Below are 112,908 nucleotides of genomic sequence, written 5' to 3'. Positions count from 1 at the left end.
GAATCCACCGCCACCTCGCCGAGCAGCCAGGCCACGGGCCGGCGACCGCACCAGGCAAGGCACTCCTCGACCTCCTTGGTCTGTTCGGCGACATGGATATGGAGCGGAGCGGCCGGGTCCAAGGCGTTCACCCCCTCCAGCGCCTCGGACAGCGACCCCGGCGTTACCGCACGCAAGGAATGGGGCGCCAGGCCGATACGCACCTGGGGATCGCCGGACGCGGCGGCCTGCAGCCTTGCGACGATCTCCAGGATGCCCTCGGGATCGTTACGGAACCGCCGCTGCCCCTCGCCAAGCGGCTGACCGCCGAACCCGCCGTAGCCGTAGAGCACCGGCAGCAGGGTGATCCCGAGACCGGCCGTACGGGCGGCGGCCAGCAGGCGCTTGCCCGTCTCGGCCCGATCCGCATAGGCCGCGCCGTCCGGGGCGTGATGCAGGTAGTGGAACTCGCCGACCGCCGTGTAGCCGGCCTTGAGCAGTTCGACATAGAGCTGAGTTGCGATGGCCTCGATCTGCGGCGGGTCGAGCCGGCCCACGAACCGGTACATCAGCTCCCGCCAGGTCCAGAAAGAGTCGTCGGGATGAGCCGCCTGCTCGGCCAGACCGGCCATGACGCGCTGAAAGGCGTGGCTGTGCAGGTTGGCCATGCCCGGGACCACCGGTCCCGCCACCCGTTCCGCGCCCTCGCCTGGACTCTGGCCGGGACTGTCCGCCGTAACCGCCGAGACGAAACCATCGGCATCGACTTCAAAGAGCACATTCCGCGCCCAGCCGTCCGGCAACAAGGCCTGTTCGGCGAAAAGACGATGGAAGATCATGGACCCGCTCCACGGCGCCGGTAAGCTGACGGCGTTACCCTGACTGTCCGCATAGAGCATTGCCCCCTGGACCGCAAACAGGAGCCTTATCCGCCATGCCGGAGCGAGAGCGAGAGGCCTGGGACATCCTCTTCACCGATGCGCGGCTGGCGACGATGGCCGCGGCCGGCGTCCCCTATGGCGCTCGGGAGGGCATAGCGCTAGCAGTCAAGGACGGCGCCATCGCCTGGATCGGGCCGACGGACGACCTGCTGCATCGGAACGCGAGGGAGTTGCTGCCGCTGGAGGGGCGCTGGGTCACGCCGGGTCTGATCGACTGCCACACCCATCTGGTCTACGGCGGCGATCGCGCGGCAGAGTTCGAACTGCGGCTGACCGGCGCGACCTACGAGGAGATCGCGCGCGCTGGCGGCGGCATCGCCGCCACGGTGGCGGCCACCCGTGCGGCCAGCGAGGACGACCTGTTGCAGACCGCCCGCCCCCGTCTGGAGGCCCTGCTGCGGGAGGGTGTCACGACGGTCGAGATCAAGTCGGGCTATGGGCTGACGCTGGAGGCGGAAACCAAGATGCTGCGGGTCGCCCGGCGCCTGGGCGGCGACTACCCCGTGACGGTGCGCACCTCCTTCCTGGGTGCCCACGCCGTCCCGCCGGAGTACGCCGAGGACCGCGCCGGCTACCTGGAGGCGGTGATCGCCATGCTGCCGGTCCTGGCCGAAAGCGGCCTGGCGGACGCGGTCGATGCCTTCTGCGAGGGCATCGCCTTCACGCCGGAGGAGACCGCGCGGCTCTTCACCACCGCCCGCGAGCTGGGCCTGCCGGTCAAGCTGCACGCCGATCAGCTTTCAAATCTGGGCGGCGCGGCGCTGGCCGCACGCTTCGGCGCCCTCTCTGCCGATCATCTGGAATACACCGACGAAGACGGCGTCGCCGCCATGGCCGAGGCCGGCACGGTCGCCGTGTTGCTGCCGGGGGCCTTCTACGTGCTGCGCGAGACGCAACTGCCGCCCGTCGAAGCCTTACGCCGTCATGCCGTGCCCATGGCCCTGGCGACGGACTGCAACCCCGGCAGTGCCCCGTTGACCTCGCCGCTGCTGACGATGAACCTGGCCTGCACCCTCTTCCGCCTGACGCCCGAGGAAGCCCTGGCCGGCTTCACCCGCAACGCCGCCGCGGCCCTGGGCATGGGTGAAAGTCATGGCACTCTCGAGGTCGGCAAGGCCGCCGATCTGGCGATCTGGGACATCGAGCGGCCCGGCGAACTGGCCTACCGGATGGGCTTCAACCCGCTGACCTTTGCCGTGCAGGCCGGAAAAAGGCGGGAACTGCCGACGATCGAATGCTAGCTGCGTCTCGGCAGCAGAGAGGCCGCGCCGAACACCACGGCGGCGGAGGCGGCGAAGAGCAGGTACTGCAGGTCGAAACCCCGCCCAGCCAGGTGCAGGGCGGCCATGGCCGGTACCACGGAGGAACTGACGCCGAGCGCCAGCACGTACTCCAGCGCGAAGGCGCGGGAGCGCCAAGTCACCGCGACGTAGCGGCCCATCAGCCAGCCGGTTATCGGGATGCCGGCGAACATCAGAGTCACCGTCACGGTCGCCAGCGGCAGAGCCGCCAGCCCCGCAGCTTTGGATAGCAGGATCAGCGCCATCACCACCAGCGCGTAGAGCCCCAGCATCACCGGCCGTCCGCCCAAACGGTCGAGCAGCGCGCCGACCGGCAATTGCGCGAAGGCGGCAAGGGCGAAGACCAGCGCACCGTAACCTCCGACCTGCGCCAACCCTGGCGCCAGCGTCCCCAGCCGTTCGTCGAAGAGCTTCGGCAGGGAGACGCTGACCCCGTTGAAGACGATGCCGCTGAAGAGCGCGGCCAGCAGCACCACCGCCAGGACACGCAGCTGGGTCCGGCGGCTCGCCGAGATGGCCGCCGGCGTCACCTGTGCCTCTTCCATGGCGGGCGGCAGCGGCGCCGCCCGCCGCAGCAGCAGGTGCAGGGCGCCCCCAACTGCCGCGACCGCACCCGGCAGCAGGAACGCGCTGCGCCAGCCGTAGGCCTCGGCCAGCAAGGCCGTGGAGACGGTCGCCGCCGCCAGACCCAGGTTGCCGAAGACGCCGTTGACCGCCAACGCCCGCCCGCGCCGCGCACTCAGGCGGGTCACCATGGCCAGGCCGACCGGATGGTAGATCGCCGCGAAAAGGCCCAGTGCCGCCAGCGCCGCCATGAACTGCAGCTGCGTCTGCGCCAGGCCGGCGGCGATGGCTGCCAGACCGGAGCCGAGGAACTGCAGCCCGATCAGCCGGTCGCCGTTGCAGCGGTCCCCCAGCCAGCCGGCCGGCAGCGTCGCCAGAGCGAAAGCGACATAGAGCGGCGTGCCCAGCGCCAGGGCCGCGCCGTAGTCCAGCCCCCAGGCCCGCTCGAGTGCGATCACCGCGGTCGGAAAAATCAGCAGCTTGTAGTGACAGGCGAAGTGGGCGGCATGCAGCACGACCAATTGCCCGGCGGCGGCCGGGTGCCGGGCTTCGCGCGAGAGGGGAACGAAGGTTTCCGAGGGCATGGCGACGTCCGGTCGGGAATTGGCAGACCTGGACAGCTTAGGGACACAGGCGTCATCATTCTTGCGCTATGCAGCCTAAAAATATCGCCGAAGTGCCGGATGCCGAGCAGCCATCCACTACAGCGGAGGCGCCGCTGCGGGGGCTTGCGGAGGATCATCCCGCCGGCCATCGCATCGCGGCCCACAGCCACGACACGCATCAGGTCATCCACGCCGCCAGCGGCATCCTGCGGGTGACCAGCGAGGCGGCGGTCTGGGTGGTGCCGCCGGGCCGCGCCCTCTGGATGCCGGCCGGACGCCGGCACGCCTTGCGCTGCCATACGTCGGTCGCCCTGCGGACGATCTATCTGCGCGAGGCGCCGCCCGGTTTCGGCAACCTTTGCCGGGTCTGCGGCGTGCCGCCGCTGCTGCGCGAAATCCTGATGCGGTTGGCGAGCGATCCGGCCGCCGCCGGCAACCCGCACCTGCGCGCGCTGCTGTGCGAGGAACTGACGGCGAGCGAGGCCCTGCCGCTCACCCTGCCCCAACCGGCCGACTCGCGGCTCAAGCGCCTGACCGCCAGACTGCTGGCCGATCCCCAGGACTCGCGTGGCCTCGACGCCTGGGCCGGCGAGCTGGGCCTGTCCCGGCGCAATCTGATCCGCCGCTTCCGGGCCGAGACCGGCCTAACCTTCCGCGAGTGGCGCCGCCAGGCCCGCCTGCTCGCCGCGCTGGAGCACCTTGGCGCGGGCCAGCCGGTCACAGCCGTCGCCTTCGAGGTCGGCTACGACAGCGTCAGCGCCTTCATCGCCGCCTTCCGCACGGCGCTGGGGACGACGCCGGGGCGGTACTTCGCGGACGCCGGACGAAGCGGATAGTGCGAAGCCGGCACCCTTCGACCGGCTCGGGCGCCGCTAACGTGCCGGACTTGCCGCCCACCGCAACGCCGCCTCCAGCATCGCGCGCAAGGTCGGCCGCAGCTCCGCCGCCAACTCTTGCCGATAGGCGAAGGGCGGGGTTTCCTCCATGTAGAGGTCCTGAGCCAGTTCCATCTGCAGGGCGTGCCAGCCCTCGCTCGGACGGCCATTGCTGCGCGTCAGATAGCCGCCCTTGAAGCGCCCGTCGACAGCCAGCTCGAAGGGGCCGCTGCGGGCCGCTGCGGCAACCGCGGCGATCAGCTCCGGCGCCGCGCTGCGGCCCTCCGGCGCCGCGCTGCGGCCCTCCGCCGTGCCGAGGTTGAGATCGGTCAGCCGCCCCTCGAAGAAACGCGGCACATGGCTGCGGATCGAATGGGCTTCCCAGAGCACCGCGACACCGTGCCGGTCGTGCAGGCGCTTCATCTCCTCGGCGATCTTGTCGTGATAGGGCTCCCAATAGGCGACCCGGCGCTGCCCGATCTCGGCGACATCCGGGGCACTGCCGGGCAGGTAGATCGGCTGCTCGTCGAAGGTCGTGACGGGACAGAGTTCGGTGTTGTTGGCACCGGCATAAAGCGCCTGCCCATCCGGGGCGCGGTTGAGATCGATCACATAGCGCGACCAGCGCGCCGCGATGATGCCGGCGCCCAGCTCCACCGCGAAGTGGTAGAGCTGGTCCACGTACCAGTCCGTGTCGGCCAGAAGCTGCGCCTCGGCCGTGAAGCTGGCGCGAAGGTCCGGCGGCACCAGGGTCCCGCAATGAGGGATGGAGACCAGCAGCGGCGTGCGGCCTGGGGCGAAACGGTAAACCTGGCTGTCGTTTTCCATAAACTCCCTTCGCGGCACCATCGTCTCGGCCCGCGAGAATGCTATAGGCTGAATCGCCGTGCCCGCCAAAGGGGAGTCCATCGCCATGCCCGACCAGACCGCCGCAGCTGCCGCCGAGAACCCCCGGCTCGACAACGCCCGCCGCATTCGCGCGCCGCGCGGCAGCGCGCTTTCGGCCAAGTCCTGGCTGACCGAAGCGCCCTTGCGCATGCTGATGAACAATCTGGATCCGGAGGTGGCGGAGAAACCCGAGGAGCTGGTGGTCTATGGCGGCATCGGCCGCGCGGCGCGCGACTGGCGCTCCTTCGACCGCATCGTCGCGGCGCTGACCGATCTGGAGGCCGACGAGACCCTGCTGGTGCAGTCCGGCAAACCGGTCGGCGTCTTCCGCACCCACGCCGACGCGCCGCGGGTGCTGATCGCCAACTCCAACCTGGTGCCGCACTGGGCCGATTGGGAGCACTTCTCCCGGCTCGATAAGCTCGGCCTGATGATGTACGGCCAGATGACCGCCGGTTCCTGGATCTACATCGGCAGCCAGGGCATCGTGCAGGGCACCTACGAGACCTTCGTGGAGGTCGGGCGGCAGCACTACGGCGGCGACCTGGCGGGCCGCTGGATCCTGACCGGCGGACTGGGCGGCATGGGCGGCGCGCAGCCATTGGCCGCGACCATGGCCGGGGCCAGCCTGCTGGCCGTGGAATGCCGGCCGAGCCGGATCGAACGGCGGCTGGAGACCGGCTACCTCGACCGCAAGACGGACAGCCTGGAGGAGGCGTTGGCGATGCTGGACGCCGCCTGCGCCAAGAAAGACGCCGTCTCCATCGGCCTGCTGGGCAATGCCGCCGAGGTCTTTCCCGAACTGCTGCGGCGCGGGGTCCGGCCCGATGCCGTGACGGACCAGACCAGCGCCCACGACCCGCTGCACGGTTACCTGCCCGCCGGCTGGTCGCTGGACGACTGGGAGCGGGCGCAGGAAACGGACCCCGAGCGCACGGTCAAGGCCGCCAAGGAGTCGATGAAGCTGCAGGTGGACGCGATGCTGGCCTTCCACCGCGCCGGCGTTCCGACGCTCGACTACGGCAACAACATCCGCCAGATGGCGCTGGAGATGGGCGAAGAGCGGGCCTTCGACTTTCCCGGCTTCGTGCCCGCCTACATCCGCCCGCTGTTCTGCCGGGGCATCGGCCCCTTCCGCTGGTGCGCGCTCTCCGGCGATCCCGAAGACATCTACAAGACCGACGCCAAGGTAAAAGAGCTGATCCCAGACGACCCGCACCTGCACACCTGGCTCGACATGGCGCGGGAGCGGATTCACTTTCAGGGTTTGCCGGCGCGCATCTGCTGGGTCGGTCTGGGACAGCGCCACCGCCTCGGCCTGGCCTTCAACGAGATGGTGGCCAGCGGCGAGTTGAGCGCGCCCATCGCGATCGGCCGCGACCATCTGGACTCGGGCTCGGTCGCCAGCCCCAACCGCGAGACCGAGGCCATGCTCGACGGTTCCGACGCCGTCTCCGACTGGCCGCTGCTCAATGCCCTGCTCAATACGGCCAGCGGCGCCACCTGGGTATCGCTTCACCATGGCGGCGGCGTCGGCATGGGCTTCTCCCAGCATGCCGGCATGGTGGTCGTCTGCGACGGCACGCAGGAGGCCGCCAGGCGGATCGGGCGGGTGCTCTGGAACGATCCGGCCAGCGGCGTGATGCGCCACGCCGACGCCGGCTACGATCTCGCCAAGGCCTGCGCCCGCGAGCAGGGCTTGAAGCTGCCGATGCTGGAGGAGGAATGAGCCAGCCGAGCCAGACGTCGGAGACAAAAGCCGCCCATCCGGAGATTTGGGACATCGTTTTCCGTAGCCGCGCCGGCCTGCGCCTCGCGGGAGAGGACCACGGCGAGGCGACCGCTCCGCCGATCCTGCTGCTCCATGGCGGCGGTCAGACCCGCGCCGCCTGGAAGGCGACGGCCCGCCGTCTGGCGAAGGCCGGCTGGCGGGCGGTCGCCCTCGACCAGCGCGGCCACGGCCAGAGCGCCTGGGCACCGGACCAGGACTACGCCATCCGCCGCTTTGCCGAGGACCTGCTCGACGTCACCGCCGCCTTGCCGCGGCGGCCGGTCGTCATCGGCGCCTCGCTCGGCGGCCTGGCCGTCATGACGGCCGCCGCCGTCGCGGCCAAGTCCGGTCAAGAGCCGCCCTTCGCCGGAGCGGTCCTGGTCGACGTCACGCCGCGCCTGCGCCAGGAGGGCGTGGAGGAGGTGCTGAGCTTCATGGCCGCCGACCTGGAGCACGGCTTCACCGATCTGGAGGAGGCCGCCGACGCGGTCGCCCGCTACCTGCCTCATCGCCCCCGTCCGCGCGACCTGGCGGGCTTGGCGAAAAACCTGCGGCGCGACGGCGACGGCCGGCTGCGTTGGCATTGGGACCCGGCCTTCGTCGAGGGACCGGGCAACATCCAGTCGAGCCTGGACGAGCCGAGCCTGGACGCCGCCGCACGCTGCTTGACCATGCCGACCCTTTTGGTGCGCGGCCGCCTCAGCACCCTGGTGACCGAGGAGGAGGCCGCGCACTTTCTGGGCCTCGTGCCCCACGCCCGTCTGGTCGACGTCTCCAACGCCGGTCACATGGTCGCCGGCGACCGCAACGACGTCTTCACCCAGGCGATTCTGACCTTCCTGGCCGAAGCGCTCGGACCGGTCTCAGCCTAGAGACGGGAGTGGCCTCAGGCCGGGTCGTCGGTGTCCGCTGCCAACGGCTTCTCCACCAACCGCCCTTCGCGGGCCTTGTAGAAGAACTGGCTGGCCACGAGCCATCCCTTCAGAGGCCGCAGGGGCGGAATGCAGGTCAGGAGCATGAAGGGCAGACTGGTGACGAGGTGCACCCAGTAGGGGGCCGAGAACTGGATCTCGATCAGGATGGCGAGCACGACACTGGGCACGCAACCGAAGCAGATGACAAAAAATGCGGGCCCGTCGGCGGGGTCCGCGAAGGAATAGTCGAGGCCGCAGACATCGCAGCCGTCGCGCAGCTTCAGGAACCCCTCGAAGAGCCGCCCCTTTCCACAACGAGGACACTTTCCCCGGATACCGGTGTGGACGGGAGATAGGCGGGGCCAAGCCTTGTCCGACGACATTGGAAACGCGTCCTTCGATCCCTTGCCGCCTGTGCGCGACAGAAAAGTATATGCAGTCAATTACCATACAATGTCGAGAGCAATATTGAGGACACGAGCGTCGCCGGGCTTACACGACCATGGACGACATGGCCGGTGGCTGAGCCAGAAGGTCCGCAGCGATCTGAAGGCTTCTTTCGAGCTCGGCACGACTGGCCGCGGCGCCAAGCCCCAATCTGACGGCTTCCGGCGGCGAGACCAGCGCGAAGGCGTCGCTGCCGACGACGCCGACCCCGGCCGAACGCAGGTGCGCCGCGAACTCGCCGCGCGTCCAGGGCTCCGCAAGCTGCAGCCAGACATGGAAGCCCTCCGGATCGGCCCGCGTCAGGGCCGGCGGCAGGATTTTGGCGGCGATCGACTGCCGCACTCTGGCTTCCCGGCGAATCGCCGCGAGGATGGCCGCGGCGGTGCCGTTCTCGATCCACTCCGTGGCCAGAGCGGCGGTCAAGGGCGAAGCCATGCCGGCCGTTGCCCGAATGGCCCCGGCGACACGCGCCGCAGCCCGGGCATCGGGGACGACCAGGTAGGCGATCCTGAGCGCCGGCGCGATACACTTGGCGAGCCCGGCAACATGATAGACCAAATCGGGTGCGAACGCGGCGAGCGGCGAAACGGACCGACTCGGCAGGGCACCGTAGGCATCGTCCTCGATGATCTTGACGTCGTGGTGGCGCGCAATGGAGACCAGGGCCTCACGGCGGGACAGCGGAAGCGTGGTCGTGGTCGGATTCTGCAGGGTCGGCGTGCAGTAGAGTGCCTTGGGCCGGCGATCCTTGCAGATCGCCTCGAAGGCGTCGGGGCGGATACCGTCAGCGTCGGCGGGAACTCCCGCGACTTGAATTCGCAGATGCGCCGCCAGCGAGCGAAAACCGGGATAGGTCAGCGCCTCGGTACAGATCGTCTCACCCGGCGCCGCCAGGATCCCGGCGACGGCCAGGAGCGCACCCTGCGCGCCGGGACAGACCAGGATCCGCTCGACGGCGACATCGGGCAGCCGGGGCGACATCCAGTGAGCCCCGGCGGAGCGGTCGTGACTCGTGCCGCCGGCTTCCTGGTAGCGCAGCAGCAGATCCAGGCCGCCTTCGGCTTCGAGGCTGGACAAGCCGTCCCACATCCGGGCGACGAGCTGCGGATCGTCGAAGCGCGGCGGCAGATTCATGCTCATGTCGACGAGACCACTGGCCGCCGAGGCGGCCTCGGCGCGGCGTCTGGCGCGCACGTAGGTGCCCCGCCCGACCCGACCTTCCACCAAGCCGCGCCGGGTCGCCTCCGCGTAGGCGCGGCTGACCGTGGTGAAATCGATCCCGAGCGCCGCCGCCAAGGCGCGCTGCGGCGGAAGCCGCGCACCATGCGACAGGCGACCGGAGAGAACGTCGGCGGACAAGGCGTCGGCGATCGCGAGATAGAGGGGCCCGGAGGCCTCGTCGATCGTCGGGCTCCAGGCCGCTTCAACGGCGGCAGCGGTCTTAGCTTTGGGCAGAGTATACATACATTTCTATTTTGTATGGATCGCGATTTGAAAGCAAGACCGGCGGACGCGCCTCTCCGAGCCGTACGGGCAGCCTCTCTCATAAAGTTAGAGTGCGATTCCCGTAAGGACGACCGCGCTCTAACCCTCGGCCTCGAAGCGCTCGGCGACAGCCGGATCGGCGTTGTCGGTCGTCAGCGCCAGGAGAACGATCTGAGAGTCCAGCGAGTCCGGGTGATCCAGCACGGCGTCCAACCGCCGTTCCACGACGTCCTTCTCGCGAAGCGACGTCGCCTCCGCGAAGTCCTGCGGTCCCAGGATGCAGTAGGCCAGGAGCTGGGCCGCGCCGCGCAACTCGTCGGGCCGCGCCGCCTTGCCGCCCTCGGGCAGCAGGCGCAGGACGGTCAGCTTGATCGAGTCCTGCAGCAACTGCGGATGCAGTCCCGCTTCGCGCAGCTCCACCTCCAGCGCCGTCAGCTGCTTGGACTTCCCGAAAAGACCGAAGAGACCGAACATGGCGTCCCTATTCCCACCTCTCTACGTCTCGCATCTCTAAACGATCGGTCCGCGATGGACCATCCTCAGACAGGCCACCCCTAGGCCGACTCTCCGGGCAGCAGGGTAAAGCCGACATCGATCCGGCGCTCGACGCTCTGTCCGGCAAAACGAGCGATCAGCTGATCCGCGGCCCGCTGCCCGATCAGCGAGCGGCGCGACTCGACGGTGGTCAGCGCGACCGGCGCCGACTGGCCGATCTGAAGGCCGTTGAAGCCGGCAATCGCGAGATTTCGCGGAACCTGCAAGCCTCTCGACATCGCCTCGAAGAGCCCGCCCATCGCCATGTCGTCGTTGGAGAAATAGAGAAGCCGCGGCGCCCGCTGCGACAGGATCCGCCCGGTCAGTTCGCGCCCGAGCGGCACGGAGGACTCCGCCTCGGCCGTCACCTCGGTCTCGAAATCGAGGCCGCTTTCCTGCAAGGCTGCGCGAAAGCCGTCGCGGCGGATCGCGGCGCGGTGGTCGGCGCCGATGTCATGACCAACATAGCCGAAAGACCGATAGCCCCGGCCGATCAGGTAGTAGGCCATGGACTTACCAGCCTGACGGTGGGAAATCCCGACCACCATGTCGGTGGGATCGCGGTCAATGTCCATCACCTCGACCACCGGAATCCGGACGCGCTCCAAAAGTCGCACCGCACGGTCGGACAGCCGGGTCGGCGCAATGACGAGCCCACCAGGCTGCCATCCCAAAAGGCTTTCGACGAGCTTCGCTTCGCGCGCGCTGTCGTAGTTGGAGATGCCGAGCACCGAATGGAAACCCGCCGACTGCAGCCGCACCTCCAGTCCGTTCAGCAGATCGGCGAAAACGCTGTTCGACAGGGACGGCAGGATCACCGCGATCTGGTTGGAAAGGTCCCCCGCCATTGCCCCGGCCAAGCGGTTGCGAACATAGCCCGTCCGGGCAATCGCTTCCTCGACCTTGGAGACGGTGGCTTGCGACACGTTTGCCATGCCGCGCACGACACGCGACACCGTGATCTCACTGACGCCGGCGGCCCCGGCCACATCGGCCAGCGTCACGCGCTCCGTTTTGTCGAGATGGATCGTCACGAGCCTTCCGATGCGCCCCCCGTCTTTCCGGCTGCAGCGCCAACAACCCTGGAATGTTAGCGTATAGCACAGATGGGCTCTGGCATTTTGCTATAAATCGGCTCTAATTGACAGCGCTGTCATTCATCTGGCAGTTTGTTCGAAAGAATAAGCCTTGGGAGGAACGTGCGATGCGCGTCTTGGTGACGGGAGCCGGTGGATTCCTAGGACGTCAGTTCGTCGAAGACCTTGCGCGCAGAGGCACCGTGAGCGTGAACGGCAGCGAGCGCAGCGTGTCGCGCATCCTGGTCTGCGACCTGGCTACGGAGCCTCTGGCCGACCTCGCCAAGACCTACGACATCATCCAACCCTTGGCCGGCCCGATCGACGGGCGCGAAACGCTCGCCGTCATCGCGGCAGAGGCGCCGGGCCTGGTAGTTCACCTCGCCGCCGTGGTTTCCAGCGCGGCCGAAGCGGACTTCAGCCTCGGCATGCAGGTCAATCTCGGCGCCACGCTCGCACTGATCGAGACGCTTCGCACCTTACCGGAACCGCCGGTCCTTCTTTTCGCCTCGTCGGTCGCCGTGTTTTCCTGCGCCGCCAACGAGATCATCAGCGATACGACACAGCCCCAGCCGCGCAGCAGTTACGGCGCGCAAAAGCTGATGGGTGAGATTCTTGTTCGCGACGCCAGCCGGAAGGGCTTCATCCTGGGCCGGTCGCTGCGGTTTCCCACCATCGCGGTCAGGCCGGGCAAGCCCAACAAGGCCGCTTCGAGCTTTGCCAGCGGAATCCTGCGCGAGCCCTTGGCCGGCTTGCCTGCGGATCTGCCGGTCGGCCCCGACCTTCGCCTGCACCTGGCGTCGCCCGGCAATGCGCGTTCGGCGCTGTTCCACGCCGCCGCCTTGCGCCAAGATCTGTTGGACGGAGAGACATCGATTACGCTTCCGGGCGTCTCGGTCTCGGTTGGAGAGATGCTGGCGACCCTCGCGGAGATCGCGGGAGAAGCCGTGGCCGCACGCGTTCGGCCGGTCCCGAATGCCGAGATCGGGGCCATCGTATCGAGTTGGCCCGGCGGTATCGAAACACCCCGCGCTCAGGCGCTGGGCTTTGCACCCGATGCAGGATTCGAAGCCCTGCTGCGGGCGCACATGGAGACTGTTTCAGAAGCGGCGTGAAACACGCCTTACACCCTAGGGAGGAAACCAAATGAAACACACGATTATCGGACTCGCCGCCGCGGCGGCGGTCGCCATGACCGGCGCCGCACAGGCCCAGAACAACATCACCCTGGGTCATACCCTGTCGCCACAGAGTCACTACGGTGTCGGGGCGAAGGCCTTCCTCGAAACCCTGGCCGAGGTCTCGGGCGGCGATTGGACGGGCACCGAGGCGCCCGCCGGCCAGCTCGGCGGCGAGCGCGACATGATCGAGGGACTGCAGATCGGCTCCCTGGATCTGGTCATCACCTCGACCGGCCCGTTGGGCAACTTCGTGCCCGAGGTCTACAGCCTCGACCTGCCCTTCCTGTTCCGCGACTACGACCATGCGCGCAAGACGCTCGACGGGGAGATCGGCCAGGAGCTGCTTGCGAGCATCGGCGAGCACAACCTGATCGGCCTGGCCTGGTCTGAAAACGGCTTCCGCCACGTCACCAATTCGGTCCGTCCGGTCACCTCCCCCGACGACCTGAATGGCCTGAAGCTCCGCACGATGGAGAACCGCGTGCACATGGCCGCTTTCGAGGAGATGGGCGCGGCGCCGACGCCGATGGCCTTCCCCGAGCTCTTCTCAGCCCTGCAGCAGGGTGTCGTCGACGGCCAGGAGAATCCCATCACCGTCATCAAGGCCTCGAACTTCTGGGAAGTACAGAACTACGTCTCCCTGACCGGCCACGTCTATTCGCCGGCGGTACTTCTAGTGTCCCCACTTCTGTGGGACGGCCTGAGCGACGAGGAGAAGGGCTGGTTCCAGGAAGCCGCTGCCGCCTCGGTCGCAGCCACCCGCGCCGAGGTCAACCGGCTCGAGGAAGCCGGCGTCGCCCTGCTGCAGGAGAACGGCATGGAGGTCATCACCGAGATCGACAAGGCGCCCTTCCGCGACCTCGCAGAGGCCTCCTACAGCGTTTACACCGACCAGTACGGCAGCGAGATGGTCGAGCGCATCAAGGCTGTCGAGTAAGGTCGGCCGTGTAAGGTCTTTCAGTTCGCCTTCATCGCCAGGGCACCCTGTTGTGCCCTGGCGTTCTCTTCGCGGCGCGCGAAACGAGGCGCCGACGAGGCGACATCGCTGATGGGGTGACATGAACGTCTTCCATAGCTTCGAACGGCAGATGACCAGGATCGCCCTGGCCTTCTCCATGATCTTCCTGGTGATCGCCGCCTCGCTGGCCATGTGGCAAGTGACCACCCGCTTCGTTCTGGGCCAACCCTCGACCTGGTCCGAAGTCATCACGCGTTCGGCGATGATTTGGGCGATCTTCATGGGAATCGCCGGAACCTACCGGCACGGCTCGATGATCGCGATGGAGATCGTCCAGCGCTCCCTGCCGCGCCGGCTCGGCCTGGCTCTGTTCCTGGCCGCCAACGTCCTGTCGGCCGTGTTTTTCGCAATCCTCTTTTGGCAGGGCTGGGGCATGACCGAGCGGGTGGCGGCCCAGAAGCTCGCAGCGCTCGAAGTCTCCATCGCCTGGGTCTATGCCGCGCTGCCGGTGGGATCGGTCTTCGCCCTGATCGCCATCGCCGGCTGCATAGCACGCGCCTGGTCAAGCCGCGACGCCGTGGCGGCCGTCATTCCTCTCGAGACGCCGCTCAGCTCTTCGGGAGACAGCCTGTGAACGTCGCAATCGGTCTCTCGCTGATCATCCTGATCTTCGTCGGCGTTCCCATCGCCATCGCCATCGGCCTGGCATCGGTCGTCGGCATTCAACTGCACGACCGCTTGCCGATGCTGCTGGTGGCGCAACGCATGTTCGCAGGCATCGACAGCTTCCCGCTGATGGCGATCCCGCTGTTCATCCTGGCCGGCAATCTCATGTCCGCCGGCGGGATTTCCCAACGGCTGGTCGATCTTGCCAAGGCGATGGTCGGCGGCATTCAGGGCGGCCTGGCCTGTTCCTGCGTGCTGACCTGCCTCATGTTCGCCAGCGTCTCGGGATCCTCCGTCGCCACCACCTTCGCCATCGGCGCGATCCTGATCCCGGCGATGGTGCGCCACGCCTACCCCAAACCCTTCGCCGCCTCCGTTCAAGCCAGCTCGGCCGAACTCGGCGTTCTGATTCCCCCTTCGATCCCTTTGATTCTCTATGGCGTCGCGACGGACACCTCGATCGGCCAGCTTTTCGTGGCGGGGATCGGCCCAGGAATACTGATCGCCAGTGCCCTGATGCTGACCGTGATCGTGATCTGCCGGATTCGCGGCCTCGGCTTTCAGGATCGCGAGGACCGGCCGAGCCTGCGCGCCGCGACCTTGGCCGCGCTGCCCGCCCTCATGGTGCCCATCATCATCATCGGCGGGATCTATCTGGGTGTCTTCACGCCGACGGAAGCGAGCGCCGCCGCCGTCGCCGCCGCGCTGCTGGTCGGCTTCGGCTTCTATCGCGAACTCTCCTGGCGCGACATTCCCATGATCCTGAAGCGCACGGTGATCTCGACCACCGCGATCATGCTGATCATCTCGGCAGCTGCCCTCTTCTCCTTCCTGATCGCCCGCTCGGGCCTGCCCAACGAAATCGCCGGCTGGTTCAACACCTTCTTCGAATCCCGTTTCGCCTTTCTGCTGGCCGTCAATCTCATGCTTCTGGTGGTCGGCATGTTCATCGAGACCTCGGCGGCCATTCTCGTACTGGCCCCGATTCTCGCGCCGATCGCGATCAGCTACGGGGTCGACCCGGTGCATTTCGGCCTGATCGTGGTGGTGAACCTGGCACTCGGGATGATCACGCCGCCGCTGGGCGTCAATCTCTTCGCCGCCTGCGCCGTCGCCCGAATCCCCGTCGAACGAATCATTCCGCAGCTGATCTGGTTCGTGGCGGTGGTCTTCTGTTGCCTGATGATCATCACCTATGTACCGGCCATCACACTGGCGCCGGTCGATCTATTCCTTGGGAGAGGCTGAGCGATGCCGCAGACGACGGACTCAAAGACAATCGCCTTCGTCGGACTGGGCGCGATGGGCCTGGGCATGGCGCAGTCCTGCCTGCGCGCCGGTCATCGCGTTCTCGGGATCGATCTGAACCCAGCCGCCGTGGACCGGCTGGTGGAAGCCGGCGGCGAGAAGCTGACTCCCGAGGGCGCGCGCGACGCCTCCATCTTCGTGAGCGTGGTGCTGAACGCCGCCCAGACCCGGGAGATCCTCTACGGAGAGTCCGGCTTCGCTCGACATCTGCCAAGGGGCGCAGTGATCGTCAGTTCGGCGACCGTCTCCCCCGACGATGCTCGCGGAAATGCGCAACAGGCCGCGCAGTTGGGCCTGCTCTATCTCGACGCCCCGATCTCCGGCGGCGCGGCGCGGGCGGCGCAAGGCGATCTCTCGATCATGGCATCGGGCAGTCAAGAGACCTTCGAGGCGGCCGCTCCCGCCCTCTCAGCCATGGCGCAGTCCGTCCATGACCTCGGACGCGAGGCGGGCGCGGGTTCGGCGATGAAGGCCGTAAACCAGCTTCTGGCCGGCGTGCACATCGCCGCCATGGGTGAAGCCTTGGCTCTCGGCATCAGCCAGGGGCTGGAGCCGGAGCGAATTCTGCAGGTCATTTCCGTTTCGGCAGGGACGAGCTGGATGTTCGAGAATCGGGCGCCGCGAGTGGTCGAAGGAGACTACGAAGCGCGCTCGGCTATCGACATCTGGCCGAAGGATCTGGGCATCGTGACGGAGATCGCCGAGAGCGCGGCACTTTCCACGCCAGTCGCCGGGGCCGCCCTCGCCCGCTTCCGAGAGGCATCCAGCAAGGGCTTGGGCGCGCTCGACGATGCCGCCATTACACGGCTCTATGCGGCCGAGGCTGGCCTGCCGCTGCCAGGGAGAAGCTAAATGCGGCTGGGATGTATCGGAGACGACTTCACGGGCTCCAGCGACCTGGCCAACACGCTGACGCGTGAAGGCATGCGCTGCGTCCAGTACGTCGGCGTGCCAAGGAGTCCGGCGGACAGCGGCGTCGAGGCCGGAATCGTCGCTCTCAAGTCGCGCTCCGTGCCGGCCGGGGAAGCCGTCGATCTCTCGCTGCAGGCACTCGACTGGCTGCGCGCCCAGGGCTGCACCCAGTTTCTCTTCAAGTACTGCTCCACCTTCGACAGCACCGACGCCGGTAACATCGGACCGGTCGCCGAAGCCTTGGCCGACGCGCTCGACGCCTCGAGCGTGATCGTCTGCCCCGCCTTCCCCGCCACCGGCCGGTCGGTCTATCAAGGCCATCTTTTTGTCGGCGACAGACTGCTGTCGGAGTCCGGCATGCAGAACCACCCGCTGACCCCGATGACCGACCCCGACCTTCGCCGTGTGCTCGCCCGGCAAAGCAAGGGCAGCGTCGGCCATGTCCCCTTCACCGTCGTCGCCGAAGGGCCGGACGCAGTCCGCGCGAGACTCGACGCCGAGCGGACAAAGGGCCACCGACTGATTGTTGCGGACGCCATCCGCGACGACGACCTCCGGATCCTGGGCCGCGCCACGGCCGACCTGAAGCTGATCACCGGCGGCTCCGGGATCGCGCTCGGCCTTCCCGAGAACTTCCGTGCCCGCGGTGAACTCTCGGCGAGCACCGACCCGTGGCAGGGCCAGGCCGGACGCGCCGCCGCCCTGTCCGGCTCCTGCTCGCAGGCGACGAGAGCACAGGTCGCGGAACATGCGCGCGCGAACCCTGCTCTGAAGCTCGATCCCGACGCGGTCATGGCCGGGCGGACAAGCGCGGAAGAGGTAGCGGACTGGGTGCTGGCGCAGGAGGGTTTGCCGCTGGCCTACTCCTCGGCCGATCCCGACGAGGTGCGCACCGCACAGGAGCGTCACGGCGGCACGGCGGTCGCCGCCGCGTTCGAGTCGCTGTTTGCCGAGGTTGCCAGGCGGCTGGTGACGGGAGGAATAACCCGGCTGATCACCGCCGGCGGCGAAACCTCCGGAGCCGTCGTCGAGGGACTCGCCTTGACCGAACTCGAGATCGGGCCGGAGATCGCGCCCGGCGTGCCGGCGATCCGGGCGGGCGAGAGCCTGACCCTTGCGCTGAAATCCGGCAACTTCGGGGCGCCCGATTTCTTCGCCCGCGCCGCCGCCGTCCTGGACGGCACGTCGTGAAGAGCGACAACCGCCTTCGCGAAGACATCTGCTTCTGGGCCAAGTCCCTGTTCGACCGGGGTCTGACCGGCGGCGCGTCCGGCAACATCTCCGCCCGAACCGAAGACGGTGGCCTGTTCGTCACACCCACCGGCTCGAGCTTCGGACGGCTGGATCCCGCGCGCCTGTCGCGCTTCGATGCCACCGGGCGCCACGTCGCAGGCGATCCGCCCACCAAGGAGATGGCGCTGCACGACGCCTTCTATCAAACGCGCGAGACCACCGGGGCCGTCGTGCATCTGCACTCGACCCATGCAACCGCTCTCTCGCTCTTGACCGATACCGACCCCGACAACCTGCTGCCGCCGCTGACCGCCTACTCGATCATGCGATTGGGCAAGGTCAAGCTCCTGCCCTTTTACCGTCCGGGCGATCCGGCGATGGGCGATGCCGTGCGCAGCCTGGCCGGCCGGCGCAGCGCGGTGGTGCTGGCCAACCACGGCCCAGTGGTGGCGGCGAAGGAGCTGGAGGCCGCCGTCTTCGCCATGGAAGAGCTGGAGGAGACGGCCAAGCTCGCCCTCCTGCTGCGTGGCGCGGGCACAGGCGGCCTGACGGAGCAGCAGATCCGTGAGGTCGTGACCGCCTTCGATGTCGACTGGGAGTGAGGAGAGAGAGTTCGATGCGCTTTTCCGCCAACCTTGGGTTCCTCTTCACCGACCGGCCGCTGGCGCAGGCGATCCAGGCAGCGGCAAGCGCGGGCTTCGATGCGGTGGAGTGCCACTTCCCGTACGACGAAGCCGAAGCCGATGTACGGGCGGCACTGACGGCAAGCGGCCTGGAAATGCTGGGCTTGAACACCTGGCCCGGCGACCGTGCCGCCGGCGACTTCGGGCTCTGCGCCCTCCCCGACCGCGTCGAAGAGGCGCGCGCCGCCATCGACCAGGCGATCGCCTACGCCGAAGCGATCGGCGCAAAGGCCGTTCACGTCATGGCGGGCCGGACCGGCGAAAGCGCGGAAGAGCGGCGTGCGGCCGACGACGTGTTTCGCAGCAATCTCGCCTATGCCTGCGACAAGGCGGCCAAAGTGGGACCGGAGCTGACCGTTCTGATCGAGCCGCTGAACCTGAAAGACGTGGCCGGTTATCACCTCACCGACTTCAGCCATGGGGCCGAGCTGATTGCCGCCGTCGGCGCGCCCAACCTGCGGCTCATGTTCGACGCCTACCACGCACAGATCATGGGCGGCGACCTGACCGCCCGCTTCACGCGCTACCGCGACCTGATCGGCCATGTCCAGATCGCCGCAGTTCCCGACCGGGGCGAACCGGGCGCCGGAGAAGTGGATCTTCTCTGGCTCTGCCGCTGGCTGCACGAACAGGGATGGGAGCTGCCGGTCGGGGCCGAGTACCGTCCGCGCGGCGCTACGACGGAGGGCAGCCTAGCCTGGCTGACGGAGTTCCAGCGGATCGGCAAGACCTCCTCCTGAGCGATCCAAGCCGGCGGCGAGCTACGGCTCTCACCCGGTAAAAGACGCTTCAACGCCGCCGCGGTGACCCGCCATCTTCCGGAAAACGGACGGTGTCGTTCCGTAGTGCCGTGCGAACAATCGCGTCAGGTGCGCCTGATCCGCAAAACCGCAGATGGCCGCGACGTCCTTCACCGACCTCCCGGTCTCCGCAAGCAGGCGCCGAGCCCGCTCCAACCGGCGCTCAATGACGTAGGCGTAAGGCGCGCTGCCCAGGCTGCGCTTGAAATGCCGTGCGAAACTCGAAACGCTCAGATTGACCTCGGCGGCCATCGCCTCGAGATCCAGTCCGTCTTGCAGATGGGCATCGATGAACTCGACGATGCAGCGCCGCTGTGCCGTCGTCAGCTCTCCGCTCCGCTCCCGCGGCCGCAATTTGATGGTCGCGTAGTTGCGGAGCAGATGGATCACGAGTTGGCGTGCAACGGATTCGACGTAGAGCGCCCCGCCCACACCGCTGTCCGCAGCCTCGGTGGCAATGGCGGTCATCGCGGCGGTTACAATTGGGTCGTCGGTCCTGAGCACATCGGCAAGAGACACATCTTCCACCGGCCGTCCCGTCACCTCGCTCGCGACATCGGAGACAAGATCGTGGGACAGGTAGACATGAGTCACCTCCACGTCCTCGGTCCAGTACCAATGAGACTTCTGTGATCGAGTCAGAAGCGAAACGGCGCCGGGCCCGCAGGTCGTCCGGCTCCACCGCCCGTCGAAACGACGCTGCATCGGCGTCACACCGGTACGGTAGGAGACGAGCATGAAATCACGCATCGCCGGGATTTGGACGTCCTGGCCTTTGTAAAGATAGGATCGAAGCGCGACACCTCTCCAGTCGAGATCGTCGCTCCTGGACAGGATCTTCCCGGGCACCCATTTCGGCAGGTCTTCCGGGGCGACCAGTTCCGCCATCGGCCCTCCTCCCCCTGTAGGGATTGCCGGTCTGTTTCCGCCGGCATTGAGTATTATGGTATATGAGACCGAGGCGTCTTGCAATTATGGCAGGTGCCGGCCCCAGTCGACACAGGTCCTGGCCGAGGTTCCGTGCCTGCGTTCCCTCTTCCGGTCCGCCACACTTCTTCCGGTTCGCCACGACTGCGCAGATCTTTCAAGAATTTGCCGGGATCCTTCAAGACCGCCCGCGGGGCACGCAGCTAGCCTCCTACAGCCGGGTGTTCCCACACCCAGGACCGGCCAGATCAGGACCGGCCAGATCAGACATGGCCGGCGGGCATAGGGAGGAGAAGGAACTGACATGACGACGGATCCAAGGGAGGCCGCTTCGGAGAACCGCGCGTCCGCGACCGAGACACTCGACGCGATGATCATCGGCGCCGGCGTCGCCGGGCTCTATCAACTGCATATGCTCCGGAGCCAGGGACTGAAGGTGCGGGCGTACGACAGCGCGTCGAACGTCGGCGGAACCTGGTACTGGAATCGCTACCCCGGCGCCCGTTTCGATTCCGAAGCCTACATCTACCAGTATCTCTTCTCGGAAGACCTCTACAAGGGATGGAGCTGGAGCGAGCGCTTCCCTGGGCAACCGGAAATCGAGCGCTGGATGCACTATGTGGCGGACAGCCTCGAACTGAGAAAGGACATCCAGTTCGACACGACCATCGCCGGGGCGCGATGGAACGAGGATAAGAAACGCTGGACGGTCCGAACGGCCGGCGGCGAGACCGTCGACACGCAGTTCCTGATCACCTGCTGCGGCATGCTCTCGGCCCCCATGAGCGACCTCTTTCCCGGTCAGGACAGCTTCAAAGGCCAGATCTTCCACACGGCGCGCTGGCCGCACGAACCGGTCGACTTCGCAGGCAAGCGCGTCGGCGTGGTCGGCATCGGCGCAACCGGCATCCAGGTCATCCAGACCATTGCCGGCGAGGCCGGAGATCTGAAGGTCTTCGTCAGGACACCGCAGTATGTGCTGCCGATGAAGAACCCCAAATACGGGCCTAAGGAAGTCGAGGCCTACAAGGATCGTTTCGAGGAGCTGAAAGGTACGCTGCCGCATACCTTCACCGGCTTCGAGTACGACTTCCAGCACACCTGGGCGGAGCTGTCGCCCGAACGGCGCCGCGAGATTCTGGAAGACGTCTATGCGGACGGGTCGCTGAAGCTCTGGCTCGCCTCCTTCGGCGAAATGTTCTTCGACGAGGCTGTAAGCGAAGAAGTCTCCGACTTCGTGCGCGAGAAGATGCGCGCGCGGCTGAAAGACGAGAAGCTCTGCGACCTCCTGATCCCCAAGGACTACGGCTTCGGAACGCATCGCGTTCCGCTCGAGACCAACTATCTGGAAGCCTATCTCCGCCCCGACGTAGAGGCGATCAGTGTCCGGGACAACCCGATCGAGCGGATCGTGCCCGAGGGCATCCAGACAGCCGACGGCAAGCTCCACGCGTTCGACATCATCGTCCTGGCCACGGGGTTCGACGCGGGAACCGGCGCATTGACCCGGATGGACATTCGCGGGCGGGACGGCCGCTCGCTGACGGAGGATTGGGGTAAGGACATCCGCACCACGATGGGGCTTCAGGTGCACGGCTACCCGAATCTTTTCACGACGGCCGTGCCGCTGGCACCCTCCGCCGCCCTCTGCAATATGACCACCTGCCTGCAACAGCAGACGGAATGGATCAGCGCCTGCATCGCCCATCTGCGCGCGAAGGGACTAGGGGTGATCGAACCCACCCGGGAGACGGAGGACCGCTGGGTCGCCCACCACGACGAAACGGCGGCGGCGACCCTGATCTCCAAGACGACCTCCTGGTACCTTGGCTCGAACGTGCCGGGCAAACCGCGGCGGGTACTGTCCTACACCGGCGGCGTCGGGGCCTACCGCAAGATCTGCGACGAGGTTGCGGCGAAGGGTTACGAAGGCTTCACGATGCAATAGGCGCCGGGTCGGCAGGACATCGTTCGGCGAGCGGTATCCTGCGATACAGGCAATCGAAAAAAGGTACAGGGAGGCGTGGCATGACACGTGGCTTCACAGAGACAGCGGATGCCATCTTGAACGGCACGGTGACCGGCGATCCTGCGGTCGCCGGCGTGGTGGCCATGGTCACCGACCGCGACCGGAACATCTACGAGGGTGCCGCCGGGAAGCGCGTGCTCGGCGGAGATGCCGACATGACGACCGACACGGCCTTCGCGATTTTCTCGACCACCAAGGCGATCACCGGAACCGCGGTTTTGCAGCTCGTCGAGGACGGCAAACTCGACCTCGATGCGCCTGCCAAGACCTATGCGCCGGATATCGGCAAGCTGCAGGTGATCGAGGGTTTCGACGCAGCTGGAGACCCGCAGCTTCGCGCGCCGAAGCGCGATGTCACCACCCGCATGCTGCTGCTTCACACCGGCGGGTTCGGCTACGACTTCTTCAACGAGACCTACAATCGTCTCGCGCAGGAAAAGGGACAGCCGAGCGTCATCACCGGTTCGAAGCAGGCGCTTATGACGCCGCTGCTGTTCGATCCCGGCGAAAAATGGGAATATGGAACCAACATGGACTGGTGCGGCCAGGTCGTGGAGGGGATCGCCGGCAAGCGACTGGGCGAGGTCTTCCAGGACCGGATCTTCGCGCCGCTGGGTATCGAGGACATGACCTTCGAACTCCACGACGGACTGCGATCCCGACTGGCCGGCATGCATGCGCGCGGCGACGATGGATCCTTGACGCCGATGGACTTCGAACTGCCAGCCGACCCCGAGGTTCACATGGGCGGCCACGGGCTCTACGGCACGGTGGGCGACTACATGAAGTTCATTCGGATGTGGCTCAACGACGGCGAGGGCGAACAGGGCCGGGTGCTGAAGGCCGAGACGGTGCGGATGGCGGAAAAGAACCAGCTCGGCGATAAGAAGATCACCCTGCTGCCCGGCGTGGTCCCCGCGCTCTCCAACGACGCGGAGTTCTTTCCCGGCCTGTCGAAGTCCTGGGCCTTCAGCTTCATGGTCAATGACGAGGAGGCCCCGACCGGCCGACCGGCCGGTGCGCTCGGCTGGGCGGGCCTGGCCAACCTCTTCTATTGGATCGACCGCAGGAACGGCTATGGAGGCTTTTGGGCGACCCAGATTCTGCCCTTCGGCGATCCCGTCTCCTTCGGTGGCTACCTGGATCTGGAGACGCGTTTCTACCGGCAGCTCAGGACCGGACTGGCAGCCTGACGGGCCTTGCTGCGATGCCGAGCGCGAAGTCGGTCAACCGAAAACCCGGTCAAGCTGTGCCGATCCGAACCGCACCACTCTATTCGTTTGGAGCTATCTCAATCGCGCTTGTCACGACTTACAACGTCACGTCCTGGGCGGGCAGTGCCTTGGTCCACGGCATTGCCGGGCCTTCCTTTTGAGCACGTCAGCTTCTTCTGAACCCGATAGGTAATGAAAGAGCCAAGAAGCGCACCGCCAAGGAAGCCGCTCACTAAAACAAACCAATCGGTATCCTCAAACATCGTCCTCACCGGCTGACCGACCAAATCGCCTCTTTCGTCAAGGCAGCAGAAGGGTGACGAAAACGCGGCGTCTGCGGGTTTTACGACACCGAGGCAGAAGCCCCCGAGCGTAGCGAGGCAGAAGCCCCCGAGCGTAGAGAGAACTCACGGTCCGTGCGTGCGATATGCGTGCCAACGATCGGTCTCGACCCAGACTTCGACAGCAGCTACGAACCGATCTTGCAGTGCCTAGGTGCTTGGTCGGCACCAGCTTCGCCGGGGTAGACGCCTTCGGAGAGCCTAAGCCGGCGGTTTGCCGAAGACATCAGCCCGACGTACCTGTGCCGGCAGACGACGCGGTTGATGCCGCGCACCTCGTTGACGATGCGGGTGGCCGTGCCGGTCAGGACCTCGTGCTCGAACGGTCGGCTCAAGGTCGCCATGCCGTCGCTCGAGGTAACGGCGCGCAGGGCGCAGACGTGGTCGCAGGGGCAGGCATCGCCCAGGGGCCCACATGAACCCACTGAAGAGCCACCCGTCGCCCCACCCTGAACCAGCGCTTAGCTTCGGAGAACGGACTGATGCCTGCCGATTTTATCGCGCTTGGCCTCTGCAGGTTACACGGTAAGGAAATGGCCTCGAATTCCATCTCCTTCGATCATCGACCCATTCTAGGTTTGAAATCAACTTGATAGCGGAAACGGACAAGCGTCACTAGCGGCAAAAATGACAAGAGCAATACCGGTGATATACTGCTTAGTCGGATGCAGTGGAATCGCTGTTGTCATTGGTTGCGGGGGCTGGATCTGATCACAACTTGCGCCCCGAGCAAGTAAAGATGGTTGCGGGAGCCTGCAACCACCGAGACCGACATTCAGTCTCTGCATCGATTTGACTGTGGCGTGGGCAGGGTTGGAGCTTGCGGCCTTCGAGTATGAGCCTACCGAGTTGGACGGCTTTCTTAATACATAGACCTGTACGGAGTGTGTGCTGTCTATCTGATTTAATTATGCAATCAGTCTATCATCGGTGCCACGGAGAAGCGCATGCCGAGCCGGTCGTCAGGGCGGTCAGATGTAGCCAAAACAGTCTTCCGATGCCGAAACCGCCCCAAATATGCGCACTTCAGGCAGGAATTTCCAGCGATGCCCCACCCTAGCCTGGGAGCGACCGATGGCTGCCTGCCCCCGCTTCCGCAGTGGGCGGCTGGGCCGAACCCGCCCTCGGCAAGCTCGGGCGCGAGCAGCTGATCGACTATGGCCGCCTCCGCGCCAAGGAGGGCGCTGGCCCGGCGACTCTGGGTTCCAAGCTGTCCTACATCACTGCTGTCGTCACCCATGCCGCAGCGGTGCACAGCATCGGCGTTTCCAAGGAACAGGCCGCGGCATTACCGGCCTGGCCGTCAGTGGCCGCTCGAGGTCGACCCGATCATGCTTGCCTGAAGAGGTGCGACTTTCGGCTTTGCCGGCCAGCAGGCCCTGAGGCTCAAGCGAACTCGGTCTGCAGGGCCGTCACCAGCTGGTCGGCGAAGCGGGCAGAGGCGACCGGCAGGGCGCGGTGGCGCAGCTGGCCCAGCAGTAGTACGCCGCAGGGGACGTCGCGTTCGTCGAGCGGCCGGCTGACCAGGTCGCCGGCGCTCCGCGACGGCGGCAGGCCGATCGGAATCTGGAAGGCAAGGAGATTCTCCGCCGCGGCGTAGTGGCGTAAGAACTCAAAGGAATCTGATTCCACCACCGGCTCTAGAGGTTCCGCCTTGCGCGCCGCCGCCCGCTCCAACAGCTGGCGCACGCCATAGGGCGCCGTCGGCAGGCTGACGGGATAGCGCAGACAGTCGCGCAAACGCAGCCGTTGGCGCTCTGCAAGCGGATGCTGCGGCGCCATCACCGCATGCAACGCTTGCCGCACCACCGCCAGCGTCTGCACCTCGGTCAGCGGCAACGGCTCGAACACCAGCAGCAGATCGCAGCTGTAGTCGATCAGTTCCTGCTCGGCCGCCGTTCGGTCCCGAGGCAATATGGAGAAGGTGACCGCCGGATGGGCTCGCCGATAGAAGGCAATCTGGCGCGGCAGAAAGTAGGGCAGCAGAGCCTGGCTGCAGGCAATGGAGACGTGGCCGCGACGAATCCCCTCCAGGTCGGCGATCTTCGACCTCAGACGGTCGAGGTCCGACATCTGGCTGCGGATGTGCTGGATCAGCAGCTCGCCCACAGTATTCAGGCGGACCCCGCGCGGCATGCGTTCGAAGACCGGCGTGCCCAGTTCCTCCTCAAAGGTCTGGATCCGCCGATTGAGCGCCGAGGGTGTGATGTTGAGGGCCTCTGCCGCCTTGCGGATCGAACCAGCCTTCGACACCACGTCGATGTAGCGATAGGTCTGCAAGTGCCTCATAAAGAATGGCTTTCATCCGAGCGGTGCATTTTTTTCACCGCAACGGTGCCAGACTAGCAGAAGACGGACACACCGCCACCTGATAGCGCTCTCGGGAACGGCCGGTCGGCCAGCGGGTCGATAACCGTAAGGACGGCCGCAACAGAGAGGCTATCGGGAATGACGAAGACGAGGCTTTCCGCGGCGCCGTCCCGCCGCAGCTTTCTACAAATGTCCGGCGCCGCGCTTGCCGGTGCAGGCATGCTGCCCTTCCTCAAGGTGCTGCCCGCCCAGGCACAGGCCGCGGAAACGGTGGTAGTGGTCACCGGGCAGACAATCAACAGCCTGGACATCCATCGCACCGGCACCAACCGGGCCAGCTACCAGGTCGCGGTCAACTGCTACGATCGGCTGGTTTCTTTCGGCACTAAGGAGACGGCCGACGGCGGCCTGTCCTACGACTATCAGACCATCGTGCCCGAACTCGCCGAGAGCTGGGAGATCGCCGAGGACTCCATCGTTTTCACGCTCAAGGCGCATGCCGTCTTCTGGGACGGTTCGCCAGTGACGGCCGAGGATGTGCGCTGGTCCTTCGAACGGGCGGTCAGCGTCGGCGGTTTTCCGACGGTGCAGATGAAGGCCGGCCTACTGGAGAAACCGGAACAGTTCGAGGCGCTCGACGAGAAGACCTTCAAGATCCACCTGCTGCGCCCCTCCAAGCTGACTCTGCCCGACCTGGCGGTTCCGGTGCCGATGATCATCAATTCCAAGGTGGCCAAGGCGAACGCCACCGACGACGACCCTTGGGCGACGGAGTATCTGCATCAGACACCGGCAGGCTCCGGCGCCTACAAGGTGGAGCGCTGGGACCCTGGTCAGCAGCTGGTCTACGAACGCAATGACGCCTGGGTTGGCGGGCTGCTGCCGGGCGCCCGCCGAGTGATCGTGCGCGAGGTGCCGAACGCCTCCAATCGCCGGGCCCTGCTGGAACGCGGCGACGTACAAATATCCTTCAACATGCCGAACAAGGACGCTCAGGAGTTGAGCGGCCAGGACGGCGTCTCGGTCTTCAGCACGCCGATCGAGAACTGCATCCACTGCGTCGGTCTCAACTACAGCTTCGAGCCCTTCCAGGACCCGGATGTGCGCAAGGCGGTGGCCTACGCCATCCCCTACGCGGATATCTTCCAGACCGCCGCCTACGGCCGTGGTGCGCCCATGTGGGGCGGCTCGGGCGAGATCGAGACCCTCGACTGGCCGCAACCTTTCCCCTACGACACCGATCTGGACAAGGCGCGCGCGCATCTGGACAAGAGCGCCTTCGCCGGCGGCTTCGAGGTACCGCTGTCGATCAGTCTCGGCCTGGTGGACTGGATGGAACCGACCGCGCTGCTGATCCAGGAAAGCCTCGGGAAGATCGGCATCACGGCGACCGTCGAGAAGATCCCCGGTGCCAACTGGCGAACGGCGGCCCTGGTCGAAAAGCGCCTGCCCATGCATCTGGAGAACTTCGGCGGCTGGTTGAACTACCCGTGCTACTACTTCTTCTGGGCCTACAAGGAGGGGCATCTCTTCAACTCCTCGAACTACGCCAACCCCGAGGTCGAAGCGCTGGTCGACGAGACCCTGCACATGCAGCCGGACGATCCCGACTATGCGCCGAAGATCACCCGGCTGATGCAGATCGCCATCGAGGATTTGCCGCGAATCCCGCTGTGGCAACCGGCACTCAACGTCGGGACCAACGCTGCGGAGGGCTATGAATACTGGTTCCATCGCCAGCTCGACGCCCGCGGCTTGAGTCGGGCATGAGACGGTGCCGGCAGGACGCCTGAAGACCATCGCCTCGCGGATCGCACAGGCGATCCCGGTGGTGCTCGGCGTGGTGGTTGTCACCTTCGTGCTGACCCGCGCCCTGCCGGGCGACCCCGCCGTCTACTTCGCCGGTGCGGCTGCGGACGAGGCCTCCATCGCCGAAATCCGTACCGCGCTCGGTCTCGACAAGTCTTTGCCGGAGCAGTTCATCATCTATGTCGGCGACCTGCTGCAGGGCGACCTGGGCCAGTCGCTCTCGACCGGCCAGCCAGTGGCGGTCGAGCTGGCCCGGCGTCTGCCGGCCTCGCTCGAGTTGACGCTCTTGGCGCTGCTCCTCTCCTGTGCGGTGGCCTTGCCGTTGGGCATTCTGGCAGCTACCCGGCCCGGCTCCTGGATCGACCATGGCTGTCGCGTGCTGGTGACCGCCGGCGTTTCGTTGCCGACCTTTTTCACGGGACTGGCCCTGATCTATATCTTCTACTACCTGCTGGGCTGGTCGCCGGCGCCCTTGGGCCGGCTTGACTTTCTCTATCTGGAGCCGCCCAGGGTCACCGGATTCTTTCTCATCGACGCTGCTGTGATCGGCGATTGGGAAACTTGGCGAGGCGCGGCTCGGCAGATGGTGCTGCCCGCCGTGACCCTGGCGCTCTTCACCCTGGCACCACTCGCGCGGATGACCCGAGCGGCCATGCTGCAAGCGCTCTCGGCCGATTTCATCCGCACGGCCAAGGCCGCCGGACTGACCCGCACCACCCTGCTCTACCGCTATGCCCTGCACAATGCTCTGCTACCGGTCGTCACCACGCTGGGCATGGTCTTCTCCTTCACCCTCGGCGCCAATGTACTGGTGGAGAAGGTCTTCGCCTGGCCAGGCATCGGCTCGTATGCCGTCGACGCGCTGATCGCCTCCGACTACGCCGCCGTGCAGGGCTTCGTGCTGACCATGGCCTTGCTCTTCGTGCTGCTCAACCTGACGATCGACATCGCCTACACACTGATCGATCCGCGCATCGGCTTCGAGAGCTGATGACCGATACACCGATCTCCCTAGCCCCGCAGCGGTCGGGCCGATTGCAGCACGTCCTCTACGTGCTACGCTCCAACCCGGTCACCCTGCTTGCCTTCGCAATGCTGGGCGTGATTCTCTTCGCGGGGATCTTCGGCCCCTGGGTCGCGCCCTACGACCCCTATGCCACCGATGCCTCCCGTGCCCTGCGGCCGCCCTCCTGGCAGAATTGGTTCGGCACCGACAATCTCGGACGCGACGTCTTCAGCCGGGTGCTGGTGGCCACGCGCCTCGATCTGACCATCTCGGTCGCCGCCGTCGCCCTGTCCTTCGTCATCGGCTCGATCCTGGGTGCGGTCGCCGGCTACTGGGGCGGCTGGATCGACAAGCTGCTGAGCCGCCTACTCGACACCATCATGGCCTTCCCGCTCTTCGTGCTGGCCATGGGCATCGTCGCCGCCCTGGGCAACACGGTTGAGAACGTGATCTACGCCACCGCCATCATCAACATCCCCTTCTACGCGCGTGTCGTGCGCGCGGAAGTCAATATCCGGCGCGAAGCCGGCTTCGCCTTGGCCGCCAAGCTGTCCGGCAACTCGGACCTGCGCGTGCTGGCGCTGCATATCTTCCCCAACGCCCTGCCGCCGATGATGGTGCAGCTCTCGCTCAACATGGGCTGGGCGATCCTCAACGCCGCCGGCCTGTCCTTCATCGGGCTGGGCGTACGACCACCGACGCCGGAATGGGGCATCATGGTCGCCGAAGGCGCCAACTACATCGTCTCCGGCGAGTGGTGGCTGGCGGTCTTCCCCGGCTTGGCCCTGATGTTGGCGGTCTTCACCTTCAACCTGCTGGGCGACGGTCTGCGCGACATGGTCGACCCGCGCCTGCGGAGTTGAATGGAATGGCTCTGCTGGACATCCGCAACCTCGCCGTCGCCTTCGCCACCCGCCGCGGCAAGGTTCGGGCCGTGCGCGGCGTCAGCCTGTCGGTGGCGCGCGGCGAGACGCTGGCGGTGGTCGGTGAGTCGGGCTCGGGCAAGTCGGTGACCACCTACGCCCTGATGCGCATCCTGGACGCCGGCGGACGCATCGAGGCCGGGGAGGTCACCTATGGTGGCGTCGATCTGCGCCGGGCCAGCGACCGCGAGATGGGTGACATCCGCGGCCGCGAGATCTCCATGATCTTCCAGAACCCGCGCGCCGCGCTGAACCCGATCCGCAAGATCGGCCGTCAGATCGAAGACGTGTTGCAGCGCCACGGCCGCGCCACACGCCAGACCGCGAAGGCCGAAGCCATCGCAGCACTTGAGGCGGTGCAGATCCGCGACGCGGCCCAGCGCTACCATGCCTATCCCTTCGAGCTATCCGGCGGCATGTGCCAGCGGGTCGTGATCGCGCTGGCGCTGGCCTGCGACCCAAAGCTGCTGATCGCCGATGAGCCCACCACCGGCCTGGACGTGACGACTCAGAAGGCGGTGATGGAGCTGATTGCCGAGTTGATCCGTGCACGGCATCTCAGCGCCATTCTGATCACCCACGATCTGGGTCTGGCCGCTGCCTATAGCGACCGCGTGGCGGTTATGCGCCATGGCGAAATCGTCGAAGAGGGCACCGCCAGCCGGATCTTCACGACGCCGCAGCACGCCTACACGCGCAGGCTGGTTGCCGCAACACCGCGCCCGGGAGTCGGACTGCGCGACCTGCTGCCGCCGGAGAGCCGCACGCCCAATCTGCCAGCAAGCGCCTCCGAGCAGCCGGAAGGCACGCCGCTGCTGGAGGTTCGTGCGCTCACCAAGACCTTCGCCGACAAGAGCGGCGCCGTGCAGGCCGTCAAGGGCATCTCCTTTACGCTCGGCGAGTCAGAGAGTCTCGGTCTGGTCGGCGAGTCCGGCTGTGGCAAGTCAACCACCTCCTCCATGATCGTGCGGCTGCTCGACCCGACCTCCGGCCAGATCCTGTTCCGGGGCGAAGATCTCGCTGCTGTCCCGGCCAAGCGCTTCGCCCGCAACCCTCAGCGCGCAGCGCTGCAGATGGTCTTCCAGGATGCCACGGACAGCTTGAATCCCCGCTTCACGGCACGCGACTGCATCTCCGATCCGCTGGCCCGCCTCTCCGACCTGGGCCGCCAGGCAAGGCGCCGGCGCGTCGAGGAGCTGGCGGATCTGGTCGGCCTACCGCAGGAGCTACTCGACCGCTTTCCGCATCAGCTCTCTGGGGGTCAGAAGGCACGGGTCGGCATCGCGCGCGCGATCGCGCTGGAACCGAAACTGCTGATCCTGGACGAGCCGACGGCGGCGCTGGACGTATCGATCCAAGCCGTCGTGCTCAACCTGCTGCTCGATCTCAAGGCGAAGCTCGGCATGAGCTATCTCTTCGTCAGTCACGACCTGCAGGTCGTGCGACTGCTCTGCGACCGGATCCTGGTCATGCGTGCCGGCGAGATCGTCGAGCAGGGAACGGCGGAGCAGGTCATGACCTCGCCGGCCTCGGACTACACCCGCAGCCTGCTGGACGCCGTGCCGATCCCGCCCGCCTACGACGGCTCCGCGGTCGCATCTCCACCGCGCGCCACAGCACTCTGAACCTCCACGAGACAGAACGAGCCATGTCGGATCAACCGCTCGACTTCACCTCCTTGCGCGCCGCCTATGCCGAGGGCCTTACACCGGCGGAGCTGCTGCACAACCTCTACCGCCGGATCGAAGCTGTCGGCGACCCCGGTATCTTTCTGCATCTGGCATCCGCGTCTGAGAGCCTGGCCGCAGCGGCAGCCCTGCCGCCCATCGAGGCGGCGGCCGACCTGCCGCTCTGGGGCCTGCCTTTTGTGGTGAAGGACAACATCGACGTGGCCGGCATGCCGACCACGGCCGGCTGCCCGGCCTTCGCCTATCGGCCGCAGGTTGACGCGCACTGCGTCGCCCGGCTGCGTGCCGCAGGAGCGATCCCCATCGGCAAGACCAACCTGGACCAGTTCGCCACCGGGCTGGTGGGCGTCCGCACGCTGGGCAAGGCGCCGCGCAATGCGCTCGATCCGGAGATCGTGCCAGGTGGTTCCAGTTCAGGCTCGGCAGTGGCGGTGGCGCAAGGGCTGGCCAGCTTCGCGCTCGGCACCGACACCGCCGGCTCGGGCCGGGTGCCCGCCGCCCTGAACAACATCGTCGGCCTGAAGCCGAGTTTGGGCAGCGTCTCAAACAGCGGTGTCGTGCCGGCCTGTCGGACGCTGGACACTGTTTCCGTCTTCGCTTTGGCCGTGGAAGACGCCTATCGCGCCTTCGCCGCAGCGGCCGACTTCGATCCTCAGGATCCCTTTGCACGCCGGCTGCCGTTGCGGCCTCTGACTCGGCCGGACGGGTCGCTGCGGCTCGGCGTGCCGCGAGCCGCTCAACGAGAGTTCTACGGCGACAGCCTGCAAGCCGAGGCGTTCGAGGCGGCGCTCGGCCGGCTCGCCGCGCTGGGGGTCGAATTCCTGGAGGTCGATTTTGCCCCCTTTCACGCAGTCGCCGCGCTGCTCTACGACGGCCCCTGGATCGCCGAGCGCTATACGGTGATCGCCGAGCTGCTCAACCGCGCCCCCGAGGCGCTGTACCCGACGACCCGCGCGGTGATCGAAAAGGCGGAGACCTTCAGCGCGGCCGATGCGTTCGAGGCGGCCTATCGGTTGGCGGACCTGAAGCGCGAGACCGAGCGACTGACCGCGGAGCTAGACGGTCTTTGCCTACCCTCGATCCCGCGCTTCTATAGCTGCGCCGAACTCACTGCCGATCCGATTGGGCCGAACAGCCGTCTCGGCACTTACACCAACTTCGTGAACCTCCTGGACCTCTGCGGCATCACGGTGCCCGTGGCGCCGCGGCGCGACGGGCGCCCCGGCAGCGTGACGCTGCTCGCTCCCGTCGGCCAGGATCATCTGGTCGCCGGCCTGGCAGCCGAGATCCATGCCAGCGCAGGGATCACCTGTGGCGCGACCGGCTGGCCGGTACCGCCCGCACCGGCGGCGGCAGCCGAAGCGGGTCACGGTGAGATAACTCTGGCCGTGGTGGGCGCTCATATGCGCGGCCTGCCCCTCAACGGCGAGCTGACAGGCTGCGGCGCGCGTTTCCTGCGCCGCGCGTTCACCGCACCCTGCTATCGCTTCTACGCCCTGCCGGGCGGGCCGCCGTACCGTCCCGGACTGGTTCGCACTACCGAGGGCGCAGCCATCGAGCTAGAGCTCTGGGCGCTACCGGAGACTCAGGTGGGCGGGCTGCTGGCCGGCATCCCGGCGCCGCTGGGGCTGGGCACGGTCATGCTGGAAGACGGCAGCGAGGTGAAGGGCTTCCTTTGCGAATCAGCTGGAGTTGCGGACGCCAGGGATATCACCGCCACAGGCAGTTGGCGCGCGTTCCTTGCCGCTGAAACGATGGGAGCCGCCTCGCCGGTCCGCTCGGCTGGCTAAAGTTTAGGCAATTGGTTTGGGTTACTACTAAAAGACCTAACGGCAGTACCGCCGATCAGGAAAAATATTTGATTTATCAAGATCTTAATTGAATTCGCGACGTTGGCACGGCGCTTGCTGAGACAAAGACACTCAGCAGGGAGAAAGGCATTGCAGATCAACGATTCGGAGACGCTGGCCGAGCTGACCGCCGCCTTCGAGACCTACGAGCGGGCGCTGGTCAGCAACGCTGTCGAGACCCTCAACGGTTTCTTCTGGGAGAGCGAGTTCGTTCTGCGCTACGGCGTCGCCGAGCAGCTATACGGAATCGCAGCGATCCGGGCCTTCCGCTCGGCGCGTGCGACAGGGGATCTGAGCCGCAGCCTCCTGCGCACAATCGTCACCACCTTCGGCCGCGACTTCGGCACGGCGAACGCAGAGTACCGCCGCCACGCGTCCGGCGCGCTCGGCCGCGTCAGCCAGGCGTGGGTACGCATGCCCGAAGGCTGGCGCATCGTCGCCGCCCATGTCAGCGCGCCGATGACCACCGACTGAGAACCGAGCGGATGAACCGCTTGCGCGCCCTCTTCGCACACCGCCAGCACTTTCAGGAGACGAACATGCAGGACAGGGTCGACGCCTTTGTCACAACTTTCGAGGTGCAGGGAGCCCCTTCGGGACCGCTGGCCGACCTCACCTTTGCCGCAAAAGACCTCTTCGACGTCGCCGGATACGCGACGGGCGCCGGGAACCCGACCTGGGCCTCGACCCACGATGCGGCCGCTTCCCACGCTCCGGCCGTCGCCGCCTGCCTCGGCGCGGGAACGCGGCTGCTCGGCAAGACCCATACGGACGAGTTGGCCTACAGCCTGATGGGTCTCAACGCGCATTACGGTACGCCGGTGAACCCGGCGGCACCGGAGCGGGCGCCTGGCGGCTCCTCTTCCGGTTCGGCCGCGGCCACCGCGGCGGGTCTGGTCGACTTCGCGCTGGGCACGGACACGGGCGGCTCGGTGCGCACCCCCGCGTCCTTCTGTGGCCTCTACGGCATCCGTACGACCCATGGCCGCATCCCGCGCGACGGCATGGTGCCGCTCGCGCCGAGCTTCGACGTGGTCGGCTGGTTCGGACGGACGGCGCATATGCTGCGTAGGGTAGCAGATGCTTTCGATCTCGGCTCACAGCCTCCGATCGCACGCTCGCGCCTCTTGCTTGCCCAGGATGTTTGGGAGCTCGCCGAGCCGGCGACCCGGGAGGCGCTGAGTCCGGCCACCCGGCGTCTCCAGGAGCTACTGGGGCCGGCGGCGAGCGTCCGATTGGCGGAAGAACCGCTGACCGATTGGCGCGAGACCTTCCGCATCGTACAGGCCGGCGAGGCCTGGCAATGCCACGGCGCCTGGGTGCGCGCCAATGCCCCGAACTTCGGGCCCGGCATCGCGGATCGCTTCCGGATGGCGGGCGGAATCGCTGCGGAAGAGCTCGCCACCGCCCGACGGCACCGGGATAAGGCGCGGGCGCGCCTGGCCGATCTGCTGGGCGACGACGGCGTGGCCGTCCTGCCGACCTGCGCCGCACCGGCGCCGTTGAAGACGGCCGACGAGACGAAGATGAACGCCTATCGCGCTGCGGTCCTGCAGATGCTGTGTCCCGCCGGGCTCGGCGGGCTGCCTCAGGTGACGATGCCGATGTCGCTCGCCGACGGTGCCCCAGTGGGCCTGTCGCTCCTCGGTCCCGCCGGTTCCGACCTAGCACTGATGGAGATTGCGGTGCGACTGGAGGACTACGTGATGGCGCCCCGCTCCGTTGTCTAGCGTCTATTTTTTATACAGTCCTTCGATTTTCTGCCTGCTTTACAAGCACACTTTCGTTGTCATGCTTCAGCCAACTGATTAGTAGTATATACATCTGTTGGAGTTACGCCCTTGGCACGCCGCTTGCAAAAGAAAGTGGCGCGGCGGCTGCGAGGGTCCGCAGAGACGCTGCGCCGCTGAGAAAAGCACAACAGTAGCAAGGGTGGCGCACATGCTTGGGAAATCCTGGAAATACACTGCCAATGCCGTCGGCCTATCGACCGTAGCGCTGGTCGCCGCTGGCGCGCCCGGCTCGGCCGCGGCAGCCGACGATGTCCTGCGTATCGGCGCGCCGCTCGCGCTGACCGGCGGATTGGCCGACGAGGGCAAGAAGCAGGAAGCCGTCTGGCAGCTCTGGCTCGACAAGGTTAATGACGCCGGCGGCATCGAGGTCGGCGGAACGACAATGCAGGTCGAGTTCGTCCAGTACGACTATCAGACTGACGGCAAGCGCGCCGGCCAGCTAGCCGAAAAGCTGATCACCGACGACGAGGTGGACGTGCTGATGGCGCCGTTCGGATCCGGACATACCAAGATCGTGGCCGCCGTGGCCGAGCGATACCAGGTGCCGTTGCTGGCTTGCGTCGCCTCCTCGGTCTCGGTCTACGACCAGGGGTTCCAATACCTCTTCGGCACCCTAGCCCCCAACACCGGCATGACCGAGTCGATGACGGTCTACTTCAAGGAGCAGATGCCGGAGTTGGAGAAGGTCGCCGTTTATGGTCGCGACGACGTCTTTCCCAAGGCCATGGCGACGGCGCTGGCCAACTCGGCCTCGGCCGCGGGCCTGGAGGTGGTTTACGATCAACTCTACTCGGTCGGCACGATGGATCACTCGGCCGCCGTGTCGGCAATCAAGGCGGCCGAGCCGGACTGGGTCTACATGACCGGCTACACGCAGGACCTGATCTTGGGCCGTAAGCAAATGGAGGATCTGGGCGTCACCGCCCCGATCGTCACGATGGTCACCGGGCCAGCCTACCGCGAGTTCACGGAGGGTCTGGGCGCCTTGGCCGAGGGCGTCACCAGTTCGACTTGGTGGCACCACGCTACTGCCTACACTGGCGCGATCGGCCCCTGGAGTAGCACGGCGGCCTTTTACGCGGACTTCGTCGAAACCTTCGAAATCGATCCCGACTACGTGCACGGCTCCTGCGCCGCCGCGGCCGATGTGCTGGTGCATGCCGTCCAGCAGGCGGGCTCAACGGACAATCAGGCGGTGCGCGACGCCCTGGCTGAGACAGAGGTCCTGACCTTCTACGGGTCGATCGACTTCGGCGAGAACGGCATGAACCAAGGCCGCGAGATGCCGATCATCCAGGTGCAGGACGAGGAGATCAAAGTTCTCTACCCGGCGGCCATCGCCGGCGCCGAGATGAAGCTCGTCGAGTAGACGGTCATTCCACTGCTTCACCGAAGCGGGCGGCGCCCAATCCGCACGACCCCGAGGCGCCGCCCCGCGCTCACCATCTCAATCCCGCCAGCGGCTACACCAGCGGCTACAGTGGAGACCGGGCTTGGACATCCTGCAGATCTTCGTCAACGGCATCGTTCTAGGCGCGCTCTATGCCTGCATCGCCGTTGGCTTCTCGCTGGTGTGGGGCGTGTTGAACGTGATCAACATGCTCCACGGCTCCTTCATCATTCTGGGCGGCTACCTGACTTTCTTCGCCTGGTTCTACCTGGGCCTCAACCCGATCCTTGTGCTGCCGGCCGTCGCGCTGCTGCTCTACATCCTCGGCTTCGCGCTGCAGTACCTCTTCATCAACAAGGTGGTGACGGCGCCGGTGCTGACGACACTGACACTGACCTTCGGGTTGGACATGATCCTCTACAACCTGATGACCGTCTACTTCACGGCGACGCCGCGACGCGTCACCTTGGACCTGGGGAGCATCGACTTGGCGGGCATCGTAATGCCCGTCGACCGTCTGCTGGGCATGGGACTGGCGCTGTTGCTGACCGGCGTGCTCTACCTCGTGATGCGCGGCTCGACCATCGGGCGGGCGATCGTTGCCGTGCGCATGGATCGCCAGGCCGCAGCGCTGATGGGCATCCGAGTTAACCGTATCTACGCCATTACCTTCGGTATCGGTGCGCTTATGGCGGGAGCGGCCGGCGCCGTCTTCGCCATGGTCTTCCCGGTCACCACCAACTTGACCGGCGTCTTCCTTGGCAAGGCCTTCGTGATCTGTGTCATCGGTGGCCTGGGCAGCGTACCCGGTGCGCTGGTCGGAGGCCTCGCACTTGGCGTGATCGAGAGCTTCGCCGGCTTCTATCTCGGCCCGCAGCACGCCATCACCGTGGGCTTCCTGCTGATGCTGATCCTGCTGGTCGTGCGACCGACCGGCCTGGTCGGCGTCAAGGGTTACGAGTGATGCCGCGCCGCGCGCTTGCCTTAACCGGGCTGGCTGCCTGGATCGGCCTGTTGGCCGCCACGCCCTGGGTCGCCGACAACTACACGGTGCGTGTGGCCATCACCATCGCGATGTTCAGCGCCATGGCGCTGTCGTGGAACTTAATCGGTGGGTTCACCGGCTACCCCTCCTTTTCCACCGCCGCCTTTTTCGGCATCGGCTGCTATGTCGGGGCGCTCGCCCAGCGCAACGGCGTCCCGCTGGTGTTGGCCTGGACGCTGGCAACTTTCGGCGTTGCGCTCTTCGCGGCCGCCCTCGGCACCATCATCCTGCGGCTCAAGGGCCACTACTTCGCGATTGGCTCGATCGCGGTGGTCGAGGTCGTCCGCCTGATCGTCTCCTCCTGGGGCAGCGTGACCGGCGGCGGCGACGGTCTCAACGTACCTCTGCTCCAGGGATCGCCGGACTGGGTGGCAGCCAAAGTGCTCTACGTCATGCTGGCAATCATGTTGGCCGCCTTTGCCGCCACCGTCCTGGTCGACCGCGGGCGATTGGGCTTCGGCCTGCGCTGCATCAACCAGAACGAGGACGCGGCCGACATGGTCGGCGTCGACACGACCCGCTTCAAGATCGCCGCCTATGCGCTTTCCGCCCTGTTCTGCGGCACGGTCGGCGCGGTCTACGCCTCCTGGGTCGGCTATATCGACCCGACCGACAGCTTCTCGATCCTGCTGACAGTCAAGGTGCCGGTGATGGCTCTGCTCGGCGGCGCCGGAACCGTCTTCGGACCGGTCGTGGGCGCCGGCGTCTTCGTCCTGCTCGAGGAATTCTTCTGGGCGAACTTCCTAGAGTGGAACCGTGCGATCCTCGGGGGGATCATCGTTTTCCTGATCTTCTTCCTGCCGGGCGGCATCCTGCGCCTCGACTACCGGCGTCTGCTGCGCCGCGCCCTTGAGCTGCGCGAAGCCAAGCAGAAGAGCCCGGAGGCCGCCGAATGAGCGCGATCCTGCGTCTGGAGCGTGTCAGCAAGGCCTTCGGAGGCATCCGCGCCGTCAGCAACGTATCGTTCGATCTCAGCGAAGGCGAGATCGTCGGGCTCATCGGCCCCAACGGCGCCGGGAAGACAACGCTGGTCAACTTGATCACCGGCGTGCACCCCCTCACCGCCGGGAAGGTGGTCTTCGCCGGCCAGGACGTGACCCGCCAGAAACCTTACCAGGCGGCGCGCCGCGGCCTGGCCCGCACCTTCCAGATCGTCCAGCCCTTCCCGCAAATGACGGTGTTGGAGAACGTCGCGGCCGGCGCCCTGTTCGGCGGCGCGCCCGACACCATGGCAGAGGCATTGGCGGAGGCGCAGCGCGAGCTGGCTTTTGTCGGACTTGACCACCTGGCCGATACACCCGCTGCCTCCCTGACCCTGCCCAACCGCAAACGGCTGGAGCTGGCCAAGAGCCTCGCGATGCGGCCGAAGGTACTGCTGCTCGACGAGGTCAACGCAGGCCTCAACTCTGCCGAGATCGACGGTGCGCTTGACCTGATCCGGCAGATTGCCGCACGGGGCATCACCATCGTTATCATCGAACACCTGATGAAGGTGGTCCTCTCCATATCGGAGCGCATTCTGGTGCTGCACCACGGCGAGTTGATCGCCGAGGGCGAGCCGCGCGCAGTGGTCGAGGACGAACGGGTCATCGAAGCCTACCTGGGCGCCAAGTTCGCTGCTCGCTTCAAGCAGGAGACAGCCAGTGCCTGAGCCCTTTCTCGAGATCCGGGGCCTGCAGTCCGGCTATGGCGACGTCCAAGTCCTCTGGGACATCTCGATTGCCGTCCAGCGCGGCGAGATCGCCTGCATCGTCGGCTCGAACGGCGCCGGGAAGACGACCTTGCTGCGTACCATCTCCGGTCTGCTGCCGCCACGCGGCGGCAGCATAAGGCTGGCGGGCGCTGAGATCGGCGGCCTCGATCCCGACCAGGTGCTGGGCCGCGGCGTCGCCCATGTTCCCGAGGGCCGGCGCCTGTTCAAGGGACTGTCGGTGCAGGACAACCTGCTGCTTGGCGCCTACTTGCGCCGCGACAAGGCGGAGATCGCGAAGGATCTGGGCTTCGTCTATGATCTCTTCCCGATCCTCCAGGAGCGGCAAGGCCAGGACGCCACAACCATGTCCGGCGGCGAGCAGCAGATGTGCGCGATCGGCCGGGGCATCATGTCCCGGCCGGAACTCCTAATGATCGACGAGCTGTCCCTGGGCCTCGCGCCCCGCCTGGTCGAGCGCTTGAGCGCGGCGCTGCTGGAGATCAACCGCACCGACCTGACGATCCTCTTGGTCGAACAGGATGTGATGACGGCCTTCGAGATCGCCCGCCACGCCTTCGTTATTGAAACCGGGCAGGTCTCCATGGCCGGGACGACAGAGAAACTCGGCGGCGACCCTAAGATCCGCGAAGCCTATATGGGCATGTGAGCCGCTCAGCCCTCGTCCAGGGTGCCCGGGATCGGCATCCAGCCGTCGATGACCCGTTCGAAAAGCGGACCGGCCACGACGCCGCGAACCAGAGCCGGCAGCGCCTGATCGCGAGCGGCAAGCCGCTCTCGCCAGGCCACGCTCTGGCGCATGGCGACGACGACGCCAACCAGTTCGCAATCCAGACGGCCGAGCAGGCTGAGCACCGACAGCAGCGTCGTGCCACTGGACACGGCGTCGTCGACGACCACGGCGCGGCGCCCTGCCAGGCGGGGGAGCAGGTTGGGGTCGATGAAGACCGACTTGCCACCCTCCGGCGTGGTGATAGAGCGAACCGGCTCCGACAGCTCCTCGCGATACCAGAACTTCCGGGAATAGCCGAGCGGCACGTAGTTGGGGTGGCCGAGCAGCTTGGCGACCTTTGGCGCAAAGACCAAACCCAGCGTCGGCATACCGATGACCACTTCCGCCTGAAGTGCACGCGCGTGCTCGGCCATAACAGCCGCCAGCGCGTCGTTGACGGCGAAGCTCGCCTGATTGGCGATCAGGGAGGCGGCGGCGCGGCTTACGTCCGGCAGGCGGCGCAGCGGCAGCACCAGAATGCGACCGTCCGGCAATCGCGCCGGATAGCCGTAGCGGAAGGGCGGTGCCGCGTCGCCCGCCGGATGGCCAGCCGGCAGGATCTCCTGCCAGAAGGCCGTGGTCGGCTTGACGAAATCGTCGTGCGGCTGGTCGATAGCGGTCATGGGATGCGGGTGAGGAGCGCAAGGGAATGAGCGCAGTCAGCGGATGGCAGGTAGCGGCGGCCCTGCCGGAGGTATCGCAAGGGCTTCACGAGCTGATCCTGGGCGACGAGGTCGTGCTTTTGGTCCGGCGCGGCGATGAGATCCTCGCCATGCAAGGCCTCTGCCCCCACACCCTCGCGCGTCTCGCCGAGGGACAGGTCGATGCGGCGGGCTGGCTGCACTGCCCGCGCCACAAGGCGCGCTTCCGGGTAGCCGACGGCGTCTGCGGGTCCGGCTGGGTGCTGCCGCCGTTGCGGCAGTATGAAGTGCGCGTGACCGATGGCATGGTGCTGCTGCCCGATCCCCTGACGCCGTTGGACTAGGAAGCGGGCCAGGGGGCGACGCCACGGCCGATCAGGCCTTCGGTGCCCTGCTCTCCGACCATGCCCAGCATGATGCCGAGGATGCTGCGCGGGCGCGTCAGGTCCAGGCCGACCCGCACACCGTCCGGAAGCGCCGGGTGCGGTCCGACGAAGGGGGCATGCGCTGCCTCCGAATAGAAGTCCGTGTCGATATGCCGCTTCAGAGTCTCCCCCAGCTCCGGAGCGAAGCGCAGGCAGGCGGCGCCGAAGCCGACCGCGTCCACGACCGCGCTATCGCCGATGGCGGGCAAGGGCTGCGCGGCCTCGTGGCCCGGCAGGCGGCCACCCACAGGGCGCGCGGCCGGTGCGGTGATCCAGGTGTCGGGCGCCTTCGCCAGCTTCCAGCCCATCTCCCGCCCGTTGCCGCCGGCCGCAACGACAAATTCGCTGCCTTCGACGCCGTTACCGGCGGCCATCATGACTGCGCTGGTCGCCATGATGACGTTGAGGACGAATTGGTTCGCCTGAGCCAGATAGACGGCAGCGCGTGCCGGCAGCTCCGCATCGAAAAAGCCGCGCACCTCTGCCTGGGCCGCGTTCACCCGCCCGTGCAGCTCGTCGCCTTCGCGCAGCGCCTTCGCCAGCACCGGCAGCACCGGCACTGGCCCCCGCAAATGCGCGGCCAGGTCGGCGCCGATACCGTCGGTCAGGCGGCGCAGAATCGCCAGCCCCTCCTCCGCCCCCGTTCCCAGGCGCAAGGCGTGCGGCAGCGGCCCATCGTTCAGCGGCGACACCCGCGTGCGCTCCGTCTCCCGATCGGCCACCTCCAGTGCGAACATGCTCGGACCGACGACAAAGGTGAGCGGCGTCACGACCCCGTGGTCCTGCGCCGCCGCCAGCCGCACGGAGCCTTCAGACAGAGCCGAACGCACGCTGTCCATCGATCCCGCCCACCCCTCGTGCCGGCAGGCGGCGGCAACGCTGTTGAAGACCGGCGGTGGCAGGTCGAGAGGGTCGGCGAAGGGCGGCCCCGCATGCAGCAGCGTCCGCCGCGGCAGGCCGGGCACCAGATCGACCAGCGGCGCGATGCGGGTCAAGGCCGGCACGGCTGCGACGAACCGCGTGTGGGACTGCAGTGTGGCAGGCGAAGAGGTCACGTCTGGCTCCTAGTTCGATGCGCCCCAGGACGTCAGCCCTCGGGGACGTCAGCCCTCGGCCCTGTCGTCGGACGCGGGCGCGTCACCGGCAGCTCCCTTGGCCGTCACGACGCGCATCATGTAGTGGATGAAAAGCGCCTGCTCGCGCGGACTCAGGTTTTCCACGGTGCGCAGATGCGCACGCTCGGCCTTGTCGTCGATGCGGTCGAGCATAGACTTGGCCTCCTCGGTCAGCGTGGCCAGGCGCACCCGGCGGTCCTTCGGCGCGACGCGCCGCCGGATCAGGCCGCGCTTGCGTAGGCGCTCCAGGATGTCGGCCATGTTGGTCTTGTCGATTGCCACGGCGCTGGCGAGGGTCGTCTGATCGACCGGACCGCTCTGCGCCAGGGCGGAGAGCACAGAATACATGATGGGCGTGATCTTCTCTTCACCACACTCCTCGGCGAAGATCGCCGTGTGGATCTGGTGCAGGCGGCGGATCAGAAATCCAGGGCGGCCCTGCAGTGGTCCTTCCCGCCAGTTGGGGGTGATCGCCGACTGTTCGGCGAGCGCGGCCTTCGCGCGTGGCATGGCGTTTCCTGTCGCTAAACCTCCAGAGGAGCGCAACATATGGAGTGACCCTCACCTGCGCCACAAGAGTCGGCTGAAAAGGCGGTACAAGACGCCGCCGATCAGGCCGACGCCGCCCAGTTTCCGCGGTACCGGCGCACTCGGAGCGGTGCCTGTGGCGCGTGCGGCCAGGTCAGCAGCTGCCTGCGCCAGTATACGGTCGGCGACCTCGGCCACCAAGGTGGGACGGCCGAACTGCGCCAGCGGACCCTTCAGGCGGTAGACCATCGACAGATCGAGATATGTCGCTTCGCCGTCGCGCTGCAGCGAGAACGTTAGGCTCCCGTCAAGACTCGAACGGCTAAGTCCGTCGCGGCCGCTGCCACGCACCTGGCCGGCCTTCGTCGCCTCGTCCAGCCGCACCGCAGCCGTGCCGCGGAAGGCCACCGTCATCGGGCCCAACGAGACCTCGCACTTGCCGCTTAGCGCCTCACCCTGCATGGGTCCATCGAGGCTGGCGCCCGGGATGCAGGCAACCACCGCCGGGATGTCGCGCACCACCGTCCAGACGCGGTCGAGCGGGGCATCCACCCGGATGCTGCGGGTCAGCGTGGCACCCTGCAAAGCCTCCGGCGCGGCATAGGCGCCGAAACCCGGCAAGGTATCCGGGCCGCTGTCTGGCACAGTCTGCGCTGCGGCCCCTGAGCCAGCGGCCGCCGCTTGCCGGCCTCCGGTCTCCGGTCGCTGGCGTTGGCGGCGCTTTGGCAGGACGGCGGCCGGCGGCGGGTCGTTCGCAAGCACGTCCTGGATCGCTGCGACGATTCCGGCGTAGCCGGTGCAGCGGCACAGATTGCCAGAAAGCTCGCGCCGGATGCGGCCGACGTCAGCCTGCGGGATGCGGCGGACGATATCGTAGGCCGTGGCCAGCATGCCCGGTGTGCAGTAGCCGCACTGCAGACCGTGGTGTCGCTTGAAGGCCTCGCGGAGGCGCGTCATCAGGGCGTCGCCCGCGAAGCCCTCGATGGTACGCACTTCCGCACCGTCGCACGCGACGGCCAGCGCGATGCAGGATCGCACGGGCCGGCCGTCGACGAAGAGCGTGCAGGCGCCGCACACCCCCTGCTCGCAGCCGAGATGCGTGCCGGTCAGCAGGTGCTCCTCGCGCAGGAAGTCGGCCAGATGCGTACGCGCCTCCGCCGGCTTTGCGACGGACGCGCCGTTCAGGGTCAGCGCGATCTCCCTCACGCCGCGCCTCCACACGCCTCGGCCAGCGCGCGCGCGAGTGCCGTTACGTGCAGCGCTAGGTCCGCAGCCGCGCGCTCCGGCAGGGCCGCCCGCACGGCCTCGGCCGGCTCAACCCGGCCGTCGACGATGGCCTGCGGATCGCCCAGAAGCAGCGGCTGGCGGCCGAGGGCGCCGAGCACGCAGCGCACGCGACCCGTCCCGGGGTCGACCAGGACGGCGGCGCTTGCCTTGGCGAACTCGCCGACCTGGCGCATGAACTTCCAGTACCCCCAGCGCGCGCCCTCGCCCGGCAGTGGCACCTCGACAGCGGTCAGGATCTCTCCCCCCCGCAGGTCCGTCGCGAAGGGGCCAGTCAGGAACCTCTCGACCGCCACGCGGCGTGGGCCCTCGGGCCCGTCCAGCAGGGCCATGGCGCCCAGGCCAGTCATGACGACGCACCAGTCGGCCGCAGGGTCAGCGTGCGCCAAGCTGCCGCCGAGCGTGCCGCGGTTGCGCACCGCCCGGTAGGCGATGTTGGCAGCCACCGCCTGCAGCCAGCCGGGCGTCGGATCCGGCACCTCCCCGTCCTCGATCTCTGCGTGGGTGACGGCCGCACCCAGGCGGACCCAGTCCGGCCCCTCCTCGACCCCGCGCAACTCGGGCAGCAGCGAGACGTCAACCAGCGCCGCCGGACGCGCCAGGCGCAGGTTCAGCATAGGACCCAGCGACTGGTTGCCGGCCATCGGCTTCGCCGCACCGCCGCTCAGCGCCGCCATTGCGTCCTCCAGCCCTCCGGCGCCGAAGTAGTCGAACGGCGCCGGCTTCATTCCGCCGCCTCTCTGGCGCCAGCGAGCGCGCGCAGCACCCGCTCCGGGGTCATCGGCACCTCGGCTATCTCGACGCCGAGCGGCGCCAGGGCGTCGTTGACCGCGTTGGCAATCGCCGCAGGCGGGCCGATCGCCCCGCTTTCCCCGATGCCCTTCTGCCCGAAGCGGCTCAGCGGTGACGGCGTCTCCATGTGCAGGATGCGGATCGCCGGGATGTCGGCGGCAACCGGGAGGTGATAGTCGGCGAGCGTCGAGGCGAGCGGCTGACCAGCCGCGTCGAAGGGCACTTCCTCGAACAGGGCCGTGCCGATTCCCTGGACCGCACCGCCGTAGACTTGGCCGTCCACGACCATCGGGTTGATCATGGTCCCGGCGTCCTCGACGATCACGTAGTCGACCAGGCGGATGTCTCCAAGGTCCAGGTCGACCTCCACGACCACGGCATGAGCGGCGTAGGAAAAGGTGCCGGTGTCCTTGACCGTCTTGTAGCCCTCGGTCGCCTCGAGCCCGCGCGGGTCGACGTCGTCGGGCAGCAAATGCGGTTTGCGGTACCAGGTCTTCGCCACCTCCGCGATGGAGATTTCGCTACCGCCGGCGCGCGCCATGCCGTCGGCCAGCACGACCTGGGCCGTATCGGCCTGCATCAGGTGGGCGGCAATCCGCTTGATGCGCTCGCCCAGCGCCGCGCTCGCCGCCGCCACGGCGCCTCCGGCCATGACGATGCAGCGCGAGCCCCAGGTGCCGGTCGAGTACGGCGTGTAGGCCGTGTCCCCGTGGACCAGCTTAACCTTCGCCGGGTCCACCCCGATCTCCTCGAAGGCGATCTGGGCAAGCGTCGTCTCGAGGCTCTGGCCGTGGCTGTGCACGCCGACGCGCAGCTCCAGCCCGCCGTCCGGCGTCAGGCGCGCCGTCGCCTGCTCGAATCCCGGCACCATCGGGATGCCCCAGCCGTGATAGACGGAAGTGCCGTGCGCGCCCTGCTCGCAAAAGACGGCGAAGCCGACGCCGAGACGGATGCGGCCGGTCCGGCTCGCCTGCCGCGCCCGCACGCCCTGCAGGTCGATGGCCTCGACGGCGCGTCGCAGAGCCTCTGGATAGTCGCCGCTGTCGAAGTACTTGTTGGTGATGTTGACGAACGGCATCTGATCGGGCGCAACCAGGTTTCGCTGGCGAATGGCCTCGGGCGTCATGCCCAATTCGCGCGCCAGCGTATCCATGGTCAGCTCCATCGCGAAGCAAACGCCAGTGCGCGCGACCCCGCGAAACGGCAGGATCGGGGGTTTGTTGGTGGCGACCGACCAAGTCTTGCAACGGTAGCCGCGCATCCGGTAGGGCCCGGGCAGGATGCTGGCCACCTGGGCCGCCTCCAGGCAGGCGGAGAACGGATAGATCGAGTAGGCGCCACTGTCGACGACCGCCGCGCAATCGACTGCTAGAAGTTCGCCGTCGGCGGCGGCATAGCCAGTGACCTCGTAGGCGTGCTCCCTGCAGTTGGCACCGGCGATCAAGTGCTCGCGGCGATCTTCCAGCCAGCGGACCGGACGGTCCAGCTTCATCGCCAGGAAGCCGACGCAGACCTCCTCGGCCAGCAACACGCCCTTGTAGCCGAAGCCACCGCCCACGTCAGGCGAGACCACGCGCACCTGCCCATGGTCGAGCCCCAGGCACTCCGCCAGCCCCGTGCGGACGATGTGCGGCATCTGTGTGGACGAGTGCAGGGCCAGCAGCTCCAGATGCCGGTCCCAGACGGCGATGCAGCCGCGGCCCTCGATCGGCGCCATGCACTGGCGCGCCGTACGGTAGGTTCGCTTGACGACGACCGCAGCATCGCGGATCGCCGCTTCGAAGTTCGTATCGACACCGGACTCCAAAAAGGTGTTCTCGTCCCAATGCTCGTGCAGCAGCGGTGCGTGTGCCTCGCGTGCGCGGAGCATGTCGTGGACCGCCGGCAGTTCCTCGAAATCGACATCGATGAGTTCGGCCAGATCCTCGGCCAGCGCGCGGGTGTCTGCCAAAACGGCGGCGACCGGCTCGCCGACATAGCGCACCTTCTCGCCTGCCAGGATCGGCTGCACGGAGCTGCGGAAGCCCGGCAGGCCGGAGTCCGCGCGAATGCCCTGAACGCCCACCAGGTCGGCGGCGGCGAACACCCGCTCACGCCCGTCGGCCGGCTTCGTCACACCACGCACACGCGCATGCGCCAGCGGGCTGCGCACGAAGGCCATTTCCAGCATGCCCGGTAGGCGCATGTCGCCGATGTAGCGCCCGCGGCCGCCGAGGTAGCGATCGTCTTCGCGCCGCTGCAGCCGCGCGCCTACGCCTTTGCCCGACGCATCGGTAGCGCCGCCATTCGCCTCGATATCGATCCCCATGCCTTGTCCCCGACCGGTCCGTCGTGACGGCGCCACCATATGGCTATGCATTGTCGCAAAAGCGCCGGAGGCGGCGCTCTTTGCGCTTGACAGTCTTTATGCTGCGGCACAGCATTTCCAGGCGAGTGTAAATGCAACAGTCAGCATTACAACTATTTTCCTGGACTTGGGGAGCGAGGGAACGCAGGTGGGCGAAACGCAGCAGTTCGACATCCTGATCGCCGGCGGGACGGTGATCGACCCGGCCGGCGGCCGCAACGGGCGTTTCGATGTCGGCATCAGCGACGGCAAAATAGCCGCCGTTGAGCCCGACCTGTCGGCGGCCCAGACTGCCGAGCGGATCGACGCAACGGGGTTGCTCGTCCTGCCGGGCATGATCGACACCCACGCTCATGTCTACCAGCACGTCACCGGCAAGTTCGGGCTGAACCCGGACCTCGTCGGCGTCCGCTCCGGCGTCACCACGCTGATCGACCAGGGCGGCCCGAGCTGCATGACCATCGGCGGCTTCCGCCACTACGTCTCCGGCCCGGCCGACAGCCGCGTGCTCTGCTTCATCTCCTGCTATCTGGTGGGCGGCCTCGAGGGGCACCTTTACCCCGATCTCTATGGCCCGAACGGCGTCAATCCGGAGCACACCGGCCGGGTCGCCAAGCAGAACCTGGACCTGATCAAGGGCATCAAGGCGCACGCCGAGATCGGCGGCCAGTCGCGCTGGGGCCTCGAGGTGATCAAGGTGGGAAAGACGATAAGCCGCGAGACCGACCTGCCGCTCTACATCCACCTAGGCCAGCTCTGGCCGACGGCCGACTCGGCACCGATTCCCGACGCAGACGAGCTGATCCGCGAGCTGGTGCCGATCATGGAGGCGGGCGACATCCTGGCCCATCCCTTCACCCGGCACCCCGGCGGCTTCGTTTCCTCGACCGGCGAGATCCACCCGATTCTGCTTGAGGCGGTGCACGACCGCGGTGTGACGGTGGATGTCGGCCACGGCTCGCACTTCAGCTTCGACGTGGCGCGCAAGGTGCTGGCGGCCGGGATAGAGCCCTTCACGCTGGGCGCCGACATGCACGGCTACAATGTGCGCGTCCCCGAAACGGCAGACGCGGAGGAGCGGCTCAGCAACCCCTTCGCCGGCGTCGCACCCTTCAACCTGACCATCGCCATGAGCGAGCTGCTACATCTGGGCGTGCCGCTGGAGCGGGTCGTCGCCATGGTGACGGCGAACCCGGCGAAGATGATCCGCATGGAGGACACGCTCGGCACGCTGCAGCCGGGCCGCGAGGCCGACGTCAGCGTGCTGAAGATCGAGAGCGGCCGGTTCAAGTTGTCCGACAACAGCGGCGTCGAGGAGACCGCCGAGAGGCTGGTGCGGCCGGTCCTCTGCCTGCGCGGCGGCCGGCGATTCGATGTCGATTCGCCCTTCGTCCCGCCGGCGATAGCGGCCTGAGGGACCGGGATGCGCCGCAGTCGGAGGCGCGCTGAAGGGCGCGACCTTCGCTACGCGTCACCCGCTCGCAGTGTAGCCTCAGGCCAGCAGCGCGCTCTTCGGCAACATGCAGTGGATGCCCTTGTTGCCGTCGACTATCTGCGTGACGCGCAGGTCGGCAGCGAGGCTGCATAGCGAACATGCGTCCTGGCGCGACAGGCCGGCCACTTCGACGATCAGGTCGATCATCTCGCGCAGCGCTTGGCGCGCGGCATCGTCCAGGTCCTCGTGCATACCCATAGCGATCCAGTGCGAGGCGTTCTCGGCCCGCGGCATGGCAAGCCTCATGTCCTTGCGCACCGTCAGTCGGACTGTGCCGGTCAGACAGGTTTCGATGGCGGTCAGGCAGACCTCCCCGTCACCCTGAACCGCATGCCCGTCGCCCGTCCCCCGGCATCGTGCTCTATCCTTAGCGCGCGGCTTTGCGGGCGCAGCTCCAGCTTGCCGGTCGCCAGCGCCTTCGGAGTCTCCATATAGAGCGTCGACCACTTCGCCCGGGACTTATCGCCCTGCACTGTAAAGCCGGATTGATCGGTCGCCGCGTGGTCGTCGTAGGGCTCGGAATTGATCACGTGGCGGCCGGTGGTCACGCTGTCGAAGCTGACCGCCTTTGCGCCGCGGTACATGACCTTGAAGTTGTTGTTAGCCGGAAGGCCGGGACGCTCGCCGGTGCGGGTAACTCCCATCTTCTGCTCCGCCAGGTCGTACCAGGGCTCCAGGTGCTCGTAGGTGACGGGCCAGTCGATCAGGCTGGCGCACCGCACGTCCCCGTAGACCGTTCGCACACGGAATTCGTACGACTGCAGACGCAGGCAGCAGCCCGACGAGTGGGTTGCCGTCCCGCCGACGACTGCGCAGTGCCAGACCGGTTCGTCCGGGTGATCCTTCGCCACCCGCCAGCTACCTGAGGCGGAGCGCCGATCGAGCCAGGAGAGCTGCTCGTACGCCGCCCAGTCGTTGTTGATGAAGTCATCTGCTGTTAAGTGCGGTCCGGCTTCCAGCAGCACGACCTTCATGCCGCACCGGGTCAGCTCATGCGCCCGCGTGCCGCCGCCCTATACGCGCCTTCGGTTAATGCAGGAGTCACAGTGTCGATGATTAGGAACAGGGCCGGCGGTACCCGCCAGGTCAGAGCGATGCCTGCACACGGAGTGCACACACGTTCCTTTAAGTTTATGATTTAATTATTATTTTTCCCCAATCCATCAGGAAGCCGACCACTCCGCGCTCGACGGCGACTGCAGCTTCCGGACCCTGCCCGAAGAGAATGTGACGATCTGGTGGGGTGCCTACCTGGGCATGCCCGAAGAACTCCTGCTCAGCGGTCCGCTGGCCGAGATCGGGCCGGAGATCGTCCCGGCCCGCGCGGCCACCCGCGCCCGGCATGGCTGGATCATGGACATCTATCTTCTGCGCCGAACCACGCCTGCGGCCTAATAAAAGAGCGCGTCAAGGTCTAACGAACGAGATTGGGTCAGCCGCATTCAATCAACGCAAGTTGATACGATCACGGTTTCCTTCGCAGGCTGGCTATGAAGTGACTTGAACCTACGGACTAAGTCATTGCTGTTTAGCCGAACGACGAAGGCGGGCTTTTGGCCCGCCGTGGTTCGTTTTTGATGTAGTTGGATTGTCTTGGTGCAAATTGGACTTGGTTGCGGGGACTCGCAACCACCGAGACCGACATTCGATCTCTTCACTGATTTGACTGTGGCGACGGCCCGCAGCCAACGATATCAGCAGGGCCTTTTCCAAGCAGCGGCATAGTCCTCAGTGTTATCCAATTCTGCTACGCGAAAGAACGAACACGCAGATCTGACGCTTTTACAACGACCTCACACACCAGAGCGATTATGGCAGATCGAAGCCTAACGAATGTAGGCTGTCCGGCCCAAGGGGCGGAGGTCCGTTATGTCGATCCGAACTTCGTGAAGCTGTGCCACTTGGAAAAGCTAACATTACCCTATCGCCGAACAAGCTGGTAAGCGAGTGGAGAGCGCTGCACCAAGGACCCCGGGACGACCGAGGCAGTCACCCTGTCTTGGAGCAGACACCCACCGCTGCGCAACTGTCGGCTAGTCTGTCGCATCCTCAACAGCCCGTTCAGCGTCATTGACGGTTTCGTCGATGGACTCGCCCAGCTCCTCTGCCGGCCCGTCTTCTTCGCCGCATCCGGTCGCGAAAGCGGCTATACCTGCGAGCATCCCCGCGGCCAATAGCATTCGAAAGTTTGGCATTTGTCACGCAACTCCAAGCTGGTTCATGATCGGAAGAGATCGCAGTCGACCTTCATCCAAGGAAACGTCACAGACGAACGGCGGTTCCACCGTCTAGTTTTCACGGCGTGCGTTCAGGCTGTTAGAGGCGGAAGGTCGCGTAGAATGAGACGGTTCGCTGCGCTACGACCGGCTGGGCCTTCAGCACGATTGAAGCAACGATCGGCCACCTGCTCCCTTCTATGCATCCTCCTGCGGTCTGAGGCATTTACGGCCCAAACCGCCGACGTGCAACCATCTAAATGATGGTAATAGTCTCTTTTCAGGCCGCACCTGGAACTTTTCTTGTGCCTTGCCGTTTTGTTGTCACAACTTCTATGCGCCGAAGTACGGCGTGCTCGAGAAATGGATGGAAAGGGGAATAATCCCGTGATGAGCAGACAGATTTTCGCACGATTTCTCGTCTCAATCTTCTTTGCATCACTCCTGTCACTTACGGCCGCCTGTAATACTGTCGAAGGCGCTGGCGAAGATGTCGAAGCAGCCGGCGAGGCCATTCAGGACGGCGCCCAGGACACCAAAGACGCTATCGACTAAGTCCGTCTGGCAAGTAGCCTGACCCCATGCAGGAGATTAGCTGTGTACTGATCGGTGAAACAGGAAGTGTCGCCGGTTTCGTCATGACAGTTAGTCTCTTGGGGATGCGTTAGCTCGAGAAGGCGACGCATCCCCTTCTGCCATAGAAGCCATGGAGTTGGCGCGCCTAACGTCCAGAAAATCCTTTCAACGGAACGGCTACCTTTCTTAACCTAACTGCTACCGAGAATGATGGCTGGCTAGCAGAGCGTTCACGGCTCATCTAGCGCGCGAGCAACGCACTCGCCAGATCGATTGAGACGGGATCACTACCAATCCAGTGATCCAGAATCTCTACCATCAAGCCATGACCAGGATCGCTCACGACTTGCTTGTCGTTCAGCAGCACGCGAGTGCCTTGGCCGGGCCCATACAGAAACTGAATCTTATCTCCCGTCGACAGTCTTTCGAACGCCTTCTCTAGCCGACGATAGGCTCTGCCGGATATCTCCTGCCTGAGAATTTCATCCCATTTGTCCGGGAACTCGTCAGGGGGGTCGTTCGCGAGCACTCTAACTACGATGGCCGTCGATATATCACCACTCATGATGAAACTGGCGTCGCTGCTCGGCCGAGCAAGATAGAGAGCGCAGGCATAAGCATCGAAAAACAAGATCTCTCGCTTACCATAGCCGTTGATGTCGAGTTCACGTTCACCGACTTGAACTGAGCGCGGCAGCCCGTAGTCGTTTGCCGACACCGAAACTGTCCAAAAAAGGGCCAGAAGACCGGCCCAAGCGAAAACCCACCTCTTCCTCATCGCGGCAGACCTTTCGTCATACACTTACAATCCAGATCGCTCGTGTTGTCGAACGAAGGCGCAGCAAAAGCTGCCTTACTCCTATAGTGTTGAGGCTGCCCATACGATGGCTGCAACCGCCACCGCACCCCCACAAACGATGACGAGGCCGTCACGGGTCACGAGACCGATGGAGAATAGAAGAACCGCCCCTGCCGGGGCGGCGACAGCGAAAGGAATCAGCGCCAGGGGCACGATGGCAGCAGCCAAGACAATGCACACTGCGGCGATCAAGCTGGGAATAGGCGGCCGAACTAAGGTCGATAGCCGTCGCCCGAAGTAGCGGTCGAGCGGCTTCGTCCATCGCTCGGCCTTATCGAGCGCCGCACTCCAAGTATCGGGCGGCAGCTTCTTCTTTCTAAGAACCTCTGGGAGCCAAATGTGGTCGCTGGATACAATGCTCTGAGCTGCGACCAGGATAATCACCGAAGCTAAAACGATCGACATCCCAGGAATTTCGCCGATCGGCGAAATGGCCAACAGCGAAGGAATGAATAGCAGCGGCCCGATTGCGCGGGACCCAATTGCCTTCATCGCGTCATCAAGCGTTACCTGGCCGTCGTCTGCCTCATCGCGCAGTCGTCTGACCAGATCGGTGAGGTTCTCTTCTTCTTCCATGCTCGGCTCGTCTCATACAGAATCGACTGCTGAAGCACTCTCTCGCCTTTCACATAATCATATTCATAGAACCAAGTGGCCTTCGCGCGCGGGAGCGGGCGACGTCAGTCTTTCAGCTTCAGGGCCTTTCGCTCGTCGAAGATCACGGCCAGATCCGTCACGTCTGAGCTCGAAAGCAGCTTGTTGGCGGCCGGAAAAATCTCCCTCTCCTCTTCGTCGAGATGATGCTCCAAACGCTGCTTCAGGTGCTCGAATCTACGTAGCCAAGCACCGCTCGACATCTCGAGCTGCGTCAGCTCTTCCAGTATATCGGCAGCTTCCTTGTGCTCCGCCGTCGAGTGGCGCGCCTTCGGCTGGCCGGCGGGCAATGCCATCATCGTAGCGTAGAGCGATTGCTCTTCAGCGCTGGCGTGAGCTTCGATTTCGCGCTTCAGCGTGGCAAATGCGTCACGCCTATCCGGGCTATCGCCGGACGTTTGCATGATCCGCTCCGCGAGCCTCCGTTGAAGTTCGTGGTCCGCCTTCAAACGTTTAAAGATGCTCATGTTCCACTCCCCACCGCACGCCCAGCCCCTCCAAAGCAAAGCCTCGCGCACCGCTCTGGTTTACTGCAAAGCTGACTGTTGGGCCCTGCGTCGTTCCCTTGGCTGCCTCGATGAAAGGAGCTGCGACTCCGGTCGGCTCAGCCGCGCTGGTCTGAGCGGCAGCGCCCTAAACCATGGAAGCTTGCGTGCTGGAACTCACTTCAGTCGCACTGGAGGCACCGCTTTTCACGTTGAAGAACAGCGCTTGACTGATCACTGCCTTGACGGCTCCGGTATCAAACGGCTTTGTGATCAGGAACGCTGGCTCCGGCTTTTCGCCTGTGAGCAGTCGCTCCGGGTGAGCCGTGATGAAAATCACCGGCGTCGCAAAGTGTTCCAGAATGTTTTTGACGGCATCCACACCCGAGCTGTCGTCTGCGAGTTGGACGTCGGCCAGAATCAACCCTGGTGGTTGCTCGAGCGCAGCCGTCTCCGCCTCAGCTTGAGTTCGTGAGATACCCTGAACGGTATGCCCCAAGCTCTCCACGAGGCCCTTGAGATCGAGGGCGATCAAGGGTTCATCTTCGATAATCAGGACTTGCGTTGCGACCTGCGCAGCGATCTCTCGCCCGGCCTGCTCCAGCAGATCCTGAGCATCCGCCTCGGAAATATTCAAGATGCTCGCTATATCGGGCATGGAGAAGCGTTCAACTGTCGCCAGCAGAAAAACCTGGCGTGATTGCGGAGCAATGCTCTCCAAACGCTTGTCTCCACTGGCTTTGGGATGTCCAGCGACCTCGTTCTCGCCATTGACCGATCCCCAGACCGTCAGCAGCAGGCGATACAATGCCAAACGACGGTTGTCCATACCTTCGAGGACATTCGGGTCTTCGACAAGCGCCTCCAGTACTGCCGCAACGTAGCGATCTCCACGATCCTGACTACCTGTCAAGGCGCGAGAGAATCGCCGCAAAAACGGCAGGTTGTCGGCGACGGCCTGGGAGAGCGTCATGTCGCACCTTCAGTGCAGGTTGGTGTACAATTACACAACTTAACGCCCGCTGGCTCATCCGGTTCCATTGCCGCTGCAAAAAATGATCGCGTGTCGGGAACCGATTTTGGCGTCATAAGTTTCAATACTTTGGGGCCATGCGGCAAAGCGGATGGTCGGCCGCTGTTCCATTATAGGGTTCAGACTATGGGATCTGACACTAAAAAGCCTTCATCGGTGCCAGCCGACGGGAATCAATCGCCACGAGTCGGCGGCAAGGCAACTCCCGACGACAGCGCTAAGACGACAACATCCGGCCAACTGGAGGACAGCCAACTCGCCCACATCGGAACGGAACTGCGAAGGATGTATGACGGCCTGGTCCAGGAACCCGTGCCAGACCGACTGCTCGAGCTACTCAAACAGCTAGATTCCTCCGAAACAGCAGACGGCAGTAAGAGCTCCGGCCTACGATCATCAGACGATCAAGAGAGGCCGTAGAATGTCGATACGCGAGCAACTTGTTGCCGAACTGTCTCCGCTCCGCGCTTTTGCTATCTCGCTCTGTGGAGACACGCACCGCGCCGACGATCTTGTCCAGGAAGCGTTGATGAAGGCTCTCGCCAACCTCGACAAGTTCCAGGAAGGCACCAACCTGCGTGCCTGGCTTTTCACCATCCTTCGCAACGCCTATTTTTCCGAATTCCGGAAAAGGCGACACGAAGTCGAGGACGTCGAGGGCACGTTCGCCGCAAACCTGGCGAGTGTCCCGGAGCAGCCCGGCCAACTTGCCATGCGGGACCTGCACCGCGCCCTCCTTCGTCTGCCGGACGAACAACGTGAAGCTGTACTTCTGGTCGGCGCTGCAGGTTTTGCCTATGAGGAAGCGGCAGAGATAGCGGGTGTCGCAACCGGGACAGTAAAGAGCCGGGTAAACAGGGCTCGACTGCGGTTGGCGGAACTTCTGCAGGTCGACTCTTCCGAGCGACAAGACCGCAGTGCCGATTCCTCAGCGCTGCGGTCGCTCGGGGCCGTGCAGGTAGATCCCGCGGCTTAGGACGGTCCCGTTCTCTAGGGTACCCGTACGACCGCATGATTCTGCGGCTGTGCCAAAGACGCGTGATCGCCGGCCGGAATTACCGCCACGGCGACGCCTATACCAAGCCCCACAACAACCGACCGCAAGTCGGCTTGTAGACAGATACTGCTGTCTCCCCCAGTCCATCGACATCAATTCGTCTTGAGCTTCGGAACCCAGAGTACGTGAGACAAGTTGTGTTCTCGAGTAAGGGGAATGGAATTCAGCGGAAAGCAAACAAAGTGACGGCTTTAGTTATGTCCAATCCGTATCGCATAGGATCGATGGTCAGATGGAAAGATGCCGCCGGTACAGTGCGGCGCGGAATCGTTCGAGAAGTCTATCGGCATCGCGTCAGTCGCGATGGCCCCTGTGGACCACTCGAGAGATCGGCAAACTCGGGAAATCCAGCTTACCTTGTCGAGCGGTTCGATGGCGAACCGCTCCTGAAGTCGCACAGCGAACTGATGGGAGCGTCGATCGGAAGTCACGGTGATTGAGCTACTACACGGCTAGATTCTTGCTTGGGATTTCGAAGCGGGCCTCCAAACCTTCCGGTGCAAAGGACAGCGTGATATCTGCAGACAAAACCGTTGCTACGTTATCCTCGATCACCGTGCGTCCGAACCCGCGAGTCAGAGGCTCACTCACCAATGGTCCGCCGAGCTCTCGCCAGCATAGCTGCAGGTAACTCTCGCCATCACGCTGGGTCAGGCACCATACCACCTCGAGCGTTCCTCGCTCGTTCGACAAAGCACCGTACTTGATGGCGTTAGTTGTCAGCTCGTGAAAGGCGAGCGCTAATGTTTGGGTCGCTTGCGCCGAAAGAGATACCGGCGGTCCCTCGACACGAACCCGGCCCCCCTCCCGAGGGAGGTAAGGATTGAGTTGCCCCTCGATCAGGCCATTGAGCGTGGTCGACTCCCAATCAACGGCGACGAGGAGGTCTTGGGCCAGGGCGATGGACCGAAGCCGGTCGGCGAAACCTCGAACAAAGACATCGAGATCCGGCGCGGTCTGAGCTGTCTGCCGCGCCACAGCCTGAATAACAGCCAGAAGGTTTTTCGAACGATGGGAGAGTTCGCGCATGACAACACGCATCTGCTCTTCGTGTCGCTTAAGTGTCGTGATGTCCGTTAGAGCGCCTGTCACGCCGACAATCTGCCCATCGCCTCCCCGTGTTGGCTCGACGTTCAGCTGGAACCACCGTGACTGCTCCGCGTCGTTCACTGCGATCTCGTCCATCGCGCCACCACCGCTTTCCATTACTTGGCGCTTCAAGGAAATACTGCGTAATCCGGCTGTGTCTGCCTGCCGCTCCGTCTCCAGATCGCCTACCCGTAGTCCTAAAGTGTCGTTGGGTGCACTCACCCACAGATATCGCAGATCCTGGTCTTGACTGAAGACGAAAACACCCGTTGCCCGCAACGCCACAGACAAGCGCTGGATGGTTTCGGACAATCTGCCGGTCAGATCTCGACGCATGGTTTCAAGCCGCTTGGCCCGGGTGATATCGACGGCGGTCGAGACAATGCTCACCACCTCTTCCGAATCATTCTTCAGCGGAGTGGTGGTCACTTGGAACCACGAGGTACTGTCGCCCTCAGGGACTTCGACCTCGAAGGTCTCCGGTTCCCCCGTCGCGAAGACCCGGTACTTGACCTCGATGATTCGGTCGCGCCCCTGCTTCGGCAGAACATCGAAATCGGTAAGACCCACGAGTTCCTCGACTGAATAGCCTAACCTCGGATTGTGAACCCAGAGATAGCGGAGATCTCGGTCCTGGCAGAACAAAGTGATCTGCGCATTCTCGGTGGCGATCTCGAAAAAGGCTTGTCGCGAGGTGAGCTGTGCACTCTTGGCGTCATCAAATGACAGGCTGTCTGAAACCTCGCGAAATGCTTGCTCCGCATCCTTGTCTTGTGGCGTTCTTCCCTCCACCAATGCCAGCGGTGCAGTCGGCGCAAGGTTCGCCGGCTTTCTAGTTGCGCCAAAGGCACGCCTGGCCAGTATCCAGGCTGCGCAGATCGAAACGAGAGCTGCTGCCGTCTTGAGTGCACCGAAGGAAAGGTGCCAAGGCTGCCAGAGCGTAATGACGCTCGCCATGTGAACCAGTCCCAGCATCAGCGCGCACGCGGCTGTGACGACGAGAAGACCAATGTCCCCGATGGTGCGACGGCCATTCCAAAAGGCAAGGCGCAAGACGCTAAGGCCGGCGCAGACACAGGCAATCGCAATTGCCGTATCCGCGACGGTATGCAGCCATATGTAATCGACGCGCCACGACATCGCGGCACCAACGGGCATAAGACCATCGATTGCGCTTGGCGTTTCGAATGGCGACGCCATAGTGCTCCTTGAACGCGAACGGCCTCCGTTGACGGAGACGCAGAGGTTTGGAGGTCAGGAACGTCAGAGACGGGAGCGCAGCGGTGACTAGGACGCAGTCATCGCCCGCTTGATCGCCGTCTCGAGCGAATCGCGATCTCTCGGGAAACGATCAATCGCGACCTTTCGCGCTTCGGCCGGCTTGCAGTCGTGCTGCGCGGAAACGTAATTCGAAGAACTGTCAAGAACGAGCACGGGCACCTGAGCCATACCCAACTGTTGAAGAACGCCGTCCGCAGTGCCCCAGCTTTCGTTCATCAGGACGATCGCCAAATCGATACTGCCGCCCACCAGAGCAGCCTCTACGTTGGCCAGGCTTCGGGCGCTGTAAACCGTCTTTGTTCCGCACTCCTGCAGCCAACCGTCGAGTTGAAACGCGGCGCAATCATCGTCATGCAGCAAAACGACGGCTTTCATATCGGAGGTTGTGCGCATACGCAGGTGTGCCTTTGGCTAGCTTTTGGGTCGATTTCGCAGCCAGCAAGCCAGCATTGCAGGGCCAGTAGCGAATTCGCGGTAGACGGACGCTAGTGCCTGCTAGAGGGTCTGTCTTTGTCAAATGACAAACGTCCGTAGGAATCTGACGAATAAGTATCGGAGGGTCGAAACGTGCCGCCTCGCCAGATCAAGTGCAGGGAATGCCCTCATCACAAGCGCTCCTGCTTTCGTGAGATGGAGGAAAGCGAGCTGTCTTTCATCGAGAGCTTCAAGCAGGGCGAGTTGGCGGTCGAGCCGGGCGCACCGATCGTTCTGGAGGAAGCGAACAGTCCCCACCTCTTTACGGTCTTGAAGGGTTGGGCCTTTCGCTACAAGACGCTGCCGGACGGGCGACGTCAGATTCTGAACTATGCGCTGCCGGGCGGCCTGATCGGTCTGCAAGCATCCGTTTTCAATGAAATGAGTCACGGTGTTGAAGCTCTGACACCCATGCTGCTGTGCGTCTTCTCACGCGACCAGATCTGGACCCTTTACGAGGGCTTCCCCTCGCTGGCGTTCGATGTCACCTGGCTGGCCGCGCGCGAGGAACGCCTGCTCGACGAACATCTTCTGTCAGTGGGTCAGCGGACGGCGAAAGAGCGGCTTGCCCACGTCCTCTGGCATCTTTTCCACCGAGCGGAGGAACTGGGACTGACCGAAGGTAACAAACTCGACTTTCCGCTCACCCAACAGCATTTGGCCGACACACTCGGGCTCTCGCTGGTTCACACCAACAAAACACTGCGACGACTGCGCGACGAGCAATGCCTGTCATGGGAAGGCCGACTGCTGCAGATCCACGACGCTGAGGGTCTTCGCCGAATCGCCCAAGCAAACGAGCTTTCGACCCAACGACGCCCGTTTCTGTAGAGGGCACTGCACGGTCCGAGCTTTCAGAAAAAGAGAAAGGCTCGCGCCGAACCGCGAGCCTTTCCCGATAAGAACATCAAGGCGTATGTTAGTTAGAGGAGCCTGCCTCGACATTCCGATAGAAGGCGTCGTTCTGCTGCAGCCACTCCTGATCAGCGGACCACTCGAAGTCGCCACGGACGAAACGGGGGGCTCCCTCAAGCTTTTCTTCGGTCATCGGCAGGAAAAAGACTTCACCGTCCTGAGATGCCTTAAGGACGTCGAAGGGCACAGCCGACTCTTCTTCACCGATGCCGAGAAAACCACCGTAGGCCACGATTGCGTAGGCCGACTCTCCGGTCGGTGAGATGACGACATCGCTGATTTCGCCGATCACTTCGTTGTTCTGGCCGCGGACGTCAGCGCCAAGCATCTGGTCGACACGCAACTGTGACTCCGTCTGTGCAAGCTCCTGGGCCTCATCGAAGGTGTAGGCAGCAGGTTCTACTGCCTCGGCCTGCAGCATATCACGCTGCAGCTCTTCGGGATTTTCCACCATGGTATTGATGGTTTCAGCCAGGTTCTGGCAGGCATCGATCTTGCCGTAGGCTGCGAGGGTATGAGCGGCGTCGCGCAGCTCGCGGATGTCGCGCAACAGATCCACAGTGTAAGAGGCCCGCAGATCGGGATTCTCCATCACCTGTTGCTCGTACTCGGCATTCGTGACGCGACATTCTTCTGCCGCAGCGGTTCCAGCGGCCCCGCTCATCAGCGCAATAACCGCAGCCGAAGCCAGATACTTCTTCATTGCTTCACTCCTTACCTTATGATCATGATTTAGAAACGATAAAGCCCATCGAAGACGACCAGCGCCTGGGCTGGCTGGTTCAAACGCGGTGCATCTAGCGTTTAGCGAGCCAGGCATCGATCTGACGATCGGCCTCTTCCTTCTCCACGCCATAGCGCTCCTGAATTTTGCCGGCCAGCTTGTCGCGATTTCCCTCCGCTACGGTGAGGTCATCATCGGTTAGCTTGCCCCACTCCGTCTTTACGCTGCCGGAAAGCTGTTTCCATTGACCTTCGACCTGATCCCAATTCATTTCTGCCTCCTACAGAGTTAGAAAGTGAGAACCTGGAAGATGTCCTGTGAGTGGGCGTAACCCACCTTGGATTTCTGTCACCAACTTCCACAGGCTTCACTTATCAAATGTCTCAAACTTAAACTGGTTCCAAAACATAGTGAGATTATATCAATTCTAAACCTCGGTGAATGGCAATATGAGACATATATGTCTCATATTGCCTACCCAACCTTATCTTCAAACCAGACCTATCGGCATCTCGCACTTATGATGCATTCGCCTCGCCAGAGATGGCTCGCTGAAAGAGAAGCAGATAAACATAAAGACGCCTCGACGCCCAAAATGAAACTCCAAGAACCTCAAACCCAAACCGGATATCGAAGCTGCTTGTTATCTAAATGGGAAACTGACGCGGCACGCGCGATCAAACATGTCGGCCACCCCTGCAGACAAACACATATACGCCGTGCTGCTCGGTTCCAGCGTGAAGCCCGCGCTTGCCGGTCCACCCTGAAGCGACGCAGCACCGAAATGTTCGCAGACTCTGCGTTGTGGCGAGACCGAAACGCCTTATCTGCGATCGGTCACGAACGAGGGTCTAATCCTGTCGCAAGGACTCCTCGGCATACTCGCGGGCTTGGCGCGCCAGGCGCTCGCTCTCGCGTAAACCCCGCTCCTTAAGATCGTCGCGGAGCGGTCCGATGTAGCGGTTCTCAGGCACCGTGCGCGGCAGGACTGTCCCCAGCACGAATCCACCGGCAAATGCCAGGACACCAAGCGCCAGAGGATAGTCGTCGAAAACTCCCTTCGCGCGTCGACCGGCTTTTGTGGCGCCTTGCCGAAGCTTCTGAGCCGAACGGTCCACCGTCCGTCGCGCGCCTTCCGTCTGATCGCGCGACCACTCCGCCGTCGCTTCCACTCGTTCTTTCACGGCATCACGTGCAGCACCGGCCGCCTCGCGCCCCCTCTCGCCGAGAGAGCTTTGCTCCGCCGCCACCTTGTCACTGGCAGTTTTCTCGCCTGCGGTCTGCGACGCCATAGGAGTTGCCCTCCGTTTTGCTCTGCCTTTTCCCGACGCGCCAGCGGTCCCGGCTGCCTTCTTCTTCACTTCGGTCATGCCGTTCTCCTCTTCTCAGCGTGTCAGCCCGATGTCCGGGCTGCAGGTTCAATGCTCATCGGCTCCTGATGCAGCTTACTGTCGGCCGCCGGCTCGTACGCGGCTAGCGCTTGCCGTTCAAGGGCGCGGCGCTCCTGCGTTTTCCGATTGACCTCGTAGGCAAACCAGCCGATGGCTGCCGCTGCCAGAGCCACAGGAACTGGGTTACTGCGCAGGGCTGCGAAGGCGTCGTCGATCAAGGGAGCGTAATCTGAGTCGCGCACCGCACCCAGCGCGTCGTCGATAACGCTGCTGGGTGTCAGGCGGCTCTGCAGACGGTCAATCGACTGCTCGAGCTTGGCGCGTGATCGGGCAACGCTCTCTTCCACTTCAGAGACATCGTCGCTCATTGGCCCACCTTTCGTGCCACGAGATCTGCATCGCGCTCGATGGAGGCAAGCGACTTTTCCGGAGTCATAGCGAGCTGCGATAGCTGTCGCTGCCCCATGAAAAGCAACACGGCCGCTACCACGCCGGCGGCAAGGGCGACCAGAACAGCGGCGAGAGCGGCGGAGCCCAGAACTGCCGTCAGCCAGGCTACGGCCGCGTCGGCCGTTACCATGAGCGCAACGATCGCGAAGGCGGCGCCCAAGGCAAGAACCACCATGGCCCGGATGGCCTGCGCCAAGATAGCCTTCGTCTCTACCCGAAACAGCTTAATCTCCGACTGCATCAAGTCGGAAACACTCCGCAGGACCTCTGCCGTGACGTCCGAAAGCGATCTCGGCTGATCGAGTCGATCGGCGCTGCTCATGTTACACCACCTGAGGTTTCTCGCCCCGAACCCCTCTGACTACCCTCCAGCCTGCCGTCCTCGTCGAACCGGCGTTCTTCGTTCGAGCTCTTGACGAAACGCGCCATCATGAACCCGAGGGCAGCCGCCGTGATCGCGACCGCCACGGGGTAGCGCCTCGTGAAGTCTTCGGCGTCCTGATAGATCGAACCGATGCTGCGGTCCTTGATGTCCTGAGCCAGGCCGTCCAGGTTGGTGGCGGCCTGATCCATAACCGCACCGATGTTGCGCCGCTCACCCATGGAGCGGCTGCTTTCCCGCAGGCCGGCGGCGACGTCCTCGAGCGCCTCTCCAACGCTGTCTTTCTGGCGCGTGACCAGAGAATAGCCGAAGTCACGGACCGTGTAGCCCAACCCCTTGGCCTCTTCGGCGACAGCGGACGCCGGGTCGCTCCCATCAGCAGCGGCCGCCTTGCTGTTCCCGGAGTTGGCGCGGCCTCCGCGTTGGGCTTTCCGCCCAGTCGGCGCGGCGGCTTGAGATGTTTCACTCTTGTTTTGCATGAGGAAGGACCATTCCGTTTTCGCTAGACGTCGGATCGATATCTCCCGAAGCAACGCAACGATCCGCCTAGAGTTCCGATTTTTCGATGCAAGCGATCGAGCACCGAGGTCGCCGGGCCGGACAGCCTGCCGAGCTAACGCGTATCGCGGTCCGCAGCCGACAGAAACTCGCCAAAGGGCTTCAGGCTCTCCACGTGATCGCAGAAAACCTTGACGATGATCAGGATGGGCACCGCGATCAGCATCCCGATGATCCCCCAAACGAAGCCCCAGATCAGAACCGACAAAAGGATCGCAACGGCATTCAGCTTGAGCTGACGTCCGAGAATGATCGGCGTCAAAAAGTGCCCCTCCAATGTCGTCAAGGCGAAGTAGGAGAGAGGGATCAGAGCCGCATATCCGATGCTGTCGAAGGTAATGAGAGCAGCGACCGATACGAAACTCAAGCCGACCAACGCGCCGAGATAAGGCATGAAGTTGAGCAAGCCCGCCAAGAGCCCCCAGAGGAAGGGATCGGGGAGCCCCAGGAGCGCCATGACCGCGCCGACAGCCAAGCCGAGGGTGAGGTTAATCGCCGCGATAGTGAGCAGGTAGCGCGAAACGGTTCGCTCAGTATCTATGAAGATCCGGAAAGCCCGTTTCTTGTCGCTCAGCCGTGGTAGCGACTTGATAAGCTTCTCATAGAAAGTGTCGCTGTGCGCCAGAATGAAGAGTGAGAGTGCAAGCGTTATCAGAATGGTGGCCGCGATGGAAACAACGTCGTCGGCGGTGCGGGACATGAAACCGCCTTGCCTGACGACCACCTCGGCAGCCGTGCTGTCTGGACTGTCGGCGATGGCCTGCACCTGCTCTTCGGCCTGACGTATCGCCTCCATCGGTTGGGTGAGGTCGCCAAGGCGCTGTTTGGCGATGAAGGCGATCCGTGGCGCGTCGTCGATCCACTGCTGCACGGGCTGCGACAGACCTGTCGCGACAACGAGAAGCCCCGATGCCAGAAGCAGGATCAGCAAAATCGAGATAAACCCTGCCGGCAGACCGCGCCGAGACAGCGTCCGCACGATCGGCTGGAGTGTCAGTGAGAGGATGATCGCAAGAAAAATCGGAAGGAATAGCGCCCGGGCCAGATAGAGAGCGCTGAACAGAGCCACTACGGCGATCACCATAATCGCAGCGCCGACCGACTTTGGCAGCTCGACAAGTGGGCGCGGTGACTGACCGACGTTCCCCTCGCTCTGCTCTTGCACCATAGCCTCTTTCTGAGCAAAGCCCTGCAGGAAAGGGGTTTGCTGCTAACCTGTTTCCGTTGATGAGAGAGTGTTCGTACAACTCCGAACCGACAGAGAGCCAGTTGTGAACCGACCGATCAAGAAAAGACCCGCGCGCGGGAACTTTATTCGCGTTGCGATGTTTTTAAGCCGATGTCCTCTGTGGCATCGCATTGAAGTGAATGCCCTCCTTCAGGAACCCCGTCCGCCAATGCGGACGGGGTTCCTGATTCAGACCTTCACAGTCGAGCCGTGTTAGAACCGGATCGCCATGGAGCGCTATTCCCGTCCTGGCCTGCTCATTCGACGCAACCTAAAGGCGGTCTGGTTTCGAGGCTTCAAACACCGTTACCGAGCTTAGTCGGCTTCCGGCCTCTCGAAGCGGAGCCCTCCGCCGGGCGCCGTCCTGCAGCCTCGGCCCGGCGTAAGGCAGCCGGCTCTCTCGCCCACTCTTCCGCCGCTGCGCGGGCACGCGCAGTGGGATTATCGTCTTCGACGAAGGCTTCGGTTGCCTCTCGGTAGCGGCGCGCGGCCTGGTAGTCGCCCTCGCCCTGCAGTTCGTCCTCGAACTCTGTCGCGCTGTCGCCGTCCGCATCGTGATCCCAGCGGTCCTGCAGGCTGGCCGCGGCGCGGGGCAATAGGTATCCAGCGGCAGCTCCCAGACCGAAGGCCGCGGCTCCGACCGTCCAGGGACGGTCCTGTGCGGAGCTGCCGACCGCGGCACCTCTCTCTCGCACGCGACGCCGCAGGCCGCTTCCGCCCAGCACCGCGACCGCCAGCAAGCCTAGGCCGAGCCCGGCCAGTGCCGTCGGGAAGGGGTTCTCCCGAGCAAAACCGACCGCACGGTTGGCGGCCTCGCCGCCGCGATCCCTGGCAGTGCGGCCAATGCGGCCGGCGGCTTCCGCTACCCGCTCACGCCGACTGCGCTCATCAACCACGTCATCACCATAGGTCATCTGCCTGGACTCCCTGTCTTTCACTTAGTCAAAATCCGATGCGAGGCGGCCATATCACAGAGTGTCATCGCGCCATGGGGCCAGCGAAGATACGGCGGCGTCCCCGCAACCGGTCCTCTTAAGGCCAACCGCCGGACAAGCGACCTTGACGTCTCGACGCGATCTGCATCGTTTCTGAACCGGCCCCGCTCCTCGGGCTAAACGGTCCTCGTTGCCGCAACGCCGCAGCATGGCATCCGGTTCCCACCGAAAAAGAAAGATCACGAAGCTGCTGACCGACTTGGAATTGCACTGTCTCGGAGCTTGACCTAGCCGTGACTCTCGACCCCGACTGGCAATCCAAGACCACGACACCCAAGAGCAGGCCGCGCAGTCAACACCAAGGCCATGACGACAACCTATTACGCGCTGCCGGTTGTCTCACCGGCTACAGCTCCGTCCCTCATCATCCAGCGTGCGATAAGGGCGTGCTGAACCGCGGTCTGCGCAGACAGGCGATAGTAGGCGATCAGCTCTCGAAGTGGCTCGGCCAATCGATGAAAGCCCGACATAAAGGCGACGACAACTCCGATCTCGGTGCGCCCCTCTACGACCATCCACCCACCGAGGACTAAGACCGACAGGGGTGCCAGACTGTTCATCAGATTCAGCACTGCCTTGCCCGAAAACTTCCAGAAGAAGAAACGCATGCGGTTTCCGTAGACGCGCAAAGTCTTTTGTCGAAACCCCGGGCTCTTCGATGTGTCACTCGTGGTGTCTGCCAGTTGCTCGCTGATCGAGCGCAGCAGATCAATCCGATCCTCGATCAAGGTATTGAGCTTACGCTGAATGATGGGCGCCAGGGCAACTTGCGGCGCAAGGAACGCCAAGCTTACAAAAGCGATCAGGGGTTCAACGATAGCCATGTAGCCCAGGATCGAGACCAGCAACCCAACGTGACGTGCGGGATCGGAGAGAGCTGGCCCGACGAAGCCGCCAACTGCCTCGATCTCCTTGTTGACGATGGTAATCGCGGTGCCTTTGTCCGTTGCCTGCGACTGCTTCGCACGATGGAGATCCGCTAGGTGGCGCCGGCAATAGAGGATGGCGCTCTCCGACATCCAGCTTTGGTAGAGGCGCAAGCCCAGCTTGATACCTCCGTTCGCCAGAACGACGCCCAGATAGCTGGCGGCCAGTATCCAGAGCAATTCCAAATCGTTGTCGGCGACGGCTTGATCGAGAATTCTACGCTGAAGTTCAAGAGGAACGACACTTAGGCCGGCGACAATCAAAGACAGCAGAACGGCGGTCGCTTGCCGCCAGCCGCTCATCCGCCAGACAAACTGATAGAGGCCGGAAACGGGCCGGTCATCGCCGGTCCGCTGAATCCGATTGGGACTGGCGACAGTCACCCTTGCCCCAGCTCCTCGCGGACTTGGCTATAGGCAATCAGCGTAAAAAGCACCGTACCGCCGACTACATTGCCAAGCAGCGCGGGTACCACGAAACCGAAGAAGGCCCGTGTCACCCCCATCGCTTCCGTCAGCACCAAGGCAGCTACCTCCACTGCGCCAGCAATCACATGTGCGAAGCCGGCAAGCGCGATGACATAGGTGACGACAAAAACGATCAAAAGTTCACCGCCTCTGCTGTTGGCCAGCAGCCAGACCAGAGCTGCGATTAGAAAGCCCGCTCCGATCCCTTGAACGACAGTTTTCAAGAAGCTGCCATCCGCCGCATGGCGACCGAGCTCCAGCACACCGTTCTTGATTTCCTCGGAGACGGCGGCCGTGTGGATGACGAATATGGCGAACAGGATCGCACCAACCATGTTCGCCGAAAACACAACCGTCCAGTTTCGCAGTAATGCCAGGAGGTTCTGACTTGTGGGGGCGTAGCAGATTGGCATCACTGGGGTGATGGTGTTCTCGGTGAAGAGTTGAAAGCGTGCCAGAACCACCAGAATGAACCCGACGGTGTATCCCATATTGGCGATCAAGGGAGTCCAGAGAGCCTCAGCCGGCAGATACTTCATGAACGCGGCTTCTGTAATGACCGAGAATCCGATCGCAAGACCGGCGGCCAACCCTGACCAGGCAAGAGAGATCGACGGCCGCGTCAGCTCCTCCTCCCCGGCACGCCGAACGACCTCGAAGGTCTCTTTGCCTGAAAGAGGCCTGCGGTCCTCGATCCTGTCGTGCTCCTGCTCCTCGAACTCAGGTCGGCTCATAGGTTGCGATCCTCCCCAAAATCAACGCGCTGCGAAGCGACAACCGCGGACCCGGATAAACTGTGACGAAACGCGGAACCTGAACCGCGATCCAGACAAGAAGCAAAACGAGTGTCGCACCCAGGAACTGCGAACCATGATCGATCGGATCGCGCCGGCGATCACGAAGCTGAGCAAGTACGATGTTGTCTATACTGTCCTGCACGTGAGAGTCTCATTCGCCACGCTGCACGTCATTCAAGGACGCCGCGACCGGTACGGCGAAGGCACAAAGCAGGGCGAACACTGCCAAGACTGCCGGCACGCCAGCCACGTCCGCAAGCAAGCCGAAACCGCCACCAAGCAGCAGCAAAACCCCGATTGCGGTGTTCGAAAGAGCCGTGTAGCGGGCGCGTAGGTCGTCGGACGCCATATCCGTCATATGCGTCTTGCGTCCGGACCGGACGCCCTCGTAGGCAATCTGCGCAGTGAAAATTGCGCAAACCGACCCGATGACTCCACCAAGATGTCCAAGGCTGTAGCCGGTGGTGGCACAGATCCCCAGGACGATGGCGCCGGTGACACCCGACAGCATGAGCGTTCGGCGGCTCGACCGATCCGAAAGCTGCCCCCAAAGATAGGCTGAAACGATCGATGCGGCGGCCGATGCCAGCACCAAGGGGCCAAGCTGACCCAACCTCTGTTCGTCTCCAGCCGCAGAAAGCATGACGATGAAGGGAGGAGCCAGTGCTGTAGCGGTCAGCAGCCCACGCGCCACGACCAGCCTTGCCAACTGTCCGTCGGTGAACAGTGGAGCGAACAGATCCTTGATCTCGTCCGAAACGGCGTTTCCACCTTGAGACGGCTCTCGCAAAAGGACGAAGAAGCCGGCAGCTCCAAGCCAGAGCGCGCCCGCAACACAGACGATCAGGCCGATTGATGGAACGGTCAGAGGCAGTACCTGAGAGGCCAAAGCTGCACCGAAGGCAAAGACCAGGAGCGCGCCAACGCTCGACGCCGCCCCCATCACACGACCGCGGTGTCCTTCTTCCACGGTGCGGGCCAAGGCGTCCTTGTAACTTAGGGAACAGGCAGAACGGGCGATCGATAGGGCTGCAAGGCAAACGAGCACGGTCACCCAGGCAGCTGTGCCTTCCAACAGTAGAGCAGCTGCGGCTATGCCGATCGCAGCAAGACCTTGCACGACAGATCCCGCTGTCCAATAGAGTTTGCGCAGGCGAGCGGCCCCGATGCGCGGAGCCAACGCGAGCTGTGGGAGTAGCGCACCCGCCTCACGGATCGGAACCAGAGCCCCGATGACAGCGCCCGGAGCCCACATGGCATTCAACAGCCATGACAGGACCAGTTTGGGATCGACAAAGCCGTCAGCGACTTTGCTGGCCGAAAGACTGACGACGTGTATCAACGCGTCTCGCGACACGGTCAACGACGCTGCCCGTTTACCTGATTCGATGTTTTCCATCGGGAAAACTTCCCCTTACCCGGCAACCTCCGGTCTCCGGACGCCAGTGAGACACCGCTAAGCTGCCTCCCTCTGCAGCCGGCACCACGCCGGTTGAATAACGGCGTGGGCTAATGACAAAAGCATTGGGAACCCGCCATCGGCTCGACGCTGGAGCGGTGCATTCTCCATAGCCCAGAACCAGTTTGGAGCGCTGACAAGGCGAGCAGGACAGCTTATCAACCCATTTGTTGTGGCATTTAATTCAATGCCACAACCGGTCAATCGGTTCCCTGCTTCGAAGCTCGATTACCTCTCACACCGGTTCTGCCACCGATTGGTCCAGGTCCGACTATTGGCACCGCTTATCCCAACAGTCTGAGTCGAGGGAGCATTGGGATTCCCATCCGATCGCCTCGAGCCATGGAACTCTTTGACCTGTGAGCCGTTGGGCGTGAAGGATCGGGTCGGCCCTTGCTGCCCGGAATCAGTAGTGTAAAGGAAGCACCCTATGCTTGGTTGGGCCTTGCTATTCTTGGTGGTTGCCATCATCGCAGCGGTCTTCGGATTTGGTGGCATCGCCAGTGCATCTGCTGGAATTGCGCAGATTCTCTTCTTCATTTTCCTTGTGCTGCTCGTGGTGTCCTTGGTGATGCATTTCGTCCGCGGCGCTCGACGGTAGCTACGGTTTCCCGAGCCACTACGTGCTGATGAAGCCTCTGTCCTCGACAGATGAATGAGAACCCGGAACGACAGCGGATCAAACCGTTACCAACATCACGGTGTGGCAAGTCCACCGGACAAGAACTTGCCACCTAGATCCGCGGCCGACGGTTGGCAGGGGCCGAGACCAGAGCAACCAGAGTCAGTCGGGAGCATTTCTGGGCCCCTATCAGCTGGGGAGTCCGGAATGGAGAGACGGAACACCTCAGTGCCTGTAGTCGCCCTGCAAACCGTTGGGACTCAGCACCCCCTATGGCATCTTCGACCTTCACGACATGCGATAGTTGTCCGCTTCGCCGCAACAAGGCGTTCCGGCAATTCTCTGCGGACGAGCTTAGCTTCATGTCGCAGTTCAAAGCAGGTGAGCTCACAGTCGATCCCGGTGCGACCATTCTGCTGGAGGACGATACCAGCCCGTACTTCTTTACGCTGCTGGACGGATGGGTGTTCTGGCACAAACACCGCCGCCGCCAGACTCGGCTGATACTTGGCTTCGGATTTCCAGGCGATCTTTTGGGGACTCAAGCCGTGCTGTCGCCAGGGATGCGTTGCAGCGTTACCGCGCTGACCGCGGCGACTCTCTGCGTGTTCGACCGCGACGGACTGGAGGCAGTGTTTCGCCAACAGCCTCCGCTCGCACTCGCCTTGACCCGAAAACTGACCGAATCGGTGGCCGCGGAGCAGGAGATGCTCGCCAGCCTCAGGCGTCGCTCGGTTCTAGAGGGGGCTGCTTTTCTTATCCTGACACTGCACGACACTGCAGATGAGGTTAGCCCGACGAGCAACGGCAATCTGAACATACCTCTGGACAGCTCGCTTTTGGCGGACACCCTAGGCGTAGCGCATCACCACGCGGAACGCGCTCTAGTGAAACTGCAGCAAAGCAGTCTTGTGGAACAATCGCCGGACGGTATCGTCATTCTTGATCGAAAACAGCTAGAAGAAACCTCCCGCTACGAGAGGCGCCCTGCTATAGTCCGCCCCCTTATCTAGCCGCAGATCCAGAGGCGCTTGTCCGCTGTAATGAAGTCGTCTCTGAGTGCCCCTGTCCTTACCGCCGCGCCGCTTCGAGCCGACGAAGGCACGGATGCGTTGATTTCTGCGAGCGAAGCCTATCCTCGACTCGAAGATGCGGTTCTTGCCGCAGAGCGCGAGGTCTTGCTCGGCTTTCGCGTACTCGACCCTGAAACGCGCCTGCGAAGTGCGACCTCTTCCGCACGGGGGCTTGCCACCTGGGCCGATCTGATCGCCGATGCCGTAGCACGTGGCCTTGTTGTACGGATTCTACTGACGGACTTCGAGCCCGTGGTTGCCAACGATCTTCATCAGAAAACCTGGAAGTCGGTGCAAGGCTTCCGTGCGCGATCACCGGAAGCCAGCGACGGTGCAGGATCGCTCCGCCTCATCGCGGCGCTGCACGAAGGCGAGTTCGGTCCGTTTGCCCGCAGGCTTTTCTGGCCACTCGTTCGGCTCCAGTTGCGCCGTCTTCTCAGGCGGGCTGCAAAGAAGGGACCCGATGTCGAACTGGTAGAGCGCTCGCCCGGACTGCGCGGCTTGCTGCACCAACGCGGCGATATGGTGGAGCGGCGCACAACTTCAACCCTGCGCCTCTATCCGGCTACCTATCACCAGAAACTCGCTGTGATCGATGCTAAGACTCTGATAATTGGTGGTCTCGACATCAACGAACGTCGATACGACGACCACGCTCACCAAAGGCCCGCAGACCAGACATGGCATGATGTCAGCTTGATATCGGCCGGTGCGATTGCCAGCGATGCACGCCAGCACTTCGTTGATTGCTGGAACCGCGAGGTTCCGCGTTTCAACGCCCGCCTCACGACGCTCGGTGCGCCGCGGCATGACTTACCTGAACTGGTAGAGGCCATGGCGGACGAGACCGCGGACGCTCAATCCGATCTCGATACTGCCGGCACACTCCAGCTTGTGCGCACTCTCTCGCGACGATCGCCATCCTTCTTCGCGTTCGGCCCTCGAACGATCGTGAAAGAAATAGAGCAGGCGCACCTGGCGCAGATCGCGCAGTGTCAGCGCCTTCTCTACATCGAGACTCAGTTCTTCCGGTCGTCGCACCTTGCCGAAGCTCTTGCCGCGGCGGGCCGGCAAAAACGCGACCTGCGCCTGATCCTGGTGGTGCCGGCAGCACCGGAGGACGTTGCGTTCGAAGGGAACGGCGGCATCGATGCCCGACACGGCGAATGGCTTCAAGTTCAAGCGATTGATTTGGTCGCCGAGGCTTTTGGGGACCGCTTCGCTGCCTACTCATTGGTCCGCGATGCCTCCGGCGAGGAAACCGGCGAACGCAACGCCGTGGACGGGCGTGAAATTGTCTACTTACACTCCAAGATCGCCATCAGCGACGCCAGCTCCGCCATCGTCAGCTCAGCGAATCTGAACGGCCGAAGTTTGCGTTGGGATACCGAATGCGGTGCGGTTTGGACCAATCCGACGGCGGTGGAGGCCTTTCAAGCACGGCTGTGGTCGGCGCATCTTCGCGACGGCTTCGACGGGCAGGCTGCTCCTGCGGGCGAAGCTGCGTTTCAAATGTGGAAAAAGGCCGCATCGGAGGGTCCGTCACCTCACACGCGGCAACCGCTGATCGCCCCCTACCCTCTGGAGCGAGCGCGAAGCTTCGCCAAGCGGGTTTTCTTCGTGCCCACCAATCTGCTGTAGAGACAGCTCTTTCAAACGAACGATCTGGCCGTATCGTATCGCCCAGCTCGGATTGTGAGCGGCCGCTTGGAACCAAACTCCTTCGAACGCGTTCGTTCTTGGTCACAAAACTGTACGAAACGGCAAGCGACAGTTTCGCACTTACCAGGTTCGACGAACGATAAGCTCGTCGAGACGCCAAGAGATCTGCGGGAGTCCGCTGACACTCGGAATACACTAGAAGCATCTTTTTAGTGTGTCGGCTTCTCGGGCGATCCCTTTGCAGATGTCGGGCATCGCAGCAATCACCGGAACAGGAAATGAAAATGAAGATCAAACATCTTTTCTATGCCGGCGCGACAGCACTTGCAATCGCAGTCGCTGCACCGTCGGTGCAAGCATCCAGCAATGAGACCACGATATCCGAAGAGACGCGAGAGGGCATCGCCAATTTCAGGCAGTATTCGGCCGAGCAGAGCGAGGAGGCGATCGAAGCCGGTGAGAACCTGCTCGACCAGATCGATAACCGACTGACCGAGCTGGATCTCCGTATCGAAGAAGCCGGGGATGAAGCTGCCACAGAGTGGCGCGAACAGAAGGCGGTGCTTGAGGCCCGTCGTGCCGACGTCGCAGCGAAGCTGGAGGAACTGCGAGAAGATTCAGGCGATACCTGGGATGACATCCGCGATGCCTTCGCGGATGCCTATTCGGACCTCTCCGACGCCATCTCAGAAGCCTGGAACGACCTAACGTCTTAGAAAAGAGATCAGCTAGCGAATCTGCGCCAGCCTGAGGATTGGCACTCTTGGAGCGCCTGGAAAGGCATCGTAGCGGCGATACGGCCGGTGCTATGCTCGACCAGGCGCTCCATTCATTTCGTAAGACGATAGAATGAAACTCTTCGCGTGCCAGAACTGCGGCCAGACTCTCTACTTCGAGAACACCCACTGTGAGCAGTGCGGTTATCGGCTCGGTTATCTGTCGAACAAGACGCTGCTAAGTGCCCTGGAACAAGAGACGGAGGGTCGCTGGCGGAGTCTGGCAGACCCTGGAGACGCGGTCCGATTTTGTATCAACGCCGACTTCGGTGCTTGCAACTGGCTGGTGCCTGCGGGAAGTGAAGACTCCTTCTGCGGCGCCTGCAAACTCAACCGGACGACCCCCAATCTCGATGTTTCCGAGAACCTGCTGCTTTGGCAACGCCTGGAAACCGCCAAGCATCGCCTCGTCTATGCGCTGTTGCGCCTGAAACTTCCCTTGATCAGCAAACTGGACGATTCAGCGCGCGGACTCGCCTTCGACTTCGTTGCCGGCTCGGGCACGACGTTCCGAGAAGGGCCTCAGGCTATTACAGGCCATGCCCAGGGGTTGATCACCATCAATATCGGCGAAGCGGACCCGGTCGAGCGCGAGCGCTCGCGCGCCGCCATGACGGAACCCTATCGGACGCTGCTCGGCCATTTTCGCCACGAAGTCGGCCATCACTACTGGGAACGACTGGTTCAAGATACGCCCGAACTCAGGAGCTTCCGAAGTCTTTTCGGCGACGAGCGCCAGGATTACGGCGCAGCGCTCGACGGCCACTATGACACAGGCCCACCCGAGGATTGGCAGTCAAGCTTCATAAGCGGCTATGCGAGCGCCCATCCCTGGGAAGATTTCGCAGAGACCTGGTCACACTACCTTCACATTCTCGATACATTGGAGACGGCGGAAGCCTTCGGTCTGAGCCTTGCCATACCGCAGCGGAAGCAGACTCCTCAGAGACTACAGATCGACTTCGATCCCTACGATCAAGTCATCTTCCCCGATCTCATCGAAGCTTGGCTGCCGCTCACTTTTGCGGTCAACAGTCTGAATCAGAGTATGGGTCAGCCAGATCTCTACCCTTTCGTTCTAGCCCCAAAGGTTCTGGAAAAACTGCAATTCGTTCATGATCTCATCCGCAGCCATAGTCTGGCTTCCTAGACAGGAACGCGCAGCTCCGCGGTGACCGGAACGCCAGTTCCAAGAGCTCTGCAAGTCGCTAAGCCAACCCTCCGGATCGTTGACTCCGGTACTGGTCCCGAGAGATGCAAGCCTTCCCTCGCCGTGACAACAAGCATACGAGCTTTCGGCTCAAACCGACTCCCTGTTTCTTCAGGATCCTGCTGTCGCAAAGCGCTCCTTCGTCGCCTCAGTCAGAGGTCTCCTGGTATCCTCATGCGCCAAATCGAGGACTCTTTGCAGGCTCGCCACGGCGTGAGCCCGAACATTGGGATCGCTTTCGATATAAGGGAATGGCCGTCCATAGGCTGCGTCCAGAAACTCCTCGAAGGTCAGATCGGATATCGACAAACGTGCTCCGTAGCGATTTCGTTCCGTGGCCGGAACGTGACGCAACCAATGCACAGTTCCGGCTTCCAGCCAGTTAAGACATGCAATTGCCGTGAAGGGATCGTTGACGCCAGGCGACAATGCGCGCGCGATGATCTCACCCAGTTGGTCAATGATGAACTCCACATTCTGAAAGGGTGTTCGCGCTTGTCCTATAGCGATAGACGCCTGGAGGGTCCGCAGGTCCGCATCGGCGAGAGGTTTGGGAGCCCACGCCACCATCACCTCCGTCCCGGCGACAACAAAGGTGCCTGCGCGCACGGTGACACGAACGCGGAGGTCGTGCTGCCTCGACAGTTCATCGAGCTGCTTTACGTCCAGTGCCTGTACATAGCCCGTCTGATCGCTCGTAACGACGCAAGCCGCTTGGTGATCTGTTTGGTCGGACCAATTGGATTCGTCGGCAGACGTCTCTGCGTCGATGCCTGAAACACCCCCCGCCCTGTCGTCGATGCCTTTTTGAAGCTGTCGCCCGAGTTTCGAGACTATGTTTTCAATGTTTATCGTCTCGGGAATATGGTGAATGAAGTATATCAAAGCACAAAGACAAACCAGGGCAAGACCAGTCGCCGTCATGAGAGAGACGTGCGGCACGAAGACTTCTAGATAATCGCCCTCGCCGAGATTTTCGTTGCTGCTGCGAACAGAGCGAAGAATCAAGAGGGTGTAGAAGAACGTGCTGATGAAGATCCCTAGACTAAGCTGATTTCCACGGTCCCGCATGAAGTTCCCGATGAGGCGGGGACCATAGGTGCCGCTGGCGAAGGAGACTGCGACCATGGTCATGGAGAATACGACGCCTGCCACACCGATCGTGGAGCCGGCAATCGTCGAGAGGACGGCTTGGCTGCCGTCGGGGCGCGTCCGAGCAAACCCAGTCAGCTCCAGGAACCAACCGCCGTCGACCGTCCGATCGAGCGTCTGCGTCACGAAACTGAGAACGGTGCCTGCGAAAAGCATGACCGAAGGAATGAACCAGTAGCTGGCTCGTACATCCTGTGAAATCTTGATGAGCTTCGCCCCAAGTTTCATTGCAGATCAACTTCCCTTCATAGGTAACGGTAGGACACCAAACAGGCGTCGCTATCGGTCGACGGTCGTACAACAGTGCAGCCCCACTGAGGACCCACCCCCTCGTGAGACCGACCTCTCACCCGCCCGGATCGCCGACAGAGCCGCCGCGAACGGCCGTTCCCTGGTGCGATGCATCGATGACTCGCTCGCGCGGCCACCATTCCGGATGAGTATCCCGGATCCAAGAGAGCATGCTTTCGCGAAGGCGAGCATGCATGTTCCAAGCCGCAGTCGGATCGCTCGCGGCAGCATAGAAGCGAACGTGCATCCCGTTGTGATCGTGATCGATGACCAACGCCTTGGCATCTTCGTGCTCGATGACGTCTTCATCTGCACTCGCCAACTCGAGAAAGGTCTCGCGAAGCGCATCCACATCCGCCATATGGTCCACGACCAAAACGAAGGTGCGAGTCATCCGCGCATCCTCCATCGACCAGTTCTCGAAGGGATTCGAGACGAAGTACTTTACGGGGACGATAAGTCGGCGGTCGTCCCAGGTCCGCAACCTGATGAAGGTATAAAATATCGCCTCCACGTAAGCCCAGTCGCCTTCGTAGTAGACGCTGTCGCCGATACGTATCGGTTTTGCGATCGCGATCTGAAGGCTCGCGAGTATGTTGCCAAGTACGGTCTGACCGGCGATGCCCAAAAGCACCGTGACCAGACCCGCAGACGCCAAGAGCGACATACCCAAGGTTTCGAACAAGCGTAACTGCACCATGACGACGCCGACACCCAGGGTCACGGCGAGGAGAACGACAATGCGGCGGACCGCGTAGATCGACGTGTAGAAACTGCGATCTTCGGCACTCTGCTCATCGTCGATTTCGCCGACGTAGCGCTGCGTGACCACGTCGAGGAGTGTGTCGATCGCGCGCAGTATCGCGAGCGTGACGGCGATGACCATGCCAGCAAGCAACAGAGGAGAGAGGAAGGTCGTGATCAGTGCAGAAAAAGCGATAACATCCGTCGTCGCAAAATCCAGCGTTGCGGCTGCAACGAAGAGCCCCAAGGGCGTTCGCGCCGCCCACGCTGCGTTGCGTGCCATGTGCCACGGCGCGCGGTCGGCCAAGACGCTGACGATCCATCGAATAACAAATATGACTACAACGGCAAAGCCGATCAGGACCGGCAGCCCGACGAACTCCCACTTCCGGAGCGACAGATAGGACTTCTCCAGCCACGCGTCCGGCAGGCTGCTTTCAAACCAGCCGGGCCCATAGCGGAGGTACAGACGATCGATGTTACGCACGGTCTGCCGCGAGAAGACCCACACCGCGTCTGCGTTTTCGGGTTTCAGCCTGTTCAGGCGGATGTCGACCGGTCGGCCTGCCACATCGAGGATCCCGATGCTGACACTACGTCGTGGCATACCGGCCACAGGATCGCTATCGGTGACACTCTCGAGCATGGCATCGGGCCGATCCGGAAGATCCGTCCAATCGATCAGCACTCGACGTTCGATGACTTCTCCCAGTTTACGTGCCAGCAGAGGCGCCAGCAGCCTCTGTTGATCCGTTTCGAGACTAGAGACATCGAGGAAGTGCGCAGCCAACGTCGTGTCCGAAACGTCATGCGCGTCGAGGAAGCCTTCAAGCGCACCGCGCGGCGTGGACCGGTCCAGACTGTCGGGCACATCCGGCAAGTCGGGGTTCAGTCGACCGACCTCAAACCACTCCACTGTTTCCTGGGCGCACAGCGGTGACGTAGCTAGAAGAACTGCAAGCAATCCGCAGCTTATCGCCCGGAGAGCGGCACCGGCCGGCCAAGCAGCACACGAAGTAGCATACCACGCAGTCGTCAGGCGGGCCGGGCTGGCTGTGTGGATATCGGCGTTCATACCTGTCTACCTCTGGACTGCAGCGCTGTCGTTCGCAGATGCAGCCTAGAGCGCAGTCGCCCCGGGTGGAAGCGAGGCGGCTTCCAGTAGGGCCGATCGAATAAACCCGCCTTCCTTCAGACAGAACTGACCCGGAACTCAACCGTCCTCGAGAAGAGACTTAACGTTGTTCAAGTGCTCATGACAGGCTTCGTCGTCCCCCCTCTCGGCCGCTTCCCGGGCAGCGGTTAGATCCCGCTCAACAACCTCGGCTTCAGGAGGGCGACCAAACCAGTTTTCCGTCGGGCCGGCATCCTCGACAGGGACTTCGGTGAGACCTTCGTCCGTATCCACGGTGATAGTGGCCGGCTCCTCGTCACCGGCATTCTCAGCCTGAACGGCCGCCCAGCTTGCGGATACAGCACCTACTTCGTCCAGGCAGCTTTGCGAGGCGGCCGACGCCGGGCTCCAATATGTCAGACAGAACAGTGCACTTACCGCCGTGCACAGGCCCAAACGTCGCATGATCGACATCCTCTCTCCCGGGTTCGCTTATCAACGTTGCACAGCTCTCTTGGTTCCCGGAGGCCCGCCTGTGTGTCACCAGAAAGAGAGAGCAGGCGATCGGTACAGGCAAGCAAGGCCCCCGCCCCGCAAGGCCTTCAGGAACCAAATCATCGCTTAGTCAGTTAAACCAACATGCCCTCGAAGCAGGGTGACCCCTTTCCCGAAACATTCGGAGTGTATCGATGGATCTGATCCGTATTGTGATCGCGATCTTGCTTCCCCCCTTGGGCGTGTTCCTGCAGGTTGGCATTGGCAAGCATTTCTGGATCAACATTCTTCTGACCCTGTTGGGCTACATTCCCGGCATCGTCCACGCCGTCTGGGTCATTGCAAAGAAGTGAGACTCTAACGTGAGACTGCCGCGGGAGAAGGAACCGGATCAAACCGAAAGACTGGCGCGTCTGGCCGACTGGATGGACAGCCGGTTCCGCATTCCCGGGACGAACATTCGCTTCGGGCTGGATGCGATCGTGGGGCTTGTGCCCGGCATCGGAGACGGCGTATCTCTGATTCCTGCCGCCTACATAGTCGGACAGGCAGCTCGTCTAGGGATACCGAAGACAGTTCTTGTCCGGATGATCTTCAACATCGCGCTCGATAGCCTGCTCGGCAGCATTCCCCTGATCGGCGACCTGTTCGACGTTGGCTTCAAAGCCAACCGAAATAACATCGATCTGCTGCGCCGAAGCCTGGCTGACGCCAGCTACACGAACGCGACGGAAAAGGCTGAGAATCGCAGCCCGTCATGCGACAGTCTCTCTTGAAGCTCCAAGTCGATACACCATTGGTGTATTTCGACATAGATCTCTAGCAGCCTACTCTTCAGCGGAAAATTGGAGACTGGCGCCGGAGAGACCTAAGAAGGCGTGGAGATTGGCAAGCCTGCGATCGCTGGTTCCGTAGATTCCAGGAGAGTTACGGTCGTCTTTTGTCGAGATGGGGGCGAACGACAAAAAGCGGCCCTCGACGGGCCGCTTTTTTCGAGCGTTTTTGTTTTCCGGTGTTTTGGTTGCGGGGGCGCGCAACCGACGACATCAGCAAGGTCTTTTCCAATCTGCGGCATGAATATACAAAACGATCCAACAGCACCTCTTGGTCATCACTCGAGCAATGGTGTCGATCGCTATTGAACCGCCCCACGATCAGCGTTCAATCTCTATGTGGAGATCAAATATTGCATGGCAAGCAATTCTCCATTCGATCCAAGTTCGATTAAAGACTGAGGGTCCTAGCACCACCTCCAACGAACAGTGTGCGGCTTAGCCGCGCACGCAAATTCGCCGCCTGATCGTAGGCGCATCGAGAGGCTACGGAGGAGTGTGTGATGAAAAATCGCGTTTTTCGAAAGCTGGTGGAGTGGTATGCCGCGAGACGAGTTGCTAGGCCTCGAACGATTCTGGGTCTCTCGGTAGCCTTGGCCCTGTCGCTTGGAGCGGCATCGGCGTCCCATGCGGCACAACTCGAGGTTCTTGACCCAATCGTACTGCCTGCCGGCTTCCTCTATCCAAATGGCATTGCCCAGGCGCCGGATGGGGCCCTGCTCGTTGGGTCGGTGGTCAGTGGACAGATCGTCAAAATCAACGGCGGGAACATCGGACGCTTCGATGTAGACGATCCGTCTGTCTTTGCGAGCACGACCCTACGCTTCGGCCAGAATGCCCGCCGTTTGTGGGGCGCTTCCCCGGACTTTCTTGGGATCGAACAGCCCGACGGCAGAAGCCAGCGGCGCGCGCATCGCATCTTTGCTCGCGACGCTGACACGGGCACCGTCGATCTTGTGCTGATGATGCCGGACGCAGGCTTCGGCAACGACATGGCTCTCGGCGCAGACGGTTCTCTCTTTATAACCGACACGAGCGTGCCGCGCATCCTGACGCTTCCGGCCGGCGCCAACCGTCTATCTATTCTTGTCACAGACCAGCGCCTTTCGTCGGATGGCAAAGGAATTGATGGTGTCGGAGCGGCGGGGATCGCCGTTGCGTCCGACGGGAGCACCCTCCTCGTCGGGATCTATGGCTCGGGCGCCATCTTCGTCATCGAGAAACCGAAGGCCGACGGCACACAGATGCGCCGTCTCGAACTGCAGCGGCCGCTTGAGAATCCAGATGGCTTCGCCGTCGACCGGAACGGCGACCTATTGCTGGTCGAGGGCGGAGTGGCCAGTGGAAACGGCAAGTTGACCCGAATCGTCGATCCTCTGGCCGAAGGCCCGCGCCCAGTGGAAACACTGGCCGAGGACCTTGATATGCCGGTCAATCTGCTGATCGACGCGGCCGATCCCGCACTTATCTACGTGACCGAGTCAGGACTCGGCCACCGGTTCACAGAGCGCCGCCGCTCAGACGTCCCGCCGGAAACGTTCTATGTGCGGCGTTACCGTCTAGATTGATTTGGTTGGACAAACCCCATTCGAGAAGTTCGCAACCAGGAAATCGACGAATGTCCGGATCTTGCACGGTACATACTCCGAGGCTGCATAGACAACGTAGATTCCGGTGTCCGGGATCCGCCAATCATCCAGAACTGAGACGAGGCGTCCGTCGTTCAACCCGGCTCCGCTGATGAAATCCGCTAGCAGCGCGATCCCCTCTCCGGCAAGCGCCGCATCACAGAGCGCCAGCGCATCGTTGGAGCGCAGCACCGGTGTAATCGGGACGCGCGCCACTTCTTTGTCTCGCTGAAGAGTCCAAGTCTCGCCGCCGCGCAGGTGCGAGAAATGCAGGGTTTGGTGCGCCCGCAGATCTTGCGGAGCGTTCAACGCCGGGGCCGAGGCGAGATAGGCCGGCGCGGCCACCAGGCGCCTGAGGTTCGGCGCCAGAAGGCGCGCTATCAGTCCAGAGTCCTCAAGCTGGCCGATCCGTATCGCGACGTCAACGCGAGTTTCAATCACATCGACGATTTGGTCGGTGTAGGTCAAATCGACTCGGAGATCGGGGTTTTCCTGAAGGAAGCTCGGCAAGACGCCGGACAGATGCAGGCGACCAAAGCTTGCCGGCGCTGAGATCCTCAATAGTCCGGTCGGCCGCTCCCCAAGGGAACTGGTGCTGGCGTCGGCCTCCGCGATGGCGGAGAGGATTTCTTCGCTCTGTCGCCAGTAAAGCATTCCGGCATCGGTCAGCGCGACGCGCCGGGTGCTCCGCACGAACAGCGCGACACCAAGACGGTCCTCGAGGCGCTGGATACGCCGGCCAAGCGCCGAGGGTGTCAATTCCAGCTCTCGCGCCGCGGCGGCAAAGTTTAGCCGCCGGGCGCTCTCTACAAAGGCCCGCATCAGAGCTATGCGATCGTTGTCCATCTGGGTCAGCATCTTGGTAGACATGGGATAGAGATAGTTGCGCGGTGCGCAATTGAGCAGGGCTTCGCAGGACAATTATAGTTTGGCGCGCGCCCATCCATCTCTTCGATTGATCACGAAACACCGGGAAGGAAAATAGAGATGGGATTGTTGCGCGGGAAGGCCGGCGCCGTTATCGGCGCGAGCTCGGGCATCGGAGAGGCAGCTGCGAAGCTGTTCGTGGAGGACGGCGCCAAGGTGTCGGTGGTCGCTCGTCGAAAGGGCAAGCTAGACGACCTGGTTAGGGCCATCCGCGATCGGGGCGGCGAGGCGGTCGCCATCGCGGCCGATGTGACAGTGGCGGCGGATCACGCCCGCATTGTCGAAGAGACGGCGTCGGCTTTCGGCAGGTTCGACTTCGCGTTCAACAACGCTGGGACCATCGGCAATTTCGCACCAATGCTCGAACAGTCGGAAGGTGACTGGGACCGCACCATAGATACCAACCTCAAGGCGGTGTGGATGGCGGTGCAGGCCCAAGCCCAGCATATGGCGAGGAATGGCGGCGGCGCCATCGTTAACACGTCTTCTTGGCTAGCCGTAGGCGCACTGCCAGGCTCAACGGTCTATTCCGCCAGCAAGGCTGGAATGGACGGATTCCTGCGAGCAGCGGCTCTGGAGCTGGCGACACATGGGATCCGGATCAACAACATCAATCCGGGCGGCATCGACACAGAGATGACCCGAGACGCTTTCCAGCACGACGCTGAGGTGCTCAAGGCCTTCGCTGCGACTCATCCAATTGGACGTATGGGGACTCCCCGGGAAACAGCCCAGCTTGCCACCTTCCTACTGTCCGACCGAGCGTCGAACATTACAGGACAGGCGATGCTGGTCGATGGCGGCTATGCGATTGCCGGACAGCGCGGATGACCTACCAAAGCAAGAGATTGGCTGAGTCGAACTGCCCGCGCTGAAGCCGGGGTTCGACCGAAGACATCCGTCATGCGCCGCAGCGGTGCTTATAGTCCAAACGAAATCCTCTCCCACACCCGACAACGCCGATCGAAACGAGTACGTCGAATCCGCCGGGCGTAGATGCTGTGTTCCGGTAAATTCGAAGCGTGTGTCTCCTTCAGTGTTCGCCTCTCGCTGCTGGGCAAGTTGGGGAGCGGGCCAGTTTCCCGGCGCGACTTTTTTCGTCCGGCTGTCCAAAGCACTTCCGAGAGCGATAGGGACTGACGCCGAACCGCTCTGAAAACGCGCGTCGTAATTCGGCTTTCGAGAATCCAGCTCGAGGTCTGCCCCCGCCGGCGACCGTGAGACAGATTGGGGTGTTTAGCTAACCGTCTGCCGCTGGCGGATGACTGCTTTCCGATTGATAGGCCGGCATTCATGCTAAGGATTTTGGATGACCGTCTTGAGCGTCCCCCATTGAAGTGGTCCATCCTGAGGTATGGCTTTGAGGAGCCTGACGAGGAGGGCTGCGATGCCGAGAAAGAGGCGCAAAGCTGAAGAGATAGTGGCGAAGTTACGACAGGTGGATGTGCTGACAGCCCAGGATATGCCGGTGGCCGATGCGATCCGTCAGATCGGCGTGACGGAAGTCACCTACTATCGCTGGCGCAAGGAGCACGGCGGGCTGAAGAGCGATCAGATCCGTCGGATCAAGGATCTGGAGCAGGAGAACGCGCGACTGCGACGGGCGATCTCCGACCTGACGCTGGACAAGCTCATCCTGCAGGAGGCGGCACGGGGAGACTTCTGAGCCCTTCGCGTCGGCGGGCGTGCGTGGAGCACGTCCGCTGTGTTCTGGATCTGCCGGAGCGGCGCGTGTGCCGTGTGCTCGAGCAGCATCGCTCTACGCAGCGCAAAATCCCTCAAGGCCGAGAAGACGAGGCGCGACTGAGCGCGGACATCATCGAGCTGGCACGCCAGTACAGACGCTACGGCTATCGCCGGATCGCCGAATTGCTGCGCCAGGCCGGCTGGCTGATGAACGACAAGCGGGTCGAGCGGATGAGGGGCCCCGAATTCGCTGCCAAAGCGGTCCAGGAGTGGATCCATGGGGTGAGAGCCAGCACCGCATGTATCGCCCCGGGAAGGCCATGGGAGAATGGCTATATCGAGAGCTTCAACCCCCGAATGCGCGACGAACTCCTCGACGGCGAGATCTTCTACACGCTCCGCGAGGCCCGCACCGTGATCGAGAGCTGGCGTCGCCACTTTAACGGCGTGCGCCCGCACAGCTCAATCGGCTACCAGGCTCCGGCTCCCGAGACGACGGTGTTCCTGCCACCCGCCTGGCCGGCTCCGCTCGTAGGGGCGGCTCCGCCCGCCAGGCTACCGCCGGTGCAAAGACCAACCCTTCACTAACATTGCTACTGGACCACCTCGTGGAGGCCGCTCACCGACACGTGTGACGCGCCCTAACGGTTACCAACAAACAATTAGTTACAATGGCCGCAGTCTGGTCGATCGTGTGACTGACAGCCATGACAGAGAACTCAACTTCGAATACTTTAACGTAAGCCCGATATTATCGAAACTTGTTGATCCAGACGGAAACGAGACTCTCTATCGTTACGAATCCAACCCGCCTGTACCCAGAAGGATCGCGGTAGAGGGCACAAATACCGACACGATCAGCGGCGTTTCGGCCAGCGCAAAGAGGAAGGCTACGAGGAACATCCAGTCTCGGCGGGTTGAGACGAAGTCCAGGATGACGGTGATCATGGCGATGTATGCGGCGAGAGGGGATGCTATCCTGCTTTGGCGCAGGACTGAAAAGTGTGTCTCGCCCGGGCACAGATCGCGCGGACCTCTTTTCTATGGCGTTACTCGTAGCGTCGCTCGAACGCGATGATAGTGCCGTCGGCGCGGGTCAGACTGCGGGCGTAGATTTCGCGGGGAAGCACAAAGTCGTCGTCGACGAACCCGCTAACTGTCACGGTCTCGCCGACATCGGCGGGCACCCAGTTGGGGCCGACATATATGCGGATGCTGCCGGTTGCGTCGGCAAGACGGAACTCGTCCTCATCCGTGATCCGCTCGACCGTGCCCTGCACTGTCACCATGGTGCCGCGCTGCGTGTCAGCGATGGCGGTGATGCGGTCGGCAAGGGCGGGAGGTGCGACAAGCGTCGCAAGTAGGGCGGCGACAGGGGCGTATTTCATGGGTTTACTCCTTTCAATTTCGACTTGTTGGCTGTCGCCGGATCAATCAAGCGCCACGATCAGCAGCACGACAATGGCGACGGCACCGATGGCCAGCCAGGCTTTCGGCAGGCGCACCTCGATTTCGCCGGATAGCCAGGAGGCGGCTTTCTTCACATTCACTTTTTCAACGTCGGACATGGGGGTCTCCATCATTTGTCGAATCGACCATCGACCCGATGATCACGGTATCGCAGACCTGTCTGACGGCAGTCTGACGGGATCTCACGAGGCGGCAAGGTAGGTCAGCGTGATCTCGCAACCGCCTCCTTCGGGGCTGATGGCATCGACCGTTCCGCCCTGCGCCTTCTGTAACCGCTCCACGATGGCCAGGCCGAGACCTGCGCCGCCGGAGGGCGCATCTGGGCCGCGCCAGAACGGTTCAAAAACGCGGTGCGGCTCGCCTGAGGGCAGGCCCGGACCGTGATCCCGCACCCGTATGATGGGGCCGAGACCGACGCTGATCGTTACCGGAGAGACGACCGCATGTAGCACGGCGTTTTCCACCAGATTGGTCAGCGCAAGCTCCACGCCTTCGGCATTGGCACGAACCATGACAGGGGTATCGGGCACCGTCAGGATCAGCTCAATGCCGTTGGAATAGGCCAGCGGCGCACTTACGGTCGTCACGGCGCGGGCTACGTCCCGCAGGTCCAATGGCTCGGCTTCCGCCACGTCCAAAGTGTCGCTGCGTGCGGCAGCGAGCACCTGCTGCACGGTGCGCGACAGGGCGGTGAGGTCGGCGCGCAGCTTCTCAGTCGCCTCCCCCGGCGGCAGCGCATCGAGTCGTGCGACCAGCACCGCGACGGGGGTGCGAAGGGCATGGGCCGCCTCTGCCGCGCGGCGCTTTTCTGCTGTAAGCGACGCGGTCAGGCGGTCGAGCGCGCGCTCAACCGCCTCGATCAGATCGGCGGTCTCCCCCGAGGCGCGCATGGGCGGCGGATCGGGGACGGTCGCCCCCGGCTCTACGCCGCGTGCCCACGCGGCTGCCTCGGCCACAGGGGCCAGACCGCGCCGGATCAGCAGCGCGCTGGCGGTAATCAGGACCAGTGCCATGGGCAGAATCGGCAGCCAAACGTGCCGCCGCAATTCAGCGAAGAACGCACGGCGCATCAGATTGGCTGGATCGTCTGCCATGACGAACACCGCGCGCAACCCATCGCTGCGTCCGGCAAACTCATGCCCGCCCACCAGCAAGCGGCCCTGCGGTGTATTCATCCGGGTAATCCAGTCGTCGGCGTAGATTGCAACGGCGGCAGGCGGGATCAGTGCGCGATTCATCGTGTTCCCCACTGTGCCAGTGCGGTCTACCAGCGCGAATCCGTAGGCCGTCGGATGGTTGCGGTAGATGTCCCGCACGGGGGCATCGGCGGGTAGGTTCACATCCTCGATCGCCGCGCCCAACCGCTCCATTGCATCGGCCACGACCTGCGTCTCCAACTCGCGCGTGTCGGATCCGTAATAGAGTCCCACGAGTCCCACGTTAAGCACGACGACGGCGCTGGCGATCAGGATCAGACGGCGGGTCAGGATCTGTGCCAACGACCAGCGCGCGGGTGCCATTCGAAGGCTCATTCCGACATCTCGCGGGGCAGCATCCAGCCAATGCCACGCACGGTCACGATGGGCAGCGGGCAACCGGCGGCCTCAAGGCTGCGGCGCAAGCGTGAGACAGCGGCGTCAAGCGCGTTCGGACTGACCTGATCGTCTATCCCGTAAAGGGCTTCTTCCAGAACGGCGCGGGCAGACACGCGCCCGGCGTTGCGCATCAGATGTTCCAAAACGCTCACTTCACGGCGGCCGAGCGTCACCGGGTGGCCCCCAACGCTGACATTCCGCGTTGCCGTGTCCAGACTCAACGGACCCAGCGTAATTATGGTGCCCGACCTGTCGCCGGGGCGGCGCAGCACTGCGCGGCAACGGGCGACCAGTTCGGGCATCTCAACGGGTTTGATGACATAATCGTCGGCCCCGCCGTCCAACCCCGCCAGACGGTCGGCCAAGTGATCCCGCGCGGTCAGCACGATCACCGGCACGCGTCCCTCCTGCCGCAAATGTGGCAAGAGCGTCAGTCCGTCCCCGTCAGGCAGCCCCAGATCAAGCAGAACAAGCGCATAGTCCGCGACCGTCGCCAGATCCCGCGCGTCCGCAGAAGTCGCTGCATGGTCTACCGCAAAGCCTGCTCGTGCCAATGCATCGCAAACGGCTTCTGCCAAAGCAGGGTGGTCTTCCACGAGAAGGACACGCATTCAAGTTCGAATTCCTCCTTGCCTTTAAGATATTGCATCATGAGAACTTGCCATAACAGGTCAATGCAGTCACTGCGCGGCATCTCGGGAGCCACCAACCGCGCCCAGGCGTCTATTCCGCCGCGCAGGTTCCGGGCGTTGTCGCAGCCGTCCTCGCGGAGGAGAGCGGTCACCATGCCGCTGCGCACACCGTGATGACAGAGCACAACGAGCGGGTGCGCACGAGGCAGGCTGTCTATCTGTTCCGGCACAGACCCCATGGGAATCCACAGGCTGTCCGCGAGGGCGCAGATCGCCATTTCCTCGGGCTCGCGGAGGTCGAGCACCGTATGGGCGATCCTCGCGGCACGCATCTCCGCCAGAGCTTGAACGTCGATTTCGTGGGGTGTAATTTTCAGTCTCCTGTTCAGCGCGCCGCGCCCTTCAGGCTCCGAGCGGCTTTCCTATGCCTCTCTCGCGTCCCAAAACAGGCTGTCGGGAGGATCCGCCTCTCGCGGGCCAAGCTGCGGATCGTGGCGGAACAGGGTCGCGCAGTAGGGGCAGAGAATGCTGTCCGCCGCGCCCATCTCGAGATAGATGTGCGGGTGGTCCTGGGGCGCCGACGCGCCGGCGCACTTGAACTCTTTGACGCCGATGCGGATTTCGCCAACGCCGCGATCGTTCTTGAACTTGGCATAGTTGTCAGCCCCCATGGCGCCTCGCCAGCTCGTTCTCGATGATCGCGATCTCCGTGAGTTGGTGCTCCATCGAACGCTCCGTCAGCATGCCGCTGTCGATCAGCTCCTGGAGTTCTCCGCGCTTTGTCTCCAGCTCGACCGTCGTGAATCTGGCCCAAGCGTTGGACTCGTTCATCGGTGGGCCACCCCTTTGAGTCGAGGACGGCAGAGGAGCACGACTATCATCACAGATCCGCCACGAGATCGAGCAGGCTTGGGCGGTCTTTTGCCGCTCGCGGTTCGGGGAGCCGCAGGGGGTCCTCCTCGAGTGTGCCGTCAGGCTTTACGACGACCCGCCAGATCTTTGCCCGGTAAAAGAAGGTGAGACGGGTGCGCCCCACATCCTCGCCCACACCGGTTTCGGCAATGCTGGTCACCAGACCTTTCGTCATCTTGTCCTTGAGCCGCTCGGCAGAAAGGCCGAGTTTCGGCGCCAGCAGGCCAGCCTCGATCGTGATCTGACCCTCGCTCACGACGACTTGTTTCGAAGGAAGCTGGCTCATCGCTCCGTGCCGCCGACGCCGTAGGTTCTCGGTGACCCGGAGTGGCCAGACGCAAAGTTGATGCAGAGCTGGTCCAGCTCCTCGTTCATGAGGGGTTGATTCAAGAACCCGCATGCATGGGCAGACACTCCTTCCGGAAGGCAGCCGCCGTCTTGGAAATGCACGCAGTTTTCGCAGGTGCCGAAAAGAGGCTTCTCCGTCTCCACTGCAACCCGGCTCAGCAGGCGTCGGAGTGTATGGGAAAGCGTGCCACGAACGCCGGGGGGTAAGGCGTCCGTGGCACGGACCAAGGCTTCGATAGGATCGTTTGCGATTATGGCCCTGGTCTTGTCCGTTGGGTCCAGTCGCACACTGCGGCCATCGGTTTCGGACCGGGTTTGCTTGAGGAAACCCTGGGAGACCAGACCTTTGATCGCCTGCGAGGCCGTACCGCGCGTCGTGCCGTGAAACGCCGCGAAGGCCGACGGCGTGCGCGAAAAGCGATTGGCCCGCGTGAAATACCTCAAGATGGCCCACTGGCCCGTCGTGAGCCCCGCGACAAGGCCGTCGCCCGGGGCAATGCGCCCCAGATGCAGGATCAGTTCGGCGATGACGCGACCGTCCAATTCGACCTCCTGTTCCCGGTCCGCTAGACGCAACTGCATAGTAGCGTTTCGAAACTATGTTGACAAGTGAATAATTTCGAATCGATACTATCTGCGTTGGGTCTCAGACGCACTGGGACCCCGTCTGATGGAGGGACGCCGGGATGCAGATCAGCGGCAGCGCCTATATGAGCGTCGAGACCTTGGTGCGCTTGGCGGCGCAGGGCGCGGACAAGCCCTGCACAACGCAAGGTCTTGCAGAAAGCATCAATCGGTCCGTGTCCTACACGGAATCCCTTATGGCGCGATTGCGCGGCGCCGGGCTCGTTGTGTCACGGCATGGACGGGGCGGTGGCTATGTCCTTGCCAAGCCCGCCCAGCGGATCACTGTCGCGGAGATCTTTCGGGCCGTCGATGAACCCACGAACTTTGCGAGCCGTCCGGCGACTGCGCGCGGGCTGGCAGCCGCGCGGATCCCCGACCTCCAGGCAGCCGACCACCCTTGGGAGGCGCTCAAGAGCCGTGTCCTCTCGTTCCTGAATGACATCTCGCTTGCCGATCTCGCGCTGCGGCCGGCCGAGGCGATCGGAAAGGACGACAACGAGCGCGCTGACATGCGATGGGGCTAAGACATTCACTTCTCGCCCCTCCATACCCTACCGATAGAACCGGCGGCGGTTCGCAGGATCCACTCCCCGGATCCACGGACCGCCGCCCGATGTCGCCGATCAGAAATCGGTTTCCGTGACAAACCGCGTTTGCAGGAAGGCATCAAGACCCTCAATGCCGCCTTCGGAGCCGTAACCACTGTCGAGAACGCCGCCGAAAGGTGTCTCCGGACTCGATACCAGAAGCGAGTTGATCGCGAGCAGTCCGGAGGCGACGTCATTGGTCAGGGCAACCGACGTCTTACGGTTCGAGGTGAAGGCATAGGCGGACAACCCGAAGGGCAGTCGGTTCGCCTCCTCGACCGCATCGTTCAAGGTTGAGAAACGCGAGATCGGTGCCAGCGGGCCAAAGGGCTCGTCGTTCATAATCGCCGCCGTGGCTGGAACCTCGCCGAGAACGGTTGGAGCGTAGAAGCTGCCCTGGTTGCCGATCCGCGCGCCACCGGCCATCAGCGTTGCGCCCTGGTCGACCGCGTCCTGCACCAGACGGTCCATGACTTCAAGCCGGCGGGAGGCGACCAACGGCCCCATGGTGACGCCATCTTCCAGACCGTTGCCGACCTCGATCTTGGCGACCTCTTCGAGAAACACCTCGGTGAACGTGTCGTAGGCGCTGTCTTGCACCAGAAATCGCGTCGGCGAGATGCAAACCTGTCCGGCGTTGCGAAACTTGCCGCCCGCGGCAATGCGGGCCGCCTTGGAGATGTCAGCATCGTCGAACACCATCACTGGCGCGTGGCCGCCGAGTTCCATCGTACAGTGCTTGAGCGTAGCGGCAGCCAACTTTTGCAGATGCTTCCCGACAGCGACGCTGCCGGTAAACGACAGCTTGCGCGGGATCGGCGAGGCCAGAAGATGTTCCGACACCTCTGCCGGCACGCCGAAGACGATGTTCAGAACCCCGGCGGGCAGGCCCGCATCGGTCAGCGCGCGGCCGATCGCGACCGCCGTCGCGGGCGTTTCCTCACTCGGTTTGATGATCAGCGAACAGCCCGCGCCGAGTGCCCCGGCGACTTTGCGCATGACGTTCACCGCCGGAAAGTTCCAGGCGACGAAGGCGAGCGCGGGACCGACCGGCTCCTTGAACGCAATCTGCCTGACGCCCGGGATGCGCGCGGGAATCTGACGGCCGTAGGCTCGCTTGCCCTCTTCGGCGTACCAGCGGAGGATGTTGATTGCGAACTCCAGCTCCTGGCGAGCTTCGCCGACCGGCTTGCCCATTTCCATGGTCAGGTTGCGCGCAATCCTCTCAAAGCGCTCTTCGAGCAAGCGAGCGGCGGCTTCCATTACCTTCTGCCGCTCCGCCGGCGGCGTCCTGCGCCAGATCGCAAAGCCGGTTCCGCTCGCTGCCAGAGCCGCATCAAGATCCGCCGTGGAGGCATGAGGGACCTGTCCGATCACCTCCTCCGTTGCCGGGTTGAGAACCGGCTCCGATACGCCCTCGCTCCCGGCGCGCCATTCGCCATCGATCAGCAGCTGCAAGTTTTCGTAAGTCATGAGGTCTCCTGAGCATCAGTTGATGTGTCGTCCGGCGTCCGCGAGGATCAGCGGGGCCGCCTTCTGCGCCACCATCAGAGTGGCGGCGTTGATGTTGCCCGAAGGGATCAGGGGCATGACCGAGGCATCGACCACACGTAGCCGTTCGACCCCATTGACCCGCAGGGCAGGGTCGGTCGGAGCATCCGCGTCCGAACCCATTCGGCAGGTGCCACAGGGATGAAACACGGTCCCCGCGCGTGCGCGGATCGCATCGAGGATTTGGGCGTCGTCGTGCGCCGAGCCGCCGGGAATGACTTCAGTCTCGAGCAAGTTGCGGAAGGGGGCAGCGGCATGGATCTCGCGCAGCATACGCACCCCCTCGATAAGGGTACGGCGATCGACTTCTTCCGACAGATAGTTCGGACGGATTTCGGGCGCCTCCGTGGCCTCGTCCGAGCGGATATCGACTCGGCCGCGAGACGCCGGATGACATTGCCATACGGTCGAGCTGAAGCCTGGAAAACGGTGCAAGGGCTCGCCTACCCGATCCGCCGAGAGCGGCATCACGATCATCTGCACATCGGGCCGTCCGGGGTCGGCCAGCGACGTGCAGGCCGCCCCGCCCACCTGACCTGCCCCGATGGTCAAGGGCCCGCGCCCGCGCAGCAGCCAGTCCAACCCCGCTCCCGCCAGCCATAGCGGATTGCGAGTCTGCCGGTTGAGAGAGCGGCGGTCGCGCATACGCAGGATCATTCGCATCTGGTAGTGATCCTGCAGATTGCCGCCCACTGCAGCGCGGTCTAGCCGTACCGGAACGCCGGCGCGACGCAAGGCCGCTTGAGGTCCTATTCCCGAAAGCTGCAGAAGCTGCGGCGACTGCACAGCGCCCGCGCTCAGGATCACCTCGGCCCGGGCGGCCGCACGGCGCACCTGCCCGTCCCGGGTCCATTCCACCCCGGTCGCACGGCCCTTCTTCAGGATGACCCGGCTCACGAAAGCGCCGGTTTCAACCGTCAGGTTCGGGCGGTTTAGCACGGGATGCAGGAAGGCTCGCGCCGCGCTCATACGAAATCGGCGATCGAGGGTCAGCTGATAGCCCCCGACCCCGCGCGTGCTGCCCGCATTGAAGTCGGGGTTGAAGGGATGCCCGCAGGCTTGGGCCGACTCGATCCAGGCGCGGCACATCGGATGATCGTGACGCAGACGGCTGACCCGCAGTTCGCCATGCGCGCCGCGCGCCTGGCTCTCTTCCGGACCATCGAAACACTCAATCTCGCGAAAGGCGGGAAGCACGTCGCGCGCCGACCAGCCGGTCGCTCCCATCCGTTCCCAATCGTCGAAGGTCGCCGGTTCGCCGCGTACGAACACGAGTCCGTTGATCGAACTGGACCCGCCCAGCACGCGTCCGCGCGGCCAAACCACGCGACGCCCGCCAGTCCCTTCCTCGGGTTCGGTCTCAAAAAGACGCGAAAACCTTGGATCCAAAACGGTGCGGAAATAGCCAACCGGCAACCGCAACCAGACATTGGAATCACGGCCGCCCGCTTCGAGAAGAAGCACCCGGCAATCGGGATCGACCGACAGCCGGTTGGCCAAGACACAGCCCGCCGACCCTGCGCCGACGATCACGTAGTCATATCCGGTCTCACTCATTCCGCCCTCCTTCGGCGCGCGCATCAGTCGCGGTAGCCGAACCATTCCGGCAATGTCAGGCTAAGCTCCGGAACTGCCACACAGATGAGCAGCGCGGCCAACAGCGCAGCCAGAAACGGCAAGCTCTCGCGCGTAACGCGCTCAGGCCGCGCGCCCGCGATCGCCGACGAGAGATAGATCAGATAGCCGACCGGCGGCGTGCAGAGCCCGATCATCAAGGTCAGTATGAGCACGAGCCCGAAATGAACCGGATCGACGCCGACCTCCATCGCCGCCGGCAGGAACACTGGCACCATGATGATCAAGGCCGCCAGCGGATCCATCAGCGTTCCGACGATCAGACCCGCCAGCGTGATTATCAACAGCACCACCAGTGGATTGGAGCTGATCGAAAACAGCGCCTCCGCCATCTGTTTGTTGATCTGCTGATCGGCGACGATCCAGGCAAAGAAACTCGATGCACCGAGGATCACCAGCACGGTCGCCGCCCCCCAGGCCGCCTTCAGCAGCGACTGACAGACCAGTCGCAGCGTCAGCTCGCGGTAAATCAGCCGCCCGACAAGCAACGCATAGAAGACCGCAACCGCTCCGGCCTCGGTCGCGGTGATGACTCCGCCCAGAATACCCCCGACTATGATCAGCGGCATTCCCAGTGCCGCGCTGGCGTGAGCAAAACTCAGAGCAATGGTGCGCAGGGGCGCAGGCGCCGTTCGCTCGTAAACCCGCCGACGGCTGATCAGATACACTGTCAGCATGAGACAGAGCGCAATCAGTAGGCCAGGGACGATACCTGCCACGAACAGCTCGCCGATGGACTGCTCGGCGAGGACGGCGAAGATGATGACTGGCACGCTGGGCGGGATGATCGGCCCGACGATCGACGAGGTTTGCGTGACCGCGGCCGCGAAGGCAGGCGGATAGCCGCGCTTGACCATCGACGGTATCATTACGGTGCCCACAGCCGCCGTATCCGCGATCGCCGAGCCGGAGATGCCGGAAAACAGCACGCTCGAGACGATGTTGACCTGCCCGAGACCACCGCGAATGTGGCCCACCAGATTCCCGGCGAGATCGACGATGCGCCGGGTGATACCGCCGCTGTTCATCAACTCGCCCGCGAGAAAGAAGAACAAGATCGCCAGCAACACCGAGCTGTCGATCCCGCCGACGAACACCTGCGTGACCACCTCGAGCGGAACGCCCGGGCGGGTGACAAGCACTGCCGCCGTCGCCGCCGCCAGAATGGCGAACACCAACGGAACGCCGATCAAGGCCAAGAACGCCAGTCCACCGATCAATATGGCAACGGTCATCGGGTGCGCTCCGCTACCGACAGGCGGTCAACGACGGGGAGCGGCCGGGTGACGGTCGGACCCGGCATCGACAGGCCCCGCTGGATCGATCATCTCTCCATTCCCGCCGTCGACTGCACGCGCAATAGAGGCCAGGGCCCAGAGCGCACTCCCGACAGCGACGGCCAGGAACAGAAGCCCTGGCGAGAGCGGTAGACCTGAATAGGTGTCGTTGCGCAAAAGGGTCCAGATCGACAGGCCGCCGTAGAACAGAAGCCCGAGACAGCCAAGAGAGACCGCCAACACAACCCAGTCGGCCGCCCGCCGCAGGGTGACCGGCAAGGCATCGGTCAGGATCGTGATGCGCATGTGCCCGACCTTGGCGGCAGCGAGCATGATCAGCCAGACATGCAGCAGACGAACCAGTTCGCTGCTCCAGATCAAGGACGAACCCAACACGTAGCGCGAGAACACCTGTGCCAGAGTGATAGAGACGATCACCACCAGCAAACTACCGACGGCGATGTCGAGGGCGCGTTCAAACCCCTGGATCACCCTGGCGAAAGGTGTTCTGGCCCGACTCATCGATCTTAGGCCCCGGCGCCGGCTCAGCGTGCGGCGTCGATACGGTCGAGAAGCTCCGAACCGAACTGTTCGACATAGGCCGCGCGCGTCGCCTCCATGACAACGGCACGGAACGCCTCTCGATCGGGGTTCTCGTTCACTTCGAGCCCGTCATCGCGCATCGCCTGGAGGCTCGCGGCTTCCCGTTCCGCGATCAGGTCGCGCTCCTTCTGTCCGGCCATCCGACCGACCTCCAGCAACAGGGCCTGATGTTCGTCGCTCAAGGCCGAAAAGCGGCCCTCGTTCATCACCAGGAAGGCTGCGGTATAGGCATGGCGAGTCAGACTCATATGCTTCTGAACTTCATGAAACCGCATGGCATGTATCAGCACGATGGGATTTTCCTGCCCATCGACGGCCCCCGTCTCGAGCGCGAGATAAACCTCGCTGAAGCTCATCGGCGTCGGGCTTGCGCCGAGGGCTTCAAAGGCCGCCACATGCGCTGGGTTCGGCGTGGTACGGATACTCAACCCCTGCAGATCCTCGGGTGAATGGATCGGGCCGCGGCTGTTGGTGATGTTACGGAAACCGATTTCCCAGTTACCGAGTACCTGCATGCCGTTGTTCCCGAACAGCGCATGCAGGTCCGCGCCGATGTCGCCATCGAGCACGCGATAGGCATGTTCGCGCGATACGAACAGATAAGGCAGATCGAGCGCATTCAGCTCCGGTGCCATGCCGGTGAAGAAGGTGTTTCCGATCACGGCCATGTCGATGGTGCCGAGACGGACGCCACGCACCTGGGTCGGATCGTCGCCAAGCTCGTGAGCGGGGTGCAACGACACTTTGATTTCCCCATTGCTGCGTGTCTCGACCTCTTCGGCGAAGATCTCGGCAGCGGCATGGGTCGTGCTGCCGGTCGATGCATAATGCGCCAGTCGTAAAGTGATCTCAGCCTGTGCAACGCTCGCAAACAACAGGGCGGACGCCGCCACACTGGCAATCATGGAAAGAGATTTAGCTTGTCGGATCGTCGGCACTGGTTCCTCCCGAAAGATCGTTTTTCTTTGAGCTGAGCTGCGAACAGCCGCCCAGATCTCGCAGACACCCGGCGGGTGCTCGACCTGGTTGTTCCCAGGCTCACTTCACAGTCTGCAAATATATACAAATGTGTACGATTGAATTCTATTGGTCAAGCACGATGGATTCCACGGCTATACGTATGCCTGTGCAGCCCTCAGAGACCTGAATCGTTCGCGCTCGTCATCAAAATCGGCACCTGTCGCGCAGCCATCGGCCGGAATCGGCTTGGTGGGCGCAACAGGTCGTCCGATACGCCGATTCCAGCGAGCCTTCCCGCCGCAGAGACCTTGTCCTGGGTGCGCCAGATCACGCGAACAAGGGTTCCGGCACAGGGCCGCTCATGCCTCAACGCGGCGGCAACACACTGCACTTCCTTATTTTTATACGATTGCACATCTATGAATACTGTTGCATACAGATAGCTTGATATCGCTTCAATCGTGTTCAATCATGCTGGTGCGCAACGGGTGACGGCGAAAAAGAACGGCAAGGTCCAGCAAGGCCACTACGATGTCGTGATTCTAGGCGGCGGGAATGCCGCGCTCTGCGCCGCGATTACCGCGGCGCGGCTCGGCAGCAGCGTGATCATTCTCGAGGCTGCGCCGAAGGACTGGCGCGGCGGCAATTCGCGGCACACCCGCAACCTTCGCCTGGCACACGACGAATCGAACGAGGTCCTGACGGCGCCCTACACGGTGGAGGAGTTCTACAGCGATCTCATGCGTGTGACCGACGGCGAGACAGACGAGGATCTGGCGCGCTTCACGTTGGAGCAGTCGAGCGAGCTGTGGGATTGGCTCCTGGAACAAGGCGTACGCTTTCAGCCGTCACTGGGGGGGACGCTGCAGTTGTCGCATACCAATGCGTTCTTCCTCGGCGGAGGAAAGGCGTTGATGAATGCCATGTATCGCACCGCTGAAGCGATGGGTGTGGAGGTTCGCTACGACACGGAAGTCGTCGATCTTGGCTTCGACGACGGCCACTTCACCCAGGCCACCGTCCGGCTGGCCGACGGATCGCAAGAGATCATCGCGGGTCAATCGTTAGTCGCAGCTGCCGGCGGGTTCGAAGCCAATATCGAATGGTTGCGAGAGTACTGGGGCGACGCTGCCGACAACTTCATCGTCCGCGGCACGCCTTACAATCGCGGCGGTGTCCTGCGTCTCATGCTCGACAACGGCATGATGGCGGTCGGCGACCCCAAACAATGTCACGCCGTGGCGCTGGATGCGCGCGCGCCAAAGTTCGACGGCGGCATCGTGACCCGGCTCGACTGCGTATCGCTCGGGATCGTGGTCAATGCCGATGGCGACCGGTTCTATGACGAAGGCGAAGATTTCTGGCCGAAACGCTATGCCATTTGGGGACGTCTCATCGCGCATCAACCCGATCAGATCGCCCACGTCATCATCGACGAAAAGGCCCAAGGCCTGTTCATGCCATCGGTCTTCAAGCCGGTGACGAGCGACACGATCGCAGGCATCGCGACCCAACTCGACCTCGATCCAGCCAAACTGGAAGACACGGTCGCAACCTACAATGCAGCCGTGGTGCCCGGCACCTTCGACACCCAACGTCTCGACGATTGTCGGACCGAGCAGCTCGACCCGCCGAAAACCCACTGGGCGCGCCGAATCGATACCCCGCCGTTCTACGGCTATTCACTGCGTCCCGGCATCACCTTCACCTACCTTGGCGTGCGCGTGAACCGCAACGCCCAAGTGCTGATGGCCGACGGCCGCCCGACATCCAACGTCTTTGCAGCCGGCGAGATCATGGCAGGCAATGTCTTGGGCAAGGGATACCTGGCCGGCATCGGAATGACCATCGGTGCCGTATTCGGACGCATCGCCGGCAGGGAGGCCGCACGTCGTGCTCGAAACTGAGACCACCAAGGAGGCCGAACGCCTGATGACCATCTGCAATGCCTGCCGGTATTGCGAAGGCATCTGCGCGGTGTTCCCGGCGATGGAAATACGCAGCAACTTCGCCACAGGCGACCTCAGCTATCTCGCCAATCTCTGCCACAACTGCGGCGCCTGCTTTCACGACTGCCAGTATGCGCCGCCGCACGAGTTCGGCGTCAATGTTCCCAAGACCTTCGCGAAACTGCGCCGCGAGAGCTACGAGGCCTATACCTGGCCGGCTTTTCTGGGGCCGCTGTTTCGCAGCAACGGCGTCGCGGTCTGTCTCCTGTCCGGGCTCGGGTTCGTACTCATTCTCGGGATCACACTGTTGATGAACGAGCCCGCAGCCCTGTTTCAGGCGCATACCGATGCCGGTTCGTTCTATGCCATCATGCCGCACAACGTGATGGCGACACTGTTCGGCAGCGTGTTCCTCTTCGCGATCTTCGCAATCATCATGGGGGTTCGGAATTTCTGGCGGGCCACCGGTGAGAACGAAACCCCTCTTGCGGATCCGCCGAGCCTGACGCAGGCGCTGCACGACACCTTCACCTTGAAGTATCTCGACGGCGGCGGCGGCGGTTGTTCAACGGGAACGGACCAGCCTTCACCCTGGCGAAAGCGGTTTCATCACGCGACCTTCTATGGCTTTCTCCTGTGCTTCGCCGCGACGACGACCGGCACGATCTATCACTATGTCTTCGACTGGGTGGCACCCTACGGCTACTTCTCGCTTCCGAACATCTTCGGCACAGTGGGGGGCATCGGCCTCCTGGTCGGACCGGCCGGTCTCTGGTGGATCAAGCGCAAGATGAACGAGGAGATGGCCGAACTGTCCAATCGCGGCATGGATATGGGCTTTCTCGCACTCCTGTTCCTCACGTCCCTGACCGGACTTCTGCTCATGATTCTGCGTGAAACACCAGCCATGGGTACACTGCTGATTATCCATCTTGGCGTGGTTATGGGTTTGTTTCTCGCCTTTCCCTACGGAAAGTTCGTCCACGGCATCTACAGGTTTGCTGCACTGATTCGCTATGCCATGGAGCGCCGCCGCGACCTTAAGCACGCGCCTGCCGAGTAGATTTCCGGGAACCGCCCGACGGAGACAGCGGTTAGACCACGGTCAGCACTAGTCGCGCTCGCGCATCAGCATGTTAAGCCGTTTGCGCTGGGCAGCACCGATATGCGCTTCCGCCGCCTTGTAGGCCGCGTCCTTATCGCCCGCTCGGATCGCGGCGACGATCTTTTCGTGCTCGGCAATCGCCTCGTCGCGCCGCCCTTGGAAACTCAGCGTCGTATTTCCAAGTAGGATCATAGCGTTATCGAGCGCGCGCAGGCTGTCCAAAAGATAGCGATTGTGCGCGGAATGATGCAGAGCCTGGTGAAACTTCCGGTTCACGTGGGCCGCGTTCTCCGGATCGTCCGGAGGCAACGACCGCTCCATCTCGATAATGTCTTCCAGCAAGTCGATTTCCGGCTCGGTCGCCTGCGCCGCTGCAGACCGTGCCGCCGTACCCTCCAGCACCTTCCGCATTTCGTAGAGCTCGACAACGGATTGGTAGTCGAGCCGCGTGACGATCAGGCCCTGGCGCGCCGACTGCGTCAAAAGCCCCTCCGCCTGAAGACGATAAATCGCTTCGCGCACAGGAGTTCGACTGACCGACAGCCATTCCGCCAGTTGGTTTTCAACCAGCCTCTGGCCCGGTTTCAGCTTGCCTTCCGCGATAGCGTCGCGGACGCGCTGATACGCATTGTCTCCAAGGGCATCCCCGCCCGGCACGATCGGATTGGAGCCGTGGGCTTCCGAACTGGCGACATCACGCAACCTGGGCTTCGAGCTTTTAGGCATGGCATCTCCGAAGGATCGGGCTCACACAGCTACTGATTGCATCGTGAGCGCCCGAACATATCCATCGCGATAAGATAGCCGAAGGTTATGGCCGGTCCAAGCGTGATCCCAGGCGCCGGGTAGGCGCCCTGCATCACCGAGCGCATATCGGCACCGCAGGCATAGAGCCCGGCGATCATGCGGCCGTTCCGGTCGCGCACGCGCCCGACTTCGTCGGTATCCAGGCCGGCAGCGGCGCCAAGGTCGCCGGGCAGCACCTTCACCGCATAGAAGGGCGGCTTGCGAAGGGGCGCGACACAGGGATTGGGTTGGATCGAGGCATCCCCGAGAAACCGCTGATAAACGTTGCCACCACGTCCGAAGTCAGGGTCGCCGCCGGCGTCCGCCCCGCGATTGTAGTGCGCGACAGTCTCAACCAGCGCGCCCTTCGGCAGCGACAGACAAGCCTCCAGGTCACCGAGAGTCTCGCCCCGATGCAGATACCCTTGGGACAGAAAGGACCGCAGGCGACGTGTCATCGGCTTGACGGCGCCGAGACCGTAAAGCCAGAGAAACCGGGAGTCGCATAGCAGCCAAGCCCCACCATCGTCGGGCGTCGCCGCATTGCCGTTTGCGAGCATGGCTTTGACGAACTCATGATAGCTGACCGCCTCGTTGGTAAAGCGCTTGCCCTCGCCGTCGACGGCGATCAAGCCGGGTTTCGACCGGTCCGTCACCGTGTGGGGATAAACGGCCTCGGACCCATTCGCCCGGCGGTACCGAGACACTGGCGCCCAGAAGGCGTTGCCTTCCTCAGCGTTCAGGAAGAGGCCCCCGACCCGCTCCGCAAGATCGGCACCGTCTCCGGTCGCACCGTGGGCAGTGGCCGAGTTGTCGGCCAACGCAGGTGGCAGCAGGCTCTGCCGCCGCTTGGGATCTTGCGAGAAGCCGCCGGTCGCCAAGACAACGCCCTGCCGACCTTCGAGCCGTGACCCATCCGCCAGGACAACGCCGTCGACCGTTCCAGCGGCATTGCAGGTCAGGTCGCGGACTCGCGTCGCCACCTTGAAGGTGACGCCGGCGGCTTGGCATGCATAGACCAAGCGTCCCACCAGAGCATTGCCGAGAACGAGGCTCGTACCGCGACCGTGCCTCAGCTTTTCACGAAGATGGCGCAACAGCAGGCCAGTAACGGTCGCAAAGGATCTGGCGGATCGGAACACACTGCGAAACTTTGGAATATCCGTTCGAGCGACCATCATGTCTCCGAATAGGGCGAACTCCGGCAGGGGGCGCCGCAGCAGCGCCAGCGTACCCCGAAGACACGAAGCGTCGAAGGGTTGCGGCTCCAACACACGGCCGGCCTTCGTCGCACCGGGCGCGTCCGGATAGTAGTCGGGATAGACGGGAACGGGCCGCAGTTGAACGACAGTCCGTTCATTGAGATAGTCGACAGCCTCGGGCGCGGCGGTCACAAAGGCCTTAAGCCGCGCTGCATCCGAGATATCGGGCAATATGGCGGCGAGATAGGACCAGACCGCGTCAGCGGTATCTTCCGTATGGCCTACCGCCCGCGCAGCACCGCTCAGCGGTGCCCAGACCATGCCACCCGACCAGGCCGTCGTGCCGCCAAGCTTGGCGTCTTTCTCGACAAGGCAGACCGACAGTCCCTCGGTCGCGGCCACCAGCGCGGCGGTCAAGCCTGCGGCGCCGGACCCCAAGACAACAACATCGAACCCTTCGGGTGCCGACACCCTCTCCCTCCCCGTCTCATCGCGCGCCCTTTCGCCACACCGTTCGGGGTCGAACCGCTACGGCGTCAAGGTGACGAGCCGCTCTTCCGTCATCTCATGCATGGCATAGTGCGGCCCTTCGCGGCCGAAACCGCTGTCTTTCACGCCACCATAGGGCATCAGATCGACGCGCGAACTCGATGTGTTGTTGATGTGCACCGTCCCGACCCGTAGTCCGCGCGCCGCCTGAAGCGCAGCGTCGATCCGGGCCGTGAAGAGCCCCGCGGCGAGCCCATAGGGCGTGGCATTGATCCGTTCGAATGCCTCGTCGAGCGTATCGTAGGGCAGCAGGGTGACGACAGGCGCGAACATCTCCTCGCAAACCGGAGCGACCGTGGGTGAGGCATCTGCCAGGACCGTCGGCGCCAGAACGGCGCGATCGCGCCGACCGCCTGCGAGAATCGTGGCGCCAGCCGCGACGGCCTCGGCAATGCGTGCCTCGGCCCGCTCTGCCGCCTCGACGGAGATCATCGGTCCCGTGATGGTGTCCGCACCGGCCGGATCGCCGAAGGGTGTCGTCTCGGTGAGTGCAACCAGCCGGTCGCGAACCTCGGCATAGACATCGCGCTGCACCAGAAGAACCTGGACGGACGTGCAGACCTGACCTGCCTTTCGAAACGCGGCCGTACGGACCAGTGGCAAGGCTCGGTCGAGATCCGCATCCGGTTCGATGATCGTGAAGGCGATCGACCCGAGCTCCAACTGCGTACGGCGCAAGCCCGCCGCCTTTTGAATCACCCGCCCCACATCGGTAGATCCGGTGAAGGTGTAGAACCGTATATCGGGTTCCTCCAGAAGCTGTTGCCCGACCTCCGCCCCACCCTGGAGCAACGCGATCAAATCGGCGGGCCACCCGGCCCGCAGCATCAAATCGACGATGAGGGCACCGCAGAGAGGGGTATGCGCCGAGGGCTTCAAAAGCACCGGATTGCCCGCCGCAATCGCCGGCCCGACCTTATGGGCGACGGTGTTGAGCGGGGCATTGAACGGCGTGATCGCCGCCACGGGACCGATCGGCACCCGCATGACGAAGGCAAATCGCCCAGCCGGCCCGGGAGCACCGGATATGGGGATGGTTTCATTGGCGTCGAACCGCCGCGCCTCCTCGGCGCAGAGCGTCAGGGTTTGAATACAGCGGTCGGTTTCAGTGCGGGCATCGCTGCCGGTAAACCCGGTTTCGGCCTGGTAGGTCGCAGCGAGTCTGTCCTGGTCAGCGCGCGCGAGAGACGCCGCACAATAGAGAATCTCCGCCCGTTCGTAGGGTGATGGCACGCCCCTGTCGAAGGCGCGCCGACAATGCTCCACCGCCTCCGACACAAGCGCAGGAGCAGCGGCCTGAACGCTCGCGACAACATCGCCGCTGTATTTATCGCGCACCTCGAAGGACTTTTGCGAGTCGCGCCAAGCACCGGCGATAAACAGGCGCGTTTCAACTACCGCACCATTCGTTCCAGGCAATTCCATATCCGATTCCTGCTCGTTCCATCCCACCGAAAGGGGCTCTTCAGTTAACCGCACCGGCCATGGCTTCGTCCCAGGAGAGGGTCTCGCGCTCACTGTAGTCGCGATCCCAGTCGCCGAGATTTTCGCGATCGACGAGTTGAGCGGGCAGAAGCACGCGGCGGGGAACCGTCTCGCCGCGGAGCGTGCGGACGATACCGTCGATCGCAATCGCACCCATCGACATGGCATCGAATGCAGCGCTGGCGATCATCTCGCCGCGTTTCATCAACTCGACGCCTGCCGGCGTGACGTTGGACCCTATCACGGGCACGGAGCGTCCAGCTTCCTTCAGAGCCTCGAGTACACCGATGGCCATATAGTCGTTCGCGACGATCACTCCGTCGAGCGCATCGATCTTCGTCAAGGCATCGGCAAAGGCCGCATAGGCGATATCCCGCTGATAGCCGCCACTGAACTGAGACACGCAGACGACATCGGGAAACTCCATAAGCGCGCGTTTGAAGCCCGCGCTGCGCGGGGCCGATGTGGCGGAGTCGACATGGCCGTCGACGATCGCCACAGCCCCCGAACCGCCGATGTGGCGACACATCCTCTCGGCCATCGCATAGCCGAGCGCTTCATTGTCCGAACCGACGAACATGATAGCGGGAGACGGTTTGGTCTCGCTCACCACATAGAACAGAGGGATGCGAGCCTGCACGATCGCATCGACCCCAGCCGAAAGCCGGGTTGCATGGGCAGGCGCCAGAATGATCGCATCGGGATTAAGCGCGATTGCCTGCCCGATCAACGCGATCTGCTCCTCTATATTGTCCGGTTTCTCGGGTACGAGATGCGTTGCGCGGCCGCCATAGTTCGCGACGAAGCGATCTACCCCCAATCGCGCGCCCACGTAGGCCGGGTTGGTGCGGTTCTTGGTGAGAACTGCGATATGAAAAGGGCGATCCCCCATCGACATGTCACCTCGTTGCACGCAGACGCTTTGCTTCAACCACAAGCTCAAGGAAGTCGCGACACAGACAACGATGACGGACGATGCGCGGTTCGGCGAGATGGACTCAGGCAAAGCTGATTTCGTATCCTATTGTACACGGTTGTATATTTATTATAGCTTCATCACAAGCCAAAGACAAAAACAGGCGGGAAACGAAAAGGAGGGAAGCGCGATGACCGATGTTCTGGGACATCGACTCAAGGTCGGGTCGCTCGTTCCATCCACGAACAGTTCCGTCGAACCGGAAATCGCCGGCATGGCGATTGAAGGTGTCACCCACCTCGCAGCACGCATCAGCGTGCCCAATCAGGAATTTCGCTCAAACGCCGACGCCGAGGCCATCGTTGTCGCAACGGAACCCGATCTCCTGCCGGCTCTCAGCAGGCTGATGGCCGCCAATCCGGACCGGGTGATCATGGCGATGGCCGTGCCCTGCTTCTGGGGTGGCCGGGCTGGAAGTACGAGCATGAAGCGCCGCTTGGAAGAGCACGCCGGCGTTCCCGTTACCGTGCCACCGGACGCACTCGACCAGGCGTTGACGACCATGCAGGCGAAGACGATCGCAGTAGTGTCGCCCTACATGCCGCTGGCGGACGAACATGTGAAAGTCTGGTTCGAAGAAGCGGGATACGGCGTCGATAAAATCGTCGGCCTGCGCGCCCCGCGGGAAGACCAGGTCATCGACATCACGGCCGACCAACTGCAGACAGCCTTCGACAGAGTCGATAGCAGTCGCGTCGACGCCCTGGTCCACGTCGGAACCTCGATCGCTATGGCGCGTCTCGCCGCCCCTTTCGAAGCGCGCTACCGGAAACCTGTCATTTCCGTAAATGTCGCTTGCTGGTGGGCGACCTTGCGCGCCGCCGGAATCGCGGATCGTCGCGACGGGTACGGTCGGCTCCTGCGGGATTTCTGACAATAGCCCGCGCGGCAAAGAATCTGCAAGCTATGGATACCACTGCATACACTTGAATATTGTAGTCGAACGCTGCATTCTGCGACAAGGCGACACAGCCCCTGGCAGCGCGATGTGCGATGCCCGGAAAAGAAAAAATACGGATCGAGGAGGAAATCGAATGCTCAAGTTCACCAAACGCGGCGCACTCACCGTCCTAGCGGCCGCGTCTCTTTTTGCCGCCTCGCTGCCGGCAGCGGCATATCCCGATCGCCCGATCACGATGATCGTTCCCTGGGGCGCCGGCGGCGGTACCGACACACTGGCGCGAACCTTTGCGGCGATGCTCGAAGAAGAGCTCGGTCAGCCGATCAATGTCGTCAACAGAACCGGCGCCGGCGGTGTCGTCGGACATACGGCGATGGCGACCGCGGCCGCCGACGGCTATACGATCGGCCTGGGAACCGTCGAGTTCACGACCTATCGGCCACTCGCGCAAGGCGATATCGGACCGGATTCTTTCACCCTGCTGTGCCGCCTCGCCTCCCTGCCTGCAGGTATCACCATCAAAGCGGATGCTCCTTGGAACAGTGCGGCGGAGCTGCTGGCGGCGATCAAGGAGAATGACGCGGGAACCTACATCTCCTCGGGCAGCGGGGTCGGCGGCGCCTGGCATCTTTCGGTTGCCGGCTGGCTGAATGCCGAAGGCGTCGATCCGCTCAAGATCCGCTTCGTACCCTCCAAAGGTGGAGCGCCTGCCCTGCAAGACGTCGTCGCCGGCGGCATCACGATGTACACGGGGTCGATCAGCGAAGGCAAAGCGCTGGCCGACGCCGGCGAAGTCCGCCTTCTAGCGATCATGCATCCCGAGCGCATCGATGCGCTCGACGACGTGGAAACGATCGCCGAGAGCACCGGCACCGACTGGGCGGCTTCCTCTTGGTTTTCCTTCATGGCACCGCCCGAACTGCCGGCTGACGTGGAGGCGAAGCTGACCGACGCCGCCATGACGGTTTGGTCCAGCGATCAACTCCAGAGCTTCATGGCAGAGCGCGGCTATGTCCCTGCGGGTGAGTGCGGCGACGACTTCGATGCCTTTGCCGAGCAGGTCGCCACCGACACGGCAGAGGTCATCGGCAAGCTCGGTCTCGGCCAGTAACGTCCGGTCGTCAGACCTTCCTGCTGCAATGCGCGATCTGGGGAGAGGGACGGCCGACGGCCTTTCCTCTCCCTTGCGCGCGAACAGTCGACGGGCAGGAGCGTGTAGAGTGATCCCGCAGCGATTTGAGGACCACCCTTCAATCGACTGCTTGAATGGCGCTCCAGGGACCCGGCCTCCGTTAAGGTATCTGAGGCCCTGTATGTTGCCCGGTCGTCACCTGCTGAGGGCACACAAAGATGAAAATCGCTGACTGGGCCCTGGGTCTCCTGCTGACCGCCAGCGGTGCAGTCGTCCTCTGGGAAGCTCAGAGCTTTCCGTCCCCGGTGGGTCAGCTCTACGGTGCCGCTTTCTTTCCCACTATCGTCGGCAGTGGCATGGCGCTGGTCGGCGTGCTGATGAGCATGACCGGCCTTAGAAAGGCCAAGACCGGCGTCGTGCGTTTCGACGAATGGCATCCGAACGCGGCAACCCTTGCGCGCCTTGCGCTGCCCATAGGGATCACCCTAGCGATCATCTTCGTCATGCCGCATGCGGGCTTTCTCGCAACAGCCACCGTGTCGTTGATCGTGTTTCAGGTGTTTCTCGGCGTGCGGTGGCTGGTGGCCCTGCCTATCGCGCTGATCGGCGCAGTCGTCATTTCCTATGTGTTCGGGACGCTGCTGCGGGTTGCCCTGCCCTACGGCCCCCTCGAAGCGCTGCTGTCCTGAGGCCGTCATGGAGCAGCTTCTCAGTGCGTTGGATCAGGTTCTCACACTCGAAGTGCTGACCACCATGGTGGTCGCCAGCGTCTTCGGTCTGTTACTCGGCGCCATTCCCGGCCTGACGGCGACGATGGGTGCGGCCCTGCTCGTTCCGATCACCTTCTTCCTCGATCCCTTGCCCGCAATTGCGGCGGTGGTCGCAGTTGCGACCTCGGCGATCTTCGCCGGTGACTTGCCGGGTGCGCTGCTTCGCATCCCAGGTACGCCGGCCTCGGCCGCCTATGTCGATGACGCCTATGCGCTGACAAAACGCGGCAAGGCCCCCTTGGGGCTTGGCGTCAGCCTGATCGCGGCCGTCATCGGCGGTACGCTCGGCACCCTCATTCTCGTTTTCGGCGCTCAGTATCTGGCGCGCTTCGCCTTGGGGTTTTCGTCGACCGAATACTTCTGGCTGGCTGCCTTGGGGTTGAGCTGTGCCGTGATCGTCAGCGGCAGATCGAAACTCAAAGGCTTTGCGTCCCTTTTCATCGGTCTCTTCATTGCCTGCGTCGGCATCGACGTTATCGCGGGCTATCCGCGCTTTACCTTCGGCACGGTCGAACTGATGGGCGGCGTGGGTTTCATCCCGGCTCTGATCGGCATGTTTGCGCTTGCGGAGATCCTGCGCAATCTGGCGCGCGGCTCCAGTATCAAGCAAACCAGCACACAACCGGTTATCGAAAACCGTAAGAACCTGATCGAAGCGGTCAGAGCCGTAGCCGGTCACAAGCTGAATGTCGCGCGCGGCGGGATTCTCGGTACGATCATCGGAGCCCTGCCAGGCGCCGGTGCCGACATCGCCTCGTGGATCGCTTACGCCGTATCGAAACGTGCCTCGAAGACGCCCGAGAAGTTCGGCACCGGTCATACGGAGGGCTTGAGCGAGGCGGGAGCCGCCAACAACGGGGCGCTTGCCGGAGCCTGGATTCCAGCGCTGGTCTTCGGAATCCCGGGAGATACGATCACCGCAATTGCAATCGGCATTCTGATGGTCAAGGGCCTGCAGCCCGGCCCGACCATCTTCCTGATGCAAGGCGATCTGATCTACGCGATCTTCATCGCCTTCTTCATCGCCAACATCATCCTTCTACCGCTCGGTTTGATCGCCATTCGGGCCGCAAGCCAGATCGTCCGCGTGCCCCAGAACATCATGCTGCCTCTGATCCTGATCTTCTGCGTCGTCGGGTCCTACGGCGTTTCGGGATCCACCTTCGGCATCGGTGTCATGCTGGTGATCGGCGTGCTCGGCTGGCTGATGACCGAAAACGACATACCGCTGGCGCCGGCCATCCTCGGCATCGTGCTCGGCGAGATGGTCGAGTTCAACTTCGTGACCAGCCTGGTGAAAAGCGACGGCGATCTGATGGTGTTCTTCGACCGTCCGATCAGCGCTGTGCTTGGTGTCATCACGATTGCCGTCTGGCTGATAACGCTTGCCAGCATCGTGATCCGGGCCCGAACGAGAGATGCCGTGTCCGCCGGTGACCCTGAAGAGAGACAATAACCTCCCTGTTACGCCCGCACCCTAAGTGCAGCGCCGTCTCACCGCAGACCTACGCCAACGATCTCAGAACCATCGGCGACGCCTTCATTGAAGCGAAACGGATTTGCGAAGAGCTGCCTGCGCGCCAAGGCTGGCTGCAAGGTTTGAGTGACACCGCTTGAACAGGTGGGAGCCAGTGAGGCCAGCAGATGCCTCAGTCGTCACTCGGCGGCGATGTGATCACCAGAAAGACCAGGCGCTCCAGCCCGGTGTTGTGGATCGCATGCTCGATCCCCGGCGGGAGAAAGACCACATCGTGCCGCCGCACGATCCGGCGCTCGCCGGCAATTTCCATCAAGCCTTCGCCCTCCAGAACATGGTAGATCTGTTCCTGAACCTTGTGCGCGTGGACAGCCACATAGGCCATCGGTTCATAACAGGAGATGCGATGATCGACGTGCTTCGCGCCTTCGTTTTCCGGGCGAACCAGTAGCTTCGATAGGGCGCCGCCATGGTGAGCGGGCAGTTCCTGCCACATCACTTCGGCGATGTTGCGTACGATGGCCTGCCGGCCGTCCGGTGCCCGTCCATGCCGGGTTTCACTGCTCATTACGCGGCCTCCCCAAGCGGCTATCGCAATTGCCGATCGCCCGGCTCACTCCGGACGCCAGGGCGTACCGAATACCGGTTCTTTCTGCGGAAGCGGCGGCAACTGCCAGGTTCCGGTTGCCGGCGGACGAATGTCGGCATCGACATGGACATCGATGAGATAGGGCTTGTTGAGAGAAACCGCGTGTTCAAGCGCAGCGGCGAAATCCTGAGACCGCGTCACCGTCGTCGCTTCGACCCCGCTGGCGCGCGCCATCGCCGCGAAATCTGGATTGTACGGCGTATTGTTGTCGCCTGCGTAGAACGCCGTCCCGATTTCGCGTCCACCAAACATCCCGTACTGGATGTCGCGGATCGCGCCCCAGGCAAAGTTGTTCCATACGACCCAGACGACCGCGATGTCGTATTCAACTGCGGTACAGAGAACATGCGGTACCATGATAAAGCCACCATCGCCGCATATCGAGACGCAGGTCTTGTCGGGCGCCGCAAGCTTTGCACCAAGCACACCGGACGGGCCAAATCCCATGCCAGAATAGCCCCAGGTATTCAGCATTGTCTGCGGCTGGCGAGCGCGCCAAAACTGCATAAACCAGTTATGGTGAACTCCCGAGTCCAGCGTGATGATCGCGTCGTCGGGCAGAACCTTGCGACAGTCGGCGACAATGCGTTCGGGTCGAAGGGGGCTGCTGTGCTCGACGAATCCCGGCGCGACGAACGCCTCCCATTCGGCTTTCCAGCCGGCGATGTCCTCATGCCACTCGGCGAGGCGCGGCGTGCTTTCCGTCTCGGTCCGCGGCAGCTCCAACGCGGCCAGCACCTGCCGGAGGAAGGTCCGCGCATCCGCCAGAATTCCGAGGTCGGGCGGAAAGTTCCGGCCGATCTCGGCATCGTCGACATCGACCTGGATCAGTTTGGTCTGGGGGAAGTTCCAGGAGTATCCGGGCAACCAGGACGAGGCGGAGCGGTCGTCGAAGCGCGCGCCGATGCAGATCACCAGATCGGCGTGCCGCCCCGCCTGATTGGCCGTATAGACGCCGTTACGGCCGATAAAGCCAAGCGACAAGGAATCGTCCATGTCGATACAGCCCATGCCGTTGGGGGAAGAGATCACCGGAATGGACAGACGATGGGCAAGCTCGGTCAGTTCGGCCGAGGCCTCCGACAGCGTGACGCCGTGACCGATGAACAGAACCGGGCGCTTGGCTGTCCGAATCATCTCCATCGCAGTGGCAATGTCGTCTTCGGATGCGCCGCTGCGCCGCTCGTTGTGCGTCACGCCGGAGGCCTCGAGCATCACCTCGGCCTCCTCCTGGAACAGATTGAACGGCACGTCGAGATTGACCGGTCCCGGACGGCCCGACAGCATCGTCGAGGTCGCCTGGCGCAGCGCCAGCGGCAGCATCTCGACGCGGGTCGGCTGGAACGACCGCTTCACCACCGGGCGGATCACGTTGGGAAAATCGGCGGCATGATGCCGATTCAGTTCCTGGAAGGGTCCGCGATTGAATTGCTGTGTGGGAACGTTAGCCGTGATCGCCAAGAAGGCCGATGAGTCCGTTTGCGCAACGGCACAGGACATTATGAGGTTGGCCGATCCCGGCCCGCAGGAAGTCAAGGTCGCAACCGGCTTGTGACGCACCCGGAAATAGGCGTCGGCCATATGACCGGCGACCTGCTCGTGGCGCGGCGATATCAGCGTCAACCTGTCCTTTTCTTGATGCATGGCATCGAGAAGACCGACATTGCCATGCCCGCAGATGCCGAAGACATAGGGAATGTCTTCCTTGATCAGAGCCTCGACAATGAGCTCCCCACCCTTTTTCATTGTCTCATCGGCCATATGGCGCGCTCCAGTTTGTCGACTATTGTATACCGTTGTATTTGCCCTTGCTTCAGGTGTCAATCGATGACATGGACTAGCCTCTACTCACTCCGCTGCGCGCGGCGCCCGAATGCGCGGCAGACGATCCGAGATGTCAGGCGCCCAGTGGGCATGGCGCATATCTCGCTCCGCGAGCGAACAACACGAAGTGTCACCTCACCGACGCAGTCGGCTTCTGAAAGCCATACCTCAGGATGGACCACTTCAGTGAGGGACGCTCACAGGTGCCTGTACCATCTTTCAGTCTCCTGTTTGGATGTCGCCGGGGACCATCCCCTGCTGACGCGGAAAGGGCGATGGCGGACGGCGGGCGTCTGACCCCCCTCTTTCCTTTGGGGGGCGGAGCCTTAGCGGAGACCACCGGGGCGCACTTTTTTGGGAGCGCAGCGCCATGCGCGGGCAGCCGCGAAGCGGCGGGGAAAAACGTGCGAACCGGCGGTTTCAGGCGACGGCGTTTGCCATAAGACCTGAAAGCAGAAGCAGGGGATGGTCTCCAGCGACAAACCGCATGCCGGGAGACCGATGGTGCGGGTGCTTGGATATGTGACGACGGGACCATACCGGAGCCGTTCGGTATAGGCTCTCGACAGTGAGCCGGGCGCAAGTCCAAGGTTCCTGTTGCCGTTGGCGATGCAGAGGGATGCACAGCGCGGCCTGGGCGCCCGAACCATGGACCGGCGCATGTGTCGGAACCGGGGCCGCATCTCAAAGGCTCGCTCACCCCGTTCCCCCCATCCGTCGTATCGAGTCCACGCCAATCTCGGCTGGGCCGCTTAACGCAGCCCCCCCTGAGCCATTCGAACCGACTGAGCGCGCATGGGTCGTACAACGAAAGAAGTGGCCATTAACGGGCCGCTTTTTCGAGCATTTCTGTCGTGCTTTTTGGCTTTTGTCGCGGGGGCGCGCAACCGTTGACATCGGCACGGGCTTTTTCAGGCAGCAGCGCAAAAGACGATATGGGTCAAAAATTTAGATTTGCCAGAGACTTAGGCGCACAGCAAAAGCTAGATGTCCGAACGCTAACCGTACTGCGGTTCCGTTATGGACCGCTTCCACGCTGTCAAATCCGTTCAGGGATTTAAGAACGGCAACCCCCGATCTTCGTCGCTTCCGTCGCGCTTGCCTTGACGTGCAGCGGAAAGCGCCGAACCTATGGTCGACCAGCTCTCCGGCGCGGGGCGTCGCGGGTTGCGGCCGTAGCGCGCCAAGCCAACTTCCGTCAGGGCGCGAACCAAGTTCTCCTCTTCCCCGGCCGCAGGTCGATGACTGCGCAAGCGCCAAAGATCGATGCTGCGAAGGGTGCGATCGAAGTGGCGAGCGCGCAGCGCCTCGTTGATTTCGGCAAAGGCGTGGGCTTCAGATGCCAGGTAACTCGATCGTCGCTCCAGGCGCCAGGCAGACAAGCGCGGCCAGATCCGCCAGACCACGGCACCGGTTAAGCCGGCAAGCAGCGCTATGCCGAAGCTCCATAGTAAGAGACCGGTCCATCTTCGAGTCGCAGGTCTGGTCGCGGACACTTGTGCTCGAATCTCGAAACCTTCCACCCTCGCCGTCTCGACCTGCTGGTTGCGCAAGTTGAACCAGTTGAGGCTTACAGGTGGGATTGCATAGCGCCCGGCTGCTTCGACGAGGTAAGTCACACTCTCGGCCCGGCTGCCCGAAACGCCGCTTTCGGTCTCGCTTTCCGTGACCACCGGCTCTTTCGGATAGGCAGACAGGCCCTCAGCGGAGAGCGGCGGAATCAAAGGCGGGAGAAAGATCGGGGAAACACCTTCGGTCCGCGCGATCAGCCTTCGCGTGACAGCGCCGCCGACTTCCAAGCTCTCCGCCGTGCCGCCCAGAGTCTGCTCCAAGGTCAGTGAATCGGCGGCAATGAAGGGGACCAGCGTTTCCGCTCCTTGGGGCACTCGCCCCTCAAAGACGAGCGGGCTGCTGAGCAGTTCGACCGTTCGAGGCTGTCTAGTCTGGGGATCGACGAAGGCGACCGTTGCCGTTTGCGGGGGAATTCGAAAGGAGCCGGCAGTCATGGGATAGAGGCGGTACCGGCGTGTGACGCCGGACCAGGTCTCGCCGTCGACCCTCTCGCTGATGGGTCGCGCGCCTCCGATTGGCAGGCGAACTATCACGCTGGGTGTCTCGAAGCTTGGAAAGCGCGGCGGCTGGGGCATCCAGGTGGGCACCAGTATCGTCACGCGCAGCTCGATGGGCTGACCTGGAATGGCAGCCGACGTCTTCAACTCGGTGCGCAGAATGGGCTGTTCCGCAGCAGCGGTCATAGGAAAGGCAAGACAGAGCAGAAGAAGGAGAAGGTATCTCACGGCCGAGCCTCCGCTGCTTCCAGAGCAAAGCGCAGGCGCAAGAAATCGGCGGCCTGGGTATCGACGTTGCGCATCCACTGCTCCGCCGTTGTGGCAGCCATCTGCTCTTCCGCCGTGGCTCTCGTCTCGTTTCCGCGGTTTGCCGCGTTGTCGAAGACCGTATCGTCGGCCCCGATGCCGCTCTCTTCGCCGGTGTCGGACTGTTCACGGGCGCGCTCGACGTAGTCCAGGATGGCGCGGGCGATCTCCAGGTTGCGGGTTGCCGGTTGGTGACTCGGGTCGCGTGCCACTGCGGCCTCGAAAGCGGCGATGCCGCCGCGGTAGTCGCGCGACCGCACCAGCGCCATACCGCGGGCAAAGATGGCCTCTGCACTGTCGAGACGGGCCAGCACCTCGGCGGCCTCGGCATAGCGGCCGGCTCGGTAGAGCGCGTAGCCTTTCCACTGGGGGTCGGCGAAGCGTTCTCCCGCCGCGGCGAAGTCGCCCGCCTCGTAGGCCAGCCGGCCCTGCTGATCCGCCGTCAGGAACCAGTCGCCCCACCCGTCGGCCTGCGCTGTCCCCGGTGTTCCGCCGAGTAAGACGGCGGTCGGCAGCAGGGCCCAGCGCATCGTCCAGCCGCGGCGAAACCACAGCAGCGTCAGGAGAGCGGCCGGCCAGGCCAGGATCCAGCCCTTGTCCGCCCAGTCCAGGCGCTCGTCCCGGGCCAGAGCGGCTCGATAGGCAGAGGCGATGCGGCGATTCAGCTGGGCGACGTCGGAGCGGTCGGGCGTGCCCCGGACGACCGTGGCGCCGCCTGGCAGGCCGCCGCCGGGTGCATCTCGGC

General features: G+C 63.5%; 111 protein-coding genes and 1 pseudogene (2 of these 112 running past the window's edge). 50 read left to right on the top strand and 62 right to left on the bottom strand.

The window, feature by feature from the left end; all coding sequences use genetic code 11:
* Positions 1–818, bottom strand: the 5' portion of a protein-coding gene (locus DBZ32_RS16450) for a formimidoylglutamate deiminase (protein WP_119168277.1). The gene continues 571 nt to the left of window position 1, outside the view; 818 of the gene's 1,389 nt are visible here — the first part of the coding sequence; the start codon lies at positions 816–818; its stop codon lies off the left edge, out of view.
* A gap of 95 nt (positions 819–913) precedes the next feature.
* On the opposite strand from DBZ32_RS16450, the gene hutI reads away from it, so the two are divergent.
* Positions 914–2,161, top strand: coding sequence for an imidazolonepropionase (gene hutI, locus DBZ32_RS16445; protein WP_119168275.1), 1,248 nt, complete (start codon positions 914–916; stop codon positions 2,159–2,161).
* On the opposite strand, the gene DBZ32_RS16440 is transcribed toward hutI, so the two are convergent.
* Complete coding sequence (locus DBZ32_RS16440; RefSeq protein WP_119168274.1) at positions 2,158–3,369, bottom strand: MFS transporter; 1,212 nt, start codon at positions 3,367–3,369, stop codon at positions 2,158–2,160. The two genes, hutI and DBZ32_RS16440, sit on opposite strands and share 4 nt — an antisense overlap.
* A 68-nt stretch (positions 3,370–3,437) precedes the next feature.
* On the opposite strand from DBZ32_RS16440, the gene DBZ32_RS16435 reads away from it, so the two are divergent.
* Positions 3,438–4,226 carry an AraC family transcriptional regulator gene (locus DBZ32_RS16435; RefSeq protein ID WP_119168272.1) on the top strand — a complete coding sequence of 263 codons (789 nt, stop codon included), beginning with the start codon at positions 3,438–3,440 and terminating at the stop codon, positions 4,224–4,226.
* Between the two features lie 36 nt (positions 4,227–4,262).
* On the opposite strand, the gene hutG is transcribed toward DBZ32_RS16435, so the two are convergent.
* On the bottom strand, positions 4,263–5,093 hold the full coding sequence (hutG, locus tag DBZ32_RS16430; RefSeq protein WP_119168270.1) for an N-formylglutamate deformylase: 831 nt from the start codon (positions 5,091–5,093) through the stop codon (positions 4,263–4,265).
* 85 nt (positions 5,094–5,178) lie between these two features.
* Here hutG and hutU point away from each other — a divergent pair, with 85 nt between their 5' ends.
* Both hutU and DBZ32_RS16420 read left to right on the top strand, forming a co-directional pair.
* Positions 5,179–6,882, top strand: coding sequence for a urocanate hydratase (hutU, locus tag DBZ32_RS16425; protein WP_119168268.1), 1,704 nt, complete (start codon positions 5,179–5,181; stop codon positions 6,880–6,882).
* Positions 6,879–7,796, top strand: coding sequence for an alpha/beta fold hydrolase (locus tag DBZ32_RS16420; RefSeq protein ID WP_119168266.1), 918 nt, complete (start codon positions 6,879–6,881; stop codon positions 7,794–7,796). Before hutU ends, DBZ32_RS16420 begins: the two co-directional genes overlap by 4 nt.
* 14 nt (positions 7,797–7,810) lie before the next feature.
* Here the strand turns inward: DBZ32_RS16420 and DBZ32_RS16415 are convergent, their stop codons facing one another.
* From DBZ32_RS16415 to DBZ32_RS16400, 4 genes are all read right to left on the bottom strand, one after another.
* A complete protein-coding gene (locus DBZ32_RS16415) occupies positions 7,811–8,221 on the bottom strand; it encodes a DUF983 domain-containing protein (protein ID WP_119168264.1) in 411 nt (136 codons plus the stop codon).
* A 109-nt stretch (positions 8,222–8,330) separates the two neighbouring features.
* Complete coding sequence (locus DBZ32_RS16410; RefSeq protein ID WP_119168262.1) at positions 8,331–9,749, bottom strand: aminotransferase-like domain-containing protein; 1,419 nt, start codon at positions 9,747–9,749, stop codon at positions 8,331–8,333.
* Positions 9,750–9,869: 120 nt separating this feature from the next.
* Positions 9,870–10,244, bottom strand: coding sequence for a hypothetical protein (locus tag DBZ32_RS16405; protein ID WP_119168260.1), 375 nt, complete (start codon positions 10,242–10,244; stop codon positions 9,870–9,872).
* Positions 10,245–10,324: 80 nt separating this feature from the next.
* Positions 10,325–11,338, bottom strand: coding sequence for a LacI family DNA-binding transcriptional regulator (locus tag DBZ32_RS16400; protein ID WP_208539263.1), 1,014 nt, complete (start codon positions 11,336–11,338; stop codon positions 10,325–10,327).
* Positions 11,339–11,508: 170 nt separating this feature from the next.
* Between DBZ32_RS16400 and denD the strand changes: the two genes are divergently transcribed.
* The 8 genes from denD to DBZ32_RS16360 all read left to right on the top strand — a co-directional run bounded on the left by denD (position 11,509) and on the right by DBZ32_RS16360 (position 19,061).
* Positions 11,509–12,495, top strand: a complete 987-nt coding sequence (denD, locus tag DBZ32_RS16395; protein ID WP_119168259.1) for a D-erythronate dehydrogenase — start codon at positions 11,509–11,511, stop codon at positions 12,493–12,495.
* 31 nt (positions 12,496–12,526) lie between these two features.
* Positions 12,527–13,498, top strand: coding sequence for a TRAP transporter substrate-binding protein (locus tag DBZ32_RS16390; protein WP_119168257.1), 972 nt, complete (start codon positions 12,527–12,529; stop codon positions 13,496–13,498).
* Between the two features lie 121 nt (positions 13,499–13,619).
* Complete coding sequence (locus tag DBZ32_RS16385) at positions 13,620–14,153, top strand: TRAP transporter small permease (protein ID WP_119168255.1); 534 nt, start codon at positions 13,620–13,622, stop codon at positions 14,151–14,153.
* A complete protein-coding gene (locus tag DBZ32_RS16380; RefSeq protein ID WP_119168254.1) occupies positions 14,150–15,433 on the top strand; it encodes a TRAP transporter large permease in 1,284 nt (427 codons plus the stop codon). Before DBZ32_RS16385 ends, DBZ32_RS16380 begins: the two co-directional genes overlap by 4 nt.
* Before the next feature lie 3 nt (positions 15,434–15,436).
* The gene (ltnD, locus tag DBZ32_RS16375) at positions 15,437–16,345 is read left to right on the top strand and encodes an L-threonate dehydrogenase (protein ID WP_119168252.1); all 909 of its coding nucleotides are present in this window, start codon (positions 15,437–15,439) and stop codon (positions 16,343–16,345) included.
* Complete coding sequence (gene otnK / locus DBZ32_RS16370; RefSeq protein ID WP_119168250.1) at positions 16,346–17,596, top strand: 3-oxo-tetronate kinase; 1,251 nt, start codon at positions 16,346–16,348, stop codon at positions 17,594–17,596.
* On the top strand, positions 17,593–18,240 hold the full coding sequence (gene otnC / locus DBZ32_RS16365) for a 3-oxo-tetronate 4-phosphate decarboxylase (RefSeq protein ID WP_119168248.1): 648 nt from the start codon (positions 17,593–17,595) through the stop codon (positions 18,238–18,240). Before otnK ends, otnC begins: the two co-directional genes overlap by 4 nt.
* Before the next feature lie 14 nt (positions 18,241–18,254).
* On the top strand, positions 18,255–19,061 hold the full coding sequence (locus DBZ32_RS16360) for a hydroxypyruvate isomerase family protein (RefSeq protein ID WP_119168246.1): 807 nt from the start codon (positions 18,255–18,257) through the stop codon (positions 19,059–19,061).
* A 30-nt stretch (positions 19,062–19,091) separates the two neighbouring features.
* Here DBZ32_RS16360 and DBZ32_RS16355 read toward each other — a convergent pair whose 3' ends face one another.
* Positions 19,092–20,009: a helix-turn-helix domain-containing protein gene (locus tag DBZ32_RS16355; RefSeq protein ID WP_119168244.1), complete on the bottom strand. Its 918-nt coding sequence runs from the start codon at positions 20,007–20,009 to the stop codon at positions 19,092–19,094.
* A 343-nt stretch (positions 20,010–20,352) separates the two neighbouring features.
* On the opposite strand from DBZ32_RS16355, the gene DBZ32_RS16350 reads away from it, so the two are divergent.
* Entirely contained in the window at positions 20,353–21,996 is a 1,644-nt protein-coding gene (locus tag DBZ32_RS16350) for a flavin-containing monooxygenase (RefSeq protein ID WP_119168243.1), read from the top strand.
* An 80-nt stretch (positions 21,997–22,076) separates the two neighbouring features.
* Positions 22,077–23,270: a serine hydrolase domain-containing protein gene (locus DBZ32_RS16345; protein ID WP_119168242.1), complete on the top strand. Its 1,194-nt coding sequence runs from the start codon at positions 22,077–22,079 to the stop codon at positions 23,268–23,270.
* 490 nt (positions 23,271–23,760) lie between these two features.
* Here DBZ32_RS16345 and DBZ32_RS22875 read toward each other — a convergent pair whose 3' ends face one another.
* On the bottom strand, positions 23,761–24,057 hold the full coding sequence (locus DBZ32_RS22875) for a GMP synthase (glutamine-hydrolyzing) (RefSeq protein WP_407923501.1): 297 nt from the start codon (positions 24,055–24,057) through the stop codon (positions 23,761–23,763).
* A 961-nt stretch (positions 24,058–25,018) separates the two neighbouring features.
* Positions 25,019–25,921 carry a LysR family transcriptional regulator gene (locus DBZ32_RS16325; protein WP_119168239.1) on the bottom strand — a complete coding sequence of 301 codons (903 nt, stop codon included), beginning with the start codon at positions 25,919–25,921 and terminating at the stop codon, positions 25,019–25,021.
* A 159-nt stretch (positions 25,922–26,080) separates the two neighbouring features.
* On the opposite strand from DBZ32_RS16325, the gene DBZ32_RS16320 reads away from it, so the two are divergent.
* The 12 genes from DBZ32_RS16320 to DBZ32_RS16265 all read left to right on the top strand — a co-directional run bounded on the left by DBZ32_RS16320 (position 26,081) and on the right by DBZ32_RS16265 (position 39,806).
* Positions 26,081–27,712, top strand: coding sequence for an ABC transporter substrate-binding protein (locus tag DBZ32_RS16320; RefSeq protein WP_119168238.1), 1,632 nt, complete (start codon positions 26,081–26,083; stop codon positions 27,710–27,712).
* 4 nt (positions 27,713–27,716) lie between these two features.
* Positions 27,717–28,742, top strand: a complete 1,026-nt coding sequence (locus DBZ32_RS16315; protein ID WP_119168237.1) for an ABC transporter permease — start codon at positions 27,717–27,719, stop codon at positions 28,740–28,742.
* Positions 28,742–29,620 carry an ABC transporter permease gene (locus DBZ32_RS16310; protein WP_119168236.1) on the top strand — a complete coding sequence of 293 codons (879 nt, stop codon included), beginning with the start codon at positions 28,742–28,744 and terminating at the stop codon, positions 29,618–29,620. The genes DBZ32_RS16315 and DBZ32_RS16310 overlap by 1 nt, the downstream gene beginning before the upstream one ends.
* Before the next feature lie 5 nt (positions 29,621–29,625).
* A complete protein-coding gene (locus DBZ32_RS16305) occupies positions 29,626–31,305 on the top strand; it encodes a dipeptide ABC transporter ATP-binding protein (protein WP_119168235.1) in 1,680 nt (559 codons plus the stop codon).
* 23 nt (positions 31,306–31,328) lie between these two features.
* Entirely contained in the window at positions 31,329–33,158 is a 1,830-nt protein-coding gene (gene atzF / locus DBZ32_RS16300; RefSeq protein WP_119168234.1) for an allophanate hydrolase, read from the top strand.
* Positions 33,159–33,308: 150 nt separating this feature from the next.
* On the top strand, positions 33,309–33,692 hold the full coding sequence (hpxZ, locus tag DBZ32_RS16295; RefSeq protein ID WP_119168233.1) for an oxalurate catabolism protein HpxZ: 384 nt from the start codon (positions 33,309–33,311) through the stop codon (positions 33,690–33,692).
* Between the two features lie 11 nt (positions 33,693–33,703).
* Positions 33,704–34,948, top strand: coding sequence for an amidase (locus tag DBZ32_RS16290; protein ID WP_208539262.1), 1,245 nt, complete (start codon positions 33,704–33,706; stop codon positions 34,946–34,948).
* Positions 34,949–35,159: 211 nt separating this feature from the next.
* The gene (locus tag DBZ32_RS16285) at positions 35,160–36,380 is read left to right on the top strand and encodes an amino acid ABC transporter substrate-binding protein (RefSeq protein ID WP_119168232.1); all 1,221 of its coding nucleotides are present in this window, start codon (positions 35,160–35,162) and stop codon (positions 36,378–36,380) included.
* Between the two features lie 124 nt (positions 36,381–36,504).
* Positions 36,505–37,365, top strand: coding sequence for a branched-chain amino acid ABC transporter permease (locus tag DBZ32_RS16280; protein WP_119168231.1), 861 nt, complete (start codon positions 36,505–36,507; stop codon positions 37,363–37,365).
* Positions 37,365–38,342, top strand: coding sequence for a branched-chain amino acid ABC transporter permease (locus DBZ32_RS16275; protein WP_119168230.1), 978 nt, complete (start codon positions 37,365–37,367; stop codon positions 38,340–38,342). Before DBZ32_RS16280 ends, DBZ32_RS16275 begins: the two co-directional genes overlap by 1 nt.
* Positions 38,339–39,097 (top strand): ABC transporter ATP-binding protein, encoded by a 759-nt coding sequence (locus tag DBZ32_RS16270; protein WP_119168229.1) that lies wholly within the window; start codon positions 38,339–38,341, stop codon positions 39,095–39,097. The genes DBZ32_RS16275 and DBZ32_RS16270 overlap by 4 nt, the downstream gene beginning before the upstream one ends.
* Entirely contained in the window at positions 39,090–39,806 is a 717-nt protein-coding gene (locus tag DBZ32_RS16265; RefSeq protein ID WP_119168228.1) for an ABC transporter ATP-binding protein, read from the top strand. The genes DBZ32_RS16270 and DBZ32_RS16265 overlap by 8 nt, the downstream gene beginning before the upstream one ends.
* A gap of 5 nt (positions 39,807–39,811) precedes the next feature.
* Here DBZ32_RS16265 and DBZ32_RS16260 read toward each other — a convergent pair whose 3' ends face one another.
* A complete protein-coding gene (locus DBZ32_RS16260; protein WP_119168227.1) occupies positions 39,812–40,552 on the bottom strand; it encodes a phosphoribosyltransferase in 741 nt (246 codons plus the stop codon).
* Positions 40,553–40,578: 26 nt separating this feature from the next.
* Here DBZ32_RS16260 and DBZ32_RS16255 point away from each other — a divergent pair, with 26 nt between their 5' ends.
* Positions 40,579–40,914, top strand: coding sequence for a Rieske (2Fe-2S) protein (locus DBZ32_RS16255; protein ID WP_119168226.1), 336 nt, complete (start codon positions 40,579–40,581; stop codon positions 40,912–40,914).
* On the opposite strand, the gene DBZ32_RS16250 is transcribed toward DBZ32_RS16255, so the two are convergent.
* Genes DBZ32_RS16250 through DBZ32_RS16230 form a run of 5 tightly spaced genes read right to left on the bottom strand, consistent with a single transcriptional unit; the run spans position 40,911 to position 47,022 of the window.
* Positions 40,911–42,050 carry an oxamate carbamoyltransferase subunit AllG family protein gene (locus tag DBZ32_RS16250; protein WP_119168225.1) on the bottom strand — a complete coding sequence of 380 codons (1,140 nt, stop codon included), beginning with the start codon at positions 42,048–42,050 and terminating at the stop codon, positions 40,911–40,913. The genes DBZ32_RS16255 and DBZ32_RS16250 overlap by 4 nt on opposite strands.
* Positions 42,051–42,098: 48 nt before the next feature.
* On the bottom strand, positions 42,099–42,620 hold the full coding sequence (locus tag DBZ32_RS16245) for a MarR family winged helix-turn-helix transcriptional regulator (protein ID WP_119168224.1): 522 nt from the start codon (positions 42,618–42,620) through the stop codon (positions 42,099–42,101).
* Positions 42,621–42,671: 51 nt separating this feature from the next.
* A complete protein-coding gene (locus DBZ32_RS22740; RefSeq protein WP_119168223.1) occupies positions 42,672–43,844 on the bottom strand; it encodes a 2Fe-2S iron-sulfur cluster-binding protein in 1,173 nt (390 codons plus the stop codon).
* Entirely contained in the window at positions 43,841–44,650 is an 810-nt protein-coding gene (locus DBZ32_RS16235; protein ID WP_119168222.1) for an FAD binding domain-containing protein, read from the bottom strand. Before DBZ32_RS16235 ends, DBZ32_RS22740 begins: the two co-directional genes overlap by 4 nt.
* On the bottom strand, positions 44,647–47,022 hold the full coding sequence (locus DBZ32_RS16230; protein ID WP_119168221.1) for a xanthine dehydrogenase family protein molybdopterin-binding subunit: 2,376 nt from the start codon (positions 47,020–47,022) through the stop codon (positions 44,647–44,649). The genes DBZ32_RS16235 and DBZ32_RS16230 overlap by 4 nt, the downstream gene beginning before the upstream one ends.
* 187 nt (positions 47,023–47,209) lie before the next feature.
* Between DBZ32_RS16230 and DBZ32_RS16225 the strand changes: the two genes are divergently transcribed.
* Positions 47,210–48,475: an amidohydrolase/deacetylase family metallohydrolase gene (locus DBZ32_RS16225; protein ID WP_235830230.1), complete on the top strand. Its 1,266-nt coding sequence runs from the start codon at positions 47,210–47,212 to the stop codon at positions 48,473–48,475.
* A 78-nt stretch (positions 48,476–48,553) separates the two neighbouring features.
* On the opposite strand, the gene DBZ32_RS16220 is transcribed toward DBZ32_RS16225, so the two are convergent.
* A complete protein-coding gene (locus tag DBZ32_RS16220; protein ID WP_235830242.1) occupies positions 48,554–48,850 on the bottom strand; it encodes a hypothetical protein in 297 nt (98 codons plus the stop codon).
* 5 nt (positions 48,851–48,855) lie between these two features.
* A complete protein-coding gene (locus DBZ32_RS22540; protein ID WP_235830229.1) occupies positions 48,856–49,530 on the bottom strand; it encodes a GMC family oxidoreductase in 675 nt (224 codons plus the stop codon).
* 253 nt (positions 49,531–49,783) lie between these two features.
* Between DBZ32_RS22540 and DBZ32_RS16215 the strand changes: the two genes are divergently transcribed.
* Together DBZ32_RS16215 and DBZ32_RS16210 are read left to right on the top strand one after the other, a co-directional pair.
* Positions 49,784–49,951: an SAM-dependent methyltransferase gene (locus DBZ32_RS16215; RefSeq protein ID WP_208539261.1), complete on the top strand. Its 168-nt coding sequence runs from the start codon at positions 49,784–49,786 to the stop codon at positions 49,949–49,951.
* Positions 49,952–51,162: 1,211 nt separating this feature from the next.
* Complete coding sequence (locus tag DBZ32_RS16210; protein WP_119168218.1) at positions 51,163–51,327, top strand: entericidin A/B family lipoprotein; 165 nt, start codon at positions 51,163–51,165, stop codon at positions 51,325–51,327.
* Positions 51,328–51,589: 262 nt separating this feature from the next.
* On the opposite strand, the gene DBZ32_RS16205 is transcribed toward DBZ32_RS16210, so the two are convergent.
* From DBZ32_RS16205 to DBZ32_RS16190, 4 genes are all read right to left on the bottom strand, one after another.
* Entirely contained in the window at positions 51,590–52,066 is a 477-nt protein-coding gene (locus DBZ32_RS16205; protein WP_162906801.1) for a chalcone isomerase family protein, read from the bottom strand.
* A gap of 141 nt (positions 52,067–52,207) precedes the next feature.
* Positions 52,208–52,783: an exopolysaccharide biosynthesis protein gene (locus DBZ32_RS16200; RefSeq protein WP_119168216.1), complete on the bottom strand. Its 576-nt coding sequence runs from the start codon at positions 52,781–52,783 to the stop codon at positions 52,208–52,210.
* Positions 52,784–52,887: 104 nt separating this feature from the next.
* Complete coding sequence (locus DBZ32_RS16195; RefSeq protein WP_208539260.1) at positions 52,888–53,379, bottom strand: hemerythrin domain-containing protein; 492 nt, start codon at positions 53,377–53,379, stop codon at positions 52,888–52,890.
* A gap of 115 nt (positions 53,380–53,494) precedes the next feature.
* A complete protein-coding gene (locus tag DBZ32_RS16190) occupies positions 53,495–54,319 on the bottom strand; it encodes a response regulator (protein ID WP_119168214.1) in 825 nt (274 codons plus the stop codon).
* Positions 54,320–54,505: 186 nt separating this feature from the next.
* Here DBZ32_RS16190 and DBZ32_RS22870 point away from each other — a divergent pair, with 186 nt between their 5' ends.
* Both DBZ32_RS22870 and DBZ32_RS16185 read left to right on the top strand, forming a co-directional pair.
* Positions 54,506–54,799 (top strand): NepR family anti-sigma factor, encoded by a 294-nt coding sequence (locus DBZ32_RS22870; RefSeq protein WP_407923504.1) that lies wholly within the window; start codon positions 54,506–54,508, stop codon positions 54,797–54,799.
* A 1-nt stretch (position 54,800) separates the two neighbouring features.
* Positions 54,801–55,355: a sigma-70 family RNA polymerase sigma factor gene (locus DBZ32_RS16185; RefSeq protein WP_119168213.1), complete on the top strand. Its 555-nt coding sequence runs from the start codon at positions 54,801–54,803 to the stop codon at positions 55,353–55,355.
* A 525-nt stretch (positions 55,356–55,880) separates the two neighbouring features.
* Here the strand turns inward: DBZ32_RS16185 and DBZ32_RS16180 are convergent.
* The gene (locus tag DBZ32_RS16180; RefSeq protein ID WP_119168212.1) at positions 55,881–57,725 is read right to left on the bottom strand and encodes an HWE histidine kinase domain-containing protein; all 1,845 of its coding nucleotides are present in this window, start codon (positions 57,723–57,725) and stop codon (positions 55,881–55,883) included.
* An 87-nt stretch (positions 57,726–57,812) separates the two neighbouring features.
* Positions 57,813–58,199 carry a hypothetical protein gene (locus DBZ32_RS16175; protein ID WP_119168211.1) on the bottom strand — a complete coding sequence of 129 codons (387 nt, stop codon included), beginning with the start codon at positions 58,197–58,199 and terminating at the stop codon, positions 57,813–57,815.
* Between the two features lie 174 nt (positions 58,200–58,373).
* Here DBZ32_RS16175 and DBZ32_RS16170 point away from each other — a divergent pair, with 174 nt between their 5' ends.
* Positions 58,374–59,111: a Crp/Fnr family transcriptional regulator gene (locus DBZ32_RS16170; RefSeq protein ID WP_208539259.1), complete on the top strand. Its 738-nt coding sequence runs from the start codon at positions 58,374–58,376 to the stop codon at positions 59,109–59,111.
* Positions 59,112–59,199: 88 nt separating this feature from the next.
* Here DBZ32_RS16170 and DBZ32_RS16165 read toward each other — a convergent pair whose 3' ends face one another.
* The 11 genes from DBZ32_RS16165 to DBZ32_RS16110 form a co-directional block, all read right to left on the bottom strand.
* Positions 59,200–59,898: a PRC-barrel domain-containing protein gene (locus DBZ32_RS16165; protein ID WP_162906799.1), complete on the bottom strand. Its 699-nt coding sequence runs from the start codon at positions 59,896–59,898 to the stop codon at positions 59,200–59,202.
* Positions 59,899–59,992: 94 nt separating this feature from the next.
* Positions 59,993–60,190, bottom strand: coding sequence for a CsbD family protein (locus tag DBZ32_RS16160; RefSeq protein WP_119168208.1), 198 nt, complete (start codon positions 60,188–60,190; stop codon positions 59,993–59,995).
* A 580-nt stretch (positions 60,191–60,770) separates the two neighbouring features.
* The gene (locus tag DBZ32_RS16155; protein ID WP_119168207.1) at positions 60,771–61,211 is read right to left on the bottom strand and encodes a hypothetical protein; all 441 of its coding nucleotides are present in this window, start codon (positions 61,209–61,211) and stop codon (positions 60,771–60,773) included.
* 101 nt (positions 61,212–61,312) lie between these two features.
* On the bottom strand, positions 61,313–61,678 hold the full coding sequence (locus DBZ32_RS16150) for a DUF3618 domain-containing protein (protein WP_119168206.1): 366 nt from the start codon (positions 61,676–61,678) through the stop codon (positions 61,313–61,315).
* Entirely contained in the window at positions 61,675–62,082 is a 408-nt protein-coding gene (locus DBZ32_RS16145; RefSeq protein WP_119168205.1) for a phage holin family protein, read from the bottom strand. Before DBZ32_RS16145 ends, DBZ32_RS16150 begins: the two co-directional genes overlap by 4 nt.
* Entirely contained in the window at positions 62,079–62,621 is a 543-nt protein-coding gene (locus DBZ32_RS16140) for a hypothetical protein (RefSeq protein WP_119168204.1), read from the bottom strand. Before DBZ32_RS16140 ends, DBZ32_RS16145 begins: the two co-directional genes overlap by 4 nt.
* 134 nt (positions 62,622–62,755) lie before the next feature.
* Complete coding sequence (locus DBZ32_RS16135) at positions 62,756–63,868, bottom strand: AI-2E family transporter (protein ID WP_119168203.1); 1,113 nt, start codon at positions 63,866–63,868, stop codon at positions 62,756–62,758.
* Positions 63,869–64,224: 356 nt separating this feature from the next.
* A complete protein-coding gene (locus tag DBZ32_RS16130; protein ID WP_119168202.1) occupies positions 64,225–64,842 on the bottom strand; it encodes a hypothetical protein in 618 nt (205 codons plus the stop codon).
* 401 nt (positions 64,843–65,243) lie between these two features.
* Positions 65,244–66,233, bottom strand: coding sequence for an ABC transporter ATP-binding protein (locus DBZ32_RS16125; protein WP_119168201.1), 990 nt, complete (start codon positions 66,231–66,233; stop codon positions 65,244–65,246).
* Complete coding sequence (locus tag DBZ32_RS16120) at positions 66,230–67,051, bottom strand: formate/nitrite transporter family protein (protein WP_119168200.1); 822 nt, start codon at positions 67,049–67,051, stop codon at positions 66,230–66,232. Before DBZ32_RS16120 ends, DBZ32_RS16125 begins: the two co-directional genes overlap by 4 nt.
* A 214-nt stretch (positions 67,052–67,265) precedes the next feature.
* On the bottom strand, positions 67,266–68,513 hold the full coding sequence (locus DBZ32_RS16110) for an MFS transporter (RefSeq protein WP_208539258.1): 1,248 nt from the start codon (positions 68,511–68,513) through the stop codon (positions 67,266–67,268).
* Between the two features lie 490 nt (positions 68,514–69,003).
* Between DBZ32_RS16110 and DBZ32_RS16105 the strand changes: the two genes are divergently transcribed.
* The 5 genes from DBZ32_RS16105 (at position 69,004) to DBZ32_RS16085 (ending at position 73,856) form a co-directional block, all read left to right on the top strand.
* Positions 69,004–69,174 (top strand): DUF1328 domain-containing protein, encoded by a 171-nt coding sequence (locus DBZ32_RS16105; protein ID WP_119168198.1) that lies wholly within the window; start codon positions 69,004–69,006, stop codon positions 69,172–69,174.
* 383 nt (positions 69,175–69,557) lie between these two features.
* Entirely contained in the window at positions 69,558–70,208 is a 651-nt protein-coding gene (locus DBZ32_RS16100) for a Crp/Fnr family transcriptional regulator (RefSeq protein ID WP_162906798.1), read from the top strand.
* 18 nt (positions 70,209–70,226) lie between these two features.
* Positions 70,227–71,909, top strand: a complete 1,683-nt coding sequence (locus DBZ32_RS16095) for a phospholipase D family protein (protein ID WP_162906797.1) — start codon at positions 70,227–70,229, stop codon at positions 71,907–71,909.
* A 299-nt stretch (positions 71,910–72,208) separates the two neighbouring features.
* Complete coding sequence (locus DBZ32_RS16090; protein ID WP_162906796.1) at positions 72,209–72,646, top strand: sll1863 family stress response protein; 438 nt, start codon at positions 72,209–72,211, stop codon at positions 72,644–72,646.
* A gap of 133 nt (positions 72,647–72,779) precedes the next feature.
* Positions 72,780–73,856, top strand: a complete 1,077-nt coding sequence (locus tag DBZ32_RS16085; protein WP_119168194.1) for a zinc-binding metallopeptidase family protein — start codon at positions 72,780–72,782, stop codon at positions 73,854–73,856.
* 171 nt (positions 73,857–74,027) lie between these two features.
* Here DBZ32_RS16085 and DBZ32_RS16080 read toward each other — a convergent pair whose 3' ends face one another.
* The 3 genes from DBZ32_RS16080 to DBZ32_RS16070 all read right to left on the bottom strand — a co-directional run bounded on the left by DBZ32_RS16080 (position 74,028) and on the right by DBZ32_RS16070 (position 77,691).
* Entirely contained in the window at positions 74,028–75,296 is a 1,269-nt protein-coding gene (locus DBZ32_RS16080; RefSeq protein ID WP_119168193.1) for a DUF2254 domain-containing protein, read from the bottom strand.
* Between the two features lie 118 nt (positions 75,297–75,414).
* Positions 75,415–77,178 (bottom strand): mechanosensitive ion channel family protein, encoded by a 1,764-nt coding sequence (locus DBZ32_RS16075; protein ID WP_119168192.1) that lies wholly within the window; start codon positions 77,176–77,178, stop codon positions 75,415–75,417.
* A 138-nt stretch (positions 77,179–77,316) separates the two neighbouring features.
* Positions 77,317–77,691 (bottom strand): hypothetical protein, encoded by a 375-nt coding sequence (locus DBZ32_RS16070; RefSeq protein WP_119168191.1) that lies wholly within the window; start codon positions 77,689–77,691, stop codon positions 77,317–77,319.
* Between the two features lie 215 nt (positions 77,692–77,906).
* Between DBZ32_RS16070 and DBZ32_RS16065 the strand changes: the two genes are divergently transcribed.
* From DBZ32_RS16065 to DBZ32_RS16055, 3 genes are all read left to right on the top strand, one after another.
* On the top strand, positions 77,907–78,065 hold the full coding sequence (locus DBZ32_RS16065) for a YqaE/Pmp3 family membrane protein (protein WP_119168190.1): 159 nt from the start codon (positions 77,907–77,909) through the stop codon (positions 78,063–78,065).
* 9 nt (positions 78,066–78,074) lie between these two features.
* A complete protein-coding gene (locus DBZ32_RS16060) occupies positions 78,075–78,488 on the top strand; it encodes a DUF4112 domain-containing protein (protein WP_268877949.1) in 414 nt (137 codons plus the stop codon).
* Positions 78,489–79,048: 560 nt separating this feature from the next.
* Positions 79,049–80,113, top strand: coding sequence for a Vgb family protein (locus DBZ32_RS16055; protein WP_162906795.1), 1,065 nt, complete (start codon positions 79,049–79,051; stop codon positions 80,111–80,113).
* Here the strand turns inward: DBZ32_RS16055 and DBZ32_RS16050 are convergent.
* Positions 80,105–80,995, bottom strand: coding sequence for a LysR family transcriptional regulator (locus DBZ32_RS16050; protein ID WP_407923503.1), 891 nt, complete (start codon positions 80,993–80,995; stop codon positions 80,105–80,107). The two genes, DBZ32_RS16055 and DBZ32_RS16050, sit on opposite strands and share 9 nt — an antisense overlap.
* A 165-nt stretch (positions 80,996–81,160) precedes the next feature.
* Between DBZ32_RS16050 and DBZ32_RS16045 the strand changes: the two genes are divergently transcribed.
* Together DBZ32_RS16045 and DBZ32_RS16040 are read left to right on the top strand one after the other, a co-directional pair.
* Positions 81,161–81,931 carry an SDR family NAD(P)-dependent oxidoreductase gene (locus DBZ32_RS16045; RefSeq protein ID WP_119168188.1) on the top strand — a complete coding sequence of 257 codons (771 nt, stop codon included), beginning with the start codon at positions 81,161–81,163 and terminating at the stop codon, positions 81,929–81,931.
* Positions 81,932–82,487: 556 nt separating this feature from the next.
* Positions 82,488–83,374, top strand: a pseudogene (locus tag DBZ32_RS16040) (integrase core domain-containing protein).
* A 207-nt stretch (positions 83,375–83,581) separates the two neighbouring features.
* Here the strand turns inward: DBZ32_RS16040 and DBZ32_RS22155 are convergent.
* From DBZ32_RS22155 to DBZ32_RS16005, 10 genes are all read right to left on the bottom strand, one after another.
* Positions 83,582–83,734 carry a hypothetical protein gene (locus tag DBZ32_RS22155; protein WP_162906794.1) on the bottom strand — a complete coding sequence of 51 codons (153 nt, stop codon included), beginning with the start codon at positions 83,732–83,734 and terminating at the stop codon, positions 83,582–83,584.
* A gap of 101 nt (positions 83,735–83,835) precedes the next feature.
* The gene (locus DBZ32_RS16035) at positions 83,836–84,174 is read right to left on the bottom strand and encodes a NirD/YgiW/YdeI family stress tolerance protein (RefSeq protein WP_119168187.1); all 339 of its coding nucleotides are present in this window, start codon (positions 84,172–84,174) and stop codon (positions 83,836–83,838) included.
* A 42-nt stretch (positions 84,175–84,216) separates the two neighbouring features.
* Positions 84,217–84,354, bottom strand: coding sequence for a hypothetical protein (locus DBZ32_RS22150; RefSeq protein WP_162906793.1), 138 nt, complete (start codon positions 84,352–84,354; stop codon positions 84,217–84,219).
* Between the two features lie 84 nt (positions 84,355–84,438).
* The gene (locus DBZ32_RS16030) at positions 84,439–85,776 is read right to left on the bottom strand and encodes a sensor histidine kinase (RefSeq protein ID WP_119168186.1); all 1,338 of its coding nucleotides are present in this window, start codon (positions 85,774–85,776) and stop codon (positions 84,439–84,441) included.
* A gap of 8 nt (positions 85,777–85,784) precedes the next feature.
* Positions 85,785–86,462: a response regulator transcription factor gene (locus DBZ32_RS16025; protein ID WP_119168185.1), complete on the bottom strand. Its 678-nt coding sequence runs from the start codon at positions 86,460–86,462 to the stop codon at positions 85,785–85,787.
* Positions 86,381–86,815, bottom strand: a complete 435-nt coding sequence (locus DBZ32_RS16020) for a rhodanese-like domain-containing protein (RefSeq protein WP_208539256.1) — start codon at positions 86,813–86,815, stop codon at positions 86,381–86,383. Before DBZ32_RS16020 ends, DBZ32_RS16025 begins: the two co-directional genes overlap by 82 nt.
* 90 nt (positions 86,816–86,905) lie before the next feature.
* Positions 86,906–87,154, bottom strand: a complete 249-nt coding sequence (locus DBZ32_RS16015; protein WP_119168183.1) for a zinc-finger domain-containing protein — start codon at positions 87,152–87,154, stop codon at positions 86,906–86,908.
* Positions 87,144–87,314 (bottom strand): hypothetical protein, encoded by a 171-nt coding sequence (locus DBZ32_RS22145; protein ID WP_162906792.1) that lies wholly within the window; start codon positions 87,312–87,314, stop codon positions 87,144–87,146. Before DBZ32_RS22145 ends, DBZ32_RS16015 begins: the two co-directional genes overlap by 11 nt.
* A 49-nt stretch (positions 87,315–87,363) precedes the next feature.
* Positions 87,364–87,681, bottom strand: coding sequence for a DUF6522 family protein (locus DBZ32_RS16010; RefSeq protein ID WP_119168182.1), 318 nt, complete (start codon positions 87,679–87,681; stop codon positions 87,364–87,366).
* Positions 87,678–88,325, bottom strand: coding sequence for a MarR family winged helix-turn-helix transcriptional regulator (locus DBZ32_RS16005; RefSeq protein ID WP_119168181.1), 648 nt, complete (start codon positions 88,323–88,325; stop codon positions 87,678–87,680). Before DBZ32_RS16005 ends, DBZ32_RS16010 begins: the two co-directional genes overlap by 4 nt.
* Positions 88,326–88,429: 104 nt before the next feature.
* On the opposite strand from DBZ32_RS16005, the gene DBZ32_RS16000 reads away from it, so the two are divergent.
* On the top strand, positions 88,430–88,894 hold the full coding sequence (locus DBZ32_RS16000; RefSeq protein ID WP_119168180.1) for an RrF2 family transcriptional regulator: 465 nt from the start codon (positions 88,430–88,432) through the stop codon (positions 88,892–88,894).
* 99 nt (positions 88,895–88,993) lie between these two features.
* Here the strand turns inward: DBZ32_RS16000 and DBZ32_RS15995 are convergent, their stop codons facing one another.
* From DBZ32_RS15995 to DBZ32_RS15975, 5 genes are read right to left on the bottom strand one after another with little or no spacing between them, the layout of a single operon-like run.
* On the bottom strand, positions 88,994–90,430 hold the full coding sequence (locus DBZ32_RS15995) for an NAD-dependent succinate-semialdehyde dehydrogenase (protein WP_119168179.1): 1,437 nt from the start codon (positions 90,428–90,430) through the stop codon (positions 88,994–88,996).
* Between the two features lie 15 nt (positions 90,431–90,445).
* Positions 90,446–92,065 carry a GMC family oxidoreductase gene (locus tag DBZ32_RS15990; RefSeq protein WP_119168395.1) on the bottom strand — a complete coding sequence of 540 codons (1,620 nt, stop codon included), beginning with the start codon at positions 92,063–92,065 and terminating at the stop codon, positions 90,446–90,448.
* A gap of 23 nt (positions 92,066–92,088) precedes the next feature.
* On the bottom strand, positions 92,089–93,378 hold the full coding sequence (locus DBZ32_RS15985) for a TRAP transporter large permease (protein WP_119168178.1): 1,290 nt from the start codon (positions 93,376–93,378) through the stop codon (positions 92,089–92,091).
* Positions 93,379–93,405: 27 nt separating this feature from the next.
* Entirely contained in the window at positions 93,406–93,942 is a 537-nt protein-coding gene (locus tag DBZ32_RS15980) for a TRAP transporter small permease (RefSeq protein WP_119168177.1), read from the bottom strand.
* Positions 93,943–93,965: 23 nt separating this feature from the next.
* Positions 93,966–94,928 carry a TRAP transporter substrate-binding protein gene (locus tag DBZ32_RS15975; RefSeq protein WP_119168176.1) on the bottom strand — a complete coding sequence of 321 codons (963 nt, stop codon included), beginning with the start codon at positions 94,926–94,928 and terminating at the stop codon, positions 93,966–93,968.
* 543 nt (positions 94,929–95,471) lie between these two features.
* Here DBZ32_RS15975 and tcuA point away from each other — a divergent pair.
* Together tcuA and tcuB are read left to right on the top strand one after the other, a co-directional pair.
* Entirely contained in the window at positions 95,472–96,890 is a 1,419-nt protein-coding gene (tcuA, locus tag DBZ32_RS15970; RefSeq protein WP_119168394.1) for an FAD-dependent tricarballylate dehydrogenase TcuA, read from the top strand.
* Positions 96,877–97,995, top strand: a complete 1,119-nt coding sequence (tcuB, locus tag DBZ32_RS15965) for a tricarballylate utilization 4Fe-4S protein TcuB (RefSeq protein WP_119168175.1) — start codon at positions 96,877–96,879, stop codon at positions 97,993–97,995. Before tcuA ends, tcuB begins: the two co-directional genes overlap by 14 nt.
* A 48-nt stretch (positions 97,996–98,043) precedes the next feature.
* Here tcuB and DBZ32_RS15960 read toward each other — a convergent pair whose 3' ends face one another.
* From DBZ32_RS15960 to DBZ32_RS15945, 4 genes are read right to left on the bottom strand one after another with little or no spacing between them, the layout of a single operon-like run.
* The gene (locus tag DBZ32_RS15960; protein ID WP_119168174.1) at positions 98,044–98,763 is read right to left on the bottom strand and encodes a GntR family transcriptional regulator; all 720 of its coding nucleotides are present in this window, start codon (positions 98,761–98,763) and stop codon (positions 98,044–98,046) included.
* A gap of 29 nt (positions 98,764–98,792) precedes the next feature.
* Complete coding sequence (locus DBZ32_RS15955) at positions 98,793–100,496, bottom strand: FAD-dependent oxidoreductase (protein ID WP_119168173.1); 1,704 nt, start codon at positions 100,494–100,496, stop codon at positions 98,793–98,795.
* Between the two features lie 57 nt (positions 100,497–100,553).
* Positions 100,554–101,999 carry an aldehyde dehydrogenase family protein gene (locus DBZ32_RS15950; RefSeq protein ID WP_119168172.1) on the bottom strand — a complete coding sequence of 482 codons (1,446 nt, stop codon included), beginning with the start codon at positions 101,997–101,999 and terminating at the stop codon, positions 100,554–100,556.
* Between the two features lie 40 nt (positions 102,000–102,039).
* Positions 102,040–102,951, bottom strand: a complete 912-nt coding sequence (locus DBZ32_RS15945; protein WP_208539255.1) for a sugar ABC transporter substrate-binding protein — start codon at positions 102,949–102,951, stop codon at positions 102,040–102,042.
* A 73-nt stretch (positions 102,952–103,024) separates the two neighbouring features.
* Here DBZ32_RS15945 and DBZ32_RS15940 point away from each other — a divergent pair, with 73 nt between their 5' ends.
* The 4 genes from DBZ32_RS15940 to DBZ32_RS15925 all read left to right on the top strand — a co-directional run bounded on the left by DBZ32_RS15940 (position 103,025) and on the right by DBZ32_RS15925 (position 107,294).
* Positions 103,025–103,909 (top strand): maleate cis-trans isomerase family protein, encoded by an 885-nt coding sequence (locus tag DBZ32_RS15940; protein WP_119168170.1) that lies wholly within the window; start codon positions 103,025–103,027, stop codon positions 103,907–103,909.
* Positions 103,910–104,069: 160 nt separating this feature from the next.
* Complete coding sequence (locus DBZ32_RS15935) at positions 104,070–105,047, top strand: Bug family tripartite tricarboxylate transporter substrate binding protein (protein WP_162906791.1); 978 nt, start codon at positions 104,070–104,072, stop codon at positions 105,045–105,047.
* A 239-nt stretch (positions 105,048–105,286) separates the two neighbouring features.
* Complete coding sequence (locus tag DBZ32_RS15930; protein ID WP_119168168.1) at positions 105,287–105,757, top strand: tripartite tricarboxylate transporter TctB family protein; 471 nt, start codon at positions 105,287–105,289, stop codon at positions 105,755–105,757.
* Between the two features lie 7 nt (positions 105,758–105,764).
* Positions 105,765–107,294, top strand: a complete 1,530-nt coding sequence (locus DBZ32_RS15925; RefSeq protein WP_119168167.1) for a tripartite tricarboxylate transporter permease — start codon at positions 105,765–105,767, stop codon at positions 107,292–107,294.
* A gap of 193 nt (positions 107,295–107,487) precedes the next feature.
* On the opposite strand, the gene DBZ32_RS15920 is transcribed toward DBZ32_RS15925, so the two are convergent.
* From DBZ32_RS15920 to DBZ32_RS15905, 4 genes are all read right to left on the bottom strand, one after another.
* Positions 107,488–107,883, bottom strand: a complete 396-nt coding sequence (locus DBZ32_RS15920) for a cupin domain-containing protein (protein WP_119168166.1) — start codon at positions 107,881–107,883, stop codon at positions 107,488–107,490.
* A gap of 45 nt (positions 107,884–107,928) precedes the next feature.
* On the bottom strand, positions 107,929–109,788 hold the full coding sequence (locus DBZ32_RS15915; RefSeq protein WP_208539254.1) for a thiamine pyrophosphate-binding protein: 1,860 nt from the start codon (positions 109,786–109,788) through the stop codon (positions 107,929–107,931).
* A gap of 1,049 nt (positions 109,789–110,837) precedes the next feature.
* Positions 110,838–112,085, bottom strand: a complete 1,248-nt coding sequence (locus DBZ32_RS15910; protein ID WP_119168164.1) for a BatD family protein — start codon at positions 112,083–112,085, stop codon at positions 110,838–110,840.
* Positions 112,082–112,908 carry the 3' portion of a VWA domain-containing protein gene (locus DBZ32_RS15905; RefSeq protein ID WP_119168163.1) on the bottom strand. Its footprint extends 697 nt past the window's final position, so only the last 827 of its 1,524 coding nucleotides appear in the window; its start codon lies beyond the right edge, outside the window; the stop codon is at positions 112,082–112,084. Before DBZ32_RS15905 ends, DBZ32_RS15910 begins: the two co-directional genes overlap by 4 nt.

The sequence above is a fragment of the Algihabitans albus genome, from assembly GCF_003572205.1.
GTDB classification, from domain to species: Bacteria; Pseudomonadota; Alphaproteobacteria; order Kiloniellales; family DSM-21159; genus Algihabitans; species Algihabitans albus.
The sequence above is the reverse complement of the archived record's forward strand: the minus strand, read 5'-3'. Positions and strand labels throughout refer to the sequence as shown.

Excerpts from the sequence above, each read along its gene's own strand:
- hutI (WP_119168275.1), top strand. The coding sequence starts at position 914 with ATGCCGGAGCGAGAGCGAGAGGCCTGGGACATCCTCTTCACCGATGCG.
- DBZ32_RS16440 (WP_119168274.1), bottom strand. The coding sequence starts at position 3,369 with ATGCCCTCGGAAACCTTCGTTCCCCTCTCGCGCGAAGCCCGGCACCCG.
- DBZ32_RS16435 (WP_119168272.1), top strand. The coding sequence starts at position 3,438 with ATGCAGCCTAAAAATATCGCCGAAGTGCCGGATGCCGAGCAGCCATCC.
- hutG (WP_119168270.1), bottom strand. The coding sequence starts at position 5,093 with ATGGAAAACGACAGCCAGGTTTACCGTTTCGCCCCAGGCCGCACGCCG.
- hutU (WP_119168268.1), top strand. The coding sequence starts at position 5,179 with ATGCCCGACCAGACCGCCGCAGCTGCCGCCGAGAACCCCCGGCTCGAC.
- DBZ32_RS16420 (WP_119168266.1), top strand. The coding sequence starts at position 6,879 with ATGAGCCAGCCGAGCCAGACGTCGGAGACAAAAGCCGCCCATCCGGAG.
- DBZ32_RS16415 (WP_119168264.1), bottom strand. The coding sequence starts at position 8,221 with ATGTCGTCGGACAAGGCTTGGCCCCGCCTATCTCCCGTCCACACCGGT.
- DBZ32_RS16410 (WP_119168262.1), bottom strand. The coding sequence starts at position 9,749 with ATGTATACTCTGCCCAAAGCTAAGACCGCTGCCGCCGTTGAAGCGGCC.
- DBZ32_RS16405 (WP_119168260.1), bottom strand. The coding sequence starts at position 10,244 with ATGTTCGGTCTCTTCGGTCTTTTCGGGAAGTCCAAGCAGCTGACGGCG.
- denD (WP_119168259.1), top strand. The coding sequence starts at position 11,509 with ATGCGCGTCTTGGTGACGGGAGCCGGTGGATTCCTAGGACGTCAGTTC.
- DBZ32_RS16390 (WP_119168257.1), top strand. The coding sequence starts at position 12,527 with ATGAAACACACGATTATCGGACTCGCCGCCGCGGCGGCGGTCGCCATG.
- DBZ32_RS16385 (WP_119168255.1), top strand. The coding sequence starts at position 13,620 with ATGAACGTCTTCCATAGCTTCGAACGGCAGATGACCAGGATCGCCCTG.
- ltnD (WP_119168252.1), top strand. The coding sequence starts at position 15,437 with ATGCCGCAGACGACGGACTCAAAGACAATCGCCTTCGTCGGACTGGGC.
- otnK (WP_119168250.1), top strand. The coding sequence starts at position 16,346 with ATGCGGCTGGGATGTATCGGAGACGACTTCACGGGCTCCAGCGACCTG.
- DBZ32_RS16360 (WP_119168246.1), top strand. The coding sequence starts at position 18,255 with ATGCGCTTTTCCGCCAACCTTGGGTTCCTCTTCACCGACCGGCCGCTG.
- DBZ32_RS16355 (WP_119168244.1), bottom strand. The coding sequence starts at position 20,009 with ATGGCGGAACTGGTCGCCCCGGAAGACCTGCCGAAATGGGTGCCCGGG.
- DBZ32_RS16350 (WP_119168243.1), top strand. The coding sequence starts at position 20,353 with ATGACGACGGATCCAAGGGAGGCCGCTTCGGAGAACCGCGCGTCCGCG.
- DBZ32_RS16345 (WP_119168242.1), top strand. The coding sequence starts at position 22,077 with ATGACACGTGGCTTCACAGAGACAGCGGATGCCATCTTGAACGGCACG.
- DBZ32_RS16325 (WP_119168239.1), bottom strand. The coding sequence starts at position 25,921 with ATGAGGCACTTGCAGACCTATCGCTACATCGACGTGGTGTCGAAGGCT.
- DBZ32_RS16320 (WP_119168238.1), top strand. The coding sequence starts at position 26,081 with ATGACGAAGACGAGGCTTTCCGCGGCGCCGTCCCGCCGCAGCTTTCTA.
- DBZ32_RS16310 (WP_119168236.1), top strand. The coding sequence starts at position 28,742 with ATGACCGATACACCGATCTCCCTAGCCCCGCAGCGGTCGGGCCGATTG.
- DBZ32_RS16305 (WP_119168235.1), top strand. The coding sequence starts at position 29,626 with ATGGCTCTGCTGGACATCCGCAACCTCGCCGTCGCCTTCGCCACCCGC.
- atzF (WP_119168234.1), top strand. The coding sequence starts at position 31,329 with ATGTCGGATCAACCGCTCGACTTCACCTCCTTGCGCGCCGCCTATGCC.
- DBZ32_RS16290 (WP_208539262.1), top strand. The coding sequence starts at position 33,704 with ATGAACCGCTTGCGCGCCCTCTTCGCACACCGCCAGCACTTTCAGGAG.
- DBZ32_RS16285 (WP_119168232.1), top strand. The coding sequence starts at position 35,160 with ATGCTTGGGAAATCCTGGAAATACACTGCCAATGCCGTCGGCCTATCG.
- DBZ32_RS16275 (WP_119168230.1), top strand. The coding sequence starts at position 37,365 with ATGCCGCGCCGCGCGCTTGCCTTAACCGGGCTGGCTGCCTGGATCGGC.
- DBZ32_RS16270 (WP_119168229.1), top strand. The coding sequence starts at position 38,339 with ATGAGCGCGATCCTGCGTCTGGAGCGTGTCAGCAAGGCCTTCGGAGGC.
- DBZ32_RS16260 (WP_119168227.1), bottom strand. The coding sequence starts at position 40,552 with ATGACCGCTATCGACCAGCCGCACGACGATTTCGTCAAGCCGACCACG.
- DBZ32_RS16255 (WP_119168226.1), top strand. The coding sequence starts at position 40,579 with ATGAGCGCAGTCAGCGGATGGCAGGTAGCGGCGGCCCTGCCGGAGGTA.
- DBZ32_RS16245 (WP_119168224.1), bottom strand. The coding sequence starts at position 42,620 with ATGCCACGCGCGAAGGCCGCGCTCGCCGAACAGTCGGCGATCACCCCC.
- DBZ32_RS16235 (WP_119168222.1), bottom strand. The coding sequence starts at position 44,650 with ATGAAGCCGGCGCCGTTCGACTACTTCGGCGCCGGAGGGCTGGAGGAC.
- DBZ32_RS16230 (WP_119168221.1), bottom strand. The coding sequence starts at position 47,022 with ATGGGGATCGATATCGAGGCGAATGGCGGCGCTACCGATGCGTCGGGC.
- DBZ32_RS22540 (WP_235830229.1), bottom strand. The coding sequence starts at position 49,530 with ATGAAGGTCGTGCTGCTGGAAGCCGGACCGCACTTAACAGCAGATGAC.
- DBZ32_RS16210 (WP_119168218.1), top strand. The coding sequence starts at position 51,163 with ATGAGCAGACAGATTTTCGCACGATTTCTCGTCTCAATCTTCTTTGCA.
- DBZ32_RS16200 (WP_119168216.1), bottom strand. The coding sequence starts at position 52,783 with ATGGAAGAAGAAGAGAACCTCACCGATCTGGTCAGACGACTGCGCGAT.
- DBZ32_RS16190 (WP_119168214.1), bottom strand. The coding sequence starts at position 54,319 with ATGACGCTCTCCCAGGCCGTCGCCGACAACCTGCCGTTTTTGCGGCGA.
- DBZ32_RS22870 (WP_407923504.1), top strand. The coding sequence starts at position 54,506 with ATGGGATCTGACACTAAAAAGCCTTCATCGGTGCCAGCCGACGGGAAT.
- DBZ32_RS16185 (WP_119168213.1), top strand. The coding sequence starts at position 54,801 with ATGTCGATACGCGAGCAACTTGTTGCCGAACTGTCTCCGCTCCGCGCT.
- DBZ32_RS16180 (WP_119168212.1), bottom strand. The coding sequence starts at position 57,725 with ATGGCGTCGCCATTCGAAACGCCAAGCGCAATCGATGGTCTTATGCCC.
- DBZ32_RS16175 (WP_119168211.1), bottom strand. The coding sequence starts at position 58,199 with ATGCGCACAACCTCCGATATGAAAGCCGTCGTTTTGCTGCATGACGAT.
- DBZ32_RS16165 (WP_162906799.1), bottom strand. The coding sequence starts at position 59,898 with ATGAAGAAGTATCTGGCTTCGGCTGCGGTTATTGCGCTGATGAGCGGG.
- DBZ32_RS16160 (WP_119168208.1), bottom strand. The coding sequence starts at position 60,190 with ATGAATTGGGATCAGGTCGAAGGTCAATGGAAACAGCTTTCCGGCAGC.
- DBZ32_RS16155 (WP_119168207.1), bottom strand. The coding sequence starts at position 61,211 with ATGGCGTCGCAGACCGCAGGCGAGAAAACTGCCAGTGACAAGGTGGCG.
- DBZ32_RS16150 (WP_119168206.1), bottom strand. The coding sequence starts at position 61,678 with ATGAGCGACGATGTCTCTGAAGTGGAAGAGAGCGTTGCCCGATCACGC.
- DBZ32_RS16145 (WP_119168205.1), bottom strand. The coding sequence starts at position 62,082 with ATGAGCAGCGCCGATCGACTCGATCAGCCGAGATCGCTTTCGGACGTC.
- DBZ32_RS16140 (WP_119168204.1), bottom strand. The coding sequence starts at position 62,621 with ATGCAAAACAAGAGTGAAACATCTCAAGCCGCCGCGCCGACTGGGCGG.
- DBZ32_RS16135 (WP_119168203.1), bottom strand. The coding sequence starts at position 63,868 with ATGGTGCAAGAGCAGAGCGAGGGGAACGTCGGTCAGTCACCGCGCCCA.
- DBZ32_RS16130 (WP_119168202.1), bottom strand. The coding sequence starts at position 64,842 with ATGACCTATGGTGATGACGTGGTTGATGAGCGCAGTCGGCGTGAGCGG.
- DBZ32_RS16120 (WP_119168200.1), bottom strand. The coding sequence starts at position 67,051 with ATGAGCCGACCTGAGTTCGAGGAGCAGGAGCACGACAGGATCGAGGAC.
- DBZ32_RS16110 (WP_208539258.1), bottom strand. The coding sequence starts at position 68,513 with ATGGAAAACATCGAATCAGGTAAACGGGCAGCGTCGTTGACCGTGTCG.
- DBZ32_RS16105 (WP_119168198.1), top strand. The coding sequence starts at position 69,004 with ATGCTTGGTTGGGCCTTGCTATTCTTGGTGGTTGCCATCATCGCAGCG.
- DBZ32_RS16100 (WP_162906798.1), top strand. The coding sequence starts at position 69,558 with ATGTCGCAGTTCAAAGCAGGTGAGCTCACAGTCGATCCCGGTGCGACC.
- DBZ32_RS16090 (WP_162906796.1), top strand. The coding sequence starts at position 72,209 with ATGAAAATGAAGATCAAACATCTTTTCTATGCCGGCGCGACAGCACTT.
- DBZ32_RS16085 (WP_119168194.1), top strand. The coding sequence starts at position 72,780 with ATGAAACTCTTCGCGTGCCAGAACTGCGGCCAGACTCTCTACTTCGAG.
- DBZ32_RS16080 (WP_119168193.1), bottom strand. The coding sequence starts at position 75,296 with ATGAAACTTGGGGCGAAGCTCATCAAGATTTCACAGGATGTACGAGCC.
- DBZ32_RS16075 (WP_119168192.1), bottom strand. The coding sequence starts at position 77,178 with ATGAACGCCGATATCCACACAGCCAGCCCGGCCCGCCTGACGACTGCG.
- DBZ32_RS16070 (WP_119168191.1), bottom strand. The coding sequence starts at position 77,691 with ATGTCGATCATGCGACGTTTGGGCCTGTGCACGGCGGTAAGTGCACTG.
- DBZ32_RS16065 (WP_119168190.1), top strand. The coding sequence starts at position 77,907 with ATGGATCTGATCCGTATTGTGATCGCGATCTTGCTTCCCCCCTTGGGC.
- DBZ32_RS16055 (WP_162906795.1), top strand. The coding sequence starts at position 79,049 with ATGAAAAATCGCGTTTTTCGAAAGCTGGTGGAGTGGTATGCCGCGAGA.
- DBZ32_RS16050 (WP_407923503.1), bottom strand. The coding sequence starts at position 80,995 with ATGCGGGCCTTTGTAGAGAGCGCCCGGCGGCTAAACTTTGCCGCCGCG.
- DBZ32_RS16045 (WP_119168188.1), top strand. The coding sequence starts at position 81,161 with ATGGGATTGTTGCGCGGGAAGGCCGGCGCCGTTATCGGCGCGAGCTCG.
- DBZ32_RS22155 (WP_162906794.1), bottom strand. The coding sequence starts at position 83,734 with ATGATCACCGTCATCCTGGACTTCGTCTCAACCCGCCGAGACTGGATG.
- DBZ32_RS16035 (WP_119168187.1), bottom strand. The coding sequence starts at position 84,174 with ATGAAATACGCCCCTGTCGCCGCCCTACTTGCGACGCTTGTCGCACCT.
- DBZ32_RS22150 (WP_162906793.1), bottom strand. The coding sequence starts at position 84,354 with ATGTCCGACGTTGAAAAAGTGAATGTGAAGAAAGCCGCCTCCTGGCTA.
- DBZ32_RS16030 (WP_119168186.1), bottom strand. The coding sequence starts at position 85,776 with ATGGCACCCGCGCGCTGGTCGTTGGCACAGATCCTGACCCGCCGTCTG.
- DBZ32_RS16025 (WP_119168185.1), bottom strand. The coding sequence starts at position 86,462 with ATGCGTGTCCTTCTCGTGGAAGACCACCCTGCTTTGGCAGAAGCCGTT.
- DBZ32_RS16020 (WP_208539256.1), bottom strand. The coding sequence starts at position 86,815 with ATGCGTGCCGCGAGGATCGCCCATACGGTGCTCGACCTCCGCGAGCCC.
- DBZ32_RS16015 (WP_119168183.1), bottom strand. The coding sequence starts at position 87,154 with ATGGGGGCTGACAACTATGCCAAGTTCAAGAACGATCGCGGCGTTGGC.
- DBZ32_RS22145 (WP_162906792.1), bottom strand. The coding sequence starts at position 87,314 with ATGAACGAGTCCAACGCTTGGGCCAGATTCACGACGGTCGAGCTGGAG.
- DBZ32_RS16010 (WP_119168182.1), bottom strand. The coding sequence starts at position 87,681 with ATGAGCCAGCTTCCTTCGAAACAAGTCGTCGTGAGCGAGGGTCAGATC.
- DBZ32_RS16005 (WP_119168181.1), bottom strand. The coding sequence starts at position 88,325 with ATGCAGTTGCGTCTAGCGGACCGGGAACAGGAGGTCGAATTGGACGGT.
- DBZ32_RS16000 (WP_119168180.1), top strand. The coding sequence starts at position 88,430 with ATGCAGATCAGCGGCAGCGCCTATATGAGCGTCGAGACCTTGGTGCGC.
- DBZ32_RS15995 (WP_119168179.1), bottom strand. The coding sequence starts at position 90,430 with ATGACTTACGAAAACTTGCAGCTGCTGATCGATGGCGAATGGCGCGCC.
- DBZ32_RS15990 (WP_119168395.1), bottom strand. The coding sequence starts at position 92,065 with ATGAGTGAGACCGGATATGACTACGTGATCGTCGGCGCAGGGTCGGCG.
- DBZ32_RS15985 (WP_119168178.1), bottom strand. The coding sequence starts at position 93,378 with ATGACCGTTGCCATATTGATCGGTGGACTGGCGTTCTTGGCCTTGATC.
- DBZ32_RS15980 (WP_119168177.1), bottom strand. The coding sequence starts at position 93,942 with ATGAGTCGGGCCAGAACACCTTTCGCCAGGGTGATCCAGGGGTTTGAA.
- DBZ32_RS15975 (WP_119168176.1), bottom strand. The coding sequence starts at position 94,928 with ATGATTGCCAGTGTGGCGGCGTCCGCCCTGTTGTTTGCGAGCGTTGCA.
- DBZ32_RS15960 (WP_119168174.1), bottom strand. The coding sequence starts at position 98,763 with ATGCCTAAAAGCTCGAAGCCCAGGTTGCGTGATGTCGCCAGTTCGGAA.
- DBZ32_RS15950 (WP_119168172.1), bottom strand. The coding sequence starts at position 101,999 with ATGGAATTGCCTGGAACGAATGGTGCGGTAGTTGAAACGCGCCTGTTT.
- DBZ32_RS15945 (WP_208539255.1), bottom strand. The coding sequence starts at position 102,951 with ATGGGGGATCGCCCTTTTCATATCGCAGTTCTCACCAAGAACCGCACC.
- DBZ32_RS15940 (WP_119168170.1), top strand. The coding sequence starts at position 103,025 with ATGACGGACGATGCGCGGTTCGGCGAGATGGACTCAGGCAAAGCTGAT.
- DBZ32_RS15935 (WP_162906791.1), top strand. The coding sequence starts at position 104,070 with ATGCTCAAGTTCACCAAACGCGGCGCACTCACCGTCCTAGCGGCCGCG.
- DBZ32_RS15930 (WP_119168168.1), top strand. The coding sequence starts at position 105,287 with ATGAAAATCGCTGACTGGGCCCTGGGTCTCCTGCTGACCGCCAGCGGT.
- DBZ32_RS15925 (WP_119168167.1), top strand. The coding sequence starts at position 105,765 with ATGGAGCAGCTTCTCAGTGCGTTGGATCAGGTTCTCACACTCGAAGTG.
- DBZ32_RS15920 (WP_119168166.1), bottom strand. The coding sequence starts at position 107,883 with ATGAGCAGTGAAACCCGGCATGGACGGGCACCGGACGGCCGGCAGGCC.